The sequence below is a fragment of the Lutimonas vermicola genome (genome assembly GCF_038433205.1).
GTDB lineage: Bacteria > Bacteroidota > Bacteroidia > Flavobacteriales > Flavobacteriaceae > Lutimonas > Lutimonas vermicola.
Map to the genome: position 1 here is coordinate 1 of NZ_JBCDNA010000002.1, position 115343 is coordinate 115343.

At 39.6% G+C, this 115343-nt stretch carries 84 protein-coding genes and 1 pseudogene (1 of these 85 running past the window's edge); 25 read left to right on the plus strand and 60 right to left on the minus strand.

The window, feature by feature from the left end:
- Positions 1-417: 417 nt before the first annotated feature.
- The 3 genes from AABB81_RS07475 to AABB81_RS07485 all read right to left on the minus strand — a co-directional run bounded on the left by AABB81_RS07475 (position 418) and on the right by AABB81_RS07485 (position 2616).
- Entirely contained in the window at positions 418-1341 is a 924-nt protein-coding gene (locus AABB81_RS07475; RefSeq protein ID WP_342159674.1) for an SDR family oxidoreductase, read from the minus strand.
- Between the two features lie 15 nt (positions 1342-1356).
- Positions 1357-2319, minus strand: a complete 963-nt coding sequence (locus tag AABB81_RS07480) for a potassium channel family protein (RefSeq protein WP_342159675.1) — start codon at positions 2317-2319, stop codon at positions 1357-1359.
- A gap of 69 nt (positions 2320-2388) precedes the next feature.
- Complete coding sequence (locus tag AABB81_RS07485) at positions 2389-2616, minus strand: PspC domain-containing protein (RefSeq protein ID WP_342159677.1); 228 nt, start codon at positions 2614-2616, stop codon at positions 2389-2391.
- A gap of 100 nt (positions 2617-2716) precedes the next feature.
- Between AABB81_RS07485 and uvrA the strand changes: the two genes are divergently transcribed.
- From uvrA to AABB81_RS07510, 5 genes are all read left to right on the plus strand, one after another.
- Complete coding sequence (uvrA, locus tag AABB81_RS07490) at positions 2717-5557, plus strand: excinuclease ABC subunit UvrA (protein WP_342159679.1); 2841 nt, start codon at positions 2717-2719, stop codon at positions 5555-5557.
- A gap of 37 nt (positions 5558-5594) precedes the next feature.
- On the plus strand, positions 5595-6308 hold the full coding sequence (locus AABB81_RS07495; protein ID WP_342159680.1) for an LOG family protein: 714 nt from the start codon (positions 5595-5597) through the stop codon (positions 6306-6308).
- 120 nt (positions 6309-6428) lie between these two features.
- Positions 6429-9152 carry a gluzincin family metallopeptidase gene (locus tag AABB81_RS07500; protein WP_342159681.1) on the plus strand — a complete coding sequence of 908 codons (2724 nt, stop codon included), beginning with the start codon at positions 6429-6431 and terminating at the stop codon, positions 9150-9152.
- Between the two features lie 120 nt (positions 9153-9272).
- Positions 9273-11726 (plus strand): alpha-ketoacid dehydrogenase subunit alpha/beta, encoded by a 2454-nt coding sequence (locus AABB81_RS07505; protein WP_342159682.1) that lies wholly within the window; start codon positions 9273-9275, stop codon positions 11724-11726.
- A 156-nt stretch (positions 11727-11882) separates the two neighbouring features.
- Positions 11883-12629, plus strand: a complete 747-nt coding sequence (locus AABB81_RS07510) for a murein L,D-transpeptidase catalytic domain family protein (RefSeq protein ID WP_342159683.1) — start codon at positions 11883-11885, stop codon at positions 12627-12629.
- 7 nt (positions 12630-12636) lie between these two features.
- Here the strand turns inward: AABB81_RS07510 and AABB81_RS07515 are convergent, their stop codons facing one another.
- Positions 12637-13650, minus strand: a complete 1014-nt coding sequence (locus AABB81_RS07515; protein WP_342159684.1) for a quinone-dependent dihydroorotate dehydrogenase — start codon at positions 13648-13650, stop codon at positions 12637-12639.
- A gap of 16 nt (positions 13651-13666) precedes the next feature.
- Positions 13667-16099, minus strand: coding sequence for a phenylalanine--tRNA ligase subunit beta (pheT, locus tag AABB81_RS07520; protein ID WP_342159685.1), 2433 nt, complete (start codon positions 16097-16099; stop codon positions 13667-13669).
- Positions 16100-16305: 206 nt separating this feature from the next.
- On the opposite strand from pheT, the gene AABB81_RS07525 reads away from it, so the two are divergent.
- Together AABB81_RS07525 and AABB81_RS07530 are read left to right on the plus strand one after the other, a co-directional pair.
- Positions 16306-18081, plus strand: coding sequence for an AMP-dependent synthetase/ligase (locus AABB81_RS07525; RefSeq protein ID WP_342159686.1), 1776 nt, complete (start codon positions 16306-16308; stop codon positions 18079-18081).
- A 221-nt stretch (positions 18082-18302) separates the two neighbouring features.
- Positions 18303-20064: pseudogene (locus tag AABB81_RS07530) on the plus strand (DNA polymerase III subunit gamma/tau).
- An 8-nt stretch (positions 20065-20072) separates the two neighbouring features.
- On the opposite strand, the gene AABB81_RS07535 reads toward AABB81_RS07530, so the two are convergent.
- A complete protein-coding gene (locus AABB81_RS07535; RefSeq protein WP_342159687.1) occupies positions 20073-22274 on the minus strand; it encodes an amino acid permease in 2202 nt (733 codons plus the stop codon).
- A gap of 125 nt (positions 22275-22399) precedes the next feature.
- Between AABB81_RS07535 and AABB81_RS07540 the strand changes: the two genes are divergently transcribed.
- A complete protein-coding gene (locus AABB81_RS07540; RefSeq protein ID WP_342159688.1) occupies positions 22400-22981 on the plus strand; it encodes a MiaE family protein in 582 nt (193 codons plus the stop codon).
- 6 nt (positions 22982-22987) lie between these two features.
- On the opposite strand, the gene AABB81_RS07545 is transcribed toward AABB81_RS07540, so the two are convergent.
- Complete coding sequence (locus AABB81_RS07545; protein WP_342159689.1) at positions 22988-23326, minus strand: DUF4870 domain-containing protein; 339 nt, start codon at positions 23324-23326, stop codon at positions 22988-22990.
- A 100-nt stretch (positions 23327-23426) separates the two neighbouring features.
- Here AABB81_RS07545 and mnmE point away from each other — a divergent pair, with 100 nt between their 5' ends.
- Entirely contained in the window at positions 23427-24830 is a 1404-nt protein-coding gene (gene mnmE, locus AABB81_RS07550) for a tRNA uridine-5-carboxymethylaminomethyl(34) synthesis GTPase MnmE (RefSeq protein WP_342159690.1), read from the plus strand.
- Positions 24831-24928: 98 nt separating this feature from the next.
- On the opposite strand, the gene AABB81_RS16075 is transcribed toward mnmE, so the two are convergent.
- The 21 genes from AABB81_RS16075 to AABB81_RS07650 all read right to left on the minus strand — a co-directional run bounded on the left by AABB81_RS16075 (position 24929) and on the right by AABB81_RS07650 (position 46827).
- Positions 24929-25075, minus strand: coding sequence for an AraC family transcriptional regulator (locus AABB81_RS16075; RefSeq protein ID WP_425287340.1), 147 nt, complete (start codon positions 25073-25075; stop codon positions 24929-24931).
- Between the two features lie 281 nt (positions 25076-25356).
- The gene (locus tag AABB81_RS07555) at positions 25357-26121 is read right to left on the minus strand and encodes an SDR family oxidoreductase (protein WP_342159691.1); all 765 of its coding nucleotides are present in this window, start codon (positions 26119-26121) and stop codon (positions 25357-25359) included.
- Positions 26122-26304: 183 nt separating this feature from the next.
- A complete protein-coding gene (locus tag AABB81_RS07560; RefSeq protein ID WP_342159693.1) occupies positions 26305-26946 on the minus strand; it encodes a MarC family protein in 642 nt (213 codons plus the stop codon).
- 26 nt (positions 26947-26972) lie between these two features.
- Complete coding sequence (locus AABB81_RS07565) at positions 26973-27845, minus strand: acetoacetate decarboxylase family protein (RefSeq protein WP_342159694.1); 873 nt, start codon at positions 27843-27845, stop codon at positions 26973-26975.
- 79 nt (positions 27846-27924) lie between these two features.
- Entirely contained in the window at positions 27925-28440 is a 516-nt protein-coding gene (locus AABB81_RS07570) for a DUF1269 domain-containing protein (RefSeq protein ID WP_342159696.1), read from the minus strand.
- A 147-nt stretch (positions 28441-28587) separates the two neighbouring features.
- Positions 28588-29103 (minus strand): DUF1269 domain-containing protein, encoded by a 516-nt coding sequence (locus tag AABB81_RS07575; RefSeq protein ID WP_342159698.1) that lies wholly within the window; start codon positions 29101-29103, stop codon positions 28588-28590.
- Between the two features lie 147 nt (positions 29104-29250).
- Positions 29251-29766: a DUF1269 domain-containing protein gene (locus AABB81_RS07580; protein WP_342159699.1), complete on the minus strand. Its 516-nt coding sequence runs from the start codon at positions 29764-29766 to the stop codon at positions 29251-29253.
- 562 nt (positions 29767-30328) lie between these two features.
- Complete coding sequence (locus tag AABB81_RS07585) at positions 30329-30661, minus strand: hypothetical protein (protein WP_342159701.1); 333 nt, start codon at positions 30659-30661, stop codon at positions 30329-30331.
- A 237-nt stretch (positions 30662-30898) separates the two neighbouring features.
- Positions 30899-31225: a hypothetical protein gene (locus AABB81_RS07590; RefSeq protein WP_342159702.1), complete on the minus strand. Its 327-nt coding sequence runs from the start codon at positions 31223-31225 to the stop codon at positions 30899-30901.
- Positions 31226-31601: 376 nt separating this feature from the next.
- Complete coding sequence (locus AABB81_RS07595) at positions 31602-31934, minus strand: hypothetical protein (protein WP_342159704.1); 333 nt, start codon at positions 31932-31934, stop codon at positions 31602-31604.
- Between the two features lie 127 nt (positions 31935-32061).
- Positions 32062-32577, minus strand: a complete 516-nt coding sequence (locus AABB81_RS07600) for an HdeD family acid-resistance protein (protein ID WP_342159705.1) — start codon at positions 32575-32577, stop codon at positions 32062-32064.
- Between the two features lie 117 nt (positions 32578-32694).
- A complete protein-coding gene (locus tag AABB81_RS07605; RefSeq protein WP_342159706.1) occupies positions 32695-33144 on the minus strand; it encodes an aconitase X swivel domain-containing protein in 450 nt (149 codons plus the stop codon).
- Between the two features lie 97 nt (positions 33145-33241).
- Complete coding sequence (locus AABB81_RS07610; RefSeq protein ID WP_342159708.1) at positions 33242-34717, minus strand: aconitase X; 1476 nt, start codon at positions 34715-34717, stop codon at positions 33242-33244.
- Positions 34718-34919: 202 nt separating this feature from the next.
- Complete coding sequence (locus AABB81_RS07615) at positions 34920-36434, minus strand: NHL repeat-containing protein (protein WP_342159709.1); 1515 nt, start codon at positions 36432-36434, stop codon at positions 34920-34922.
- A 78-nt stretch (positions 36435-36512) separates the two neighbouring features.
- A complete protein-coding gene (locus AABB81_RS07620) occupies positions 36513-37598 on the minus strand; it encodes an NHL repeat-containing protein (RefSeq protein WP_342159711.1) in 1086 nt (361 codons plus the stop codon).
- 98 nt (positions 37599-37696) lie between these two features.
- The gene (locus tag AABB81_RS07625) at positions 37697-39367 is read right to left on the minus strand and encodes an NHL repeat-containing protein (protein ID WP_342159712.1); all 1671 of its coding nucleotides are present in this window, start codon (positions 39365-39367) and stop codon (positions 37697-37699) included.
- Between the two features lie 285 nt (positions 39368-39652).
- Entirely contained in the window at positions 39653-39892 is a 240-nt protein-coding gene (locus tag AABB81_RS07630) for a hypothetical protein (protein ID WP_342159713.1), read from the minus strand.
- A 416-nt stretch (positions 39893-40308) separates the two neighbouring features.
- Positions 40309-43047, minus strand: a complete 2739-nt coding sequence (locus AABB81_RS07635; RefSeq protein WP_342159714.1) for a LuxR C-terminal-related transcriptional regulator — start codon at positions 43045-43047, stop codon at positions 40309-40311.
- A gap of 171 nt (positions 43048-43218) precedes the next feature.
- Positions 43219-43467: a hypothetical protein gene (locus tag AABB81_RS07640; protein WP_342159715.1), complete on the minus strand. Its 249-nt coding sequence runs from the start codon at positions 43465-43467 to the stop codon at positions 43219-43221.
- A gap of 208 nt (positions 43468-43675) precedes the next feature.
- Positions 43676-46363 (minus strand): LuxR C-terminal-related transcriptional regulator, encoded by a 2688-nt coding sequence (locus tag AABB81_RS07645; RefSeq protein ID WP_342159716.1) that lies wholly within the window; start codon positions 46361-46363, stop codon positions 43676-43678.
- A gap of 209 nt (positions 46364-46572) precedes the next feature.
- Complete coding sequence (locus AABB81_RS07650; protein WP_342159717.1) at positions 46573-46827, minus strand: type 2 periplasmic-binding domain-containing protein; 255 nt, start codon at positions 46825-46827, stop codon at positions 46573-46575.
- Between the two features lie 122 nt (positions 46828-46949).
- Between AABB81_RS07650 and AABB81_RS07655 the strand changes: the two genes are divergently transcribed.
- From AABB81_RS07655 to AABB81_RS07670, 4 genes are all read left to right on the plus strand, one after another.
- Positions 46950-47828 carry a hypothetical protein gene (locus AABB81_RS07655; protein WP_342159719.1) on the plus strand — a complete coding sequence of 293 codons (879 nt, stop codon included), beginning with the start codon at positions 46950-46952 and terminating at the stop codon, positions 47826-47828.
- A 67-nt stretch (positions 47829-47895) separates the two neighbouring features.
- Positions 47896-49344 carry a cardiolipin synthase gene (gene cls / locus AABB81_RS07660; protein ID WP_342159720.1) on the plus strand — a complete coding sequence of 483 codons (1449 nt, stop codon included), beginning with the start codon at positions 47896-47898 and terminating at the stop codon, positions 49342-49344.
- Between the two features lie 947 nt (positions 49345-50291).
- A complete protein-coding gene (locus tag AABB81_RS07665) occupies positions 50292-50435 on the plus strand; it encodes a helix-turn-helix domain-containing protein (RefSeq protein WP_342159721.1) in 144 nt (47 codons plus the stop codon).
- Between the two features lie 215 nt (positions 50436-50650).
- Positions 50651-50809: a hypothetical protein gene (locus AABB81_RS07670; RefSeq protein WP_342159722.1), complete on the plus strand. Its 159-nt coding sequence runs from the start codon at positions 50651-50653 to the stop codon at positions 50807-50809.
- Positions 50810-50833: 24 nt separating this feature from the next.
- Here the strand turns inward: AABB81_RS07670 and AABB81_RS07675 are convergent, their stop codons facing one another.
- Positions 50834-51199: a carbohydrate-binding domain-containing protein gene (locus AABB81_RS07675; protein WP_342160763.1), complete on the minus strand. Its 366-nt coding sequence runs from the start codon at positions 51197-51199 to the stop codon at positions 50834-50836.
- A complete protein-coding gene (locus tag AABB81_RS07680; protein ID WP_342159723.1) occupies positions 51151-51285 on the minus strand; it encodes a hypothetical protein in 135 nt (44 codons plus the stop codon). The genes AABB81_RS07675 and AABB81_RS07680 overlap by 49 nt, the downstream gene beginning before the upstream one ends.
- Before the next feature lie 131 nt (positions 51286-51416).
- Between AABB81_RS07680 and AABB81_RS07685 the strand changes: the two genes are divergently transcribed.
- Both AABB81_RS07685 and AABB81_RS07690 read left to right on the plus strand, forming a co-directional pair.
- Complete coding sequence (locus AABB81_RS07685; RefSeq protein WP_342159724.1) at positions 51417-52151, plus strand: protein-L-isoaspartate(D-aspartate) O-methyltransferase; 735 nt, start codon at positions 51417-51419, stop codon at positions 52149-52151.
- An 18-nt stretch (positions 52152-52169) separates the two neighbouring features.
- The gene (locus AABB81_RS07690) at positions 52170-54590 is read left to right on the plus strand and encodes a spermidine synthase family protein (RefSeq protein WP_342159725.1); all 2421 of its coding nucleotides are present in this window, start codon (positions 52170-52172) and stop codon (positions 54588-54590) included.
- A gap of 47 nt (positions 54591-54637) precedes the next feature.
- Here AABB81_RS07690 and AABB81_RS07695 read toward each other — a convergent pair whose 3' ends face one another.
- The 5 genes from AABB81_RS07695 to AABB81_RS07715 form a co-directional block, all read right to left on the minus strand.
- Positions 54638-54853, minus strand: a complete 216-nt coding sequence (locus AABB81_RS07695) for a hypothetical protein (RefSeq protein WP_342159726.1) — start codon at positions 54851-54853, stop codon at positions 54638-54640.
- A gap of 11 nt (positions 54854-54864) precedes the next feature.
- The gene (locus AABB81_RS07700) at positions 54865-55881 is read right to left on the minus strand and encodes an FAD binding domain-containing protein (RefSeq protein WP_342159727.1); all 1017 of its coding nucleotides are present in this window, start codon (positions 55879-55881) and stop codon (positions 54865-54867) included.
- 35 nt (positions 55882-55916) lie between these two features.
- The gene (locus tag AABB81_RS07705) at positions 55917-58259 is read right to left on the minus strand and encodes a xanthine dehydrogenase family protein molybdopterin-binding subunit (RefSeq protein ID WP_342159728.1); all 2343 of its coding nucleotides are present in this window, start codon (positions 58257-58259) and stop codon (positions 55917-55919) included.
- A gap of 1 nt (position 58260) precedes the next feature.
- The gene (locus AABB81_RS07710) at positions 58261-58896 is read right to left on the minus strand and encodes a (2Fe-2S)-binding protein (protein ID WP_342159730.1); all 636 of its coding nucleotides are present in this window, start codon (positions 58894-58896) and stop codon (positions 58261-58263) included.
- A gap of 197 nt (positions 58897-59093) precedes the next feature.
- A complete protein-coding gene (locus AABB81_RS07715; RefSeq protein WP_342159731.1) occupies positions 59094-60029 on the minus strand; it encodes an ABC transporter ATP-binding protein in 936 nt (311 codons plus the stop codon).
- A gap of 339 nt (positions 60030-60368) precedes the next feature.
- Between AABB81_RS07715 and AABB81_RS07720 the strand changes: the two genes are divergently transcribed.
- The 3 genes from AABB81_RS07720 (at position 60369) to AABB81_RS07730 (ending at position 64057) form a co-directional block, all read left to right on the plus strand.
- Complete coding sequence (locus AABB81_RS07720) at positions 60369-60875, plus strand: Dps family protein (RefSeq protein WP_342159732.1); 507 nt, start codon at positions 60369-60371, stop codon at positions 60873-60875.
- Between the two features lie 410 nt (positions 60876-61285).
- Positions 61286-61750 carry a (2Fe-2S)-binding protein gene (locus AABB81_RS07725; protein ID WP_342159733.1) on the plus strand — a complete coding sequence of 155 codons (465 nt, stop codon included), beginning with the start codon at positions 61286-61288 and terminating at the stop codon, positions 61748-61750.
- A gap of 54 nt (positions 61751-61804) precedes the next feature.
- On the plus strand, positions 61805-64057 hold the full coding sequence (locus AABB81_RS07730) for a xanthine dehydrogenase family protein molybdopterin-binding subunit (RefSeq protein ID WP_342159734.1): 2253 nt from the start codon (positions 61805-61807) through the stop codon (positions 64055-64057).
- A gap of 101 nt (positions 64058-64158) precedes the next feature.
- Here AABB81_RS07730 and AABB81_RS07735 read toward each other — a convergent pair whose 3' ends face one another.
- The 5 genes from AABB81_RS07735 to AABB81_RS07755 form a co-directional block, all read right to left on the minus strand.
- Positions 64159-64869: a DUF481 domain-containing protein gene (locus AABB81_RS07735; protein ID WP_342159735.1), complete on the minus strand. Its 711-nt coding sequence runs from the start codon at positions 64867-64869 to the stop codon at positions 64159-64161.
- A 321-nt stretch (positions 64870-65190) separates the two neighbouring features.
- Positions 65191-66567, minus strand: coding sequence for an MFS transporter (locus AABB81_RS07740; RefSeq protein ID WP_342159736.1), 1377 nt, complete (start codon positions 66565-66567; stop codon positions 65191-65193).
- Positions 66564-67796 (minus strand): AGE family epimerase/isomerase, encoded by a 1233-nt coding sequence (locus AABB81_RS07745; RefSeq protein ID WP_342159737.1) that lies wholly within the window; start codon positions 67794-67796, stop codon positions 66564-66566. Before AABB81_RS07745 ends, AABB81_RS07740 begins: the two co-directional genes overlap by 4 nt.
- Positions 67797-67804: 8 nt before the next feature.
- Positions 67805-69004 (minus strand): glycoside hydrolase family 130 protein, encoded by a 1200-nt coding sequence (locus tag AABB81_RS07750; protein WP_342159739.1) that lies wholly within the window; start codon positions 69002-69004, stop codon positions 67805-67807.
- Between the two features lie 49 nt (positions 69005-69053).
- Positions 69054-70151 carry a glycoside hydrolase family 26 protein gene (locus tag AABB81_RS07755; protein ID WP_342159741.1) on the minus strand — a complete coding sequence of 366 codons (1098 nt, stop codon included), beginning with the start codon at positions 70149-70151 and terminating at the stop codon, positions 69054-69056.
- 218 nt (positions 70152-70369) lie between these two features.
- Here AABB81_RS07755 and AABB81_RS07760 point away from each other — a divergent pair, with 218 nt between their 5' ends.
- From AABB81_RS07760 to AABB81_RS07780, 5 genes are all read left to right on the plus strand, one after another.
- Positions 70370-71257, plus strand: coding sequence for an AraC family transcriptional regulator (locus AABB81_RS07760; RefSeq protein WP_342159743.1), 888 nt, complete (start codon positions 70370-70372; stop codon positions 71255-71257).
- Between the two features lie 139 nt (positions 71258-71396).
- A complete protein-coding gene (locus AABB81_RS07765; RefSeq protein ID WP_342159744.1) occupies positions 71397-75749 on the plus strand; it encodes a response regulator in 4353 nt (1450 codons plus the stop codon).
- A 37-nt stretch (positions 75750-75786) separates the two neighbouring features.
- Positions 75787-76164 (plus strand): response regulator transcription factor, encoded by a 378-nt coding sequence (locus tag AABB81_RS07770; protein WP_342159745.1) that lies wholly within the window; start codon positions 75787-75789, stop codon positions 76162-76164.
- A gap of 2 nt (positions 76165-76166) precedes the next feature.
- On the plus strand, positions 76167-77864 hold the full coding sequence (locus AABB81_RS07775) for an adenylate/guanylate cyclase domain-containing protein (RefSeq protein WP_342159746.1): 1698 nt from the start codon (positions 76167-76169) through the stop codon (positions 77862-77864).
- A gap of 126 nt (positions 77865-77990) precedes the next feature.
- Positions 77991-78743, plus strand: a complete 753-nt coding sequence (locus AABB81_RS07780) for a head GIN domain-containing protein (protein ID WP_342159748.1) — start codon at positions 77991-77993, stop codon at positions 78741-78743.
- Here AABB81_RS07780 and AABB81_RS07785 read toward each other — a convergent pair.
- From AABB81_RS07785 to AABB81_RS07870, 18 genes are all read right to left on the minus strand, one after another.
- Entirely contained in the window at positions 78724-78885 is a 162-nt protein-coding gene (locus AABB81_RS07785; protein ID WP_342159749.1) for an MFS transporter, read from the minus strand. The two genes, AABB81_RS07780 and AABB81_RS07785, sit on opposite strands and share 20 nt — an antisense overlap.
- 37 nt (positions 78886-78922) lie before the next feature.
- Positions 78923-80380 (minus strand): sugar porter family MFS transporter, encoded by a 1458-nt coding sequence (locus AABB81_RS07790; protein ID WP_342159750.1) that lies wholly within the window; start codon positions 80378-80380, stop codon positions 78923-78925.
- Between the two features lie 121 nt (positions 80381-80501).
- Positions 80502-82007, minus strand: coding sequence for a CotH kinase family protein (locus AABB81_RS07795; RefSeq protein WP_342159752.1), 1506 nt, complete (start codon positions 82005-82007; stop codon positions 80502-80504).
- A gap of 147 nt (positions 82008-82154) precedes the next feature.
- Positions 82155-82925, minus strand: coding sequence for a glycoside hydrolase family 16 protein (locus tag AABB81_RS07800; RefSeq protein ID WP_342159754.1), 771 nt, complete (start codon positions 82923-82925; stop codon positions 82155-82157).
- 137 nt (positions 82926-83062) lie between these two features.
- Entirely contained in the window at positions 83063-83995 is a 933-nt protein-coding gene (locus AABB81_RS07805) for a glycoside hydrolase family 17 protein (RefSeq protein ID WP_342159755.1), read from the minus strand.
- A 38-nt stretch (positions 83996-84033) separates the two neighbouring features.
- Positions 84034-84921, minus strand: a complete 888-nt coding sequence (locus AABB81_RS07810; RefSeq protein ID WP_342159756.1) for a glycoside hydrolase family 17 protein — start codon at positions 84919-84921, stop codon at positions 84034-84036.
- A gap of 2 nt (positions 84922-84923) precedes the next feature.
- Positions 84924-87266, minus strand: a complete 2343-nt coding sequence (locus AABB81_RS07815) for an MFS transporter (protein ID WP_342159757.1) — start codon at positions 87264-87266, stop codon at positions 84924-84926.
- Positions 87267-87305: 39 nt separating this feature from the next.
- Positions 87306-88733: a glycoside hydrolase family 30 protein gene (locus tag AABB81_RS07820; RefSeq protein ID WP_342159758.1), complete on the minus strand. Its 1428-nt coding sequence runs from the start codon at positions 88731-88733 to the stop codon at positions 87306-87308.
- Between the two features lie 108 nt (positions 88734-88841).
- Positions 88842-89873 carry a glycoside hydrolase family 2 TIM barrel-domain containing protein gene (locus AABB81_RS07825; protein ID WP_342159760.1) on the minus strand — a complete coding sequence of 344 codons (1032 nt, stop codon included), beginning with the start codon at positions 89871-89873 and terminating at the stop codon, positions 88842-88844.
- Complete coding sequence (locus tag AABB81_RS07830; protein ID WP_342159761.1) at positions 89874-91187, minus strand: glycosyl hydrolase family 17 protein; 1314 nt, start codon at positions 91185-91187, stop codon at positions 89874-89876. It abuts the gene before it with no gap.
- 8 nt (positions 91188-91195) lie between these two features.
- Positions 91196-94654, minus strand: coding sequence for a hypothetical protein (locus AABB81_RS07835; protein ID WP_342159762.1), 3459 nt, complete (start codon positions 94652-94654; stop codon positions 91196-91198).
- Between the two features lie 69 nt (positions 94655-94723).
- Positions 94724-96259, minus strand: coding sequence for a sugar porter family MFS transporter (locus AABB81_RS07840; protein WP_342160764.1), 1536 nt, complete (start codon positions 96257-96259; stop codon positions 94724-94726).
- 16 nt (positions 96260-96275) lie between these two features.
- Entirely contained in the window at positions 96276-97787 is a 1512-nt protein-coding gene (locus AABB81_RS07845; protein WP_342159763.1) for a glycoside hydrolase family 30 protein, read from the minus strand.
- A 123-nt stretch (positions 97788-97910) separates the two neighbouring features.
- Positions 97911-99542 carry a glycoside hydrolase family 16 protein gene (locus tag AABB81_RS07850; protein WP_342159764.1) on the minus strand — a complete coding sequence of 544 codons (1632 nt, stop codon included), beginning with the start codon at positions 99540-99542 and terminating at the stop codon, positions 97911-97913.
- A gap of 19 nt (positions 99543-99561) precedes the next feature.
- A complete protein-coding gene (locus tag AABB81_RS07855) occupies positions 99562-102738 on the minus strand; it encodes a hypothetical protein (protein ID WP_342159765.1) in 3177 nt (1058 codons plus the stop codon).
- 21 nt (positions 102739-102759) lie between these two features.
- The gene (locus AABB81_RS07860) at positions 102760-104223 is read right to left on the minus strand and encodes a RagB/SusD family nutrient uptake outer membrane protein (protein ID WP_342159766.1); all 1464 of its coding nucleotides are present in this window, start codon (positions 104221-104223) and stop codon (positions 102760-102762) included.
- 5 nt (positions 104224-104228) lie between these two features.
- Positions 104229-107243 carry a SusC/RagA family TonB-linked outer membrane protein gene (locus AABB81_RS07865; RefSeq protein ID WP_342159768.1) on the minus strand — a complete coding sequence of 1005 codons (3015 nt, stop codon included), beginning with the start codon at positions 107241-107243 and terminating at the stop codon, positions 104229-104231.
- Positions 107244-107527: 284 nt separating this feature from the next.
- Positions 107528-110371 carry a triple tyrosine motif-containing protein gene (locus tag AABB81_RS07870; protein ID WP_342159769.1) on the minus strand — a complete coding sequence of 948 codons (2844 nt, stop codon included), beginning with the start codon at positions 110369-110371 and terminating at the stop codon, positions 107528-107530.
- Positions 110372-111007: 636 nt separating this feature from the next.
- On the opposite strand from AABB81_RS07870, the gene AABB81_RS07875 reads away from it, so the two are divergent.
- Positions 111008-111397, plus strand: coding sequence for a DUF302 domain-containing protein (locus tag AABB81_RS07875; protein WP_342159771.1), 390 nt, complete (start codon positions 111008-111010; stop codon positions 111395-111397).
- Positions 111398-111446: 49 nt separating this feature from the next.
- Here AABB81_RS07875 and AABB81_RS07880 read toward each other — a convergent pair whose 3' ends face one another.
- Positions 111447-112004: a hypothetical protein gene (locus AABB81_RS07880; protein WP_342159772.1), complete on the minus strand. Its 558-nt coding sequence runs from the start codon at positions 112002-112004 to the stop codon at positions 111447-111449.
- A 74-nt stretch (positions 112005-112078) separates the two neighbouring features.
- Between AABB81_RS07880 and AABB81_RS07885 the strand changes: the two genes are divergently transcribed.
- Positions 112079-113419: a DEAD/DEAH box helicase gene (locus AABB81_RS07885; RefSeq protein ID WP_342159773.1), complete on the plus strand. Its 1341-nt coding sequence runs from the start codon at positions 112079-112081 to the stop codon at positions 113417-113419.
- 407 nt (positions 113420-113826) lie between these two features.
- On the opposite strand, the gene pafA is transcribed toward AABB81_RS07885, so the two are convergent.
- Positions 113827-115343 carry the 3' portion of an alkaline phosphatase PafA gene (gene pafA / locus AABB81_RS07890; protein WP_342159774.1) on the minus strand. It continues 121 nt past the right edge of the window, so the window shows 1517 of its 1638 coding nt (coding positions 122-1638); its start codon lies off the right edge, out of view; its stop codon occupies positions 113827-113829.

Sequence of the window (115343 nt, forward strand, 5' to 3'; positions counted from 1 at the left end):
AATTTTACTCTCTTTGTTACGCTGTCAATCTTCAATATTTTCAATGAACTTCTCTTAATCCTTTTCTCGCTCTTCTCCCTCCGCATATTGCTACCCTCTAAAAGCGGGTGCAAAACTAAAACCATTTTTCCTAATCACCAAATAATTTTTAGAAAAAATTTATCTAATTTATTTAAAATGATTTTGCCGCAAGAATCCTGACCAATTCCAAAAACCAGTCATAAAAAAAAGGGATTGCAAATTTATGACCCTTTTCTCTAATCAGCAAATAAAATCACAACTTTATTTACTGTTCTATACTAACAATTTCTCTGTAATGAACGAACCCATAAAAAACGGGACTGCAAATGTAAAACAAATCTCAATAATACAAAATAAAAAGAGGCTCAAACTTATTAACAATCGCAAGTTTTTTTTTTACTCTTTCCTACCTGAATAGGTACTGAGCTGATCTTTAAAAACTTGAAGCCGGTCAACAAATGAATAGGAAGGTAAATTAATTTCGCTGATAGACTTATTAAGATCAAAACCTGTACTCAATGGCCTGTCTGCAGGTAAACTCAAGGCATTTGTTTGCACCGGATGGATTAGTTTTTTATCCAAACCAAAGGCATCAGCCACTGCTAAAGCTATCTCATAGATACTCATCAATTGATTACTTGAGATATTAAAAACACCTTTAGCACGTTTTTGAACGGCAAGCCAGCAAGCTTCAGCAAGATCTTCTGCATAAGTGGGCATTCTTAACTGATCGGTGACCACCCTGATCTCCTTGTTGTTTTCCAATGAATTCTTTACCCATAACACGATATTACTTCTGTCATTTCCATCAACGAGTCCGTATACCAAAATCGTGCGGAGAATTGCATGATTCACTTTTGACTTTTTAATCATCTCTTCAGACTTCAATTTTGAAAGTCCGTAATGATTTACCGGATGAGCGGGATCATCCTCCTTATAGACATCACCTTTTTTACCGTCAAAAATAAAATCAGTCGAAAGGTGTACAAGATAAACCCCATTAGGTTCACAATATTCCAATAAATACTCCACCACTTTTATATTCATGAGGTCGCATTCTTTTTGATGTTGTTCGCAGTGATCCACATTGGTCATGGCTGCTGTATGAATTATAATATCAGGAGCAATCGCTTCGAGGCATTGCAAAAGTGCAGATCTATCCAGGAGATCAACATTATAATAGGTGTATCCCTCCTGATTGTGAAGCCTGTTTTCTCCCCTCGACAAGGCATGGATCTCATAACCCTTCTTAGTCAAAAACAATTTCACCAATTTTTGCCCGAGCAAGCCATTACTTCCGGTTATCAATACTTTCTTCAACACTATGGGATTTATTTAGAATAATTTATTCAGCTTACGGATCTCTGCCGGGCGACCAATGACAATAAGCTTGGATTTAGGCACCAGTTTAGTAGAAGCATCGGGGTTAATGATATATTCCTTATCCGGCGTTTTAAATCCGATCACGGTACAGCCTGTTCTCTTTCTCAGATCAAGGTCAAAAATTGATTTATTTGTGTATTCTTCAGGGAGGTCCTCAATAATCAATTCTTCAATATTTGAAGAGCTTTCTCCTTCTATAGACAGCCGGTCAATAAATTCCATAATGTCTGGGGTAGTAACCAACGATGCCATATGTGCTCCCCCCAGTTTATCAGGCATGATTACATTATCAGCTCCTGCTATCTTCAACTTTTTATACGAAGTGTCTATCGAAGCCCTGCTGACAATTGTACATTCGCTGTTCAATTGCCTGGCCGAAAGAACCACGTACAGATTATCGGCATCAGAAGGAAGCGTGGTAATCAAGCTAGTGGCCCTTTCTATCCCCGCAGCGAGTAATGCTTCATCGCTTGTTGCATCTCCTTTTATATATAACATTGTTCCGTCTGCTTCGATTTCTTCAATCAATTCCGGATCATTCTCTACGATCACACAGCCTTTTTTATAACTCTTTAGTCTTGCCATCGCCTGTTTGCCGTTTCGCCCGAATCCACAAACAATTGTATGTTTCTGTAAACTTTGAATTTTCTTTTGCACCTGCTTAAATTTAAGTTCCTCTATGAATTTATTATTTGCAATATAATCTGTAATCACCGAAATGATATATCCAAAAATAGTAATACTCGTTATGATCAGTAAAATTGTAAAGATTTTAGCATCTGAATCCAATGGCTGCACCTCCTTAAATCCAACCGTCGAGATCGTTATAACGGTCATATATAAAGCGTTTATCCATCCATAATCTGCAATAAAAACAAAACCAATTGTTCCAATCAAAATAATTAGGAACAACATGCTTAAAGCGATGTAGAATCTTGATTTTATGAATACACTTTTAAAGGCCAATGATCAAAATTTTAAGGGTTACAGGTCAAAAACAGAAGTTCGCTTGGTATAGATCATATCCTTAAGTTTTAATAAAAAAGCCAAGGTAAGGTAAATCCCAAATGATAATCCCACTGTTACAAACGAGATATAAATAAAAAACAAGCGAACGTTGGAAGCGCGGATTCCCAACCTATCTGCAAACCTTGCAGAAACATCAAATCCTCTGATCTCAAAAAAATGGCGTATGGAATGTATAAAGTTCAAGCTTAATTTTTTATTGCAATTTATAAAAATAAAATTTACGATACATGTATAATTTAAAACTGCTTTCAATTAAGTAAATTTGCTCTTTTTTCAACAATCTATGAGTTTAAAACAGGATTATATCGAAGTACTCGGTGCCAGGGTTCACAATCTAAAGAACATTGACGTCAGGATCCCCAGAGAAAAACTGGTCGTCATCACTGGTCTCAGCGGCAGCGGAAAATCATCGCTTGCTTTTGATACAATCTATGCCGAGGGCCAAAGAAGGTATATAGAAACTTTTTCTGCTTATGCAAGACAATTTTTAGGAGGGCTTGAGCGGCCGGATGTTGATAAAATAGAGGGCCTTTCACCGGTCATTGCTATTGAGCAAAAAACAACTAGTAAGAGCCCAAGGTCAACTGTAGGTACCATAACAGAGGTATATGACTTTCTAAGGCTGCTTTACGCCAGGGTAGGAATTGCTTATTCATACAATACTGACGAAAAAATGGTGAGCTATAGTGATGAGGAAATACATGAGCTTATAATGACAGACTTCCAGGATGAAAAAACAGTGGTACTGGCGCCTGTGATCAAGTCAAGAAAGGGTCATTATCGCGAACTTTTTCAGCAGATTTCCAAACAAGGCTTTGTCAGGGTCCGCATTGATGGTGAAATTCAAGAGATCAAAAGAGGGATGAAGCTCGATCGATACAAAACACATGACATAGAGATCGTCATTGACCGCCTTTTGATCAATAAGGCATCTGAAAAAAGACTAATGGAGAGCATCCGCACAGCCATGTATCACGGTGACGAAACTCTTATGGTTGTGATCCACACCCCAGAGGGAACAGCCTCTCAACCCAGATATTTTAGCAGGAATCTTATGTGTCCCAGCACAGGTATCTCCTACCCTAAACCAGAACCCAATTCGTTTTCTTTCAATTCACCTAAAGGAGCCTGTGAGAATTGCAACGGACTGGGAAAGGTTCATGAGATCAATCTTGACAAGATCATCCCCAACAAACAATTGTCGATCAAAAATGGTGGTCTTGCCCCATTGGGAGAAGAAAAAAAATCATGGATTTTTAAACAGCTGGGCCATATTGCAGATAAATTTGGCTTTAGCCTTTCTGATCCAATAAGCAAAATTCCCAAAGAAGCCATGGAATTGATACTCCAAGGTGGCAAAGATAAACTTGAAATTAATTCAAAAGAACTTGGCGTATCGAGAAAATATGAAATTGATTTTGAAGGTATCAGTAATTTTATCCTCAACCAATACAACGACAGTCAATCAAATTCCATCAAACGCTGGGCAAAGGGGTTTATGGACAAAGTTAATTGCGGGGTCTGTAATGGTGAACGGTTAAAAAAGGAGGCACTTTATTTTAAGATCGATGGGGCCTCAATAGCAGATCTGTCTAATTTGGATATTGATCATTTGGCTCTGTGGTTTAATCAATTGGAGCCCAAACTTACTGAAAAACAACTTATTATAGGTTCAGAAATTATAAAGGAGCTTAGAACCAGAATTCGGTTTTTAATGGATGTCGGGCTCAATTATCTTGCGCTCAGCAGAGGATCCAAGACCCTTTCGGGAGGAGAGGCACAGAGAATTCGTCTGGCTACGCAGATAGGTTCGCAACTTGTAGGGGTTTTGTACATTCTTGATGAGCCAAGTATCGGGTTGCATCAAAGGGATAATGTCAAACTGATAGAATCGCTTAAAAAACTTCGTGATCTGGGCAATTCTGTGTTGGTTGTTGAACATGACAAGGATATGATGATTGCGTCTGATTACGTGATTGACATAGGTCCTGATGCGGGTAAACACGGAGGTGAAATCATCAGTATCGGCACGCCTGAAGAATTGCTTAGCAGCAAAACCCTGACTGCTGATTACCTCAACGGGACAAGGACTTTTGAAATCCCAAAAAACAGAAGAACAGGTAATGGAAAAGAAATCATACTCAAGGGTGCCAAAGGCAATAACCTGAAAAACGTTACGCTAAAGGTTCCTTTAGGCAAATTAATAGGTGTAACAGGAGTTTCAGGAAGTGGCAAGTCATCACTGATCAACGAAACCCTCTATCCAATATTAAACAGGCATATTTACAAAGCTGTTAAAGAGCCACTCCCCTACACCTCGATAAGTGGATTAGAACATATTGACAAAATCATTGATGTTAATCAAACAGCCATTGGAAGAACCCCAAGATCGAACCCAGCCACTTATACAGGTGTTTTTGGAGAGATCAGAAGCCTGTTTGCAAAGACCCCGGAAGCGCTGATCAGAGGCTACAAACCCGGAAGGTTCTCTTTTAATGTTAAGGACGGACGCTGTGAAACTTGTAAAGGTGGTGGCGTGAGAGTTATTGAAATGAACTTTTTACCAGATGTAGAAGTTGAATGTGAAACCTGCCAGGGGAAGAGATTTACCAGAGAGACCCTGGAGATTCGGTATAAGGGAAAATCCATTTCGGATGTATTGAATATGACCATTGAAGAAGCTGTTCGTTTTTTTGAACATATCCCGAAAATATACCTCAAGCTTAAGACCATAGAAGACGTTGGCTTGGGTTATATCACTCTTGGGCAACAATCCACCACACTTTCAGGAGGTGAAGCACAGCGAATAAAACTTGCGGCTGAATTATCAAAACGCGACACGGGAAATACTTTTTATATACTGGATGAACCTACGACAGGCCTGCATTTCGAAGATATTAGCATTTTAATGAAAGTCCTTAACAAACTGGTTGAGAAGGGTAATACAGTCCTGATTATTGAGCATAACCTGGATGTAATCAAATTATGTGACCACCTTATAGATATTGGAAAAGAAGGGGGAATGAAAGGAGGAAAAATTCTTTGTTCCGGAACGCCCGAAGAGATATGTACCCACAAACAAAGTTATACGGCAAGGTTCTTAAAAAAAGAGCTAAATTTATAATTTTTAAATAGAAAAATACCGAATAAAAAATTGAACTATGACTCCAAATGAGGATAAAAGAATAAGGGAAACATTAAAACAGAAAACCTGGAATGAAATAAAAACAAATGATTCATGGGCCATTTTCAAGGTTATGAGTGAATTTGTTGATGGATATGAAAAGTTAAGTAGGATTGGCCCCTGTGTAAGTGTGTTTGGATCAGCAAGAACAAAGCCCGGTGAAACCTATTATGAACTCGCCGAAAACATAGCATTCCAGCTTACCCAAAATGGTTATGGGGTGATCACCGGTGGTGGTCCCGGAATCATGGAAGCGGGTAATAAAGGAGCTCACAGAGGTGGTGGTGTTTCTGTAGGATTAAATATTGAATTACCTTTTGAACAAAAAGACAATCCCTTTATAGATCGTGGAAAAAACCTTGAATTCGACTACTTTTTTGTAAGAAAAGTAATGTTTGTTAAATATGCTCAGGGATTTGTGGCTATGCCGGGAGGTTTTGGCACTCTTGACGAATTGTTTGAAGCCATTACCCTCATTCAGACAAAAAAAATTGCCAAATTCCCAATTATACTGGTCGGAACTTCGTTTTGGAATGGGTTGTTGGATTGGATTATTGAGACTATGCTAAAAAAACAAGGGAATATAAGTGATGTTGATCTAGAGCTTTTTAAGATAGTGGATACAGCTGATGAAGTTGTTGATATTATTAATAATTTCTATAAAAAGCATCTGTTAAGCCCGAATTTTTAACAATTATTATTATCCACCAACACTTCTGAAAATTTGGGAATTAAAAGGTTCATACTGTACATTATATTAGGCTTGCCTTTATTTTTGCATGCTCAAAAAAATCAAATCTCCATAAAGGCGATGCTTCTTAATAATCACAAGATCCTTATTGACCAGGAAATCATCTATTACAATCCTTCTGATAAACCCATGGATACGATATACCTGTTAAACTGGGCCAATGGATACAGAGACAAAAAAACACCCCTTACCAAAAGATTGATCGAAGACTACGACAAAAGCCTCTATTTTGCCCGTATAGACGACAGGGGGTATTCAAGCATTCGGTTTTTACAATGTAACGGATCCTATACGAAATACAATGAGCATAAAGACGCCGCAGATATTATACGCGTGATATTACCTGCTACCTTGCCACCAAAAGAATCGGTAAAAATCAATGTTGAATATGAAGTAAAGCTTCCCAAAGACAAATACACCCGTTATGGGCATGGTGAACTCAGCTACAACCTCAGGTACTGGCATTTGACTCCCGCGGTATACGATAATACCAAGTGGCACTTGTTCAGTAATTTGAATATGGATGATTACTATATGCAGCCCGCAGATTTCAAGATAGATTTTGCAGTACCGCTGGGTTATACACTTCATTCTGAACTCGATCAGGAAGTGGCGATTAAAAAAGATCACGTGCTGTATTCTTTAAAAGGTAAAGATCGGTTGGATATCCAACTCAACATACTGCTGAACAATGACTTTTCCATTTACGATACCCAGGACCTCAAGATTGTTACGGATATCAAAAGTAAAAACCTTACTGAGAATATCAAGGTAGATGTACTCCAAAGACAAATAGATTTCATCAAGGAGTATCTTGGCAACTACCCGCATCAAAAAATGCTGGTCAATTTGGCTTCGTATCAGAAAAGGCCGGTCTATGGATTTAATCAATTGCCAAAATCGCTGAATCCATTTTCGGATATTTTCGAATGGGATATCAAATTGTTCAAAACCATCACTGATCGCTATATAGAAAATACCATCCTGACAAATACCAGGGAAGATGCCTGGCTCGCTGATGGTATACAGATCTATTTGATGATCGAATATGTTAAGAATTATTATCCCGAGGTTAAGGCTATCGGTAATATTTCTAAAAAATGGGGTATTCGCCAATACAATATAGCCAAATTGGACTTTAACGGTAAGTATCCTTTTGTATATCAATTCTCAACACGTAAAGAATTGGATCAGTCCCTGAGCACTCGTGCCGATTCACTCTCAAATTTCAATCTAAAACTTGTAAATCGTTATAAATCAGGACTCGGTCTTAGATACCTTAATGAATATCTGAACAACGATATCGTAAAAAAGAGCCTTAAGGAATTTTATCAGGAGCATAACTTGAAACTTTCTAAAACAGTATCCTTTAATGAGATTCTTACATCAAAAACTGACAAAGACCTGAGCTGGTATTTTGGGAACTATCTCAAAACGGACAACAAAATCAATTATACAATAGAAAGTATCAGGAAGGAGTCTGATTCAGTAGAAGTAACGATAAAGAATAAAAGTAACTTTCCGGCGCCCATTACACTTTATGGGGTCAACAAAAAGGAGATCAAATATAAACAATGGATAGACCCGATTGACGTAGAAAAAAAGGTCAAAGTTCCTGTAAAGGATATTGATCGCCTGAGCTTGAATTATGAATATTTGTATCCGGAGGCCAATTTGAGAGACAACTGGAAAAAGCTTAACAGAAAATTATTGAACAGGCCTTTAAAAGTTACGTTTTTTAGAGACATTGAAGATCCATACTATAACCAGGTGTTCTACAAACCTATCATAGATTATAATTTCTACGATGGGTTTTTACTCGGGCCCAATATATACAACCAGGCTTTATTCAAAAAGAAATGGTTGTTCTCGGCAACTCCTGTTTACGGTTTTAAAAGCAATACAATTACAGGGAATTTTGCCTTTGCCTATGAACACCTGCCTCAGGAAACAGGCGTTTACAGGTACAGGGCAGGGATTTCAGCAAGTCGATCGCATTATGACAATGACCTGGCCTTTAACAAGATTTCGCCCTTTTTCCTGATAGATTTTAAAAGAAATACGCTTCGTGACGTTGGCGGAAAAAGCTTATTGACCCGTTATGTTATGGTAGACAAAGAGCTGCCTCTTGAAGCCGAAATTCCAGAATCCTACAAGTACAACATATTCAATATTCGCTATGGGTATGCACAACCAAATATCATTAATGACTTGAGGTATTTTGCTGATTTTCAATACAATGATAATTTTAGCAAGGCCTCTATTGATGTCAGATATCGAAAACTAACAAACATCAACCGTTACCTGGATTTCAGGATGTTCTTTGGTGCATTTCTATTTAATGATACCGAAAGTAATTTCTTTAGCTACTCAAGCGACAGGCCCAGCGATTATCTCTTTGACCTGAATTACCTGGGGCGATCTGAAGATTCAGGCTTTTTAAGTCAGCAAGTAATCATTACCGAAGGAGGCTTCAAAAGTATTTTCGAAGATTCTTATGCCAATGAGTGGATTCTTTCCTCCAATGCCAGCATTGGCGTCTGGCGGTTTATTGAACTATATGCAGATGCAGGGTTCCTTAAAAACCGTAATGAGAATGCCAGATTTAAGTACGATACAGGTGTAAGGCTTAATTTTATTCACAATTTCCTTGAAGTGTATTTCCCCCTTCAATCGAGCAATGGTTTTGAACCGGAATTTTCTGATTATGCCTCCAGGATAAGATTTGTGCTCACTATAGATATTGAACGGGTTTACAACTTTGTAAAACGAGGGTTTTATTGATTTTCAAATTTTATTTTCAAAAACTAAAATTCTATTTTTATCTCGTTTTCAGGAAGTTAAGTCAGGCCGGAATTTGCCCTTATTTTCATATATTTGCATAACTCCTAAACACTTATATACATGATCAATAAGGCGGTCGAATCTTCGAAAAAATTGTCTTTTCTTGAATTTAAAAACGAAGTCATCAACGACTATAAAATTGCAGTTCTAAGCAGAGAGTGCAGTCTAATAGGCAGACGTGAGGTTTTAACCGGGAAAGCCAAATTTGGAATTTTTGGTGGAGGTAAGGAAGTGCCTCAGCTCGCTATGGCCAAGGCCTTTAAAAAAGGAGATTGGCGCTCGGGATATTACCGTGATCAAACCTTTATGATGGCTATAGGAGAATACAGTCCAAAACATTTTTTTGCAAGTCTTTACGCACATGCAGATATAGAAGCAGACAGCTTCTCGGCAGGAAGACAGATGAACGGTCATTTTGCAACTCATTCGATCAATGAAGATGGCAGCTGGAAAAACTTAAGACATCAGTACAACGTAAGTTCGGACATATCCCCTACTGCCGGGCAGATGCCCCGTTTACTGGGGCTCGCAGAAGCTTCGAAAAAATTCAGAAATATTGAAGGTCTTGACCAGCAGGAACTACTATCGTCAAAAGGTAACGAAGTTGCCTGGGGAACTATCGGTAATGCGAGCACTTCAGAAGGGCCGTTCTTTGAAACTATCAACGCTGCCGGTGTTTTGAAAGTTCCTATGGTAATCAGTATCTGGGATGATGAATATGGTATCTCGGTCCATTCAAAATATCAAACCACCAAGGAAAGCATTTCTGAGATTCTAAAAGGATTCCAAAGAGATGGCAAAGGCTCTGGCTATGAAATTTTTGTGGTCAACGGATGGAATTATACCCAACTCGTCGATGTATATAACAAGGCCTCCGCAATTGCGCGTGAAGAGCACGTTCCTGTGATCATACATGTTAAAGAACTTACCCAGCCCCAAGGGCATTCAACCTCAGGGTCTCATGAAAGATATAAGAATCCAGAAAGACTAACCTGGGAGAAAGAGCATGATTGCAATGCTAAAATGCGAGAATGGATCCTGAATTTTGAATTAGAAGACCAGGATGGTCAGGTATTGAAGTTCGTCGAAAATGAGGAGGAACTACTTGCTTTGGAAAAAGAGGTGAAAGCCGTAGTCAGGAATGCCAAAAAAGAATCCTGGAACGACTATCTAAAACCCATGCTTCAAGAGAGAAAAGAACTCCTTGCCCTTCTTGAAAAAGCTGCTAAAAAAAGTGAAAACAAAATTTTTATTGAAAAACTAAAACGAGAACTGGAGTCAACTGATGAACCCATCAGGAAAAATATATTGACAATAGGCAGAAAGAGCCTTATATATCTCAGAGACGAGAACTTTGTTGAAAAGGAAATGCTTCAGAATTGGGTGAAGGATTATTACGCCATCCAACAACCCAAATACAGCTCACATCTCTATAGCGAACTGGATAGCAAAGCGACGAATATTGAAGAAATTGAAGCCATATACGATGATGAAGCAGAAGATGTGGACGCAAGAGTTGTGATCAGAAACAACTTTGATGCGCTGCTGGGTAAAAATAAAAAAATCCTGATTTTTGGAGAAGATTCAGGAAAAATAGGAGATGTAAACCAGGGGCTTGAAGGGCTTCAGGAAAAATATGGAGAAGAAAGGGTATATGATACCGGAATCAGGGAAACTACCATTATTGGCCAAGGAATTGGAATGGCAATGAGAGGTTTAAGACCCATTGCCGAAATTCAATATCTCGATTATATTTTTTATGCAACCCAGGTGCTTACGGATGATCTGGCCACGCTCAGATACAGGACCTTTGGAAAACAAATTGCTCCCCTTATCATCAGGACCAGAGGGCATCGGCTCGAAGGAATCTGGCATTCAGGTTCACAAATGGGAAGTTTAATCAACCTGTTTCGTGGAATTTATATTCTCGTGCCACGAAACATGACCAAGGCTGCAGGCTTTTACAATACCTTAATGAAATCAGATGAACCTGCCATTGTTATCGAAAACCTGAATGGGTACAGACTAAAAGAAAGTATCCCTACCAATTTAGGTGAATTCACTACTCCTATTGGCGTGGTAGAGACCATCAAAGAAGGAAGTGACATTACTTTGGTGTCATATGGCTCAACACTCAAAATTGTTGAGGAGGCTTCGAAAGACCTGTCTCAAGTGGGAATAGATGCAGAAATTATCGACGTACAATCCCTCTTGCCCTTTGATCTTGAGCACGAAGTATTGCAAAGTGTACAGAAGACCAACCGGCTTGTCATTATTGATGAAGACATTCCAGGCGGGGCATCAGCCTACTTGCTTGATGAAATTATCAATAGGCAGGGAGCGTATCATTTTCTAGACAGCAAACCAACTACCATTACCGCCAAGGCACACAGACCTGCGTATGGTACTGACGGTGACTATTTTTCAAAACCCTCTGTTAATGATATTTTCGAAGGTGTCTACACCGTAATGCACGAAAGCAACCCCACCAAATTTAAAAGCCTTTTTACGTAACATGGCTTATTTTTGTAACATAGATCACTGATAACCAGTTAAAGTATTCATAATTTTATTGTGCTTTTTAGGATTTGTAGTACCTTTGCGAGCAATTAAAGGACAGTAATATCTCTGCCTTCAAGAATCAACCGCCGCCTTTTACTAACTTAAATTATGATCAGAAAAAGATTTTTCTTTCTTTGTTTAGTCGTAATCGCTTTGAGCAGCTCAGTTATTTCTGCAGCTCCTGAAAGAGAAAACAGCTATGTTGCTTTTGAGGACTTTACCGCTTATGCCAGAAATATTTATCATCAACTCAATGATAATGACCTCAGCTATCAACCTTTTGAAACCGCTCTTAAAGGCTATCTCAAATTAGCACAGGAGGGTCAAATTGAATTTGGCAGCCTTCTTACCGTAATTGATATGAGTGTTTCTGCCAACAAAAACAGGTTCTTCCTGATCGACATTGAAAAAGAAAAGATCGTGCATAAAAGCATTGTTGCACATGGAAGAAATTCGGGTGGTGAATATGCAAAGTATTTTTCTAATAAAATCGGCTCCTTTAAAAGCAGTATCGGGTTTTACCGTACAGGTGAAACCTATCAGGGCAAACACGGTCTTTCACTGAGATTGGACGGCCTTGAATTCAGCAACAGCAATGCCAGGAAAAGAGCCATTGTCATTCATGCTGCCGATTATGTAAGCTCAGTTTTTATTGAAAAAAACGGAAGATTGGGCCGAAGTTTAGGCTGCCCGTCTTTACCTCAAAAGGATTATGTTCAGATCGTTGAAAGGATTAAGGAAGGAACACTTCTTTTTATATATTATCCTGAGGCCCATTATCTGAAAAATTCTAACCTTGCGAATTCTAGTTTTACCACGCAAACGACAATAACAGGATTAGTCGAAAGTCAATAGTGGCAACCTAAATCAAACTCTTGTTGATTCTTTTTACAAGGGCAGGGCCTTCATATATAAAACCCGTATACAACTGAACAAGATCTGCTCCTGCTTCTAGTTTTTCCCTTGCATCATCTGCTGAATGAATCCCGCCTACTCCAATGATTGCAAATGATTTTCCGGATTTTTGAGCTAAAAAGCGAATCACTTCCGTGGATCTGTTTTTGACAGGTTTCCCGCTAAGGCCACCGGTTTCGGTCTTTTGTTCTGATATCAATCCATCCCTGGCTATCGTTGTATTTGTGGCAATAACGCCTGCGATCTTCGTTGTATTCACGATATCTATAATATCCAACAGCTGACTATCGGTAAGATCCGGAGCAATTTTTAAAAGGATCGGCTTTGGTTTCTTCTTTTTGTTATTTTCGTTTTGAAGTGCCTGCAACAAATCTGTAAGTGGTCCTTTGTCTTGAAGTGCACGCAGATTAGGTGTATTGGGTGAACTCACATTGACTACAAAGTAATCTACCACCTCAAAGAGTTTTTCAAAACAAATCATGTAATCATCAACCGCCCGTTCATTAGGGGTAACTTTGTTCTTGCCTATGTTCCCTCCAATAATGATGTTAGTTTTCCTCTTTTTCAATCTTTCAACCACAACATCGACTCCGTCATTGTTGAAACCCATCCTGTTGATCAGGGCTTCATCAGCTTTTAACCTAAAAATTCTCTTTTTAGGATTTCCTGGCTGCGGTTTGGGAGTAACTGTACCCACTTCAATAAATCCAAAACCATAATTGGCAAACTCGTCAAAGAGGAGGGCATTTTTATCGAAACCTGCAGCCAAACCCACAGGATTTTCAAACTTCAGGCCAAGTAGCTCGCGATGGAGTTTGGGGTTTTCAACCCTGAAAATAAGTCTTGTAAACTGCGGAATCAGCGGTATTCTCATGATTCCTTTTATCAAAGAAAACGTAAAGTGATGGACCTTTTCAGGATCAAATTGAAAAAGTATGCTTCTAACCAGTAATTTGTACATAAAAACAGTATTAAGACTATCTCAATTCGGCTTCAAATTGCTTTTTAAAACCTTCTTGTAATTTGGTCATGATTTTGTCGATTTGCTTATCCGTTAAAGTCTTGTTTTCGTCCTGTAAGATAAAACTCAAAGCGTATGATTTTTTACCTTCAGGCAATTTATCGCCTATATACACATCAAAAAGATCAACATTTTTTAAAAATTTTCTTTCACTTTGAAATGCATAATTATAGAGATCGATAAAATCGACATTTTCATCAAGCAACAGGGCAAGATCCCTTTTTACCTCAGGGTACTTGGGTAAACCGGTAATCTTGATTACTTTCTTCCCTACATTCTCAATCACATTGTCCCAGTCAAAATCGGCAAACAAAACTTCCTGCTTGATGCCAAATTTTTTAAGTATCGTATCGCTCACTGCCCCGAACTCCACAATTTTTGACTTACCGAGTCGCAGGCTGATTCCTTTTGAAAAAATATCATTTTTAGTTCTTGAATATTTCATGTCGGTAATCCCAAGTCTTTCCATCAGGGTCTTGACAAGCCCCTTCAAATAAAAAACATCAGAATCCCTTTCGGTCGAAGCCCAATGATCATCCGACCTTTTGCCTGTAATGGCCATCGCCAGATGTTTGTTTTCTGTATATCCCTGATCATATTTGTGGTAGGTATTGCCAAATTCAAACATTCTCAGGTTGTTGTTTTTTCGATTGATGTTATATGAAATTCCTTCAAGCAATCCAAACAACATCGATTGTCTCATCACCGAAAGATCTCCGCTCAAAGGATTGAGTATTCCCACATTATTTTCTTTACCAATACACTCCGAAGCATCAGCATATTCAGGCTTGGTCAGAGAATTACTCATGGATTCGAACATCCCGTTGGCAATCAAAAAACCCGAAGCCACCGTCTCAATTTTTTCAGGGCTCCATTTATTTGAGCTTGCCACCGAAGTTTTGATCTTTTCGGGGATCTCAACATTGTTATAACCATAAACCCTTAAAATCTCTTCGACAATATCAGCTTCCCGGGTTACATCAACGCGATAGGCCGGAATAGTAAGCCCTAATCCCGATTCAGTTTGATGGTTAATTCTAATATCAAGGGAAGCCAGAATATCTTTTATTGTATCTGCAGGTATTTCCTCCCCAATAAGTTTAAATGCCTTTTCGTAAGAGAAATTTACCTGGAAATCTTCTATCTTATTAGGATATACATCAATCACATCCGAGACGATCTTTCCATTAGCCAGTTGCGCAATCCAAATGGCAGCGCGCTTGAGCGCATATACAACAGCATTCGGATTGATCCCTCTCTCAAAGCGAAAAGAGGCATCTGTATTCAAGGCATGCCTTTTAGCCGTTTTTCTTATTGAAACGGGGTTGAAATAGGCAGCTTCCAGGAAAATGCTCGTTGTGTTTTCGGAGACACCTGATTTCAATCCTCCGTAAACACCTCCGATACACATAGGCTTACCTGCTCCGTCGCAGATCATGATATCGTCTTTATGCAATTCTCTTTCAACGCCATCAAGTCCTGTGAATTTTGTTCCTGTAGGAAGGTTCTTGACAACAACCTTGTCTCCTTCAATCATGTCGGCATCAAAAGCATGTAATGGCTGGCCAAGGCCATGAAGTATATAGTTCGTAATATCCACAACGTTATTTATCGGCCCCAAACCTATCGCTTTAAGGCGGTGTTGCAACCAGGCCGGAGATTCCTCAATTTTCAAGTCGGTTATGGTGATTCCCGCATATCTTGGCACCTGCTCGGTATCCTCTACTTCGACCTTTATACTGTATGTGCGTTCATCTACATGAAAATCACTTACCGAAGGGGTGTTCAATTTCGTTTGCATCTCTTCCATCTGCAGCAATCCGGCATAAAGATCCCTTGCAACACCCAAATGACTCATGGCATCTGCCCTGTTCGGCGTCAATCCGATTTCAAATACCTTATCTGTATAAAGTTCAAAAATATCAGCTGCCGGTGTTCCAATTTTAGCATCAGGCGATAAAACCATGATACCATCATGATCTGAACCAAGCCCCAGTTCATCTTCAGCACAAATCATCCCATGACTGAATTCTCCTCTGATTTTACCTTTTTTGATCTTAAAATGTTCTCCGTTCTCAGTATATAGCGTCGTTCCAACTGTTGCTACAGGAACCTTCTGCCCCTTGGCTACATTTGGCGCTCCACAAACGATTTGAACAGGTTGACCATCACCCAGGTCAACTTGTGTAATTTTCAATCGATCCGCATTAGGATGTTGAATACAATTAAGTACTTTACCTACAACCACGCCTTCCAGATTGCCTTTTACAGATTCAAAAGTTTCAATGCCTTCTACTTCTAATCCTAAATCAGTTAAGACCTCACTCACTTTTTCAGCTTCAAGATCAATGTTTAAAAATTCTTTTAACCAATTATATGATATCTTCATCCCAATAATTTTAAGTCTTCAAAAATAAGAAATATACAGTCTTTATATAAGTTTGAGAACACTGATATTCATTATTTTTTCAGGAGCAAAGATATACAATTGCAGGAGCTTTGGGACATGAATACTTCAAGAAATTTTAGGCTTTATGGAATGATTTTAAATATTAATTTAATTTCCCTAATTTGCATTATTATTAATTTTTCGCCATGTCTGTAGAAATAACAAGAATTTTTGATTTCGCTTATTATCAACTTGATAAATATAACCTCTCTAAGGCCCTGGTATCTAAATCCAGTGGCCAATGGGTGTCAACCTCATCCAACGAATTCATCACTAAAGCAAACATTGTTAGCAGAGGTTTGCTTGCCCTTGGTGTAAAACCCGGCGACAAAATCGCACTGATTTCATCTACAAACAGAACCGAATGGAATATCCTGGATTTGGCCCTGTTGCAAATAGGTGCGGTTAACGTTCCTATTTACCCAACGATCAGTGAGGCAGATTATCAATATATTTTCAATCATGCTGAGGTAAAATATTGTTTTCTTTCGGATGAAGGTCTTTTCGAAAAAGCCAGTGCCGTTGAGAAAGAGGTCAAAAGTCTTAAACAAATCTATTCTTTTGACAAAATAAAGGATTGCGCACACTGGGAGGAAGTTTTCACTCTCGGTTCTGACCAAACCTTACAGAAAGAAGTTGACGCCTTGAAAAACAAGGTGAAAGCCAGCGATCTTGCTACCATCATATATACCTCCGGAACCACTGGTGTCCCTAAAGGGGTTATGCTGTCTCACAACAATCTTGTGAGTAATGTTAAGGATACCGTCACCGGGTTGCCGTTTTTAAATGATATCAACAAGGTCATAAGCTTTTTGCCTGTTTGCCATGTTTTTGAAAGAATGCTCCACTATTTGTATATCTATTCGGGTATAACCATATATTTTGCAGAATCCATTGAAAAAATAGCAGATAACGTAAGGGAGGTCAAACCTGATTTTATGAGTGTGGTTCCAAGATTACTTGAAAAAATTTACGATAGTATTATTGCAAAAGGAACCGCCCTAACGGGGATTAAGAAATCGTTATTTTTCTGGGCTGTAGATATAGGTATGGCATACGAACCTTATGGAAGAAATGGATGGTTTTATGAGAGAAAACTGGCATTGGCAAAAAAACTGATCTTTAGTAAATGGAAAGAAGCCCTTGGAGGAGAGCTCAACAACATGGTATCAGGTTCAGCTGCCTTGCAACCAAGGCTTACCAAAATATTCACTGCGGCCGGTATGACGATCTTAGAAGGTTACGGACTTACAGAGACCTCTCCTGTGATATCGGTCAATGTATACGAAAATGAAAATTTTAAAGTCGGTACCGTTGGAAAACCCATTGCAAATGTAGAAGTCAAAATTGCTGAAGACGGAGAGATCCTGATCAAAGGACCCAACGTCATGCAAGGCTACTACAAGGATCCTGAAAAAACAGCTGAAGTCATTACAGGGGATTACTTTCACACAGGTGACAAAGGGGAGATAGACAAAGATGGATTTCTTATCATAACGGGAAGAAAAAAAGAAATTTTTAAAACTTCGGGAGGAAAGTATATCTCGCCGACCCTATTGGAAAATGAAATGAAACAATCGCGTTTTATAGAACAGGTTCTGGTTATAGGGGAAGGGCAAAAAATGCCGGCTGCCATTGTACAGCCCAATTTTGACTTTGTTAAAGAATGGGCAAGGCGTCATCATGTGGATTGTGGCAGCAGCCCCGAAGAAATAGCTGTAAACGAAGCAGTTCACAACAGGATTTTAGAAGAAATCGAGCATGGAAACCAACAATTTGGAAAATGGGAGACCATTAAAAAGTTTGAGATGACCCCTGAAGTCTGGACGGTTGACAATCAACTTCTTACCCCGACATTTAAACCTAAAAGAGAAGTCATCTTACAAAAATACAAACATTTGTATGACAAGATCTATTCCTAAAAAAATAAGGCTATTCTAAGGCTGGCCAGATACAGCTACTTAAAAAATATACCTGCATATTTACAGATAAAACTGTGGCTGAAATCTTTCTGCACTGCTCAAAGTCATGGCTTTAGAAAAGCCTGATCATTATATATACACCTTTTGGGTTCAGGGTCTCTTATTTTAGTTGTAAATACCTTTGGTTATTCATACATTTGTTTCCTCCTAGAAAGAATAAGATGGAACATTTTATAGTATCAGCGCGTAAATACCGACCACAGGTATTCAGTGATGTCGTAGGCCAGCAGGCCATTACGAATACACTGGAGAATGCTATAAAGAATGACCATTTGGCTCAAGCCTTGTTATTTACAGGCCCGAGAGGGGTGGGTAAAACAACCTGTGCCAGAATCCTTGCCAAGAGGATCAATCAGGAAAGTATTGACCAAAGCATGGAAGATGAGGATTTTGCCTTCAATATTTTTGAGTTGGATGCAGCTTCTAACAATTCGGTGGACGACATCAGGACGCTTACCGATCAGGTAAGGATTCCACCACAAGCAGGAAAATTTAAGGTGTATATCATAGATGAGGTTCACATGCTCTCTCAATCAGCCTTTAATGCCTTTCTAAAAACACTTGAGGAACCGCCTGCCCATGCCATTTTTATCTTGGCAACTACTGAAAAACACAAGATCATCCCTACGATTTTATCAAGATGTCAGATCTTCGATTTTAAACGTATCGGGGTGTTGGATATAAAAGAATACCTTCATAAAATAGCCAAGGGCGAAAAGGTTCAGGCCGAAGACGATGCCTTGCACATCATTGCTCAAAAGGCCGATGGGGCCCTTAGGGATGCCTTGTCTATCTTTGACCGGGTCGTTAGTTTTTCGGGTTCCACACTTGACAGAAAAGCTGTTTCTGATAATTTAAATGTGCTGGACCATGATGTTTATTTTCAGGTAACCGATTTGTTGGTAAGCAACAACATTCCTCAGGTACTGATCACTTTGAACAATATCATCACAATGGGATTTGAAGCCCATCACTTTATCATTGGACTTGCCTCGCATTTCAGAGATCTTCTGGTAGCAAAAGACGTGGCCACAGTCGATCTGCTTGAAGTTGGTGATAAAGCTAAAAAACAATATCTGGAACAATCCAAAAAATCTGATCTGAGGTTCCTGATGAAGGCCATAGATCTAGCAAATGACTGTGATCTGAAATTCAAAAGCAGCAAGAATCAACGGCTCCTTGTTGAGCTTACTTTAATGAAAATTGCTTCCATCACTTTTGATGGCAAAAAAAAAATCTAAACGATTTATAATTCCTTCATTTCACTTTTTAACTACAAACCCGGTTCAAAAAACTGAAGTCAAAGCAAAGGATATACCTGTTGTTAAAAAAAGTGTCAGCATCAACCAGCCTCCTGCGCCTTCAGTGAGTATTGTGGAAAAAACTGCTGAAACAAAACAAAATCGTGACAAGGAACTTATAAAACCAAAGCCTCCGGAGCTGAAACAAACGGGCCGTCGTAATTCAGCGCTTTCCTTATCGAGTTTAAAAAGAAACAAGGAGGAAGAAGCCATCCTTAAAAAGAAAAGGGAACAACGCGAAGAAATCAAAGACCTGCCTAAAGATCCTTTTACCCAAGCGAGGTTTCTGGAAGTATGGGATGCTTACGTGGAAGACCTGCACGAGAAAGGAGAAAAGATCCTGGCCTCCATCCTAAACGCAGACGCACCTAAGCTTAAGGGCCACCTGATCCATGTTTCATATCCAAATGAATTAATGAAGGTTGAACTTTTAAAGGTTCGGCCCCGGGTTCTGCGCTTTCTAAGAGAAAAATTGAACAACTTCGACATCGATTTTGAAATTACTGTCAATGAAGACCATACCAAGCGTTTTGCTTATACGCCTCAGGAAAAATATGAATTGCTCAAAGAGAAGAACGAGGCCATTGCTTTACTGAGAAAAAAATTTAATCTTGAACTTTGATCCAAAGATCATCCCTTCACCGTAAGCCTTAATACAGAGCAGGCTGAGCTGTCAGCAAATTTATCTTTATTCTGACCGAATAACACATTTTGCCAATTACCCTTTTCAGGAGTTCCTATAATCAAAAGGTCATACTCCGCAGAGGTTTCCGATATGGACTCTATGGGCTTTTTAGCTCGCTTAACAATTACATTTGACCTGGATGCAGCCTTTGAGAGCAGCATGTTTGAAGAGTTCTCAATCGAAGCCATGTCTTCGTCAGACATCTCTTCGGGTACCACGTGCAACAAGGTCAGGGAAGCTTTATAAAACTTACAAACACGATCGGCTATGGCTACAAAATTTTTATCTTTTCTTCCTGGTCGAAGCGCCACAACCACTTTACTGATATAACGGACACCATTATCCCTAAAAAGAGCGAAATCTGAATTCACATGGTCAACGAACCAGCCTATAGGATTTCTCACCAGCAGTCCTTTATGTGCCCTGGCATCCCACCCCATTACCATCCAGTCTGAATGAGTCTGATCACTTAATTCCTGTATGGTTTCTGAAAGATCATGGGTAACAACGGCCTCAAAATCAATCTTCACATTACGAGCCCTTGCCATTCCGGATATACGCCTGGCCAGGGAATGTATTTTTGGATTATCCTCCATCACGGCATCGAGAAAAGTCTGATTGGGCACTTCTGTAATATTCACGGCTTGAGTTACTTCCTTTTTGTTAAGTGCCGCGCCGATTTCGATCAACATTTCTGCTGATTTTTCATTGCCAAACAAAGGAATGACTACTCCCGCCTCTGAGGCTATTTGGCCGTCGAGTATCGATTTGTTGATTTTCGACATATCGAGGGTCTCCCTGCTTAATTTCTTGTTCTTTTTATACAAAAGGTATAGGGCCGGGCGGTGGCCATACTTTCTTAATATCCCTGTTCTTGCTGTCTTTTTCCCAATTTTTAAATAAATGAGATATCCGATCACCACGATGGTCAAAATGGCCAAAAGAGGCAATAGACCCAAAAATATCAAAAGGATAATCCCTGAAATAATACCGAAGATCTGTACAAAGGGATAAAGCGGAGATTTATAGCTGGGATTATACCACTGAGCCGAAGTTTCTCTTAAGATTACCACACAGATATTGACTGAGATAAACATCATGACCATAAAAGCACTGGCAAGCTTGGCAATTTTTACAACATCAAGAAACAAAATGACCAGGGTCATTACAATACAAGTGACAATGATTGACGTAACAGGTGTCAGGTATTTGCTGTGGATCTTCCCCATATAATCCGGAAGCAGTTTGTCCATAGCCATGGCAAAAGGAAAACGGGAAGCCGCCAGAACCCCTGAATTTGCCATGGAAATCAAGGTAATCACCCCTACAACAGCTGTGATAATACCGATTGTAGTTCCTCCGTTGATAAAAGCAATAGTATAGATAGGATGCAGATCTGTGGCCAGCTGCTCCATCGGAATGTTACCAACCAGTGCAAAAGCAACAAACACATAAATCAAAGTCATGATAAAAAGCGAAAGGAGCATGGCCCTGGGTAAATTTTTGCTGGGATTCTTTATTTCGCCCGCAATGGCAGCCACTTTAGTAACTCCCGCATAAGAAATATAAACAAATGCTACGGTGGCTATAAGGCCCGTCCCTCCATGAGAATAGAAAGGATCCAAATATTCAGGATTCACATTTGGCAAGCCAAAAATGAGCACCAATGCCAAAGTCACCAATGAAATACTCACAATGACCATTTGCACTTTTCCTACCTTTTTAATTCCGAAAATATTGAGTAAAAGAATAATGCCTAAAAAGAAAATGGCAATATACTTGGTCACGCCAAGTGAAACATTGGCCAAAACCGAAAGATAAGCCCCAAAGCCAACCAGGGCAAAAGAACTTTTGAGCAATAGTGACAGCCAAAGCCCCAGACCAGCTATGGTTCCAAAGATTGGCCCGAAGGCCCTTTCTATGTACAAATAAGTGCCTCCTGATGAAGGCATTGCAGTAGCCAATTCCGATTTTGACAGCGCCGCAGGTAATATACAAATGGCTGCCAATAAATAGGCCAGCCATACAGAAGATCCTGATTTTGCGGCAGCGATACCGGGAAGTACAAATATTCCGCTGCCAAGCATGCCTCCAATACTAATAGCGATGACTGAAGTCAAACTTAAACTGCGTTCTAACTTTTTCAAATTTCAAAATTTTCTCTAAAATAGACTTTTTTTAAGAACTACCCTAGTTGTTGACTGTGCATATGGAATTAAAATTTTAAATTTGCAACAATCGATTATCCGTTTAGAATCTCTATAGAAAAATTATGTTAGGACTGAAATTTGAAACCTCCACTTCATGGGTCGAAGTCGCGAAAAATGGCCTGGAACAAGTATTTACCGATCATGCTTTTGCCGAACAAAAAGCTGCTTCAAATGCCGTTTCCATCATTATCAACTATTCTGAGGAAACAGAACTGGTCAGGGCAATGAGTGATATTGCCATAGAAGAAATGGAGCATTTTAAAATGGTTCATGAATTTATGGTAGCCCGTGGAATGGTTTTGGGAAGAGAGCAAAAAAACGACTATGCCAAACATTTACATTCGTTTTTTCCAAAAACCAAAGACCGCACTGATGCCTTAATTCAAAGACTTCTCATTGCTGCCATGATCGAGGCCAGAAGTTGTGAAAGGTTCAAAGTGTTCTCAGAAAATATTGAAGACAAGGAGCTTGCTGATTTTTACAGGGATCTTATGGTCTCCGAAGCGAACCATTATACAGTGTTTCTTGGATTTGCCCGTCAGTATCAGGACAGACAGATCGTCGATAAAAAATGGGAAGGATTACTGGCTTATGAAGCTGAATTCATGAAAAACCGCGGCACAACAGCCAGGGTCCATGGATAACATTGACTAATTGATAAACCTGATCGAAAAAGGATAATGGGGCTCTTCCCCGTTATTTACCTTGATGGCATTGATCACAGGAAACACAAGGCAAATAATACCAATCGCAATTAAACCAAGGAATCCCAATCCGATCAAAAGAATTAAAGGCACGCAGATCAAAGCATACAGAAACATGCTCAATTGAAAATTAATGATGCCTTTACCCTGTTCATCCATATCGTAGATCTCATCTTTTTTACTGATCCAAATCACCAGGGGCACTATAAATCCGCCAAATCCTGTTACCAGGTCAAGCAACTGGCTTAAATGGGCTAGCATCAAGGTTTGTCTGTCTTCTCTCATCTTGGGTTTTCCTATTTGACGTAAAGGATTAAAAATTGTTACAGGCAAATAAAACGAAATGTATGTACCTTTGCCAAAATCTTAATTAAAGATTCTGTTTATGCAAGCGAGTTCAAGTATTTCAAATGATACGATTATTGCACTGGCCACACCATTTGGCGTGGGAGCCATCGCTGTAATCAGGTTATCGGGTTCGGGAGCCATTGAACTTGTCAATGATCATTTTCGACCAAAGTCAAAGCGTAAATCTTTGTCTAAAGTGGCTTCCCATACAGTACACCTGGGTTATATCACCGATGGTGAAAGAATCATTGATGAAGCATTAGTTACCGTTTTTAAAACACCTCATTCGTATACCGGAGAAAACGTGGTGGAAGTTTCCTGTCATGGCTCTGCTTATATCCAAAAGGAAGTCCTTCAATTATTTCTAAGTAAAGGAGCCAGGCATGCCGATGCAGGCGAATTTACGCTCAGGGCATTTTTAAACGGGAAGATGGATTTAAGTCAGGCCGAGGCTGTTGCCGATGTGATCGCATCTGACTCTCAGAGCTCTCATAGCATCGCCATGCAACAAATGAGAGGCGGCTTTTCAAATGAGATCGCCAATTTAAGGGCAGAACTGCTCAATTTTGCGTCACTTATCGAACTGGAACTTGACTTTTCTGAAGAGGATGTGGAGTTTGCCGACAGAACAGCATTTCAGGAATTGATCTCAAAAATCACTGAAGTGATCAAAAGGCTTATCGATTCCTTTGCTTTGGGCAATGTCTTGAAAAACGGAATTCCGGTGGCCATTGTCGGAGAACCCAATGTTGGGAAATCTACCTTGCTCAATGCACTTCTCAATGAAGAAAAAGCCATTGTAAGCGATATAGCCGGAACCACGCGCGATGCCATTGAAGATGAGATTGCACTCAGGGGTGTCACCTATAGGTTTATCGATACCGCCGGTATCAGGGAAACCCTCGATATTGTGGAGAATATTGGTATCAAAAAAACTTTTGAAAACATAGAAAAGGCCCAACTGGTGCTTCACCTTATCGATGCTGAAAAAATTATCGACCTGTCAGATTGGATTGCACAAACCAAGGAACTAAAACATCAATATCCCAACAAAAAAGTACTGACGATCATCAACAAAGCCGATACCCTTACCAATGATGAGGTTCAAAATATTCAAGCTGAACGACCTGAATGGATCCTGATTTCGGCCAAACACAAAACAGGACTGGATACCCTGCTCAACCACCTGACCAATCTGGTGAATACCGGTGCACTGAGCAACCAGCAAACCGTCGTAAGTAATTCGAGGCATTTTGAAGCGCTTAACAAGGCCTTCGAAGCCTTAAATGAAGTGCAGAAAGGCATGGACCAAAATATCTCCAGTGACCTGATGGCTATTGATATCAGACAGGCGCTGTTTCACCTGGGTGAGATCACAGGAGAAATCACCACCGATGACCTGCTGGGAAATATCTTTGCGAATTTCTGTATCGGGAAGTAACCAACACAGATAAATCTTATATCGATTCGATTTCTTGATTATTGAATCATTACATCTACTGACGAAGAACAAAGAGGTTTATCACTACTATTATTCTTTTACCCCAACCTCAAACAATACTCACTGGGTGTCATACCCAATACCTTTTTTACGTAACGCGTAAAAAACGACCGACTTGAAAATTCCATTTCATCGGCGATTTCGGTAATGTTCAGATGGACATGAGAGTCGATCAGGCCGGGCATCAGGGTACGACCGCCACCATCAATGACTGTAGCTCCTTTTGGTGCTTTGATTGATGAGTTAGAGACCTGCTTTATCAGGTAGTTTTCAATCAGCACATCTCCATCGGTCAGTGTTTCAGTGACTCCATCAAAAATCCTGACGTATATCTCTGATAACTAATTAAACAGGAACTTGACCATCAACTGAATCCGGTTTGCTCTTAAGAACATTCGCCAATCAAAGCGGAGTGCCTGCTGATATGGTGAAGCCTAACAAACAGGTGGGGGAACCTGTTGACTATCTATATGGGTATATGCCCGTCGATGGAAATTACCTGACCGCTGATCCGCACACCAACAGGGCTATCAAGGTAAAGCACGCAACCGGCAATGTCTTCCGGCGGAATAAAGGTGCGCATCGAGTTTGCGGAGAGCACATCCTTACGAACTTCTTCAACGCTGCGCTGCTCGGCTTCTGCCCGTGACGCAATCACTCGTTCCTGCCGCTCGCCGGAAATGGCACCGGGACAGATTGAATTGACGCGAATATTGTCAGGGCCGACCTCTGCCGCTAATGACTCGGTGAGCCCGAGCACACCTCGCTTAGCTGCGGAGTACGGCGTGCGATTCGGAAAGGCGTGCAGGCCCCCAACCGAAGACATGTTCACGATCAGTCCGCTCTTCTGGGCCTTCATTCCCGGCAGTACTTTGGCAATGCAATGGAATTGGGCCACGAGCCCAATATTCAGGACAGCGCGCACCTCATCAGGGGAGACCTTTTCGATGGGTGCCGTGGGGCCTGCGATACCGGCATTGTTCACCAGTGTGTCACAGCCACCAAGGAACTCAAGTGAACGGTCGAGCCAGGCGCTTAGATCGTCATCGTTACCAACATCGCAAACTTCGGCCAGTGCGCCAGGATGTATTTTTTTGAAGGCATTGATTTTGTCTTCATTGATGTCGCAGATAGCAACCTTCGCACCGATCTTCAGGTAAGCCTCGGCAATGACCTTACCGATTCCGTCAGCCGCTGCGGAAATGATAATTCGTTTGGTTTTTTCACTCATGACTGTTATTTCTGTTTTATGATATATATTTTAAAAATAAACAATTCCAATGCCATCCCAAAATTTAATTTTAATCTGAAGCAGGCAGTGGGCTTTTCTTTTGACATAATGAATCTTCATTATACATGTTCTTAATGTAATAACTCATTTACTGTTCAGCAAACCTTGCCAAAGACCCGTTTTTCAACCGGTTGCCTTAAGCCCCTCGATTGAAACAACCCCCCAGCTGTTGAGACCGACGAACATCAACTCCACCGCAAGACCCACTAGCAAGATGGCGATGATCTTGCCAAGAGTCAACATTACCGCAGGGCTCAGAACCTTGGCGATCCTCAGGCAGTTGCGCATGAATAAGTAATCAATCACCAAGATAATAGTTGTGCTGACAATAAGTGGGATAAGAGGAAGAAACCCTTCACTTTCCCCGACCAGACTAATAATAAGAATCAGGATGGCTGGTGAGGACATCAGGGGCATAGCCAGAGGATAGATGGCAATATTCGGAGAAAGGGAAATACTCCGGCCCTCCTGCTTTGCGCGCTCAGGGTCTTCCAGGATCGTTTGCATGGCGAATACGAGGAGAACCAGTGCTCCCCCAATTTGAAAGGCTGGAATAGATACCTTGAACATGTCTAGCGCAAATTCGCCAAGGACGATGAACGCCCCGAGGATCGAGGCAGCTGTCACAACAGCCTTTAATGCGATTTTACGAACCTCGGCCTCACTGGCTCCCGAGTTCGATGCGGCCGATGCCAGTACGACCGTCGGCTTGAGTGGGCCAATCACGGCCCACATCAGGATAAATAGTTCTATAGGATTAAACATATTAAATATCTTGTTTTATTAAAACCTCATCGAAGGATCTTCTGATCTCTCAGATCCTTGCTCCCATGGTAATGCCTGATCGTGGATCCCCTGAACTCCTTTATCTCAAGTGCTGCAAAAGTATTGATGATCATGTATTGCGTCGGCATATCTTCCCACCTTGCTTTATTGAAGGCCACCGAGCCTTTCCCCTGAAACACTTTGGTAACCTTGACGTTTGGATTGGCAGCGGGAGTCAACACCGGATAGGAAACATCTGCAATACCCCACTCGCCTGTGCGTGGCATATACTTATAATGGAGCATGCCCAACTGAACATCAGGGTCGACCGAAGGAGTCGTCTCGTCGACAATTACAGATTTCATGTCCTTGAGTTCCATATCCAGGAAGGTGAAGCCCAACCAACTTGCCGAAAAGCGGGTAGTTCCATTAAACTCCCATGGGTCAGGAAGCTCGCAATAGAGTTTGGAAAAACCGAGTTCCTCTCGTCCAGATATAATAGGGTCGGCCAAATCTTCCCACAAAACGGTTAGGAACGGCCCCATGGCACGATCCTCCTTTCCTTTAAAAACAACATTAAAGCTTACCCCAAGCATCTTGTAGCCACGCCCCGCCAGCCAGGGAATTCCACGCATGTCTGTAAGACAGACTGTTACTAACGGCTCCCCGGCAACAGAAAAACCTTCAGGACAAAGCGCCGCAAGCTGATCGGCATTCGACAGAAAGGTCACTGCCCAGTCCGTCTGCTTGGGCCATTCCTTGTTCTCTTCGTCGAACTTCCTTCCGTCCGGTCCCTGTCGGGGACCTGTAGAAGGGCCGAAGTGGGTGGGCATGCGGTAAATCTGATCGGGAAGATAGCTGTAGTGGTCTTGACTAATAGGTATATTTCTGGGGCACATGTTGTTTCTTTTTTAGATTCTAATATTTAATTAAAAGAAGGTCATTTTTGGTTTTTCAAATTCTTATGACATTAAGAATTTATAATTTTTTTACTTCCTTCAATGCTTCTTTCAGCGCTTTTTCAGCATCTTTATCGAGTTCTATCAGAAAGGATTTTGCTTCATATTCCGCCAGTTCTTCTGTGAATTCATCGATAGTTATCTGATCGCCAAGAATAATAAGAGCAGATGTATCAGGCAGTAATGAAGCCGCAAAGTCATCTAAAATAGGATCGTCAAATTCAATATTTTCATCAGCTCCTATCAGACCACCTACTGTCCCTCCATATGCAGCACCGGCGATCATTCCCGCAGGTCCAAAAAGTATTCCGAGCATACCGCCTAAAAGTGCGCCAAAACCAATACCTCCAGATACATTGCTGCTATCTTGTGCCCAGGTACTATGAACACGATAATTACCGCGCTTATTAACAGATATTTCCGCCACATCTCCTTCATCAAACCAAAGGTAAGAAGCATCGCTGTCTTCAATTTTGTCAAACGCTTTACGGGCTGATTTTTTCCCGTCGAATACAAATGATTTAAAATAAGTCATAATGTTAAATTTTAATGATTGAATATTTAATTTTAATTTAATTCGGCTGGTTCATTTTCTTGAATCTCTCATTGCAACCAGCCGAAATTATATTGCTGTATACTGAACATTTATTTTTACTCTTCAAATTCTTGTGACATTAAGAATTTATAATTTTTTTACTTCCTTCAATGCTTCTTTCAGCGCTTTTTCAGCATCTTTATCGAGTTCTATCAGAAAGGATTTTGCTTCATATTCCGCCAGCTCTTCTGTGAATTCATCGATAGTTATCTGATCGCCAAGAATAATAAGAGCAGATGTATCAGGCAGTAATGAGGCCGCAAAGTCATCCAAAATAGGATCGTTGAATTCAATATTGTCATCAGCTCCTATCAGACCACCTAATGTCCCTCCATATGCAGCACCGGCGATCATTCCCGCAGGTCCAAAAAGTATTCCGAGCATACCTCCCAAAAGTGCGCCAAAACCAATACCTCCAGGTACATTGCTGCTATCTTGTGCCCAGGTACTATGAACACGATAATTACCGCGCTTATTAACAGATATTTCCGCCACATCTCCTTCATCTAACCAAAGGTAAGAAGCATCGCTGTCTTCAATTTTATTATACGCTTTACGGGCTGATTTTTTCCCGTCGAATACAAATGATTTAAAATAAGTCATAATGTTAAATTTTAATGATTGAATATTTAATTTTAATTTAATTCGGCTGGTTCATTTTCTTGAATCTCTCATTGCAACCAGCCGAAATTATATTGCTGTATACTGAACATTTATTTTTACTCTTCAAATTCTTGTGACATTAAGAATTTATAATTTTTTTACTTCCTTCAATGCTTCTTTCAGTGCTTTTTCAGCATCTTTATCGAGTTCTATCAGAAAGGATTTTGCTTCATATTCCGCCAGCTCTTCTGTGAATTCATCGATAGTTATCTGATCGCCAAGAATAATAAGAGCAGATGTATCAGGCAGTAATGAAGCCGCAAAGTCATCCAAAATAGGATCGTCGAATTCAATATTTTCATCAGCTCCTATCAGACCACCTAATGTCCCTCCATATGCAGCACCGGCGATCAAACCAGCAGGTCCAAAAAGTGTTCCGAGCATACCTCCTAAAAGTGCGCCAAAACCAATACCTCCAGGTACATTGCTGCTATCTTGTGCCCAGGTACTATGAACACGATAATTACCGCGCTTATTAACAGATATTTCCGCCACATCTCCTTCATCTAACCAAAGGTAAGAAGCATCGCTGTCTTCAATTTTATTATACGCTTTACGGGCTGATTTTTTCCCGTCGAATACAAATGATTTAAAATATGTCATAATGTTAAATTTTTAATGATTGAATATTTAATTTTAATTTAATTCGGCTGGTTCATTTTCTTGAATCTCTCATTACAACCTGCCGAAATTATATTGCTGTATACTGAACATTTATTTTTACTCTTCAAATTCTTGTGACATTAGCAATTTTTTATTTTTTCGCTTGTTTCAAAGCCTTCTTCAATAATGCTTCGGTATCTTTGTCAAGTTCTGTTACAAAAGATTTAAATTCGTAATCAACCAGTTTTTTTGTTCACTTCGGTTGAATCCATTTCTGAGAAAATCAATCGTCACCAACCATTCTTACCGCCCATTTTTTTAAGGCTTATTTAGTTGTGGACAACGTTAAATTTCGAAAATTTGGATTTCTTCTCCTTTGCATTTAATAAACCTGACAAAGCAACTACCTGCTTTGATTTTAATGACTTCTGCCATTCTTTCTGCATATATAGTTTAAACAGAAGCCAATGAAGCGTAACATTTCATTTTTGCCAAAATCACGCTTTATTGGCTTTTGTTCATCCCCAAAGGCATGTTTACTTCATTCAAAAACATTTATGCTTTAGTCGATTAAATCCAAGGCCTTATCGTAATGATCAAGGGCCTTATCGTAATGCTTATCTGCACGATCATCTTTTCCATCTGCATATGAATCAATGCTCTTCTGAAGTTCAGTATTACCCTTGTCGATTTCATCGGCGGCCTTTGCATAATCATCTTCCACTGCCTGAGCCAGATGGTCCGCAACTTTTTGCAGCAAGTCAAGACCTTTTGCCAAATGCTTTTCGGCTGAATCATCTTTGTCTTTTGCAAAAGCGTTATCTGCCTTTTGAAATTGTCGAAATGCTCTTGACATATCAACGTTTGCTTCGAAAATTTGAATTTTTTCACCCATTTTTTAAATATTTAATTGTTAATAATGTGGGTAGTTATTTTTTTTACATACCCGGTTAATTTTGAAGTCATCTTACCATATCCTTTCGGTATAAAGAACATTGTTAAAACAGCCTTCGTTTATTGAATAATTACTTTATCATTTTTTATTGCTAAACTAAAACCCAAACGTATAATAGTCGCTCATGCAATCCTTCAAAGATCCCTTGACAACGTTGTTGCACTGTCAATTCGGGCTTTAGTCAAAAAAGCCGAGAGCCTTGTCATAGTAATCCAGGGCATTGGAGTAGTGTTTTGCAGCACTATCGTCATTTCCATCGGCGTATTCATCAATACTCTTCTGGAGTTCCTTGTTTCCCTTATCGATTTCAATGCTGGCTTTCTGATAGTTAGCATCTTCGGCTTTAGATAAATGATCCAGTGCCTTTTCGAAGAAGTCCAACCCTTTTGACAAATGCTTTTCCGCGGATTCGTCCTTGTCGTTTACATAAGCGTTATCAGCCAGTTGAAATTGTCGAAATGCTTTTGACATGTTGACGGATGCTCTGTCAATTTGATAATCCATTTTCACCTCTGCTTTCTGCTCGGTACATGCATTACCAACCAATAGTACCAACGCAAATAACGCCAGTAATACATAATTCATTTTTTTCATAATAGATTTGTATTTAATTAAAAAAAAATTAAAAGCCTCATATACAATAGTTATTCATATGTTATACAGACTTACGTGATCTCTAGATTTGTTTTTTTTTCTTTAAATTAGTTTTGTGTCTTGTTCTATTGACACTTATTCATTTGTCTTTCAATAATAGCCGGTTCAGGCAAGTCCAACCTTAACATCCTGAACGATTCGCAGGCCAATGAACTGACACAGTGCGTTTTTGCCGCCTCTGATTCCACTCCTTCGGCTTTCCTTCGTCCTGGGCTGTACCAATGCTTTAGCCCATTAATTCCAATGCCTGGTCATAGTAATCCAGGGCATTGTTGTAGTGTCTTGCACCACTATTGTCATTTCCATCGGCGTATTCATCAATGCTCTTCTGAAGTTGAGTATTGCCCTTGTCGATTTCATCGGCGGCCTTTGTGTAATCATCTTCCACTGCCTTAGACAGATGGTCCGCAACTTTTTGGAGCAAATCAAGACCTTTTGCCAAATGCTCTTCGGCTAAATCGTCTTTGTCTTTTACAAAAGCGTTATCCGCCTTTTGAAATTGTCGAAATGCTCTTGACATATCAACGTTCGCTTCGAAACTTTGAATTTTTTCACCCATTTTTATATTGTTTTAATGTTAATAATAGTGGGAACATATTTTTTTGAATATATATTCCTTTAGTTTTAATTAATTGTATGATTTGAATGTTTTTTATTGATTCTGTCTGATCTTGTGAATTTGTTTTTCAACTGTTGCTAAATGAGGCAATAACATTATAAATTCCGGCAAACACAAGTACGGTGCCAAACCAAATGGCCAGCGTTAACCCGGCAAAAAGCGGGTTAAACATAAATATAGTAGACGAAATGAAAATTAGTATTCCAAATGCAATCTTCATACCTCTATTAACTTTATCCGAGAATGCGTCGACAAATAACAGAATGCCATAAAAAGCTCCCCAGAATCCGACTACGAAGGGCAACACGGCAGCAGTTACACCTGGGTTTGCCATAAGGATAAATCCAAAAAAGATATCAATAATACCTTCAAATACACGCCAACCCCAGTTGTCGAGAACTCCTCTTGCTAAAAACCCCTGAACGACGATCACGATACCTGCGACAATCATTCCAATTCCGATATAGACAGCCCAGGCAAGCATAGTTCCACCAGGACTCATAAAGACCAGAATAGCCAATAAGATTAATAAGATTCCCTTGAATAATTGAAAATACCTGTTTGTTGCATATTGATTTTCCATTTTGTTTTTATTTTTAAATTTGGTTCATTGATATGTTTTTGAAATAATCTATAATTAGCCCTGCCAACCCTATAATCGTATAATGAAAACGATGATAGGGTCAGACCGGGCAATGATTCAGCCAATTTCGACCGTGCCATCCTCAGACACATTGATCGGATCACCGGTTTTCACCGCTTCCAGGAAGTCCGGGCCCAGGAGGTCGATGGTGATGATGCGATAATCCATCCAGATATCCGCCATCAACAGTCCTCCGATTGCCAAAGAGTCAACATGATTGGCGAAAAGCATGGCTTTGGGTGCAAGCCCCATCTTGGCTACCCCCATCAGGACGAAGCCTCCGGTTGTTGAGCCTATGGTCTGGGGCAGACAGAGAATGGCCCCGTTCAGGTCTTTATTGTACAAGTCTTTATTGTCTCCATCGGTGCAAAGCGCTTTGTCGGTCACACCTCCGATAACATTTGCTTTGTAAGTGGAAAGTGTGTTGAGTCCGATATGTGAAACCGTCGCTAATCCTTCAATTTTTCCAGGAAGAATCGGGCGCCCTTTAAATGTTCTCTTTGCCATCTTAAATGTATTTTTAAATTAATTTTTATCTTATGTAATTATTCAGTTGTTATTTTTGTCATATTCCGGTTTAACTGACCGGAGTGCTGTACCACCTTCATACTGCTTCCTCAGGTATCTCTCCCGAAAGGACAATCTCCAGTATGTCTTCATCCCTGAAGAATCGTGAGTTGGTGTACTCGCGAGCCTTGTTTGAATTAGTTACGGCGAATTCTGTCTTGGTGATTCCGGGAATGCCCAGAAAGGTGAGTGGACAACTATTTGTAAATGTAATACCAGCGCGTATCATGTCTCGGACCAGCTCAGGGTGCTTATCCATGAAATGGTCTTTCACAAGTGTTGAGCAGAGCAGGTGTAGTGGAATGGCCACTCTTTCTTGGCCTCTGTTAGACAATTCATGGGTAACCTTCATGCCCCAGTCATAGAGTTGGTGAAACGAATTATGAGGACAGCCTACAAAGGCTCTTGTCGGCTTGGCATCCTTCTGTGTCCATAGATTGGGATAGTGTTTTCTGACCTGTTCGATTATTTCATCATCAATAACATAGGTCTTGTAGTCTTTCGCCAATAGCTTGCGCCCCTCGTCAATAGCATCCGGTGTAATATTCTCCACGTGATAAAGACCGACGGCCCCGTTAGTGGCAGTTGCAGCACCCATATCCTTGAGCTTACCCATTGATATTCCGTCTACCTGGCCCAGGTACTTATCAATTCCGACAATGTAAGGTACATCCTCCATAACCTTCATTCCGATAGCACCGCCAAGTACTGACCAGTTTGGTTCGCCCTTGGTTTTCACCTCGATCAACCATTTTGCCTTTCGTCCCTCATCGGTCATAAGACCAAAATAGGGAGCTTTCCCGAGAATGTTACAGAGCATCTCTATACCGCCAGAATTACGGTTGGAACGGGCACCAAGCACTGAATTGGCATAGTTTACCGCGGAAGATTCAGACCAGGCCAAATTTGTTCCATGTGCTGGTGCATTGCCCACCTCTGGCCAGTAACATGCACAACTCCAGTAGTTATAGTTCTTTGCTCCCAGCCGAACATGCATTTTTTCAAGCTCGGTCTGTGTGCTGAACATCGATTGTAATTTCAACTGATGCTCCGGATCAACTTCAACATTATAGAAGTCATAAGGCCGTGGGTTAATGGTGTATTCAGCATAAGTCTTCAGGCCTGCGTCTGCACATTCATTAAGGATGTCAATAACAGGTGTAACAGCTGGTGTGCCGCCCAGCAGAACTGTGTGTGGATTCCCCCCGAGGTCGACCAGCTTGCTTGCACCAAAGGCCTCACCATAAGCGATAACCGTCTTCATTACTTTAGACAGCACCTCGCCCTTCTTACCATCGTAAATGTCTTGTTCTTCCTGTGTTAGCTTCATCTTGGGCTTTGGAGCACTGGGATCGTGCTTGACATCGGCGCGTGAGTGACCGGTACCTGTGCACATTGCGCCGTGAGGATCCGCCCCGATCTCCAGGTGTTTATCCAGCTCTTCATCACCTGTTAGGATCGTTATATTCTTAGCGTAAATCGTCAAATTTTCCATTTTTAATTCTTTTTCCATTTTTAATGGGTTTTATATGTGAAATAATTAATTGATTTCATTTTTTTTATTTTTATCTAATAAACTAGTAGTATATGACTTGAAACAGTTCAGCCAGATTGGGTCTTTGCACCCGATCTGGGAGCATGGGGCTCCCCGTGCCGGTGATTACCGGAAACGGAAAAGCTAACCCCCTAATACACATCACAGCCTAGGTTAATCACTATAGCTTAATCTTGTAAACAGTACCCGAGCCAGCTCCGGTAATGTATGCCTCACCGCCCAAAATCGACACAGAAGATCGGGTCCAGTTCTTGGAATCTGTAAATTCCAACTTACCCGTTGAGAATTCCATGCCAGTAGCAATTGTATCAGTATCACCGCTGGTCAAGTCGATTGAAATCAACTGCCCTTTACCAGCCTCTACTACATACAATTTACCATTGTCAATCGCCAGACCTTGAGGTGAACTTAAACCTTCCTTGACAACTTTAGGTGTAATAACATTATCGCCCTCAAAAATTTGAACAATTCTACCACCCATATCCTCACTTACGTAAAGATTTCCATTATCGTAGGCCAATCCGAAGGGCTGTTGAAGATTATCTACAAGTACTTTTGCTTTGTCAGGAGCTGCAGGTGAAAACCGCTTGATGGCACCACCTAGCTCAGAGAATATGATCATATCCTTTCTTAGAGCAATAGCATTAGTTGGATTCTTGAATTTTCCAAAATTAGTGACCATGGAATTGGTTTTCAAATCCCAGATCTTGACAAAGTTTCCTGTCCAGCTGGTTGTAACCACTTGTTCGCCATCATAAGGCTCCACGGTCATCATCCAACCAACATCTGTTGTCATGGTGATACCTCGTGCCGCGCTAAGCTCTTTTCCAGTTTCAGGATCCATTTTACGGATTGCAAAGATGTCAACTACAACCATAACAGGCCTGTCTTCTTCCTCAACAAATGTAACACCCCCAACAAGACCCAGTCCACTTGGAATAATCTCACGATAGGTATCCAAACCGGTCATCTCATATACGTAACAGTCAGCTGAGCTTGTAGCGAACATGCGATCGTCCGGTCCAAAGCAAAAGTTATCTGTTGATGGATACGGTGTTTTGGCTACCAGTTCGAAGGTTTGATCATCCTGGTTGACCTTATAAATAACGCCATGGGCAGCATCCATAATATGAAGTTCACCTTTGCTGTTGAACTTGGCTGCCGACGGGTTAGTACCTTGCTTTTCACCTACCATCTCGGTTGATCCATCTTCCATATCAATTTTTATAGCCTCTCCGGTTACCCATGCAGAGCCGTATAATTTACCGTCAGGTCCGAAGTCCATTGCATTTGACATACGCATCCCTTCGTTGGTGATCGTCCGTGGTTCGCGATCATCATCCGGGTAGATCTCAAACAGGTGTGAATCAGCAAACTGTCCACTGATAAAGACTCTGCCCTCATCATTTATGGCAATTCCGTCATTACCAACCGGGACTTTGGCAGCGACACTAATAGTACCATCAGTGTCCATCACACCAACTTCACCAGTAGCTATCCAGTTGAAAAATAACCGTCCATCAGGGTGGAAAGCCATGTCGTCGGTACCTTTGGAGCCTTTGATCATTTCATATTCGCCTGTTTCAGGGTCAACAATAAAGGCAGCATTGTGCCAAACGCTACCAACGTATAGCTTACCATTCGGACCCCAAACTATTCCATTACTACCACGCATCGGGCTAGCTTTAATTAGAGTTTGCACTTTTTCAATTGTATTCATCTTTATATAATTTTTATGGTATTAAATCTGAGATTAATCCTGATACTGATCTCTTATATTATCAAAGACACCCATACGATCAGACATACAACTTCCTAACCAGACACGGTTTTTGTATTCAATCACTGAGCAAGTCGCACCCAAAGGACCATACTTACCAGCCGGCATAAATGTTGTAGTATCCAATGTTTCAGGATCAACTTTAAATACAGCGAAAGGTGTGTGTATAGGAGTTCCCCACTTAGCACTGGCTAATTGCTCGTATTCAAATGATGCTCCGTCGAGGGTATGAACGCAGGCATAAATAAACTTACCATCAGCTGACCAACGCAGGTTGTCCGGCGCACCTGGAAGCGGAACACGAATTAATCCAGGATCAGAAGCACCACGGTTAATGCGGGTAACACACGCACCAGTCGATTCGTTAACCCAAATCTTGCTACCATCTTTATTGGTGGTAATACCATTTGGTGATGACAAAGACTCAGTTCCAGGGAGTTTAGTCCATTTATTTGTCTCAGGATTCCACTCTTTCAACCAGCCTACTGGTTTACCTGATAACTGCCTTTTGGTTTGTCCAATTGGATCACGAGGGTCTGACATAGCTGAAACTATCACTCCGCCAGTATCAGGTAGCCAGCAAACAGCATCAGGCCAACCATCCTCAGGTACATTCAGGTTACCAACCCATGTCAATTTGGGCTCACTTCCTGCTACATTAATTTCAAAGATTTCGACTGCATCACGTCCACCATGGTTTATTACGAACAGTTTAACGATATCTCCTTCTCTATTGCTGAGATCAAGACCATGAGGACCAAACGTACTCCAGTCTGGAGGTGTACTGCCGGGATAGGTATCTAGGTCTGCCTTGATGGTGATCTCATCCGGCATGATTCTTCTTCCGGTTTCGGCATCAGCATCAAACAGGTGCAGGTATTGCTGAGTAAGTACCTGGTCCTTGAAACCTGCTGCGTATACATTAAGACCACTACCTATGATCCAATGTGTATCAGGTAATAATAGAAAATCCTCAACGTTGTAAACGCCAACAATCCACTTTACATTTGCCTTTTTCAGCCAATCTTCAACGGTAATTTTTTGTGCATCATTTCTCATTATTTTATTCTTTATATTGTAAATAATTGTGTTTTCTAAATAGGGAGTAGGCAAACTAATCCTAACATACTATTACATTAAATGTTTATGTTTTGTGACTAAAGGTTGACTTTGTAAATAGCTCCCGAACCGGCACCAGTAATATATGCCTGAGATCCCAAAATCGACACAGAAGACCGGGTCCAGTTTTTGGAATCTGTAAATTCCAGCTTACCCGTTGAGAATTCCATACCGGTAGCAATTGTGTTAGTATCACCGCTGGACAGGTCGATAGAAATCAACTGACCTTTACCGGCCTCAACTACATACAACTTACCATTGTCTATTGCCAAACCCTGGGGTGAACTTAAGCCGTCCCTGACAACTTTGGGTTTTATAACTTTATCGTTGTCCAAAATCTGAACAATTCTGCCACCCATATCCTCACTCACGTAAAGATCTCCATTGTCGTAGGCCAATCCGAATGGCTGTTTTAGATTATCTGCAAGTTCCATTGCCTTATCCGGGGCGTCGGGTGAAAAACGTTTGACAGCACCGCCCAGCTCAGAAAATATGATGTCTTTGCCAATCGTAATAGCATTGGTTGGCATCTTGAACTTCTCGAAATTGGCGACCATCGAATTTGTTTTCATATCCCAGATCTTGACAAAGTTTCCTGTCCAGCTTGTCGTAACCACCTGGTCGCCATCATATGGCTCCACGGTCATCATCCAGCCTACATCAGTTGTCATGGTGATACCTCGTGCTGCGCTTAGCTCTTTACCGGTTTCATGATCCATTTTGCGGATCGCAAAAATGTCAACCACAACCATAACAGGCTTACCATTGTCTTCCATGAATGTAACACCGCCTACGAGGCCAAGGCCACTTGGAATAATCTCACGGTAAGTGTCCAAACCAGTCATCTCATATACATAACAGTCTGCTGAACTGGTAACGTACATGCCATCATCCGGACCAAAGCAGAAATTATCAGTTGAAGGAAACGGAGTTTTAGCTACCAATTCGAAAGTTTGATCGTCCTGGTTTACCTTGTAAATAACGCCATGGGCTGCATCCATAACATGAAGTTCACCTTTGCTGTTAAACTTGGCGGCCGACAGGTTAGCGCCCTGCTTTTCACCTACCATCTCGGTTGCTCCGTCTTCCATATCAATTTGTATAGCCTCTCCGGTTACCCATGCAGAGCCATACAATTTACCGTCAGGTCCAAAGGCCATTGCATTTGACATGCGCATTCCTTCGTTGGTGATCGTCCGTGGTTCGCGATTATCATCAGGGTAGATCTCAAACAGGTGTGAGTCAGCAAACTGGCCACTGACAAAGATTCGACCTTCATCATTAATGGCAATACCGTCATTACCAACCGGGACTTTCGCAACCACACTAATAGTACCATCGGTGTCCATCATACCAACTTCACCAGTAGCTATCCAGTTAAAAAACAAACGGCCATCCGGATGGAAGGCCATGTCGTCAGTACCTTTGGAACCTTCAATCATTTCATATTCGCCTGTTACAGGGTCGACAACAAATGCTGCGTTGTGCCAAACACTACCCACGTATAGTTTATCGTCCGGCCCCCAAACAATTCCGTTGCTACCGCGCATCGGGCTGGGTTCGACAAGGATCTGCACATTGTCACTGACTTCGCTCATTTCGTGTACAGCAGCCTCTGGCTCTACTCCGCTTTTTGCTTCTTTTTTCTGGCATTGTGCTACTAAACCAGTCAGTAAAAACACAATAAAATACTTACTAAATTTTCTCATTTTTAAATTTTGATTAATTAATTATGGTTTATTTAATGTCTATCTAAGATAATAAATTATATCCATTATTCCTCAACTCGTCAAATACTCACCGTTTAAACTCTATTATCAAAGACCACGATTCGATCAATCTTATAAACGTCATTAATGCTTATGGAATTGATATTCATCCGGTCTTCAAACCTTATTTTTTGCTCATTAAGCATGACTTTCTTTTTTTAAATTAGAATTATTGTTGTTATTTGTTTTTGTCATTTGGAATAACAAACTCATTTCAAAATATCTTTATCCAGGTTTTATATATTTTATTCTTAAAATCACATACCTGGCATTAAAAAGAGCGTTGATTACGCCATTTAAGTGCGGCTGGTCTTTCAATTGAATTTGGATTTCAGTATTTTCACCATCGTCTGATTTAATTTTTGAAATGGTTGCCTTGCTAAAGACTTGAATTAGACTGACATTAATTAATCCCTGAACAGTGATAGAATATTTATGCGGCTCATCAAAACTAATTGGATACATTCTCGCTATCATTTTATCAAATATTTCGAGAACAAAATTGCAACTTTAATGCATTATAAATCAATCTACTTTGGTCAGTAAAAAGTCAGTTTATTTGCACTATTTGATCTTGTGATATATACTTTAGTCAATATAAAAAGAGTGCATCGTTGTAATGCTTTTCCCGAGGTTCATAACAGGTTCAAATAAAGGTGGGTGTGCATGACTAAGGATGTGCTTCTAACTGTTTGTCCTGCTTGAAGAAAGAAGGGATTTTTAATAGAAAAAATGGTGTAAATGAGGTTATATAACTGAGTAGTTCTGATTTTGAAATGATAGTAGAAGTAAGTGTTGGTAAAATGGATTTATATCATTTACTATTGGATCCAGAAAAGTTTGTAGCCAGTTGGTGTTTATCCTTTAAGAATAAGATCAATTTAAGGGTTAGTTTTGGGACGCACCCTGTCAGCATAATTGCTTAGTATCCCTAATTTTTTAGACTTCATAATAGCTTCAACCCGGTTTTTTACTTCAAGCTTTTGATAGCAATTGTACAGGTACGTTTTTATTGTACTATGAGAAAGAAATAACAAATCGGCAATTTCTTTATTCGAGTGGCCTTTGCCAATTAGATTAAGGATTTCGGTCTCTCTTGGGGTCACAATCGATTGACCTGCCGACAACTCATTTTTCATCGGTATTAAATTTGTAGCGAATGCCTCATTTCTGTAATTGAGATTGAAACCATTTAGTAATTTGTCAATAAAAGGACTCTTCTTTTCTTGCAACTCCAATTGAGTCAAAAGCAAACGCATTTCTTCACCTAGATCCAAAAAAACACGAACAAACCCTCCTTTTTCAGCCATCTTAATTGCCTTCCTTAGATGAGATATAGCATCTGTTTTCCGGCCATATCTTGAATGCCATATGGCAATTAAAGGATAAACTTGAACCAGAATGTGCTCCAGGTTCTTTTTCTCCTTATTTTCGATTAATTCCTCGAGTTCTAAACGAGTTTCCTCTATATCCCAGTTCTCAGGATCTGCAAGCATCAGCTTAATTTTCGTTAATGAAGGTGTATAAAAATAGAAAATTGTACTCAAATCTCTAAAATCAACATGTGTTGCAAGTTCACGGGCTTTATTCAGATTACCGTGAAGCAATTCATGTTCCAGTTCGAAGGCAGCGACCAGTTGTGTTAATTCACTTTTGTTAAATTTATTTACATAGTCGTATAGCTCTGAGATAATTTGATCATAGCCTTCGTTGTCTTGATCTGAATGCATTTGAAGTGCCGCAAAAAAGCCTGTTTGAAGGATGAAGTTCGGCCGCCCGGAAAATCCGTTCTTTCTCGACTCCTCATATATTTTGCGAACCTTCTCCAGTTCGTTCCGGTAATAACTTGATGCGGCTAAATAATAGTTTGCCATGGCATAGGTCATCCATTTTTTTTGTTCAAGGCTAAGTTTTATGATAAGGTTGGCAGAAACTGATATTTTATCAATTTTACCCTGAATAGACTTCACTATAATATTGCACAGATGGGAGCGTAATATCCCCATTTTATCATCTTTGGGAATTGCTGTCAGGTATTTGTCTGTTAGCTCGGTCGCCTCTTTTTCATATCCGGTTATCTGCAGAGTCATGGACCTGATAATATAAACAAAGCTATAAACATAAGAATAGTTGCCATTTAATAGCGGAAGAGCTTTGTCAGTCATTTTCAGGGTACGATCATACTCTTTTGAGTAAAAGAATTTGCCTGCAGACATGGCATAATAACTACTCCGCATCCGTTTGCATTCCAAACTATTCTTATTGACTGGCATCATGATTTTTTCGAATATTTCAAGGTCGCTGGTGAGTCCGTGAAGATCATGTTTTGCTTCATTTAAAATGGCCCTTGTCATCAGTAATTCGGGATGCATTTCCACCGTGCCCGGGGGTAACATATTTAACCATGAACCAAGTCGCTGAAATTGTTCCGAATCTAACAGTGTGTTGTAATTAGCTATGATAATCGAAATGGCAAAATCCACATCATCAGCATAAAGGGCTGTATGTATGGCTTCTTCATAAGAATGTATACCTTCTAAGTACCTGCTAGCCTCAATGTGGAAGTTTTTAATCTGGGCTCTGGAATATCGCTGTTTTACTTTGTTACGCATTAAATCGTAAACAAGGCGATGGAACCTGAACCATTTTCCCTCATGATCCAAGGCATAAATAAACATCGTATTTTTAAGTGTTTTCCTAAATCTCTTTGTAAATAAATCCGGATCAAAAGAATGATTTGTTCTATCAAACTCCATTAACCTTACAATAAGGTCTATGGTAAACCTTTTTGAAAATGATGCAAGCAATAAGCCTTTAAAGATATCATCCTGCTCAACAGTAATTACCTCATGAAACATATTTTCCATCAGGCATTCTTGTTTGCTTTGCAACAACTCACTGCTTTCTCTTAAATCTGTACCTTCCGATAGAATTTTTAAATGAAGGCGCGCGGCAATGATCCATCCTTCGGTGGCTTGAATCACTGATTTAATTTGATCAACATTCAATTTTTTATCATATAACTGCTCCGAAAGTTGCCCAATCTCTTCAGGAGTGAAACGCAGATCCTGTCCGCGTAATTCAAAGACATTATCGTAGGCAGATAATTGATTAATGTTTAAAGGTGGATCATTCCTGCTAATTATGATTAAATGGATTCTTGCTGAGAGATATTTTAAGATCATCTCTACCAATTGATGGTTCTCGGCGTTCTGAATTAAATGATAGTCATCAATTACAATATAAAAATCTTCCTCGATATCCAGGAGTTCGTTTATCAGATGCTTTGAAATGACTTTTGGGGAATCCACCTCAATTGATTTAATCATTTTCGAAATCTCCCCTAGTAAATTAGGAAATACCGTTCGGGTAGCTTCAATAATATACTCAACAAAAGTTTTGAATTTATTGCAGTCCTCATCCATCTCAACCCAACAATATTTCTTATCAAGTTGATCCAACCACTGGCTTACTGTTATGCTTTTGCCATATCCTGCACCTGCAATAATAAGCGTCAATGTTTTGGATTTGTTTCTGTTTAAAGCAGATGTAATACGTTCCCTTTCAATAAAATCAGAATGTATTATGGGTTTGTTTAATCTTGTTTTTAAAAAATCCATGGGGGGGGGGGGGGGTTATAAACAGCAGGTTAATTATTTAATTATTTTATCATAAAAACATGATTATTCATTTTTTTAATCACTGTAAATATACACATTTTATTTTTTTTTAATTCACTGCAAACCTCTTCACAAATCGATATATTGAAATAAGTCTCCATAGCAATTTAATTAATGAGTTTTAACCTCAATCAACGATAGATGAAGATCATATAAAGTATTTATAATACCGATCAGTTCTGCCTGGTCTTTTAGCTTTCCTACCAATGAATAAACGTCCTTGCCATCAATCCTTTTGTCCAGTGATATTTGCATTCCTGATAATCGTGAAGACCAAGATATATCCAGGTCTCCCATAACCGTAATTTGATATATCCCCGAATTCCCAAAAGCCATATTTTTAACCTCTGATGTAATCATGTTTGTGTTCATTTATTATTTAAATTTTCTTCTCTTATTTTTATGCACCAGCATTGATCAATTAGATTCCAATGGATGTTCAAAGAAATAAAAAAAGGACATGAATCACAATCCCTCAAAAGAGTGAAAATGTAGTGAAAAATATTTGAATATGGTAAAGAGGAGCGAAAATTAATGGTGCAACGATTACTTCTCTAACAAAAAACTGTTAATTTTCAGATGCAATCAATTTATGTTCACGGGCCTTTTTTACAAGTTCCACCCTGTTCTTGGCCTTCATTTTTTTCAGGCTGTTTTTAACGTGTGACTTTACGGTTTCAACAGAGATATTTAAAGATTCTGCAATCTCCTTATTGCGATAGCCCCTTGCAATATATTGTAATGTTTCGGTTTCCCGAACGGAAAGAATTTCTAGTCTATTGAATGATTGGACTTTTTCTAATCTTTCTTCGAGTGTTTGGATTGGTCGCTCGTTTTCAAATGCCTCCAGAAGTGTCGAAACATAATAGCTGTCAGGTTCAGTATGCTGAAACTTTTCAAGTAGTTCCTTCATTGGCTCACCCAGATCGACAAAGATTCTGATAAATCCATTCGGCTCAGCCAGGATTATGGCTTCTTTTACTGAATTCAGAGCAGCTTCCTCATCACCCTTTTTGCTTAAATAGATGGATTGCATAAGCAGCACTTGCATAAGGAAATTGTACTTGTGGCCTGATCTTCCTTTTTTAATATACTTTTCGAGGAGTTCTTCTATCTTATTACTATTTCTAATATGATCAGTAATGATAAGTAATCTGACATACGTTAATTGCTGAAAATAAAATGCATAATCTAGGTAAATGGAATCAAAATCTGTTGATTTTGACAATTCCAATGCTTGTTTGATCTTTCCTTGTCGCAGTGCCACGTCGACCTTAAATGCCTTTGTAAGCTCGTCAAATGACTTAATTCCCACATTTTTAGTTACTTCGTTTATTTCGTCAATTGTATCTGATAGTTTTTGAGTTTCTCCCAAAGCAAGAAACCCGAGTGCTTTGGTATATATGGTTGGTAAATCCCAATAGGGTCGGCCAGCGTAGTAATGATCACTAAGAATCTCTGTATATTCAACTGCTTTTCTCAGCTTATTGAATTGATAATACGAACTCCCAAGATAGTACGAAACTGAACTTAGTAAAACCCACAGTTTATTCTCTATGAATAAAGAATAAGTATTTGACATGGCTTCTGCAATAACCTTAAGATTTCCTCTAAATGAGTTCAGGTACGAATTCAATATTTGCGTATAGATATAAGGTATTGAATTCTTTAATGGTATGCTTTCCAGAATTCCATTGACGAGCGTTTCAGCCTCTTCATATCTTCCTAATGCATTTAAAGCATATAAACGAAACGCAAATGCATAATTACTTATCATTTGCGTCTTGTCTTCCAGTAAACTCAAGGCTTTATTAGCATGAGCGAATGCGTCCTTATAATTCTCTAAACTGAAATCTAATAAGCTGCGCACAGTATAATACTCACCAAGTAGTTGTTTATTCTCTGGAGAGTCTGCCTCCATTGTCTCAGCTAACTTTTGAGCCATACCCACATCAGCCTTCATGGCAACCAAATCATATTTGGCTTCGTCAAGTATTGCTCGTGATACCAGCAAGCCTATATGCTTTTCAACTGTGCCTTTCGGTAAGAGGTCGAGCCATTGATTAATACGTCTGAATTGGTCGGTATTAAAAAATCTGATTCGATTCTTATCAAAAATGCTTACAGCAAAATCAATGTCTCCTGATTGCAGGGCGTGATGAAAAGCCTCATCCAAGTAGTCATTGCTTTCAAACCAGCTGCTGGCATTTTTATGAAAAGAAGCTATCTGATTCTCGGAAAAGCCTTTGTGCAATTGTATTAGCAACATTTCATCGAAAAAATGATGGTACCTGTACCAGGTTCGTTCATCATCCAATGAATATACAAACAGGTTATTGGCAACTAAGTCCTGGATAAAACGACTACCGGAAATTTTAGGAGAACCACTTTCTGTAAAAAGAACGTCAATTAATTCATTGTTGAATCGAGATAGAATAGAAGAAACAATCAAGGTATTTCTGAATTCATCAGAAAAGCGTTTCAAAACGAGATCCGTAAAAAAATCTGAATATTCCGACAAGGAATAATGCGTTGAGGGCTTTATCTCCGCATTGACCTTTCGTATTTCATCGGTCATTAACATCATTTGTATTCCCAATACCCAACCTTCGGTCCTTTTTTCTATTTTTTTTAGTTCCTTTTCAGTTAAAACATACGTAACCTTTTTTGAAACCAGCTTTTTCGTGTCATCAAGGCTGAATAACAAATCAGACAGGCGAATTTCATTGATTCGATTGAACAATCTCAGCTTATTGAATTTTAACGGAGGATCGCGCCGGCAGATGATGACCAGATGCAGATTTTCAATCGGGTAGGTAATACATAAATTTAGCAGTCCGTGAATATCCTCGTTATTGATTACCTGGTAATCATCAAGAATGAGTGCAAAGTTTTCCTCAACATTTTCCAGCACATCAGCCATTGTTTCAAAGACGGTTTCGACAGGTGGTAATTGCTGTCTTTGGATATATTCTTCAAGCTTGGTAAAATCTTTATCAATAATATTTTTGAGAGCCGCTATCATGTATTCCAAAAATATTCTCAGATCTCGGATCTCATCATCAAGGGAGACCCAGGCAGCATTGACCTTACAGTTTTCAATCCACTGGCTTACTAATATACTTTTGCCATATCCTGATTGGGCTGATATCAGGGAAAGAGGTTTATGACTGTTTTGATCTAATTGTCTAATTAATTGATCTCTTACCACGAGATCAGGCCCCAGGTTTGGCCTGTTTAATTTTGTTCGTAACATAATAAATAAACATACGATATAATTGTAAACATACGATTTATATCAATAATATGCATATTCAAAATAACCTTGTTTTTTTTTGAAAACTAAAAAATGTATCCTTTCAAATTTAACAGGGAATAAGAATAGGCAGTTAATTCCTGGCAGCTTTATAATGCATTAAATTGCTGAATGGCGCAACTTTACTCCCTTTGCTCCATGGCCTACATTTAGTTTATGATTTTAGAACTGATCTTATTCAAAATAGGGTTTTCATTTACCGAATTCCAGGTAACAGACAGAACTGTTCGATGCGGAATTTGATCTAATTCAATAAGTTTAATGTTCTTTTGATTGCCCAGTTGCAACGAACTGCTTACGACATATATGCCCCGCTTGTTCTCAACAAGACCAAAGATGGTAATGGCATGCACTGTATTGCTAGAAATTCTCGGATGAAAGCCACTGTGTTTAAAAATCTGCAAGACCTTATCAAAAGAGAATCGAAAAAATACTTAAATTGAAATCGTTTTACAGTTGATATCTTATCTTTAATTAATAATTTAGTCGATGATCAGGACTTTAATATTTTTAAGTTATGCCTAATATGGGATCCTATGTTAAAAATCAATTACATGCTTTAGTCTTTTTGATCATTTGCCTTATAGCTTCAGTGGCCATGGCCCAACAGGAAGATCAGCCAGAAAATGATTCCCTGAGCAGAAAGGAAACCCACAAGGAATTAAGAAAAGCCTTCAGAAAAGACAACAGGCAAGTTTTTGTTTCCTTTAGCGGAGTAAAGGCAAAACTCAATACCACTGCATCCTTTGATGTTCAGGATGGATTACTTACGGCTAATGTGGGCCTTGAGAAGAATCTAGGGCTTCCGAGTGAAAAATCGTTTTTCACAGGCTCAATAATGTATCGCATTACACCGTCAAGCGGTATCTACGCAAAATATTACGGGATTGACAGGGCTAAATCATATACCACCAAAGAAGATGTCATCTTTTTACGCGACACGCTTCCCGCAGGATCAGAGGCCAGGGGATATTTCAATACACAGGTGGCCAGTGCCGGATACCTGCTTTCACTGTTGAAGGACCCTAATGCTTTTCTTGGCGCCTATCTCAATATCTATGTCATGTCGTTGGGAACCGGAGTGAGTTCCGATTTAGGAAATATCGATGCCAAAGTAAATTTTACTGCCCCCTTGCCAAATTTGGGTCTGGTGGCTTTGTTCAAGTTAAAAGAATGGCTGTATATCAATGGTAATATAGGCTTCTTCTCACTTTATCTCGATGATTTCAATGGTTCTCTTTATGATTTTAGTGCCAGTCTCATGTTCAAACCAATAAAATGGTTTGGCATTGACGTCAGTTATCAGGAATTTGATATCAGGGTGGTATTTCCCAATGATGATATTCAAACCACCATTGATTACAATTTCAGGGGACCGGCTGTAGGCCTTAATTTTTTGTTCTGATGTGCTGAAGAATGAATCAACAAAATATCGGCAATGACTGCCGGAGAAATAATTAAATAAATAAAAAATGATTGAAGCTACTTTATTACTCGCTTATGTAGTCATTCTGGTCTACACGATAGTCAGGATTTTACTAGATACGGATTCCACCCCTAAAACGCTGGCATACCTGCTGCTGACCATTGTTTTCCCTTTTGTCGGGATCTTTATCTATTTTGCTTTCGGAATCAATTACCGGCATCAGAAATCAACGGCCAAAGGGATGGAAAGTCATCTGGAAATTGACAAGGCTTATCAAAAGCAAATAAAAAATGATACGTCCCTCCTGATCGAATCAAATCATTCAGAAATTGCCCATTTTGAACCCATGGTGCATTTTCTGAGTCAAATTTCAGGGGAACATTTGAGTCAAAACAATTTTAAACTGCTGGTTAACGGAGAGGAAAAATTTCCTGAAGTGCTGAAGACCCTTGAAACGGCGAAACATTTTATCCATCTGGAGTATTATGACTGGGAAAATGACATCCGGGGAAATCAGATCAAAACGATTCTTTTGAAAAAAGTACGCGAAGGGGTTAAAGTCAGGGTATTGTACGATGATTACGCAAGCAGAAAGATCAGGCGAAATGTGGTCAGGGAATTGAAGCAGGGCGGCGCAGAGGTATATCCCAAGATCAAGGTGCGAATCAGGCAATTTGCCAATCGAATGAACCACCGGGATCACCGAAAAATCATTATCGTTGATGGCACCAGCGGTTTTGTCGGAGGAATCAATATTTCTGACAGGTATGATAATTCCATCGATACAGGACTGTACTGGCGCGACACTCATGTCAAACTAACGGGCCCGCTAACCTTGAGCTTGCAGCGCCATTTTATGGTGAGCTGGAATACAAGTTCGGCTCAAAAAGTGGCTTTTGACAAAAACCTGTTCCCCGATGAACACGTCAGGTCAGATAAAGGAATCGGTGCTTTGGGCCAGGTGATTGCCGGTGGCCCGATCTATCCAATGTCTAACATTATGTTGAGCTATTTAAGGATATTTTCGCTGGCAAAAGAAAAACTCTACGTGACCAATCCGTACTTTATTCCAAGTGAAAGTATTATGGATTCATTAAAACAGGCAGCCATTTCGGGAGTTGATGTGAGACTTATGGTACCTGAAACATCTGATTCGGCCATAGTGGGTGCCGCCTCACGGTTTTATTTTAAAAATCTACTGGATGCAGGTGTGCGTATTTTTCTTTACAAGAAAGGCTTTGTTCACGCCAAAACCGTGGTTGCTGATACAAGGTTGAGCGTGGTTGGAACCGCCAATATGGACATCAGGAGCTTTGACCTCAATTTTGAGATCATGTCTGTGATCTACGGAAAGGATTTTGCAACTGAACTTGAGGGTGTCTTTTTTAATGACCTTGAGGAATGCCGTGAAATAACATCTGAACAATGGAACAAAACCGGTATGGTCAAACGCCTGAGCTATGCCGTCGCCAGGTTGATTTCGTCACTTTTGTAACATATCAAACAGCGAAAGGGTCATTATTTGTGCCTTTATGTCATATATAAGGGGAAATAACCCCTGAAAACAACTTAGCAAAAAATCAATATAAAGCCTGCTATTTTGAGTATCTATTCCTGGGCTTGAGTAGTTGAAGCATCATCCATCTCAATTATTTAAAGAAGTGACCAAAACAGAATTGTTCTGTTCCAACAGGCATGACCTATATCAGATCTACACTACGCTCATAAAGGTAATTTTTAGCAAACTGATTAAAATCATCAAATTTGACATATACTATTTTTAGATTTGAGAAAACACCATTAACAATGAAAAAAATAGTTATCCTATTATGTATGATAGTCGGAATGATATCATATTCGCAAAAGAACTATACATCGTCTGAACATATGGTGGTGACACCATCATTCGAACAGGAATCACATATCGAAGATTGTTATTTCACGGTAAAAGATTCGGTAGTTATACAAACAAATAAAACACGAGATAGTATTATGCACTCCTATAGAATCGGGGTTCCCGAAAAAAATGGCGAAATAGAAACCACGTTAAAAATACGTAAATATTCAAATGATTCATTTGATATAGAGTTAAACGAATATTATACAGAAACAAAGAAAACTAGTAAAGTATTATATTACATAGAATGATAGCAGGCGAACGACACTTGTCTGACAAGGGATATATTCGCGCTTTATTAATACCAAACAAAATCTTCTGCTTACACCTCTAGCAAAGTATTCGCATTCACAGGGTTGAACCTTTTTAAGATACTGATATTTGGATGTTCCTTACTTATGACACTAATGTTCAAGTAGCTGTTTTTTTAGAATGAATTACCTTCAAAGTCAATGCCCCATAGGTTATTGAAAGGATGATCACAGAAAGTGCTATACCGGCAAATGGAATTATCGTGAACAAGCGCAACACGATAGCACACAATAATGCTGAAACACAGTAGCTGGAACATATCGGAAATTGCTTATGCCCTTGGATTCAAAGAATCTACCCATTTTAGTAATTTTATCAAAAAACAACTTGGTATAAACCCTACTAAATACAGGGATGCTGATCTTACCAGAACTTGACCGGAAAGAATTGCGTTGTATTTCGATGTCATATTTGATCGTACGACAAAAAGGTTGTTTCAAAATATCTTCAATCGTTTTTCTATTGGAATGAAAACACCTATTCATTCATAATAATCTTGACTTAAACCCGCCATATACCAATGACAAACAAGACAATAAAACCCTGATAACTTCGTTGTATCTTGATATTAAGAATGATAAAAAATGCTGTTATGAAAACAATAAACGACCTCATCAAAGAATTGGAGAAACTTGATCACCAACACAAAAATTTACCTTTTGTATTATACGACCTCGAGCACAATCAGGAATTTAATTTGATTGGCGTTGAAATATCTGGCAAAGACAGGATTGAGTTGAATCTGATGTAGCAGATGCTTTCATCAATAATCCCATCATAGCCCGATGAAAGAAAAGTCCAGTAAACTGGACCCTTCTTTTATAATATGAAATTTAACAATCAGTTCTCCCAGGGGTAAATCCATGCCTTCAACAGTTATCGACTGCCATTTGTCAGACCCCTGAGTTGTGGAGAGCTGTATATTTTCCTTGACGATGATACCGTCTACTTTAATTTTAAGCATGCCTTCTGCATCTTTTGCTGCCGAGTTGATCGTCGTGTTAAACATTCCTGCTTTGGATATACTGAGTGTATACTGCGTCCATTCTCCGGCTTCGGTCCAGCTAACATAAGGGATTTCTTCAAATTGGCCTATATCAACGCCATCGTTGCGATAAAAGTTTCCTGAATTCCAGTCGATCCAATCGGTCTTGGTAAAATAATTCTCGGTCCATGTATCAAAAACTCATCAGTTCTCTCCTTTCCCATGGTTTCATTCAGTTTCATACGGTATTTTGTATGTGTATCAACAGAACACCTTAATCATTGACCAAAATCAATTTGTTTCGGGTATGGCATCATTGCATTTTTATAAAAAAATATGCAAATTATTCTCCAAGATTCTAAATCTCTTAAAGATGAAACATTCTTGTCACGGAAGCAGATTATTGATGACAATCAACAAATTTCTGATGATGATCACACTATTATTGCCCTTGGTTTTGTCAGGGCAAGACGACTATACACAAACGAGAAAAAAAATGGTCTCACATGATATTATTTCACGAGGTGTAAATGACCAAGCCACGCTTGATGCGATGAGAAATGTCCCCAGACATGAATTTGTGCCTCAAGAATTTAGACAAAGAGCATATCAGGACGGCCCTTTGCCCATAGGTTACGGGCAAACGATTTCCCAACCTTATATCGTGGCCTTTATGACCGAAGCTATCAGGCCCCAGAATCATTTCAGGGTACTTGAAGTAGGCACCGGATCGGGTTATCAGGCGGCTGTTTTGAGCGCTATTGTAGATAGTGTGTTCACCATAGAAATCATCGACGAATTGTACCTGCAGGCAAAAAAACGCCTCAAGAAGCTGGCATATGACAATGTTCAGGTAAAAAATGCCGATGGCTATTTTGGCTGGGCTTCCAAGGGGCCCTTTGATGCCATAGTGGTAACCGCAGCAGCCGAATTCGTCCCTCCGCCTCTTATCGAACAACTTAACGAAGGTGGCCGGATGATTATCCCCGTGGGCACGCCCTTTTCCACACAGCAACTATTGCTGGTGACCAAAAATGGAGGTAAAATAAAGACCAGAAACCTCATGTTTGTTCGTTTTGTCCCATTTACCCGAGACAAAGGTTCTTAAGCTTTAAACTTATCAAACATGAGCAACGCCCGAACATACAGATACGAGACGTTAAGATTGGGGCTTTCTATTTCGATTATATCGGCCGCAATTGTAGCCTATGAGATACAGCTGATGCATTTTTTTACCATCGTGCAGTGGCATCATTTTGCCTATATGGTTATTTCTATAGCTCTTTTAGGATTTGGCGCCAGTGGTGCCCTTTTATCGCTCTATAGAAATGAATTGCTCAAAAAAGCCGACTGGCTCCTCCCCTTCTTTATGATCAGCAGCGGGCTTTTGATGAGCATAAGCGTAAGGGTATCGCGAATGGACTTTCTTTTGTTTGATTCGTACCTGCTATTTGTTGATTATTCACAATTTGGGAGGTTACTTGGAAGCTATTTTTTATTCTTCCTTCCTTTTTTGATGGGTTCCCTGGCCCTTGGGCTGGTCTTCGTTAAAAAAGTAGCTCAAATAGGTATTTTTTATTTTTCTGATATGCTTGGATCTGGTATCGGGGGCATCCTGGCCATCTTTTTACTTTGGCACCTTGAACCCGTTGACTTACCCTGGGTTATTGCTCTTATGCCGATGCTTGCAGGGGTGATGCTCATCAAAAAAAAAGGGGGTTACCTTCTTTCAGCTTACGCCCTCCTTGCATTAGTGATTTGTTTCTATCAGGGCTTTAGCTCCTTTGAACTAAAATCGTCACAGTTTAAAAGTATCAGCTATGCTTTGAATTTACCCGAAGCCAAAATTGAGACCCGGCAAAGCAGTCCTTATGGCCTTGTTCAGGTGGTCTCTTCACCCGTTCAAAGATATGCCCCTGGCCTAAGCCTTTCATATGTACAGGAGGTAAGACCCTCTAAAGTGATTTTTAACAATGGCAACTGGTACGCTGCCATCCCTCAGGGAAACATGGATGACAGTCTGCATGTGCTCAACCATAGCACCATGGCCCTGCCTTATGTGTTGGAAAGCCCTAAAAAAGTGCTTATTTTTCAAGCGGGAGCAGGTTTTGAGGTGGCCCATGCCCTTAAAAAAAAGGCTGATCAAATCTTTGCAGTAGAGCCTAATGCCATTGTTACAAGACTCATAAAAGGGCCCTACGCCGAATATACCGATTCTTTGTTCTACAGGCCCGAAGTTCAGGTCTACAATACCTCTCCTCGTTCCTATCTAAAACAGTCTGATAAAGAGTTCGATCTTATTCAACTCCCTTTATCAGGGGCTTTTGGCGGATCTGTGGGGCTTAATGCCCTTCACGAAGAAAACCTGCTCACCTCAGAAGCACTGCTCGAGATGTGGCAAAAATTAAGCCCTAAAGGTATGATCGTGCTTTCCTCCTTTATCGATGTCCCCCCCAGAATAATAATTAAGAATGCTGCCCTTATTGCAGGAATGCTCGAAAATCTTAGCATAGTTGATCCACTGGGGCATGTTGTGGCAATAAGAAGCTGGTCCACGCTGACTTATGTGATCAAAAAATCGGCCCTCGGACCAAAAGACCTGCTTGCCGTAAACAGGTTTTGTGATGATTACGGCTTTGATCCGGTTTTATTGCCCGGCTCTGGATCAAAAGAAATTTACAATACCCTGGAAGATGATGCTGTTTTCAGTTTGGTAAGGAAAATGTTTGGACCCGAACGGGAAATACTTGTTAAAGCCAATGATTTTAACATAAGCATACCTTCTGATGACCGCCCCTATTTTTATCAATTTCTAAAAATCCGGCGTATGGCCAGACAGTGGCAACAATTAGGAGCACGTGCTGCTTTTTTGGAATTGGGTTACCTGATCGTTCTGGTGACTTTATTGCAAGTGGTGATAATGGCCTTTGTATTTATCATCCTGCCTTTGTTCAAACTTGGCTTTAAGGGTGGACAAAAAGCATGGGTCATATTCTATTTTTCGGGCCTGGGATTAGGCTATATGTTTTTGGAGATCGTTTTGATCAAATATTTTGTGCGGTTTTTAGGGCATCCGATTTATGCGGTTGCTACCGTGATCTCTATCATGCTTTTCAGTTCAGGCCTTGGCAGCCTTTACTCTTCAAAACTGGCTTTAAAAGAAACGAAGCTTATCCGCCTGACGGCACTGATCACCAGCCTGATACTGGTCTATGCCCTGGGATTGGGATTTGTCTTATCACAAACCGAGGGATGGCCCATTTGGGGTAAAATTCTCATAACCTTTGTATCAATAGGCTTCCCTGCCTTTTTTATGGGTATGCCCTTCCCGATGGGTCTACAACTGGTCGACAAAAAGCAACAAAAACAGGTTCCCTGGGCCTGGGGCATCAATGGATGTGTTTCGGTAATAAGTACTTCTCTGGCAACGGTTATTGCCGTTGAATTTGGGTTCACAGCAGTATTGTTGTTAGCTGCCCTTGCTTATTTTATGGCATGTATTAGTATTTTTTCGCTTCGCTTTTACGCTCCCAACAGTACTGCTTAAGGTATTCGAGACGTTCTTTGTAGTTTCTCCTATTCAACAGGAGCCTTTTAATCATGATCAGCTACAAAACAACTCCTGCCTTCTCTGCAATGGGAAGTTGATACCAATCCGTTATCCGGTCCCGAAGCTCCGGCTGAATTGATACACCAGCAAATGGTATTGGCATCGTCTAAAAGTAGCCAGGGCTTTTCTCCTCCTTCCATCATTCCATACGGGTTTCTGGCGCGAAGGAATTTACAGATGGTTTTATTTTTTGAATTCATAGGTTCCATTTCTAGGTGATTTCCAAAATAGCTTGTTTAATAATCGATACAAATAAAGGCACTTTATAGCCATTCTTAGAAAGTGGGCGCGCTATGCTCATGGCTGCTTCTGCAGCTGCCAGTGCATTTTGCTGATTAATGTCTTTCTTTTCCATCGCCTCCTCAGCCTGCAATGAACGATATGGCACCGGGGCAGCTGCTCCTAAAACAATACTTGCCGATTTACAGGTGTTTCCCGAAACTTCCATAACAACAGCCACATCTCCAAGTGACCAGTCATAAGATTCACGGGCAACATGTTTTAAATAAGCACTTTTGGTATTTTTAGAAAAAGGTGGAAGTACAATATCTGTAATCAATTCCTTGGATTGAAGGATGGTCTCCATAGAAATATCTTCACCGGCAGAAACAAAAAAGTCATCCATGAGAACCTTTTTCTTTTTCCCATCACTATTTACGATAACTACACTGGCCTTAAAAGCCATAAGTGCCGTAGCTATCGATGATGCATGTATACTTACGCAAGAGCCATTATCAATGATGGCGTGATTTTCATTTTGACCATGATCAGAGTGGCGCGCAAAACACCGATCGCCTCCTTTACGGAAGCATTCGTGATCGGCAGAGCGAAAATACCAGCAACGGTTGCGCTGGGCAATGTTCCCTCCCAAGGTAGACATATTGCGCAATTGCGGTGTAGCAGCATGAATAACTGCCTGGTGTAGTGCCGGATAATTAATTTTGATTTCCTCATTGGAAGCGATTTCAGCTAAGGTCACATTTGCCCCTATGCTCAAGCCTTCTTTGCGGTCATAACTAATCTTATCGAGACCCGGAATGTTGCGAATATTGATAATTTTCTGAGGTTTAAGCAAGCCCTCCTTTATCCAATCGAATACATCTATACCACCAGATTTAAATATGGCTGCTTCTTTGCCGGATTCATATAACTGTTCGGAAACTGTCGAGTTTACCTGTTCAAGCGCATCTTCAACAGATTTGGCTTCATACCAACTAAATTTATTCATGTCTTACTATTTAAGAGACTCAATCAAGTCTGCTGCTATACTTTATTTAATGCCTTAAGAATACTTGCAGGCGTAATGGGGATTTCATAAATCCTTACCCCAATGGCGTTATACACTGCATTGGCAACTGCTGCTGCCGTCGCAATATTCGCAGGCTCCCCAATACCATAGGCATCGGTCGAAGAAAGTGCCGAATATTCTTCAACAATTATCGAATCAATCTGAGGAATTTCCATGGAAAAAGGCGTTTTATACTGGTCTACATTTGCATTCATCATATGACCGGTACTATTGTCCATCACCCTGTTTTCATAAAGCGCATAAGAAACCCCCTGGATAACGCCTCCATTAATCTGGCTTTCCAGTTGACCGGTATTGAGTGGCCGTCCGCAACTGTGTGCAGCTACGACCCTGTCTACTTTTACAAATCCTGTATCGGTATTTACGCTTACTTCAGCAAACTGAACTGATCCCAAGTCACCATAGGCCAGGCCCCAGGGTTGCTGAAAGCCGCCATAGTCATCTGAACGGCTGACTACTTTAGCAATTTGACTCGTACGCATCAGTTTCGTAGCCTCCTTAAATGACATTTTGTGTTCAGCGTTTTTGCTGTTGCTCACTTCACCGTTGGCTATCGATAAATTCGACGAATCGGTTTCCCATTTTTTAGCAACGAGTTTTAATAATTCTTTTTTTACTTCATAAGCTGCATTACGTGTAGGAGGAGTAATCGATCCGGTTACCACACTTCCTCCTGAGCCCGGTCCTACAGGGAAAAAAGTATCACCAATATTGACCTTGATATCTGTCACTTCGAGACCTAATTCTTCAGCAACCACCTGGGCAAGAATGGTTTTGGTTCCTGTTCCAATATCCTGCACACTCGACCTGATCTCAACACCTCCATCATTGTGGATTTTCACTTCCACAGTAGAATCCAGTGTTACAAATCTCGGCCAGGTCGATTGTCCCACACCCAATCCTTTCTTAACGACCCCCTTGGCGCTTCCGGCAGGTTTGCGCCTCGACCAGTCGAAAAGTTTGGCCCCTCTCTGTCGTTCTACTTTTCTGACTTCGCTTTTATCAATATGATCCCTGTAAGTCAGTGGATCCATCTCTAGTTTTTCAGCCAATTCATCTATGGCCTGTTCCAATCCGAAAGCACCTTGTACGTTACCAGGTGCGCGCCAGGCGGCTCCCGGTCCCGCATTGGTCAATACATCATATTGTTCGGTGGCAAAATTAGGACAGGGATACAGGACCTGGGCGATCCTTCCCACACCGGCACCCAGGGCTACCCCTGCGGTTCCGTGAGAGCGCTGTTGAATACCGGTCAGTGTACCATCTTTTTTGGCTCCCATTTTTAAATACTGAATTGAATTCGGGCGATTCCCCTCAGCAATATGTTCCTCTTGACGATCTAACATCAACCAAACAGGTCTTCCGGTTTTTTTGGCAAGATTTGCGGCCATAGGCCCAAAACTTCCTGCACTGTGCTTGGCACCAAATCCACCACCCATAAATTCACAGATAACCCGTACTTTGCTTTTTGGCAAACCAAAAATGCTCGCCATCTCATTTCTTACAGCAGCCGTATTTTGCGTGGAGGCGTAAACTGTCATCACATCGGGTTTCCAATCGACTACAACCCCATGTGTTTCTAGAGGCATGTGCGTTTGTACCTGTGTGCGATACGTTCTTTCTAAAATAACATCCGCTTCTTTAAAGCCCTCTTCCAAATCTCCTCTGGGTCCACCAAAAAAACTGCTGGTCGAAGGGCCTCTTACATTACCTGTTCCTTTGCTACCGTCATGGGTCTCTCCGACGTCTCCGCCGTCTTGCTGCTGGGTTATAGGTTCATCAAACACGATGGGGGAACCACTTTTCATCGCCGAATCTAAATCGATTACAAAGGGTTTTTCTTCATAATTTACCTTGATTAAGGAAATGGCGTCTTTTGCAATAGCCAGGCTATCTGCCGCAACCCCTCCTAAGGGTTGACCGACGTACTTCACCATAGGGTATTTGCCATTTTTATTTTCTTCCCCCTCTTTCCGGGCATTTTCTATCAAATGAATCGCATGCACGCCCTTTAAATTTTGAGCTTGACTAATGTCTATAGAAGATATGACTGCATGAGGTACCGCAGAACGCAAGATTTTAGCATAAAGCATTCCCGGCAATTTCAAATCGGAGGTATATTTTGCCTTGCCAGTCACTTTATCCAATGCATCAATTCTGCTGACTCTTTTTCCAATTATTTTTAGTTTATCGTTGATGGGCCATACCGGTGGCTCTTCAATGGGGATGTCCCTTTCAATTTCACTTAAATTGTGCCCGGGAATACCGTAAGGTAGTTTTTCTTTTCTTGTATCCATCTTAGGTTGTTTTTTTTGCTGCGGCTAAAGTGGCCTTAAATACATGAGGATAAGTTCCACAGCGACAAAGGTTGCCTCGCGTGGCGCTTTTTACATCTTCCAGCGTGGGATTAGGATTGTTTTCCAACAAGTGAGCACAAGACATCACCATCCCCGGAGTACAGTAACCGCACTGAGAAGCATCATGCTCAATAAAAGCCTCTTGCACAGGATGAAGTTTGCCATTTTTCGCAATACCTTCAATGGTGGTAATTTCCTTGTCGCCTACGTCAAAAACCGACATCATACAGGCATTGACGGGCATTCCGTCCAAATATACGGTACAGGCAGAACAGGATCCCCGATCGCAAACAACCTTCGTTCCTGTGAGTTCTAAATGGTCTCTTAAGGCAGAAGCCAGGGTCGTTCTTGGTTCGACGCTTAAAGACTCAACCATCCCGTTCACCTTGAGCTGGATGATACTGGCTTCAGGTCCAAATTCTTTGCCTTCTGAAAAGCCTTCTTCAAATTCAAATGCGAGAGCATTGGTAGTCAATAATACGCTTCCTGCGGTGGATAATCCGGCACCTCTGATAAAGCTTCTTCTGCTAAAACCTTTTTTCGGTTTGGAGCCGGATCCTTGTTTTTTATCTTCCATAAAATTAAAGTATGGGTTCGTACTCTGTTAAAACGGAGTTAAGTTACGATAAAATTAAATAAAATACTAGAGCTGGATTAGTCAAAAATGATTCTAAATAATTTTTGAAAATAGCTTGATTTGAGATTGGATCTGCCTGCCGGCAGGCAGGTTCGATTTCAAGCATTCAAGCAATGAAGCATTGAAGCATTGTCGCCTTACACATCCCCCCTGTCCACACGCAAACAAACTGTTTTTTCGGAATCAAGATACTCATGATGATTCAAAAAAATGACCTGATCGTTAAAAAGCACCTCAATAACCCAATAAAAACCCTTGAAATAAGCATTTAAAACTGTCGCAGTCAATTCCGATTTTGAAACAATTTCTACCTGATGAGGGTATAATAACTCTTTTTTTCCACGTATCAACACCTCGCTCGCATCATCAAACAAAGAAGCAACATATTTGCTTTTTGGCGCTTTGTACAAATCTTGGGGACGCTCATTGGCAATGATTTTTTTGTTCTGGATGACGATCATTTTATCGGCAAATGAAAGTGCATCTTCAGCATCGTGGGTTGCTACAATGCAGGCTATATTTTTTTCTTTTAAATACGAAAACAAGGTTCTTCTCAAAGAACGCTTTTTAAAATTGTCTATTTGACCAAACGGTTCGTCCAGAAGCAATAGTTCTGGTTCTTTAGCCAAAGCCCTTGCTATGGCTACCCGCTGTTTCTGTCCGCCACTTAAGGTCTTTACCTTTTCATCGGCAAAAGGCGTCATTTCAATTACTTCAAGCAATTCCCGTGTTCTTTTTTCAGATTCTTCAGGATAAAACCTTGATAAAAATTTGGAAATATTATCCGAAACAGATGTAAACGGCATCAGATCAAAATCCTGAGCCACGAATTTAAAATAATCCATGCCGGGAATCAAATGGTATGAAGGTCCAAGGATCGGGCTGTCGTTCCAAAATAAAGAACCCTCCCGCACATCCAACAAGCCGTAGATAATTTTTAACAAGGTTGATTTTCCACAGCCACTTTCTCCCATGACACAAAGATGTTCCCCTTTTTTCAAAGTAAGGCTTATATCTTCTAATAAAGGCTTTTCAATGTTGTATGAAAATGAAATATTGTTTACTTGTAACATGCTGTAAAAATATATTTTAAATAACTAGTATACATTTTTATTTTTTAAACTGGCACTGAAGATGTATGCCCTTACAAATTTTATCATACAATTGTTAAAAACTGTTAAATTTTTGCATTTTTCATAAAAATCTGTATATTGGTACTATGATGAATGAGAAAAATAAATCTAACTTCAAAGTTAACTAGGCCCTAATAAGGTCTATGAGTTAATTATTTCAAAACATTTTACTTCAATTTTGTACGCTGTGTCTCAGACACTGAAACTATTGCACAACATTCTTTTTTGTGCAGATATATAAAGAGTACGATCATTTTAACATTTTAAAACACAATAATTATGGAAACCATCACTTTAGATAAAAAACAAAAATCATTTAGAAAACTAGGCTTTACTTATTTGGAAACTGCTGAAATTGTAGTTGCCCTGAAGCAATTGTTTGCCAACTATCATATTCATTATCATAAACTAAGAAATTTTCACTGGAATGTTGAATCGCATGATTTCTTTGAATTGCATCAGGAATTCGAGAATGAATACAATAAAGTCCAGGAGCGTATTGACATCATAGCCGAAAGAATACGTGTATTTGGGTTGAAGCCTGCAATAACAATCGAAGAAACGATTGAAATGTCTGAAATCCAACAAGTGAAATCGAATAGAATGGAGGCCACTGACATGGTGCATGAAGTGCTTAAAGACTTTGACATTCTGCACGATAAAATGCTCGATGTGTTAAATGCTTCCCTGGAAGCCGGAGATAATGTGACAGAGCAAATTATCACTGAATTCATGCGTGATCTTGAAAAGAGAAACTGGATGTTTACCTCCTGGTCAAAGTTCTAATGGATGCAAATACCCCCGAGTATTTTTACACAGGCACTTAAAACAAAATGATTTAAGCACAATAATTAAAATTATTATTGAACTCAAGGGGCCTAAAACCAAAATGGATTACAATACCATTCCCTTTAAGAACTCTAAATCTGGATGACGAATCCCTCGCATTTTTCAATGTGAGTAAAAGAGGATTAATTCCAAACAAATTCTCCAGGATTTTGATATCAAACGTAAAACCGGGATTTTTCCCGGTTTTTTTTATTTTTTATAAGCCTCATATAAAAAGCATATTTACATCACTTTTATGCGCTAATCCCAACAAACTTTTGAATTGTATATGTATTTGTTTGATTTTTATATTTATACAAACAACAGGATTGCTTATTTTTATCCTGTTCAACCTTTAAATTTGATCTATGGCATTAATTAACCTCAATGTAAACGGAAAATCACAACAAATAGACGTTGACCCTACTACACCTGTCCTTTGGGTGTTGAGAGATCATCTGCAATTGGTGGGCACAAAATACGGTTGTGGCATTGCGCAATGCGGAGCCTGTACCATACATATAAATGGTGTAGCTACAAGGTCTTGTACCTTGCCCGTTTCAGCGGTGGGTAACCAGGAAATTACAACCATTGAAGGGCTGTCTGAAAGCGCTGATCATCCGGTACAAAAAGCATGGCTGGAACACGATGTTTATCAATGCGGGTATTGCCAGGCAGGACAAATTATGCAGGCAAGTGCATTGTTAAACAATAATCCGAATCCAAGTGACGAAGATATCGACGCAGTAATGGATGGAAATATTTGCCGTTGTGGCACATATACCAGGATCAAGAAAGCCATCAAGACTGCTGCTAATCTGAAAAACGCCTGATCTTTTGATTGCAGTTGATACAGTAATCCTAATCATTAAAAAAATCACAACACAATGACAATCGTAAAAACAACCTTTGGAAGACGTTCATTTATAAGAAGTACTACTCTCGCGGGTGGAGGGATGATGTTAGGTTTTAGTTGGCTTGCTTCATGTAAGCCTACTCCCGAGCAAGTGCTGAACATGCCGAAGGAATGGTTCAATATCAACGCTTACCTTAAAATCGGGGAAAATGGTTTGATCACCATCATGTCTCCTAACCCTGAAATTGGTCAGAATGTCAAAACTTCAATGCCCATGATTGTGGCAGAAGAACTTGATGCTGACTGGAAGAATGTCATTGTAGAACAAGCTCCTTTGAATACAGACCTTTTTACCCGTCAACTCGCCGGAGGAAGCCAGTCTATCCGTCAAGGTTGGGAAAGTCTTAGAATGGCAGGGGCTTCTGCAAGACAAATGCTCAAGGAAGCAGCCGCTCAGCAATGGCAGGTTCCCGTGGAAGAAATTACGACTGATAACGGTATGTTGTCTCATCAGGGCAGCGGCAATTCAGCTGGTTTTGGAGAAATGGCTTCGGCTGCTTCAAAAATACCTGTCCCTGAAGAAGTAACCCTTAAAAGCTTAAAAGACTTTAAAATTATTAGAACATCAAGAAAAAATGTGGACGGTCCCAAGATTGTTACCGGTCAACCCCTTTATGGTTTGGATTACCATCGCGAAGGAATGCTGATTGCAATGATAGCACATCCTCCTGCTTTTGGTATGAAACTAAAAACGGTCGATGATTCAGTCGCAAAGTCAATGCCCGGTATAAAAGATGTGTTTACGATAAAAACCTTTAATGACGACTATAAAAGAAGTGCCTTTGACAACAGTGCTTTCACTGATCTTGTCGTCGTGGTTGGGAATACGACCTGGGAAGCCATGAACGCAAAAAAAGCTTTAAAAATTGAATGGGAAATGGCTCCCGATATTCATCTTGACATGGATCTTTTTGGCAGGCAAATGAGTGTTCACTTTCCGGCAGGGCTCGAAAATACTGATACACATAAGGCCCAGATGGCTGAATTAAATAAAAAACCCGGGAAAACCGTGCGCAAAGATGGTGACCCGATAAAGGCTTTCAAAAACGCTTCCAAAATTATTGAGCGTAGCTATTCCTGTCCGTTTCTGGCGCATAATTGTATGGAACCGATGAATTTCTTTGCCGACGTAACCGAAGATAAAGCAGAATTGGCAGGCCCTGTTCAAACCCCTGAATTCATGGAGAAAAGTGCGGCTGAGCGATTGGGATTGCCACTTGAAAAAGTCGATATTCAAATGACGCGAATGGGTGGAGGTTTTGGCCGAAGACTTTATGGTCATTTTCTTACTGAAGCCGCTGTCATCTCTCAGAAAATAAAAGCACCTGTTAAACTCGTTTATACCCGTGAAGACGATATGACCCATGGCACCTATCGACCGGCATATAATGCCCTTTACAGAGCAGCCCTGGATGAAAACAATAATCTTGTTGCATTCCATGTAAGAACCGGAGGTATTCCAGAAAGCCCTTTATCTGCTAACCGATTCCCTGCAGGAGCCGTCGATCATTATCTGGCTGAAGACTGGACCATTGACTCTAACATTACGACAGGTGCATTTCGGGCTCCCAGATCGAATTTTATTGCTGGTGCAGAACAATCCTTTCTCGATGAAGTTGCAGAGGAAGCTGGAAAAGACCCTATAGAATTCAGGCTTGAACTGTTGGCACGTGCCAAATCAAATCCAGTTGGGGAAAGAAATGATTACGAGGCTGAACGCTATGCCGGAGTACTTGAATTGGTAAAAGAAAAATCGAATTGGGGAAAGGAGCAAGCTAACCTTAGCAGAGGTGTTTCGGCTTACTTCTGCCACAATAGTTATGTGGCCCAGGTATTGGATATGGTCATGGTAAATGGGGCTCCTGTTGTAGAAAAAGTCTATTGTGCCATTGATTGTGGCATTGTAGTGAATCCTGACGCCGCAACAAATCTTGCCGAAGGTGGCGTGGTGGACGGTATTGGCCATGCGATGTACAGCGAACTCACCATAAAAGATGGTGTCCCTGAACAAAATAATTTTGACAAATACAAACTGATCAGACACAGCGAAGCGCCGAAGTCTATCGAGGTCCATTTTGTTAAAAACGATGTTGATCCCACCGGCCTTGGCGAGCCTCCGTTTCCTCCAATCATGGGAGCCGTGGCCAATGCACTGTATAAGGCAACCGGTAAACGTTTTTACGATCAACCTTTTATGGGCAGCAGTTCTAAGGTATTGGGATAAACTCTCTGGAACTTAAAAACTTAAATGATATAACAGTATCTTGGATATATATGGAATAAATTATATCCGTTAACACTAAAGGTTTTTAAGTGGGAATATTTTTATATTTTTGAAGGAAATAGTTTTTTCTCCATCACAAATGTAAGCCCCACGCTCAGGCTTGAAGTGAATTCACTTTTTCCCAATGGATTTACATTGTTATAAAAATAATTGAATAAGGTAGAGACCTTAAAATTTCCAAGGAGGGGTACCTCAGCCTTAAATTGCTCGAGTACCCTGAAATTACTGATATCGGCGTATAGTGGCTGAAAATAAACAGTGTTCACCAGTTGAAGCTCAGACTTGGGTAACCTCAGTGCTAGTGAAACATATGAACTGTTTCTATGGTTATAATAATTTTGATTTACCTCATCACTTACTTCCTTTTCATACATATAAGAATTACCCAAATAGGCCTGAAAAACATCATTGCTTGCTAATTTATAACGCAACCCAAGCCCTACCAGATTTCTTGAATTAATTGAAAGTAAGGCGTTGTTCTGGTCCTGAATAAAGGCCTCCAGTCTTAATTTCTCACTTTCACCCAGTTTTCTATTATATCTAAAATGAATAAACCAGCCGTTCTGAAAATCCTGATCTTGACTTCTTATCAGTTCAGAATTCCCGGAAAAGAAAAAAGTATTCTTTAAGTTTTTGGTTTTATATTGGGTATTGAGGCTCAGGTTAAAACGATAAATATAGGTTCCATCGGTATTTGAATAATTAAAAAGGAAATCAGAGTTCAATACAAATCTGGTACTGTCAGTTTGCATTCTTATAGATTCAACATTCACAAGTTGGGCTTGCACAGAGCATGCGATAAAAAATAAAAAAAAGCCTGCTTTAATTTTACTGGTCATCTTTAATTTACACGACATATACAATTTGAAAGTGGTTAAAAGAATACCAATGTACAAAACCTAAACATATTACCGCTCATCAATCATTAAAAGCAGAAATTTACAAAGCTTTCAAATCTTTGGGTAACTTTACTACAGTTTTTTTTACTAAAAAACCTTGACATACAAAGACTTACACCTCCGCAGCTCGCAGTTCAGCTCAATTTAAACCTGAGAATATCCAGAAGTTCTCGCTTATTTGTTTCTCCTGGCTTCAAGGTCAGTAGTTACCCTCTCCATAAAAACATCCGTAAGTTTATAAAGCAACAAGACCAGAGCCGAGAGCAGTGCCCCTACTGCAGGATAAATACTAATCATAAGTCTTATTCCTTTTAAAGATTCTGAGGTTTGCTCAGCATTGGCTTCAAATCCGTAAGCTGCCAACAACCAGCCTGTAATTGCTCCTCCAAGGGTCCATCCCATTTTCTGAGACATGGAAGAAGAAGAAAATACCAGTCCCGTTGCCCTTCTTCCTGTTTTCCATTCAGAATAATCTGCAATATCGGCATACATAGACCATATCAAGGGCAAAACTATTCCTGCCGATAAGCCTATTACAATATTTAGCCCAAAAATCATACTCACCGAATTTGGGTCTACAAAATAGAAGATTGCACTGAACACACATGCCACCAGCATGGCCCCGATAAAAGTAATCTTTTTTCCAAATTTTGCCGATAACGGTTTGGCCAGCAAGACCCCCAATAAATTGGTCACCAGCCAAAGCGTCATATACGCACCGGCCAGTTTATCCCATTGAACAGCTCCAAAAAAGGGCAAATCCTGATCTTTGACAAAATATTTGAAATAATACATGATACTTCCATCCCTTAGGGAGTTAAAGATCAGCACTGAGATTCCGGCGCCCAACATGATGAACCATTGGTTGTTTTTAGCCAGGTCCTTCAGGTCTTTTGCAATGGATGACTTCTCTTCCAAAGGTTTCACCCTTTCTTTGGTCCATAAAAAAGTCAAGATAAAAAAGAATGCTGCCACCACTGCATAGATCGCAACGGTAAACTGATAGCTTTGTGCATCGTCGGATCCTGAATTTTTAAAGAAGTCCAGCAAATAGGGAACAGTGGCTGTCATAAAAATACCGCCAGAATAAGCCCCTATAAACCTGAAAGAAGCAAGGGAGGTCCTTTCTTTTGTATCAGAGGTCATCACACCCATTAAAGAAGAATAGGGTACGTTAATTGCCGTATAGACCATCATCATTAATGTATAAGTAACATAAGCATAGATCAACTTCCCGGAAGGCCCAAGGTCGGGGGTAGAAAAAGTTAAGACACCTATGACACCAAAAGGGATGGCTACCCATAACAAATAGGGCCTGAATTTGCCCATACGCGTCTTGGTTCGATCTGAAATTATTCCCATGATAGGGTCGTTTAAACCATCCCATAAACGCGTCAACAAAAACATGGTTCCTACAGAGGCAGGCGATAACTCGACCACATCTGTATAATAGATCATCAAAAACATCGAAAACAACTTCCAAAACATGGACGAAGCGAAATCTCCAAATCCGTAACCTACTTTTTCTTTAAACTTGATATTGTCGCTCAAAACACTTGAATTTGTTTATCTATTCTTTCAATAAGTTCCATAAGGGCCCTGCCATTGTGATAGGGGCCTTTCCAGAACCCCACTTTATCTTCAGAATTAATCGGTTGGTTGTGCTCATCTACGCGCCAAAACCATTCTCCATTTTTTTCATCCTTTATAAAGTATTTAATGAAGGTCCAGAGCAGTTCAACCTCCTGAATATAACTCTTATTGCCATCCAACTCAAAGGCGTCCATAAACCCCACCATGCCTTCAGCCTGACACCACCAATGCTTGTGTTTGTCAAGCAAGGCTCCGTGCCTCTCATAAAAAATGGAACCATCCTTGTCGAGCCCCTCTTTTTTTGTAGCTTCAACTAATAATCTTGTTATCGAATGAACTCTACCCTCTATCGCTCCCTTATTGATCGCCATACTTGCTTCATTCATCAACCAGGCCGCCTCTATATCATGCCCAAAAGAGACTTCTTCAAATTGAGACTTCCAGTCAAGACTGAAAAAGAGCTTGAGATGATTTGTATTTGAATTGAATATTTTTTGGCAAAAAATCTGTAAAAGCGACGCTATAGACGTTTTTAATTTTTCATCGGGCCATACCCTGTAAAGATTTGTATATGGCTCAAGAATATGCAAATGTGTATTCATCGATTTAGGGGTATTCAGGTCTTTCTCACTCAGCCTGACATCATCCATTGCCTTCCAATCATCCGTCAAAGCTTCTACATAGCCACCAAATTTAGATTCCCAAAATTTCGTTTCAAGTATAGCATATAATTCTTTGGCATAGCTAAGGCTTTCCTCGTTACCTGTAGCCCGGTAAAATTCGGAAAATGCATAAAGGCCAAATCCCTGGGCATAAGCCTGCTTTTTGGTACTTATAGGAGTCCCGGTAACGTCAAGATCCCAATACAGGCCTCCATTGACAGGGTCCCAGAAGTATTGCCTTACATAATCATAGGCCTGTGCTGCCAGCAACCTGTACGAATCTTTACCGGTTGTTCTGTAGGCCGCAGAAAAAGTCCAAAGTATCCTTGTATTAAGAATGCAGCCTTTACTCGCCTTTGGATCTATTTGTCCAAAATGATCCATCTTGCCAATGAATCCCCCATGTGTTTCATCAATACATTTTGTTGCCCAAAATTCGAGCAGATTTGTCAATTCCTTAGAAAAATCACTCTGTAAATGAACAAGGATCTCGTTAAGGTTCCTGTTTGTATCAGCGTTGGTCATTGATCTGTTTAAGTATTATTTATATGTTTCATCTTAAACTTATTGTTCTTTTCAATAAGTTCGTTGATCGCCCGGACCGACAAATGTGAATGCAACTTATCTTCAGGTGAATTTATACAGTAATCTACTAATTGTTCAACACTTGAGGTTGCAACATGCATCCTGGTATCTGAAGATGCATAGTAAATATACACTTTAGCATCATCATCTTTGATCCATCCATTCGAAAATACTACATTTGAAACATCTCCCACCCTTTCTTCCTTCAAAGGAGCGATTAGATGTCCATGAGGCTTGTAAATCACCTTCCAGGGTTCCTTAAGGTCGGTCATGAACAAATAAAGGGTGTATCGCAGACCTGCCGCGGTGTTCCTCACTCCATGTGCCAAATGTAACCATCCTTGTTCAGTTTTGATCGGTGCAGGGCCCAATCCGTTTTTCACTTCATAAATTGTATGATAGGTTTTGGCATCAACGATCAACTCCTCTTTTACCTCAGGGTTTTCTATTGAATCCGAAAGACCAAAACCAATTCCTCCGCCTTTTCCCGTATCGATAAAACCGTCTTGAGGGCGTGTAAAGAATGCGTATTTATGATCGATCAAATGAGGGAATAAAACGACATTTCGTTGCTGACCAGTGGTTGAGATCAGATCAGGTAATCGCTCCCATGTCTTTAGATCCTTGGTTCGCACAATTCCCGCTTCGGCCATGGCAGTCGACGTATCACCCTGGGGAGCATTAGGATCTTTTCTTTCGGTGCAAAATACGCCATAGATCCAACCATCATCATGTTGGGTCAACCGCATATCATAGACATTTGTATCCCATTTATCAGTTTGGGGGATAGAAACAGGCCGGTCCCAGAATCTGAAGTTATCAATACCATTTTCACTTTCGGCAGCCGCAAAGAACGACTTGCGGTCATTTCCTTCCACCCTGCATAATAAAATATACTTACCATTTATTTTAATAGCCCCCGCATTAAAAACAGCATTAAACCCAATGCGTTCCATAAAAAAAGGATTCGTTTCGGGGTTCATATCAAAACGCCATGTCAAAGGTATATGATCCCTTGTTAAAATCGGATTCTCGTATCTGTTGTAGATGCCATTAGTGCTAAAAACACTTATATTCTCTTTTTCTAAAAGCGCAACATGGTCTTTTAAAATTTGCGTATACCGCTGTTTAAAATCAATTTGATCCATTGTGGTGTATTCTGTATTTATCAAAACATATGTATTGACCTAGGCCCATTTATTTCATTCTTTTGTAAGCTTCCAATAGTAAAATATTTGGATCGGCAAGAAATTGCTCTGCATCCTTTGCAGCCTTGTGACCGGGATAAGGGAAAAAATAATGTACTTTCCCGTCATTTCTCCAAACCATCACATAACTAATTTCCTTTGCAATGATAGGATCAGCCAATAGTTTACCTAATTTGCTCGTATACCAATCTTCCTCTGTCACGTTTTCAAGACCGGTTTCTGTAAATGCCGATAGCTTTCCTTTTTTATTTGCAGTTTCTATAACGATATGTAATTTACGAATAGCTGCTTCTGTGCTTCCTCCTTTTTTTAAATCCGAATAATTATCTACCCCTAGAATATCTACATACTGATCACCCGGATACCATTGCAAATAAGTTTCGACTGAATTAAAATTTCGATCGGGCGAATAAGCGACGAGCATCTGCCCAAGACCCTTCTCAACCCTAAGGTAATTGACGGTAAAGGCAAATAATTGTTTAAATTCTTCAGGTGTGCTTTGTTTGCTTCCCCACCAAAACCATCCCCCGTCCATTTCGTGCCAGGGCCTGAAGATAAAAGGTATGTGTTGTCCTTTTTTATCTTTAAGGCTGTTAAAAAAGGTTGCGACCTTATCCAGTTGCCTCTTAAAAGCCTCGTGGTTTTTACCCCCGGGAATAATATGTTTCACAATGATGGCATTTGTATCCCAGGAACTCTCATGAGTAACCGGAGCATAGGGATGCCAGCTAAACGAATTGATGCCACCCATTTCATCACCCAAAACAGCGAGATTTTGCATCGTTTCGAAGGGTACACTGTCGAGATTATGTATATGATCGAGTTCTAAGCCTCCCAATTCCCATCCGAACAAAGCAGGATAATCCCCACTCACTCTTTTTACATCAGATTCCCCAAAAACATATGCCCATCCCACTCCGTAGGCCAGGTCGTCCTGATGCCCGAATAAAATACCCTGCCCTTTAACAGCATTGAGGTTCTCCAAAATTGCATTCTTCTTTAATACGGTCGAATCCTGTGCCAACAGACACTGAAAAGTGACCAGCATCGAACACAGGAATATTTTTACATAAGTTTTTAATCGCATGGCTTATATGAACATGGGTTGTCAACAGCTTTTCCTTAGGTAATACAAGGAAACCATTACATGATTTTAGTCAAATCTAGTCGTTTAGCAGCTTCAAAACAAGTAGTTTTACAACACAATTCAATACTTTTACAACAAAAGTATATTAGGTTGTTTGGTAAGAGTAACTAACCCTGCATCATGAGTTGATATTTATTTACGTATTTAGGTCATTGTTTATGAGTGGATTAGAAAAAAATATACACAGAGAAATAACGCCATTAAAAAAAACAGATTGTTTTTTAGTGTTCGACAGACATCGAAAAGCCTTTAATTATCCAATACATTTCCATCCTGAATTTGAACTTAATTATATACATAAAGCAGCGGGAGGAAGACGTGTTGTTGGAGATCATATTGAACAGATTGACGAAAGGGAATTGGTGCTGACCGGTCCAAACGTTTATCATGGCTGGCAGAATTTTAAAAATTCGGGAAAAAGAAAGTTTCATGAAATTACCATTCAATTTCCCGATGACGTATTTGATCACGCGCTTTTGGATAGAAATTTATTAAAGCCGATCAAAGTACTTTTTCAAAATGCAAACAGGGGCGTGCTGTTTTCAAAAGAGACCATCCTGCAAGTCGAAAAAAAGATCCATAGCTTGAGTAAGACCAATGGCTTTGACAGTTTCTTGCAATTCCAGTCATTACTTTATGACCTCGCTATCTCAAGAGGCCAAACTTTTTTAACCAATATGTCATTTCAGCACCAAAACGACTTTTATAATAGTGAGCGCATTGAAAAGGTATATCACTTTCTCAAGGAGAATTATCACAGAAAAATCAAAATCGAAGAAGTTGCCGAATTGTTAAATATGTCGGTCATTTCGTTAAGCAGGTTGATCAAGCAACGCACCGGAAAGTCGTTTATTGAGTTCCTGATAGAAGTTCGTTTAGGATCTGCCACAAGAAGTTTAATTGAAACCAATGACAGCATTTCTGACATCTGTTATGATTGTGGTTTCAACAATATATCAAACTTTAACCGGATCTTTAAAAAATACCAGAATTGTACTCCCACTGAATTCAGGATCAGTTTTAGCGGTATCAAAAGTGTATATTAATGAAGGACGATTGGCTTATAATTTTCTAATAATCAGTTTGTGACAATTAATTTTGTATTTTAGTCACAATTAGAAGCGATCCATTAACTTAAACTTCCTTCTCCGTCACACTATGAAACATGCAGCTAACCTTAAATCAATGAGCCGTTTTGTGCTCGTTTTTACGTTATTATTTTGTTTGATCTCCAGTAATTATTTACAGGCACAGGAACAGATAGGACGTCCATTCATCACGAATTATTCCTATCAGGATTACGAAGGTCACCCCACAAATTGGTGGGCCCTGGAAGACAAGGATGGCATCATGTACTTCGCCAACAATGACGGCCTTTTACAATACGACGGAGTCAATTGGAACCTCATTGATATAGATGATGGAGGTGTCAGGTGCATGGTCTATGATGATCAGGGCGTCATGCATATTGGAGCTGAGAATGATTTTGGTTATATGAAACCAAACGCAAAAGGCGAGCTTGAGTATTTTTCACTGAAAGATAAAATTCCGGAAGAGCACAGGCTTATTGGTACCATATGGGAAGTGGATAATTATAAAGGAAGGATCATTTTCAGAACCTCTAACAAGCTCTATTGCTGGGATGGTGAAAAAATAAAGGTCATTGTTTCTGAAGATGCTTATCATGTAGGGAAGATCATTCGCGGAACCTATTACATCAGGATATGGAACAGAGGTCTTTGCTATCTGTCTGATGAGGACACCTTAGAACAGATTCCCGGTGGCGAGATTTTTGCGGATGAAAGAATCTATGTGATCTTACCCTACGACGAAAAACAAGTGCTGTTAGGAACCAGAACTATGGGCTTCTTTTTATATGACGGGGAAAAATTCAAGCCTTTTCAAGTCGAAATTGATCCTGAAATCCTGAAGGCCGTATACTTGCCGGGAATTGCGCTTGACAATGGTGATTTTGTGATCAACACCTTTGCTGCAGGTACCTATCTGATCGATCACAATGGAAAACTCATTCAAAAATTTACTACTAAAAACGGGCTTCAGGATGGAAGTACAAGTTTTACCTACCTGGACTCCAGAGGCGTGCTTTGGATGCCCCTTTTCAACGGGATTTCAAAAGTGAATCTCAACTCTTCCACAACTGTGCTGGACACCAATATGGGGCTGGCCACAAAGGTGGTGTTCTCTACCTACAGATTTAAAGACATCCTTTATCTGGGTACAAACAATGGTATTTTCTACCTGGACGAAGAAGCAAAAGAACTGGTGCTGGTCAAAGGCACCTTGGGACAGGTTGCAAATTTTCTGGAAGTAGACGGGCGCCTTTACAGCGGCACAGGATCGGTCGGGCTGATTGAGATCGACGGGACCACTGTGACAACCGTCAGAAATAATGATAATTATGATTTCAGGGTCAATCGGTTAGAAATATCCAGATTGGATCCCAAAAGAATGTTTGTTCAAACCATGGACGGGTTGGCCAGCTTTTACTTCAATGAATCAACCAGGCAGTTTGAAGAGGAATCTTTTACCACAGAACACAGAAGAAGATCCATCACTGAACGTGAAGATGGCGGCCTATGGGATATTTCAGAAAATGAAGGGGAAATAAATCTTTTGAAACCCGCCATGATAAACGGCAGCATGGATCTTTCTAAATCTGAGATCATCGTCTATGATACAATCAGTGGACTCCCTGCTGAATTTGGTGGATTCGAAATTCTTGATGAACTTGTAATTTTTAACAGGGACTCAAAGAGCACTTATGTCTATAATCCTGAAAATGATCGCTTTGAAAAAAAGAAAATGTTCTTTGATGAACTCCTTAAATGGGAAGGCAGAGGAGATGGTTTCGCAATGCATCGAGATGGTCTTGACCGGATTTGGATGAGAATTGAAGGTGATATTGTTGTGGCCACAAAAAAGAATGATGGATCTTATGATTTCAATACCCAAACTTTTAAAGAATTAAAAAACAGGAACATATACTCAGTATATGTCGATCCTGCTTCCACCGAGGATAACACAATTGCTTGGTTTTCAGGTCCGGACGGGGTGGTTCGTTATGAAGGAAATCTCGAAAATAACTTTACCGGAAAATTCAACGTTGCTATTCGAAAAATGAGCATTGCGGGCGATTCGCTTGTCTTTGCCGGTGGTGTCGGCTTTCCGGAAAAAATGGAGATCAAGCACGACTTCAATTCCATTTCAATTGGCTATGCTGCTCCTTTTTTTATCGGACAGAAAGAGATGCAATACAGCACCTATTTGGAGGGGCTTGAAAAGAACTGGTCGGAATGGACCAAACAAGCTAAACGAGAGTATATCAATTTACCTGCCGGCAGGTACAGTTTCAAAGTAAAAGCGAAAAATGTTTTTGGCGATGAGACTGAAGAGTCCATAGCAAGTTTTGTGATCACCCCGCCCTGGTATAAAACCTGGTGGGCCTATGTTTTGTATGTGATAGGAGGCTTGGCTTTGGTCTATGCCATTGTTCGATCAAGAACAAATATACTGCTCAAACAACGTAATATGCTGGAAGAAAAAGTTGAAGAACGAACCGCAGAAGCGCACCAGCGATTGGATGAATTGGCTACGGTGAACCAGGTAAGCCAGGCCTTGACACAGAAACTGGAGTTGAGTGAACTGATCAAAATGGTTGGTAAAGAAATGAAAAAACTGTTTAAATCTGATATTACTTATTTGGCCCTTTTAGACGCCGATAAGGAAATGATTAATTTCCCGTATCAGGATGGTGACTCCATGCCTCCCATGAAATACGGCGAAGGCCTTACGTCAAGTATCATCAGGACCGGAGAGTCCCTTTTGATCAACAAAGACGAGGATATCAAGGCCACCTATGATAAGATCGGGGTGGAACAGACCGGGAAAAAGGCCATGTCCTGGCTGGGCGTGCCTATACCCGTGGAAGATAAAATCATAGGTGTTTTAAGCGTACAAAGTACCAAGTTAGCAAGCCGCTTCAATGAAGAAGACAAAAGGCTCCTGAGTACCATCGCCATTAATGTTGGGGTGGCACTTCACAATGCTGAATTATATGAAGAAGCCAAAGAGGCCAAGGCCAAAGCAGAAGACGCCAATGAGGCCAAATCAGCTTTCCTGTCGACAGTGAGCCATGAACTTAGAACACCGCTAACTTCGGTTTTAGGTTTTGCTAAAATCATCAGGAAAAGATTAGAAGATAAGATTTTTCCTGCCGTGAATGTTGATGATCAAAAGATCAAGCGCACCATGAAACAAGTAAGTGAAAATTTAAATGTGGTTGTTTCGGAAGGTGAAAGGTTGACCAACCTGATCAATGATGTACTTGATCTCGCCAAGATAGAATCAGGAAGGATGGAATGGCATATGCGTCCGATATTTCTTCAGGACGTGATCAGCAGGGCCATTGCCAGTACCTCTGCCCTATTTGATGAAAAGGGATTGAAATTGGTAAAGAATGTATCTCCTGACCTTCCATTGATACAGGCTGATGAAGACAAACTCATTCAGGTGGTCATCAATTTACTCTCCAATGCCGTTAAATTCACTGACAAAGGGAAAGTAACCATTGAAGCTTTTCTCGATAATGGCCAGATCATGGTTGAGGTACAGGATACAGGAATTGGAATTGCCGAAGAAGACAGGCACAAAATTTTCGAACGGTTTCGTCAGGCCGGGGATACCCTAACTGACAAACCCAAAGGAACCGGACTCGGTTTGCCGATCTGTCGTGAGATCATAGAACATCACGGTGGAATTATCTGGATGAAAAGTGAACATGGAGTCGGAAGCTCATTCTTTTTCACCATGCCAGTCATGGGAGAAGGAAGCAGTGAGCAACCGATCCAACTCGAAAGAATTCTTAAAAGCTTAAAAAAACAGATCAAGCATTCGTCTTTGACCAACGTTAAAAGCGTTCCAACAATTTTAGTGGTTGATGATGATACACCCATCAGGTCACTTTTGAGACAGGAATTAGGTGAAGCCGGCTATCAGGTAAAAGAAGCCGCCAATGGCAAGGCCGCCCTTGACATGGTGCGCCTTTCTAAGCCTGACCTTATTATTTTAGATGTGATGATGCCCGAAATAAACGGCTTTGATGTGGCTGCCGTCCTTAAGAATGACCCGGCAACCATGGATATTCCAATCATCATTTTATCGATTGTTCAGGATAAGGAACGTGGTTTGCGAATCGGTGTTGACCGCTACCTTACCAAGCCCATTAATACGGAACAATTGTTCCATGAAGTTGATGAACTTTTAGAACAAGGCGTTTCAAAGAAGAAAGTATTGGTGGTAGACGATGACACTTCGGCTGTAAAAACCCTTTCAGAAGTGCTAAGTGCCAGAGGTTATAAGGTAATGGAAAGCAATCAGAAAAATCTCCTGGAAAAGGCCACTGAATCTAAACCGGACATTATCATGCTAAATTCGGTAAGCAGTGCAGATCAAAAGATGATTAAGGACCTAAAAGGTAAAAAAGGAATGGAAAACACCATGTTTTTCATTTATGAATAAACTAAAAATACGAAACAACCCTAAAAAATAATTGTACATGGAACAAAAACTATTGATCGTTGACGATGAATCTCATATTCGAATGCTCATAGAGCAGACCCTCGAAGATCTTGAAGATGAAGGGGTTGAATTGCTTTTTGCCGAGAATGGTGAACAGGCCCTGGAATTGATCCAAAAAGAAAAACCCAACCTTGTTTTCCTCGACGTCATGATGCCAAAAATGAATGGCATGGAAGTTTGTTATAAGGTTAAAAAAGAACTCAAACTCTCTGATATCTATATCATCCTGCTCACGGCCAAGGGGCAAGAAGTGGATCGTCAAAAAGGATTGGAAATGGGCGCTGACAGGTATATGACCAAACCTTTTGATCCTGACGAAATGCTTTCAATAGCCGAAGAAGTGCTTAAAAGATGAAAATGACCACCCCCGATAAAAAAATAAGAACCAGGCTAAGGGCCCTAAAGCACGTCTTAAGGGATGTCAAGACTAACGGGCTCCTGAATAAGCTCTGCGCAGAATTAAAGCTCGAATTCAGTATTGCTGATACTCAAGAAACAATCTTATGGGGGGATCATATTGATTTCCCGCTGCAGTACCCCCTTTCTGATAATGAGGTAGCATATGCCTTACTATATACGGACCAGGAAAAAGGTGCACTGGCAGCTGATTTGATCAATGCGCTGGTTTCAAAGGATATTGAAAAGAAAAAAATCGGAAATGAGGTTCTTGGATTGTATCGTGAAATAAACATGATTTATGATTTCAGTGAAAAACTGTCTGAAAAAATCGAAGAATATGCCATTGCCGAAATGGCACTTACAGAGGCCTCACAGATAATTGACGCCACACATGGCATGTTCTTAATGCATCATGCTGAGCCGGATGAGGTTGTTATACTTTCGGCTTTTGGGGAAGATGAGGACCGGGAAAAAAATATTGCAGAGCAAAATCACTTACTCAAAGAACTTATCAAAAGGGGTACATCGGCCATTGTTGACCTTGAAAGAATACAGGCTAACCCTGCGTTACAGCATTTAAAGGCAATGATGTATGCGCCCTTAAAGGTCAAGAACCGCACCATGGGGATGGTCATATTAGGCCATGCAGACGCAAAAGAATTCAAGGCAGCCGAATTAAAATTACTTACTACCATAGCCCTGCAATCGGCAGTTGCCATCGAAAGTGCTCAATTGTTTCAAAAAGGACTAAAAGCCGCACAGGAAAGAGAAGATGCGATCAAGTCTATTCATCAGGTCAGTCAAAAATTTGTTCCGACAGAATTCATTAAGTCATTGGGTAAAAACAGGCTTACAGAAGTTTCACTTGGAGACCTGGCAGAGAAGGAAGTTACGGTCATGTTTGTAGACATCAGGGAGTTTACTTCTATCTCTGAAGGCCTTAGCCCTAAAGATAATTTTTTATTCATCAATTCTTTTAACAAACGAATGGGGCCAATCATCAGAAAAAATGATGGTTTTATCATGCAATATCTTGGGGATGGTTTTATGGCTCTTTTCCCGACAGGATCCCAAAATGCACTTCGGGCTTCAGTTGAAATGCACCGCGCCCTGGAAGATTATAATCAAATCAGAGCAGGCAAAAACCGGGCGGCAGTAAGGGTGGGCATCGGAATGCAAAACGGCGATCTGATCATGGGAATCACGGGAGATGTTGAGAGACTGGATGCTGCCATCATCTCGGATACGGTTAATACAGCATCGCGAATTGAAGGCTTATCAAAACATTTTGGTACCTCCATTTTGATGACTGAAAAATGTATTCAAAAGCTTTCCAATGCCGATGAGTTTGACTTCCGGTATTTAGGGCCGGTAAAAGTTACGGGCAAACAAAAGCCTATTAAGCTTTATGAATGTATTAATGGGGATCCAAAAGAATTGTATGACCATAAATTAAAAACCCTAAACACATTTATTAAAGGCATGGAGCTCTACTTTAATCAGGAGTTTGCCATGGCTGCAGTGACCTTTCAACAAATTTTTAAGCAAAATACAGCAGATCAAACCGCAAAACTTTTTTTAAACAGGGCAGCGCATCTTATCACACAGGAAATCGACGACGATTGGAAAGGAATACAAGCAATCTCAAAGAAATAAATTGATTTTATCCGGGTCATTGCCGCAATAAATTATTGCCAAACTGTAACAATTTTTATTTTAAGGTATCTTATGGATGTACCTACATGAGAAACGGCTCATAAAAATCTTTAAATAACAATTCCAATGAAAAAATCCTACCTCCTTATTCTATTCCTGGCTACAGCACCTTTAGGAATCCAACATACACAAGCGCAGCAAAAAACTTTTACGGTTGGATCATTTAATGAAGTCATCATCAGCCCTCACATTGAGGTTATATTTGAAAAGGCTGATAAAGAATCGGTTGTTATTGAAAAAATAGACGTTTCAATGGATAAACTCATTGTAGAGGTCCAGGGAAAGACCCTACACGTTTATTTAGATGATGCAAAAGTGTATACAAAATCAGAAAAAGTAAAATACGACGATTACAAAGGGAAACACGCGGTTTATAACGGAACCATTGTTTCTGCAAAGATCTATTATAAAGACCTGGAAGAAATTTCCCTGCGAGGAGATGAAACCCATAAGGTAGAAAGCTTACTAGAAGGTGAAGAGCTATCAGTTAAGATCTATGGTGAATCTGAAGTTTATTTAAGTGAGATCCAGGTTGATGAATTTCAAGCTACCCTCTATGGCGAGTGCTACCTCGAAGTGAAAAATGGGGTTGCCAATCGTCAGAGAATCATATCTTATGGCGAAGGTGAGGTCAATACCTTCGGTGTGCAGAATACAACCGCCAAAGTAACTGCTTACGGAGAAGGCCGCATCAAACTGAGCGTGTCGGATGAACTTAGAGTAACTGCTTATGGAGAGGCTTCTGTAAATTATAAGGGAAGTCCAATGGTCAGCAGAGGCCTGGTTTTGGGAGAAGCAACTATCCATCAGGTGAAGTAAATAATAATGATAAAATAAGCCCAAGAGGGATCGCTGTCCATAAGATCCAGGGCCTGAATTTTCCGTATTTTGATTTGGTTCGATCTCCAGTTACCCCCATTACCACGTCGCTTATACCATCACTAAAACGAGCTACAAGCATTAAGACACCAACAGTTACAGGCCTTAATCCATTCCTTTTAAGATTTCCCCTTGTTAAAAAGAGCTTCCATTTCTTCGAGGGTTTTCCCTTTTGTTTCAGGAATCCATTTCCAGGTAAAGAATATGATAAAGAGGATGAATGCTGAAAATATAAAATAGGGTAAGGATTGATTCCAAACGCCTCCATCTGCAATTAATCGGTTCGAATCACTTTCTACTATAATCGGGAACGATTGAGACACGAAATAGTTGGCAAGCCATTGGGCAGCAACCGCAATCGCCATGGCCGTACTTCTAATGCTGTTAGGAAACATCTCAGCTAATAAAACCCAAACAATTGGGCCCATTGACATCGCAAAAGATCCAATAAACATCAAGATTCCAATAAGGCAAATAATCCCTTCAGTGGAAGAAATTGTTGGTAAGCCTGCAGAATTCACACCAGAATAATCACTTAAATACAAAGTGAAACCCATCAGTAAGAAACCAGCCAGCATTCCAACGCCTCCAATGATCAGCAAAGGTTTTCTACCAAGCTTATCAACGGTATACATGGCAATGAACGTGAACAATAAATTTACAGTAGCCAAAAGGATTTGTTGCAACAACACGTCTTCGTTACCAAATCCAAGTGCTTGTTCAAATATATCGGCACCGTAATATAAAACAGCATTAATACCGGTAAACTGTTGTAAAATGGAAAGAACCGTACCTATGACAACAATTGGGAATAAAGACTTCTGGAAAATAGATGCTTTCTTTTGCTTTCCTTCCTGTTGTAAAGAATCTTTGATATCCTTAAATTCTATGTCAGCCATTTCCTGACCATGGATTCTTGTAAGTACGTTTAAGGCTTCGTTCTCTCTTCCTTTAATCATCAACCAACGCGGGCTTTTTGGTACCGTAAAAAGTAAAAGTAAAAATAATGTTGCCGGAATCAATTCGGACCAGAACATATATCTCCAGCCAAAATCAATATTATTCTGCTCTGTTAATTCACTTCCGATAACATAGGTAGTTAAAAACACCACAAAGAAACCTATCACAACAGCCATTTGATAATAAGTGATCAGCTTTCCCCTTTTATCAGCAGGAGCTATTTCGGCGATATAAGTTGGGGCGTTCATTGAAGCCATCCCAATGGCGATACCTCCAATAATTCTAAAAAACACCATCAATGTTATTGACTCAGGCAATATTGCGGGTAAACCAGAACCCCAGGCCGAAATTCCAAAAAGTACTGCTGAGATGATCAAAGAATTTTTTCTCCCTATAGATTTAGAGATCATCCCGGCCGAAGCGGCGCCTAATAAAGCTCCCAGCAAGGCACTACTTACGATAAAGCCTTTTAACCATCCTGTTAATTCAAAATATTTTGAAAAATAAAATTGTGTTCCATTGATCACACCTGTGTCAAAACCAAATAGGAGTCCCCCCAGGGTAATCACGATGGTTATAAAATAAATGTTGATTCTTTTTGTACTAGCTTGTCCCATAATAAGTAAGTGATTTTAACAAATTTGCTCTGCAATATAAATGATATTATTCGATTAATAATAGCACTTATCGAGATTTTAATAGTTATTACATTGATCAATATTTTGGATTCATGATTTATTACAATCCCTTATAAGCAGTATCGAGCCAGTTCATTCTATCTATATACCACTTTTTTAAGTGATCGACCTCTGCTTGATGCGTGTCATAAAACACCGGGTTAGGCCATACATAGTTTCCGAAAAGATTCCATTTCTGATCATTCTCAAACTGAGAATACTTTAATTGATCTGCGTAATAATCCATTTTCCCCAAGATAAAATTTTGATTTTCTTTAAAATAGAGAAAGCGATCCTTTACTTTTTCAACAAACACCTTGTCCTCAAAAAGTCTGGTAAACCATGCATGATGTTTTACCCAAAAACCTGTTGGATATTCACATTCAGAATAATCAACATTTCCAAAGGCCAAATCAAAATCCCATAAAGGACCCATTTTGATCTTTTCGCCGGGCATCACGTTGAGAAAAATACTTGAAAAGCTTTTGGAATCTTGATTTTTAGTAATCTCACTTATAAGATACCAATCAATAAAACTGTCAACATCAATATATTTGGCATATCCCAGATCAGGATCTGCAAACTGAGCTCCCATCAATACATTTTCAAACTCATTAATCAATTCACTAACATAGTTGAACTCATTGCTGGCATACTCCGTTTCAGGCTCTTTAATATTGATTAAAAACTTATTGGTTCTAAAATAGACATCATCAGGATCTAACCTTTCCAATTGATCAATTTCCAATAAATAGCCGGTATCACCTATAAGAACCCGATGATCACTTTCTTCCACTTTTTGAGAGATATGGTAAGTACCGTTGTATGTTCCGTTGATAACAACCTCTGTAAATACACTTTGAGGCGTCCAATCCAATTGGCTCAAATAACCCAGTTCAAAGGCGATTTTGTTTCTGATCAAGGTTTTATCAGAGAATTCAGCAAGGAATATCCATTTTTTATCCTCGGGCATCCCAAGAATTTCTGTCTTTTCATCGAACTTTAACTGATAGGGCTTTTTCGGATGGCCCCAGGTTGAATTACCCCTCCCGCGAATATTCATTGTTGTTGAAGTCAAGTCTGTAAAATAGCGACCACCCTCCATAGAAACAGATCCTGTAACATAATCCTCCTTCGAATCTATCACCGCACCATTACCAGTCTCGAGATAAATAATAGGTAAACCCGTAAAATAGGTGATATCTACTTCATATTGACCTGTTCTGCCATCAGCAGTAGTTACCGTGTAATTCTGTATTTCGGTAAAATCATTTTTAGTTTCACCACTAATCTGGGCAATGTTATTGACCAGAATTGCAGAACCGGTATGTTTAAAACTCGCTACCGTATTGTGAATATCAATATCCAGCGGTAATCTTCCACTGATGATGTTATTTTCAATCGTCGCATACTCATTCCCAGTCAGACTCGGATTGCTGGATTTTAAAAAAGAAAACTCGGTGATTTCAGTGCCTTGAACCACAGGTTCAATGTCTACAGATTCGTCATTACATGACGTTAAAATCATCAAGGGGATGATCATCAATACTGATAAAATATTTTTCATAGCAACTTTAAGATAATGAACGAGACGTTTTTTTGGATATGGCAATCGACCTGTAATTTTATAAGGATCAATTTTTTCAAAAATAGATGGTTTTATTGACTCTTCATCTGACAATTATCATCTGATGTTAACTTTCGATATGTATATTTATTGATACACTTTTATATAATCTATCACAAACTCCTGGGGAAAAATACTGTCATCCACCTCTGAACCTCCAAAATTGCCACCGACCGCCAGGTTCAGGATAAAATAAAATGGCTGATCGAAGGGCCAAACTTCAACGGATTTATTTTTCGGTGAAAATGAGTAAAACAGCTTATTATCGATATAGAAATTTATGTAGTCTTTGGTCCAGTCAATTGCATACATATGAAACCCATTTTCAATACCCTCAATTTTATCTTTTCTGGTATTCTTGGAATTACCGTGACTATCTGCAGTATGAAGGGTCGTAAAGACCGTCTCGGGCTCTCTTCCCACATACTCTAAGATATCAATCTCTCCGCATAAGGGCCATCCTGCTTCATCCATATTGGAACCCAACATCCAAAATGCAGGCCAAAGGCCTTTACCCCGGGGAAGCTGGGCCCGGGCTTCAATTCTTCCGTATTGAATTTCCTTTTTCTTCCTGGTGGTTATTCTGCTCGAAGTATAGTTGCCGTTTTCCCCCTTGGCACTTATCCGTAACATACCATCTCTTATCTGATAGTTCTCCGTAGTATATAATTGCAATTCATTATTCCCCCAGCCGCAAAGATTCGGGCATCCGTCACCTGTTTCGACGGTCCAGATATCTTCGCGGAGTTTGTTGCCATCAAAATTTTCCTCCCAAACCAATTGTCTTTTACTTTGGCATGAAGATAGAAGCAGCAATGAAAGAAGCAGGAATATTATATTTTTTAATTGTTTAGCCATTAAAACTATTTTTTGATTCTTTTTTTGAATAAAATAAAGGACAATGTGCCTCACATATCGAATATGTATTTCTGCGTAAGACTGTCTTTATGGCTTTTAGGAAAATCCTAAAAAACCTCTAATTTTAAGACTGTGTTTTACAGGGTGCTGAAAAGGTCTTGCATCACCTTTTTGGGTTTGCGGCTGACCGTAAATAGCCCCCAATGTTTTTCCGGCTCCAATGCTTCATTGGATCCTTTCCAGGATTCATCAAAAGCTTCAAAAACAAAAGTAAGAATATCTGTATCCAAACTCCAGTCAACCAAGTCATTGTAATAAATACTTTGGAATTCTTCACTCACATTACTCGGACAAATACCCTTTCCATTTGAATATGTTGTCCACCCCGCTTCAGTTATGACCACCGGCTTATCCGGATAGGTGTCAGCAACTGCATAATAATTGCTTTTTGTGTAATCCATGGCCTCATGAATGTTTTTATACTCCCAGACCGGATAGGTATGGATCGAAATAAAATCAACCACTTCCACCAGGCTCTTCAGTTTGTCGAGCCAAGGAAGATAGTTTTCACAAAAAGTGACAGGTTGTTTGGCTTCCTTTTTAATCATCTTCACATATTCGATGACTTTTTCGACAGGCACATAGTGGTCTGTCCAATCTACGCAGGCTTCATTGCCTGCTGATAAAGAAAATATGATATCCGGATATTTATTCGCTAAATCAATTAACTTTTTGATCTGTTTTAAATTTATTGATTTATTCTCTTCCAGTTGATCTTCAGGGTAAGACCCACCCCAAGGGCAACCGTAATTATTAGCTTCAGCAACTATGTAGGCACCCAGCATTATTTTAAAATCAAGCTTCTCTTTTTGTATGACTTCCAATACAGTTTCAGCATGTTTATCGCAGTCATATAAGCGTAAGTATTTCCACTGATGCTGCAATATCAGAAGATCTTCCTTAACCTCCTTATACGTTGGAAAAACCCCTCCCGGACTTTGCCCTTCTCTAAAACCAGAATAACAAATCGCTTTGCCCGGCGCTATATCAAGTGCTTGCGTATACTTCATTTCCCTTTTTACTGATTTAACCAAAAATCGTTCAACCTTTAAAACTTTTTGAGTTTTTCATCTTTATCCCAAAGACCCCAAAAAGCACCGACATCACCTTCAGATCCCACCTTCCAGGATTCATCGAAGGATGAAAAGTAGAAAATCTCAATATCATCATCTTTAGACCACTGTTGCGTATTGATAAAATACTTCATGGCATTTTCAAATGAAGGATAAGAACCTTCAAAATTAGCACCCATGGTCGGCCATCCGGTTTCGGATATAATCACCTTTTTTCCATTGGCTGCTTTAACCGCCTGATTGTACATTTCTTTCATATAAATAAACGAATACTCTATACTGCATCCTTCCCAAAATGGATAACAATTTGCCAAAATCACGTCACAGGCTTCTGTGATTTTTGGGCGTTTGGAAAATTCATAATAGGCGTCGACATAGCCTACGGGTATTTCAGGAATTGCATCCTTTACCTGATATATAAAGGATAATAATTCATCTTCTGATAAATCTTTGCGATACATCACTTCATTCCCAACGGCAGCGATATCCACATAACCTTCTTTAGCCAATTTTATCAGGTTGGCTATTTCCCGTTTATTAATGTCCGGGTCATCCCCCAACCAGGCCCCTACCATTGTTTTAATTCCCAATTCATGGGCAATACGAGGAATGTCTTCATTGCCGTCGGTACAAGAAAATGAACGAATCCATTTGGTATATGGTTTTATTATTTTCATCCTTCTCCTGATTTGCTCCTCAGAAATATGATCTCCGGGGCCCTGGCCTTCTTCGTAAGGGCTAAAACACAAACCATGCATCCCGCTTTTTAAAAGCCTCTTATATAGATTTTGTAAACCTTTTTTGGTTTTATCAGCATGGTCTATTCCTACCAGCCCTTTTATTCTTCCCGCTCTAACAGACATAATTACATATTTTTAAGTTGATTGTTTTTATCCCATATTCCCCAACGCTGGCCAACATCTCCCTCATGATGCACTTTCCACGATTCATCAAACGACGAGAAATAATACAATTCCACTCCTTCTTTATTTGCCCAGTTATTAGCATTAATAAAATATTTCATGGCATTTTCCTGAGAGGGTTTTGCTTCGTTGATTGAACCTCCTTCACTGGGCCAGCCAGTTTCAGAAATAATTACAGGTTTGCCTTTTGCAATATCCTTTGTGACCTTATACATATGGTTTAAATAAATACTTGCCTGGTCAATATGATATCCCTCCCAAAAAGGATAACAATTAACAAGGATAACATCACAGGCTTCAATAAGCTCAGGATGGTCGATAAATTTATAATAGGCATCCACGTAACCCACGGGGATTCCCGGTAATGCTTGTTTTACTCCTTTTATATAGTCCAGTAATTCTTGTACTGTCAAATCGCTTCGAAGCAATACTTCGTTACCGACTACTGCGATATCTACGTAACCTTTTTTAGCAAGAACAATTAGAGAACCAATCTCATCTTCATTTTGCGTTTTATCCTTGCCTATCCATGCACCAACCATTGTTTTTAAACCTTTTTCATGTGCTGACTTCGGTATAAACTCATTACCCTCGGTACAAGAAAAAGAACGAATTCCTTTCGTGTAAGGTGCAATGATATCCATACGCTTTTGTATTTGTTCTTCTGACAGTATATCGCCAATATCCTGACCTTCTGTATAAGGGCTAAAACATATACCCGATAGCCCTTTATTCAACGACTTTGTGAAGAGCTTCCGTATTTCAGCTTTGGATTCTTTTGTAAAATCAATATCAGTTTTTAAACCTTTATCCAGGTCAACAGAAGCTAATGACAATAATTTACCGCTTTGATAGTGAGTAACTAATTCATTGGTCGGAGTTTTCCGTTTATCCAATTCGGAACGAATTTCATTCGCACGTTCTTCAGTTATATCATAACTCTTCATAATCCACATCGCGATAATGGTTCCTACCGCTGGAAAAAAGCAAAAGAATGCGTGTAATCCGTCAACAGCCCCTTGCTGGTCTGTGGTTGCTAAATCAGGATTGAAACCAACCACGCCAATAATAATACCGCTAAGTGCTCCGGCTATTGCAAAACCAACTTTAACCATCCACCAATAAATTGCACCAAAAATACCTTCTCGTCTTTTACCTGAATTCAATTCATCAATATCGATTACATCAGCTGTCATTGACATCATGATCGTAAATAAGCTTCCTATACCAAAAGAGAAAAATGGCAGTGCAATGAGGTAGAGCCAAGGTTTTCCGGGTATAAAAAGAAAATACATCATGGTGTAGCCAATAAGCGAAATACCCTGTGCCCACATAAATGCTTTAATCTTACCCATTCTTTTTGACATCCAGGTAACTACTGGAATTACGATAAAAGTTGTCCCTAATGCTCCAATGCAACCAAACAATGCAACCCAAATACCAGTAGCGGCTGCATCACCGTTAAATAACCTGTATACAATTACAAAATAGGTTAACGCAGCTACGGTATTAAATGCATTAAAAATCAAAAACGTGGCAGCACATATCTTTCTAAACTCCGGTATTTTAAACGCATCTTTAAAGCTGTCTAAGATTTTTATTAGACTACCCCCTATATTAGAGCTATTAAGTGGTTCATAATTTTCTTCAAGGGTCGACTTACTTTTAATAAATATGGCAGGTACCATCGCAGCAATTGCACAAGGCACGGCAACCCAAATTGCTAAATCACGCACCGCAACCTCTTGAGATGGAAACCAGTCTGGATCATCCATAATCACCCAGAACCATGGAGCAATGACCCAGGCCCACTGGCCAATCCATTGCGCAACGGCCATGATATTGGTTCTCTCGTGAAAATCGTTACTCATTTCGTAGCCCATGGCTACATAGGGTACACTAAAAAAGGTTAGTCCTAAATAAAATACAACCGACCATAAAAAGAAATACCAAAAATTATATTGCAAAGAATTATCAGCATAAAGCTGCCACATAATAGTAAACGCTACGCCCATTATAACCGCACCAATTAAAACATATGGTTTGCGTCTCCCCCATTTCGATTTGGTATTATCAGAAATGAAACCCATGATTGGATCTGTGATGGCATCAAAAACTCTTGGAAAAAAATAAACAAGAGACCACATCCAACCATTAAATCCAAATGATTGTACCAGAGAAACCATAAATATTCCGAGAATAGCGGGAAACATTTGGTTCGCAAACATTCCGACCCCAAAGGCTAATTTTTGACCAAATGGGACTTTTGTTGATACTGAAGACATATTTCTTAGTTTTTAATTAGTAAGCTGCAGGAATGATTCCTATGACAGATTTGGTATTCGTATAGTTTGAATCGCTTTTTTATTTATGCTGATATTGATCGTTTTATCACCTAGAGACAAGGTAAAATTCTTGGATGTATCTCCCTCGTTAAAAATAACTACGGCAATCGACCCATCCGGGTTTTTTGCTGCAGTGACCATTAATGATTTATCCGAATTTTCAAATCCGATACGTGTTGCACCTGGCCTTATAAATTTACTGAAATGACTAAGTGTGTAAAAGATCGGTGTAAAGTATACCTCATCCTGATCCGGATCAACTATTACCGGGGCCAGGCACCAATTTTTAAACCAGTTCGGGCCTCCTTGCCTGTCGAGAACCATGTTCCAATCGATCCAGCCATCCACCCAGTTATTCAAACATCCGATAATATCTCTGGCATAACGATTTACAGGGGCGTATTTTGGATGTAAATATTTTTGATCTTCGGGTGCCCAGTCCCATCCCCAATCAGTAGATTCTTTAGACCAGTACCACTGATCATCCTGCCATTTAGGGATTTCAGAATCGCCACAAGCCTCAGACTGAATTAAATATTTTTCAGGGGCTTTCTTATGGGTATACTGAAGTGATTCGGCAAAGTAATCATAGGTGCTTCCATACCAGTGGACAGCTATTCCGTCATAGTACTTTGACGATACTTCGTCCCGGTACATCACATCAGCCCATTCTTTTAACTCCTCACCCCGGTTCTGATCGTAACCCAGAATTTTCACATCATGCCCGTCTGCTTCAAGTTTTGGCCCAAGATGATTGTTTACAAAATCAGTCATCTCTTCAGGTGTAAAATGCATACTCTCCCAGTTGTTATTATTCCCTAAAGGCTCGTTTTCTACGGTGAAACCCCAGATATCAATTCCTTCAGATTTATAGGCATCTATATATTTTGAAAAAAACAAGGCCCAGGTATCGTTGTATTCGGGCAATAATTTACCTCCGCGCCAGTCATTGTTATCCTTCATCCATGGCGGAGCCGTCCATGGCGACGACAGAATTTTAAACCCGTCTTTTGATATGGCCATGGCGTCTTTGATCATTGGGATCAAATCATCCAGGTCTTCATCAATTGAAAAACTTTTGAGGTCTTTATCTCCTTTAACGGGAGCATAGGAATAATTGCTCAAGGAAAAATCACAGGAATTCATATGCGTACGTGTCAGGGAATATCTGGCTCCATCATCACCAAAATAGGCCTCGAGAACTTTTTTCCGATTTTCTTCACTCAAGCTGTTCAACAAATGGGCAGAGGCTTCGGTAAATGATCCTCCAAATCCTGTGATCCTCTGATATGTTTCATCCGGTAATAATTGTACGGCAGACAGCTCTTGCCCTAATGAAAACTCTGATATCTCCCTGAGCTTATTGCCATTAGCCGAAGTTTCGTATACTTCAACTTCTAAATCCATTTGTTTTGTATTACATCCTATCAATGTCATCAAAATTAAAGTGCAGATGAAAGAATTTAACCGGTTCATATATGTATATGCTGATATGATCATATGATGACTCCTAACCTAATTTTGTTTGGACAATTCCCTGTACTTTGTTTTGACAATATCATAGGTTTCTTTTTTATTCCTGTCTATATCCAGAATTCCCCAATACTCTTCGTTGGGGCTTCCATCATAAGGCACACCTGTGCTATTGGGGGCCCATCCGCCAATATCCTGAACTTCATTATTGCCGGCTTTCCACCATTCATCTGCAAATGCAAATAAAGTTACACCCGAACACACTTCCGTATGACTAAAAACGCTTTCCAGTATTTTGGCATTTGCGGCAGCCTGGGCTTTTTCATTAACGCCTTGTTCATAGCCTGCTTTCGTGATCGTCATATAACTATCCCCTCCGGCTTCAGATAAGTACATGGGTTTTGAACTTATGCTTTCCCATTGAGAATATATTTCTCCCGGTTCATCCCAGCGATAGACATTCATGCCCCAAACGTCGATATTCGGGCATGAAGCCAGTGCCAATGCATCAGGCAATTCACCATGAGCCGTAGTTACAGGGTGAGAAGCATCTTGTTTCTTAATAAGTCCGGCTGCATTATTCAGTGCGGTATACCAGTTTTTAACATCCCCATTAAACCATTGCGGGTGATAATTATATTCATTGCCAAGTTCCCATAGCAATATGGCTTTATGGTCCTTGTAGGTATTGACATAATCGATAAAGGTACCGGAAACCATATCAAACTTTCCCCCCTGATCAAATCCAAAGCCCATAATAATTTTTATGCCTGCAGCATCTATTTCGTCCAAAACGGCCTTATCATCAATAGGTTGATAAACTCTCACTGTATTTATACCAGCTTCCACCATTAGCGCTAAATCCTGAGTCAGGTTGCTAAAATTCCTTTTATCACTGCCCTTCGGGACAGGATTATAACAGATACCCCTTATTAAATAAGGGCTGCCATCGACCATAATTTGACGCCCTGAAATTTTTATTTCACCAGAGCCCTCGGGCGACAGGCATGAGTTCATGGAACCTACCAACAGAAAAGACACAACTGTACATATAATAAAACTAGTCTTACTCATTTATTCTTCGCTTTTTTTTGCAATTTCAATTGCAGTTGGTGGTACCAATACGGTGTTCATCATTGCTTCTTTGTCTCCTTCAAATGTTTTGGTTATAGGCTTCCCGTCTCTTGTCAGGCCCTCAAAATTTCCATGATCAACCATCTCCCATAAGGCATATTTCGCTTGACCATCCTGAGTGATCAAACCAAAGTGATTTTCAGATCCTTTTTCGTTCTTTGAATCTTTCCATGGCTCATTAAAACCTTCAAAGAAAAAACAAGAAATCCCTTTCTCATTGGTCCACTCACGCATCAATTTATAATACATGGCCTCCTTATATTCATCAGTTGCCCTCGAGCCCGTATCGCCGTAAAAGCCATCCGACACAGTTGCCCATCCTGTTTCACCAATATGAATTGGCTTTTGAACACCTATACTCTTCATATAATTTGAAACACTGTCATATTGAGATATGGCAAACTCTTTGGCACGCAGCATGGCAGCATCTATCTTTTGAATATCCGACAGGCCTTCTTCATCCTCGGGAACTCCCCAAAAATCAGGATTATAATGTGTATTGTGATAAGGATAGGTATGCATGGAGACATAATCCACTGCACGATACAATTTTTCAAGATCCTCGGTATGGTATTCAGTACCTAACCCACCCCATGAGGCAAAATCATCAGAACTTGTAATCCATAGGTCTTTTGAAAGTTTTCCGGTTTCTTTTAACTCCTGCAGATGATTGACCCATTTTAAAATTACCGCAGGTTGCACGTAATAAGTGGCGGCCCATTTTACCATGGCTTCATTTCCTACAGCAATTACTTTCACAATATCAGGATATTTATTTGCCAGATGCACTGCTACCAGAATTTGTGACGCATTGGTTTCACTTTCGACTTCATGATCGGGAGGAAGATCTGTCCAGGCATTTTTACAATCGATCCATGCGCCCAGCATCACATACATTTCAAACTCCGGATCTTCTTGTTTTAATTCACTTATGGCTTTTAAAAGGTTAGTAGCTTGTGCTAAGTGCACCTTATAGGTGCGCACAATTTTAACACCCATTGCTGCCAGAATCTTCATGTCTTCTTTCAGCTGGTCTATGGCCGGTTCAATACCGTGATCAACATTTCTATAACCTCCGTAAGACATGGCTAAATAATCCGGGTTTCCTAAAATGTCAGCGGCCGTAAGCTCTTTTTCCTTATTCATGTTTGTGTCATTAATCACCTCATTTCCTTTTTTATCATATTTATTTACACATCCAAAAATGGCAATTAAAGTGCCTAGCAGGAGAATATTTTTTAAACTAAATTTCATTTTGTTCACTACTTTTTAAATGAAACAACAATCTGACTGATTTCTCCTGTTCTTTCAAAAACTTTTTTACTTGTCTGATAATCAATATATAAGTCTGAAAATTCAAGCGCGGGACCTTCATGAAACGAGACTTTTAAACCTTCTTTTTCGGATAATTTATAAATGATTGGAATCTGACAATAAGTAAAACCAAGAGATCCCTTGTCTACTTCAATCTCCTTTTCTTTTTTGTCAACATCAATATACCTGAATGCCACAGGTTCTTTTAAAAACTCCTCTTTTCGGAGCAAACGAGGATAGAAAAAAAGTTTCCCATCCGAAACAAACACTCCCAGTTCACCGAATCTGCTCAAAATATCTTCCTTGACCTGCCCTGTCATACCAGGCTGCTGTGCCCCTTTATTGGCGGGGGTGTGCGAATACGGGTCAGTAGGAAAAGCACCGTATAGTTCAGGTGATTTATGAACTCCTATACCTTCATTTGCCTCATAATAATGATCCAATAATCTTCCGATGGTAACTTCGTCCAAGCCCTTCTTGATGGCAGACAAACAAGTTTCCTGAATGCTTAAAACCAATTTTGATACCATGTGCCAATAAATAGAACCTAATCCCTCATATCCGAAAAATGTGCCTGATCTTCCGGTAAATGATTTATGGTCAAAAATTCCTTCAAAAACATCTAAAAGATACTGAGTATCCTTTTGTACCAGGGATTCGTATGTTTCAGGCAATCCCGCCAGGGCTTTCTTTAAACTATCTGCATTGTTAAATGTTCCGTTAAAGTGAAAGATCCCCTTCGCATCTTTTTCAATGACCTGCTTGTTGCCATCTTGTAATAGCTTTTGTAATAATGCTGATGCTTTTACTTTTTCGGCAGGTATATTATTCTTGACATCAAACCTTGGCAATTCTTTATCGGGGTATAATATATAACTGTATTGATCCGGCCTGAACAAAGCACTGTTTTTCAATGCATCCAGTAACTCCAGCGAAGTTTCTCCAGAAATATATCCGGAACTTAAAACAGCAACCTGACCTTCTAACATTTCTGGCAGATATGAAATAGAAACTTCTGAATCATTCTCTACAGTCATTAAATTGTAGGCATGGAACAGCTTATCTTCCCTTTTATTTGCGTCTATGGTGTGGTCCAAGAATCGTTTTGAAATTTCCAAAAAGCGCAGCAGATCGTTTTTCGAGATGTAATCCTTATCGCTTGAAAAACCATTATCATAAATTCCCGTTCTAAATTCACTTGCGGCATTTCCAAGGCCATCGAGCACACCCTTTCGGTCTTTATCCGATACATTTCCTGAAAGTATCTGTTCATTTTCTACAAAGGTTGTAAGGACCTTATTAAAAAATAATGTCAGTTCCACAGAAATTTCGTTGCTCTTTACAGGCGAGTTTTTGACGATTCCTTCAAAGAAATTCAAAAACCTCCTGAGGTAGTACAGGGTCACCATTGAGACACCGTTTCCTACCAAAGCATTGTTGGCATCATTCCATTCAGGTCTTTGTGTATTCATCCATATTCCAGCTTCGGGAATAAAGTTTGAAACTTTTGCCAGTACGGTTGCCAATAACTTTTCAATGAGGTTTACCTTGTAGATAAAATAGTTTTCATCTCTGAGTAAGGCGCCGTCAGCACCCAATTCCACTCTTTTTTGAGCAATTCTTTCGTCTGATTCATGATCAAAATCAATGGTGTCTTTTGGGTTTGACAAGATATCAGCATAACTTTTAATTCTGTATGGGACATTGGCATAAACAAAAATATCCTGATCAAAGTAAGCCGACAGACGACCCGGGTAATAATGCTCAATAAACTCTAAAAACTTCAACAGGTAGATAATTTGATGATCTCCCCAATACCCTATATACGACCAAGGATCGTCTGGTTCAATGGTCTCCCAGTCGAACCCATCCTTTGTAACCCGGTAAGGATTATAACCATCAAACGTTGTTGCGTTTAAAAATTTATGGATCATGCCATCAATAAACTCTGGATATGAATGTGCCAAAGCTTCCCAGTTTTGAAAAATATCTCTCCAGTTACCTTCATAATCCAATATTTTTGAACCGTCTATCTCATTTGTCGTATTGATCGAAAACCTGTTCCATGGCCTGCTTGGATCACCGTGTCTCCTGCTAAATTTCAAAGGCATGTATTCAATGGCAAGCCTTTTGAAATTTTTATCCGCATCATTTTGAGCCAAATTTTTCAGATGAAAGAGGGTAAAGGTCTCAGGAAGATTATGCAGAAGTTCTTCCTTTTTCTTAAACACTTTCTTATTGGCTACTTCAAGGTATTTTACAAAATCCCATTTTTCTATTTTATAACCATCATCAAAAATTCCGCCACGCATAATGTTAAAAAGGGTATTGGAAAAATGCCTTGTATTCATCAATTTATCTGCCGTTAACTGCACGCCATCAGCAGCGGCATTCAACTCCAGTAAATTTCTTGATCCCAATTCAATATCTTCCTGAACAAGCGCATGAAGGTCTTTCCCGCTTTGAATCAATTCAGAAATTTCACTAATATGAACCATGGTTTGGTTGACATTGGCAACCTGTATCCATTTCTTTTCAGCATGGGGTTCTAAAGTGATGGAAGAACAAACAAAATAAGCCCCTTTTTCGGCTTTAACATCTACTTCCTGAGTAATTCCTTCCCCTTTTCTAAATTTATCCAGTTGCAAAGAAGACAGTAAATATGTTGGATTCTCTATTCCAGAGGACCAAACTACAGTTGCTTTTAGAGCCTCACTGGGCTCGGCTTTATCCACAATTATTGCACTTAAAGCATAAATACCTATGCCAACTCCCGGCTCCAATTCGCTTTTTTTGTAGGCATCAACCAAATTACTTCTGTCATTTTGCAAACCGGCATTAACACCATATGGCAGTATATTCTGAATACCATCTATAAGTCTCACTTCAGCGACCGAGGAACCTTCATTGATTAAAGTTGATTTTTTTACAAACCCGAATTTATTGCTTGAATTCCATTGGTATCTAAAAGTAAGACCCAAATCTTTATTTGATTCTTCAAAAATCACCTTATTTCCAAAGGTGTTTTTATATAAATTTCTTTGGATTTTATAAATGCCAGAATACCTGTTGGAAAATGGCTCCCACAGGTAGGTTTTGCCTTCTTTATGAACCTGCAAAATCGTTTTACTCCCTGTAATTTCTGCCGATTCTGTAATTTTGTCATCTGTGTAATACGGAAATAACGAAGATTCAGCATCCTTTCTGCCAGCCGTCAGGCCTCCATTACTCGAAATAAACATCCAATGGTTTGAGTCGCTTACAATACTCATAAAAAAAGGCCTCATCGCCTCATTATTGGAAATTTTATAATAATTTTCACCATCAAAATGAATGAATTCACCCTTTATTTCCCTTGTGTCAAAGGAAATTTTATTATTTCCTGCATATATTTGATTCGCACTCATGATTCATTATTTAGCAGCCCCGGTAATTTTTACAATTGTTATTGCTTCAGGCTGATTAAACTTCTTATATCAATTGATTAATAATTCTTCCACTTGCTCTAAACTTTTCCCTTTGGTCTCTATCACGTATCTGTTCACAAACACCAATGATAACAACGCTAAAACGGCATAAATGGCAAAGGTTAAAGTAGGTCCTAAATTTGTAAGTTCCCATGGAAAGAATTGTGTAACTGTATAGCTCACCAAAGAGTTAAAGAACCCGACAACCGAAATTGCAATTCCTTTGATATGGCCCGGGAATATTTCTGATAATAAAGTCCACATCACAGGCCCCAGCGAAATTGCAAAGGCAGCAACATATAATAAAATCGCTATCAGTACAAGTGTTGCATTGATACTGATAAAATTCTTTATTTCATTGCGTTTAAAACTGAACAACTCATCCTCATTCAATAAGGGGCTAACCGCGGTAAAAATTTCTTTTTGTGAGCTGAATGACTGGCCTTCCAAGGCCGATAAGGCAGCTCTCATTTCTTTGTTTTCAATTTTTGACAGCGTCATCTCGTTGACGTCATAAGTAGCATTGTTAAAGGCTAAAGTTGCCATAGATAAGGCAATAGTCATCGCTGCTGTACCAATGATCAGAAGAGGTTTACGACCTAATTTATCGATAAGCCTTATGGCAACCAATGTGAATAACAAATTTGTCAATCCTACGACAATAGCCTGTAGAAATGAACTGTCTGTACTACCGCCCGCCTGTTCAAATATGGTTGGCGCGTAATAAAAGATCGCGTTGATACCAGTGATCTGTTGGAAAAATGCAATGCCAAACGCAATGATCATGATGGTACTCATTTTGCCTGTGAACAATTCTCTTACTGTACCTGCAGGTTTTTTCTTTGCGATACCCCTTTGAATTTCATCTATGGTAATTTGAGCATATTCCTTGCCGCCAATTCTAATCAGGATCTTTCTGGCGATCTCGACAAGATTTAACCTCTGTATCAACCATCTTGGGCTTCTCGGCACAGCAAACAAAGCGATAAAATATAAAAATGCAGGTATGGCTTCTACTCCTAGCATCCACCTCCAACTTTCACCTTCCAAATCTTTTAAAAAATAATTGGAAAAGTAGGCTACTGATATCCCGATAACAATATTCAATTGATTTAACGAAACCAGACTTCCCCTGAGTTTAGGAGGGGCGATCTCAGCTATATAAATAGGTGCAATTAAAATTGCACCACCTATTCCAACTCCACCAATAATCCTGGCAATGACAAAAGTAACGTAAGTTGTAGCAGTTGCCGACCAAATAGCCGATATGGTAAAGAGAATTGCCGTGAACAACAAAACATTCTTTCTGCCAAAGCGATCACTCATGGGTCCGGCAACAATATTTCCGGCCATGGCACCAAAAATCACACAACCCACTGAAAATCCCAATTCCCAATCAGACATTTCAAAATACGTCCTGATCCCGCTGATAGCTCCTGAAATTACAGCGCTGTCAAATCCCAGAAGAAAACCTCCCAAGGCTACAATAAAACTGATGAAAAGCGTATACGATTTATTCATAAAAGCGAATTTTGGTTCATTGATGTAGTATTCAGTATTTCTATTTTAATACAATAGTCTGGATAGCATGTGCCGGCATAGATAATTTGGCTGTTTTTCCTTCAAGACTCAACATATAATCAAGTTCGTTGTCACTTTCATTCATCGCGACAATAACGATACTGCCATCAGTATTTAAAAATGAAGTAGCACTCAGCTTATTAGCCGTTGTTCCTGTTGAAATTCTTTTGGCTCCGGGGCGAATGAATTTTGAAAAATGACCTATGTAATAATACGATCGCGTAAATGTCAATTCCCCTGTTTTTGTATCTCCGTGAACAGGAGCAAAACAAAGGTTTCCTACATGGTTAGGCCCTCCGGTCTCATCCAGCAATATATTCCAGTCGGTCCAGGCAACTGTGCCATTGTTGAAATCATTGATCATCGCTTTGCCATATCTTTCGGCCAATTTCGGATCATCATTTTTTAACCTCTCCAAATCATACCGCTCATTGCAACCTTCGGTAAAAATCAATTTCTTATCGGGGTATGCCTCATTGACTGCGGCAACATTTTTGAACATTGGCATTCCGTCTTTCCAGTCTTCATACCAGTGAAACCCGGTTCCCCAAACGTATTTGTTTGCCTCGGGATCGCTAAGGATAACATTGGCCCTTTCAAATAAGAGGTCTCTGTTGTGATCCCAAACGATTACTTTCTTATCCCCCATCCCGGACTTTTCAAGAGTGGGCCCTAAATAATTCTTTAAAAAATCTCGTTCTTCCTCAGCCGTATAGACACATGACTCCCAGGTTTGAACCGCCATAGGTTCATTTTGAATGCTCAGGCCCCAGATAGGAATTCCTTCCTTCTCATACGCTTCGATAAATTTGACATAATAATTGGCCCAGGACTGGAAGAATTCAGGTTTCAACTTTCCTCCCTGTAGCATATTTCCATTTGTTTTCATAAACGCAGGCGGGCTCCAGGGACTTGCAAACATGAGCAAGTCACCTCCTGCAGCTTCAATCGCTTTTTTGGTAAACGGAAGCCTGTATTTTCTATCATGATCAATATTAAAAGTCTTTAGTTCTGCATCTCCTTCTTCGATATAGGTATAACTACCACTGGAAAAATCACAGCTATGAATAATGGTCCTTGACAATGAATATCCGATTCCCTTATCGATGCTGTAATAAGCCTCCATAAAAAGATCCTGTTGGTCCTTGTTTAATTTATAAAAAGTTTCGGCTGCAGCATCTGTCAGGGCCGCTCCTATACCAACAAAATCCTGATGTAAACGATCTGTATTGACTAAAATTGAGGCTTCTGTTTCAAGAGGCTGGATAAATTTATCAAAACTCACAGTGCCTGTTTGGCTGAGCTTAAGGTCTGTACCATGTGCAGTAGTGTATATTTCTGTTTCAGAAATGGATAAAGGAGCCCTTCCACTTTTCTTTTCAGGGGCTTCCTGTAAAGAGGTTTCTTTTGCAGGGTTTTCACAGGAGGAAATCATCACAGCACTCAATATAAGCCCAATAAATAATTTTAAAGTATTGTTCTTGTCTTTCATAAGGTTTGGGTTTGTTTCACCAAAAGTAAGGTTTAAAATTTATTATTCCCGATACTTTTCCTCCAATATTCAATAAAAAAAGAACGCAAGCCTCCAATGCTTGCGTTCCAAATAATAACTAATTTATTGATAAACTCTTACATAATCTATTTCCATAACCGATTCTGAGAAGTCCGGATCAATTGAGCCGCCCAAGGTTCCTCCCACGGCAACATTCATTATTAAAAACTGACTCGCATCAAATGGCCATGTGCCTTCATCTTTAACATCCGGTTCATAGCTGTAAAATTTCTCGTCATCAATCAGGAAACTGATTTTATCACCAGACCATATGACCGAATAAACATGAAATTCACTTGTTTCATTGGTTATCGATGCAGACTTTACATTGACTGTGTTCCCTGAACTCGAAGGGGTGTGAATGGCACTTTGTACCGTTCCCGGGTTATTTCCAACATACTCCATTATATCTATTTCTCCACATTTGGGCCAGCCAACGGTTGTAAAGTTAGAACCCAACATCCATATGGCAGGCCATGTACCTCCTGCACCGGCCAGTTTGGCTCTTACATCAACTCTTCCATAAGTGAAATCAAATTTATCTTGAGTCTTTAACCTTGCCGAAGTATATTCAGCGCCTTCGAAACTTTCCTTTTTTGCCGTTATCTTTAAAACTCCATCTGAAACGGTTACATTTTCAGTTCTGTCGGTATAATATTGTGATTCATTATTACCCCAACCATTACTTCCTCTGCCAATATCATAGTTCCAATTCTCAGCTGAAGGAGCTCCGTCTGTATCGAATTCATCCTGCCATACCAAATTTGTAAAATCCTGATCTTTATTGGGATCATAATCCTCTGGCCTGAATTCATGATAATAAGCGATCTCTATACCTTCAAGTATAGGCTTATGGTCACCTCTAACAGATAACAAATCATCTGTTAGTTCTAAAATTTTATAAACCTGGGCACCTGACCAAAACGACAAGGTACTATTTTCTACTTGTAAATATAACTCACCATCATCACCTCTAAAAATAAGGAAACCTGTATCTGTTTCTATTTTAGGGTCGGTATTGGTAATGTCAAGACATTCATCAACATACTGAGAAGGGTTGCTGTTTGGGAAGAAATATTGCACATCGGCCCAGCCAACAAGCGTCTCATTGTTTTCCCCTAATTCCATCTGATACGTATAATTATCATTTGCGTCATAACCAAAAATCAAAACATCGTCATAGGCGCAAGGGCTTATAGAATTTGGAGGCGCTTTATAACCATTATTTTCATCGTTAAACGCAGCATCTGCTCCCCAGTGGCCTTCTTCTTTTTGGTTCCAAACCCATCGCTTGCTGCCGTCACCTGCAATTTTCCTTAAAATATCAGGATCAATTAAAAGTCGTACGGACAGATCCACGCTGATTGTTTTGGAAGATGCTATTCCTCCTGGGCCATAGGCTATAACAGTAATAATCTGAGAGTAATCTCCAGATCGGATATACTGATACTGGGCCGTTTCACCCGGGCTGACAACAACAGGTTCTGCGTTCTCCTTAAAAATAACATGTATCGTAAGGGCATTATCCGCTGTTGTGGTTACTGTTACGTTACCTGACTCATCATCAAAAACCTGGGCCGTGATATCCAGGTTTGTGGGAACCAAAAGCGTTTCCAGCTTTGGTTCATCTTCCTGGCATCCATTTATTCCCAGAATGAGCAGCAAATAAAATATGCTTTTATATATAGTCTTCATATCGTTATATTTTATCTTCTTATTCTTGAATTATGTCATCAATATAGAATGTTCCAGCTGCTGTTCCCGGGCCATCAACAAAAATAACCATAGTTGCATATTGTCCTGTTGGAACAAAAGGTTCTCCAACACCCTGGTTGCCATCTATATAACTTTTAGTAGCACTGGTAGCAAAATCAAAGGTTAATTCCTCCCAGCCTGTTCCTCCGTGATTCACTGAAACTTCATTCTGCCGCTCTCCACTAACACCACCTTCAAACTTCAATAAAATTGGTAAAGAACTTGTTGACCATACCTTTATTTTGATCGTTTTATTGGCACTAAAATCTACGGGTGTTTGCATGTTAACCACAATAGCTTCCCAATTTACTCCTGCATTTTCAATAGCCCCTACTTTGGAAGCAACATTATTGTCACCTCCGGGCGCAGGATTGTCCACCAAGCTGAAAGAACCATCTATTGATCCTGCATAGTCAACGGAAGGATCATCAAAACTAAGAGGCAATTCAATTGACCCTGAAGGCCCACTGCTTGAAGCAGACAAAGTAATGTTATCGAAGTAAACCACATTTTCCTGGGTTCTGGCATCAAAATCCGGGAAGATAACAATGGCATCAATATCTGTTGAACTGGGTTCGCCAATTTTTCCTGAAAAATCAAAGATGATTTCTTCCCATTCGTTGATCTTGGTGTTCTTTATTTTTATTTCACCCGTAGATGCCTTATTCGATTCAAACTTTATTCCCACATCACTGATTACCGATTTCCAAACCATTATAGAAACAAGGCTGTTCGAGGCATCCAAAGTAAATTTCTGGCTCAAAGGAGTCACAGTACCTGCATAATCTGCCCCGCCAAATGGCGCTGTAAATTTCGCTACGGTTGCGCTTGTATTCGCTCCTGACATATCCGGGTTCTCAATTACTTCCAATGGAGGCGTATCAGCTTCAAAAACATCAAATGTTGAAGTCCCACCTGTCTCACCGGTTTCAAAATCTATTGGGAAACTGGTTGGCCCGCCGGCTGGTGGATTGGTTCCTGAATCCCCGAACACTTGTTTAAGGTTGTCAAAATAATAGACCGAATCATCACAGGCTTGATCCCTGTCAAAATAAACGATTATGCTTTTGAAGGTTTTATCTGAATGTGCCGAGAAATCAAAAGTCAATTCTTCCCATTCTCCCACTTTGGTCATTTCCTGATTAATGGCGACAAGAGGAGCGGTATTCGGATAAGGCTCAAATTCCAACTGTAAGGTTACGGTTGTCGTTTTCGATTCTCCATAGACCATCAAGCTAAATGCCTTATTGGTAGCTGTGGTTAAATCAATAGGGTTGGCAAGTGCTTTACCCACACCAGACCAGGTTTCGCATGGAGCTGATTTTACATAACTCTGTACGTTACAACTTTCGTTAATTCCCGAAGGATCCGGATTGGATACAATTTCAGAATCTATATTTCCAAATGGCTCAAAAGCATGGTCCAGGTCGTTAGTTTTAAACGTCCAGTTAATATCGCCGGCCGCAGGATCAATGTTTTCATCCATTTCGTCAGCACATGCTACAGCTGCTCCGGCTTGCTCTATATCATCAATATAAAATGTTCCGGCTGTTGTTCCACCAAAATCAACAAAGATGACCATGGTAGCATACTGTCCCGTAGGAACAAAAGGTTCTCCTACACCTTGATTTCCATCTATATAACTTTTTACTGCATTGTTCGCATAGTCAAAGGTCAAATCTTCCCATCCGGTTCCGCCGTGTGTCACCAAAACTTCATTCTGGCGTTCTCCATTAACTCCACCTTCGAACTTCATTAATATGGGCAATGAAGCTGTCGACCACAATTTCATAGTTATGGTCTTGTCGCCACTAAAGTCAACCGGTGTATCTAAATTCATGACTACGGCCTCATAGGCTTCTCCTCCATTTTCAATGGCTCCTACTTTGGAAGCAACATCATTAGCTCCTCCCGGGGCAGGATTATCCACCACGCTAAAATTACCTTCAACTGACCCAACATAGTCAACTGATGAATCATCAAAACTAATCGGAAGCTCAAATGGAGTCGTAAAAAGATTTTCCTGTTCTATGTCATCAATATAGAAAGTTCCTGCAGTGGTTCCTGCAAAGTCAACAAAAATGACCATGGTTGCATATTTCCCTGTAGGTACAAAAGGTTCTCCTACACCCTGGTTGCCATCAATATAACTCTTCGTGGCATCAGTTGCATAATCAAAAGTCAAGTCTTCCCAACCTGTTCCACCATGTATTACTACTACTTCATTTTCGCGTTCTCCATCAACTCCTCCTTCAAACTTCATAGCTATAGGAATAGAGGTTGTTGACCATAATTTTATGGTAATCTTCTTGTTGGAACTAAAATCTACAGGTGTTCCCAGATTGACTACAATGGCTTCATAAGCATCTCCTGCATTTTCAATCGCACCTACTTTTGTATCGATATTATTAGCTCCTCCCTTTGATTGAATATCCACGACACTGAAAGCACCATCTATATTTCCTTCATAATTTACCGCAGGATCATCAAAAGTAATTGGCAGGGCAATAGCACCTGATGCTTCTGCTATCGTAATAACTTTTGTATATTCCAAGGTTGTAGCACTGGCACCTATGGCAACTACTCTCACGGTATAATCACCTGTGGCATCATATATATGCTCTATGGTCTCATCAGGCATCAACTGCGTAGGCTCTTCATCATCTGCATCTCCATAGTAAACCTCAAATAAGGTTGCATTTACAGCTGTTGCACTCACTTTAATTAATTTTGGATCTGGAGAACTCTGATCTATCGTTACTTCCAAATCTTCCGGGGCACTAAATGAAATCGTTAGCATCTGTGCATACTCGCTGGTAAGGTTTGTTGATCCTACACCAACGATCCTAGCCTTATATTCTCCCTCGCCATAGATATGATCCAGAGATCCGCCGGGAGTAACAATTTCAGGTTCTTCATTGGCGGATTCTCCCCAATAAACCTTAAATGATTCTGCTCCTTCTCCGGATGGGGTTACTGTAACCAATCCTGTGTCATCTCGTGTTATTTCAAAATTAGCCGTAACATCCGTAGGCGCCGAGATTTCTTGAAATGCATAAGAAACGTCGTTTTTTTCACAGGCCACAAAGGCTGATCCAAAAATAATTAATACTAAAAGGGTTTTTAAATATTTCATCTTTCTTCTTTTTATGTGTTTTTAATAACCTGGGTTTTGTGCCCAACGATCTCCTGCTAACTCTATTTCTATGGATGGAATGGGGAATAATTCATTTTTTCCGCTTGTAAATCCTTGTATTTCCTGCGCTGCTCTTTTGGTTCTCACCAAATCAAAGAAATGATGACCTTCACCTAACAGTTCGACACGTCTTTCTTTATAGATCGCTTCTGTCAAAGCAGGACCGGTTAGATCGAGTTCTGATAATCCGGCTCTATCCCTTACGCGGTTTAAGTATATTTGTGCCTGACCATCTCCAAGACCTCCCCTGTTCAAGGCTTCGGCTGCCATTAACAGTACATCTGCAAATCGAATGGCCCTGTAATTATTAGGGTTAGTCAGATTAGCATCTCCAGTGTTTAAGTCTCCCTTGCGAGCAATATATTTTCTGTTATAATATCCGGTATGCTTGTAGCCCTCTGAGAAAGTAGCATCGTTAGCAACTGACCAGGCATCAATATCGAGTATGGCTACATCCTTTCTAAGGTCACCTTCTTCGAATTGATCAACCGCCTCTTGAGTGGGTACATTAAAACTAAATCCTGATTCAAAATCAGGTCCGGTATAATTCCTGATACCATTGAACCCGACGGCTACATTACCCTCACTACATTGTAAACATCCAAATCCGGCTCCTTCTTTGTCAGTATACTGAATTTCAAAAACAGATTCTATACCGTTTTCGCCATCCTGTTCAAAAATCGTATCGTAATCCTCAACCAAATCATAAGGTCCGCCAATAACCTGTTCTAAATACTCTACTGCTTTTGGAAAATTTTCCTGATACAGATAGGCTTTTCCCAATAGGGCCTGAGCAGCTCCTTTGGTAGCCCTTCCGGTTTCTGCTTCGTCCCACGAGGCCGGTAAATTATCTGCAGCATAGATCAAATCCAGTTGTATCTGGGCATAGACTTCTGCTTTAGGAGTTCTTTCTATTTCAAACTGGTCGCCAAACTGAATCCTTTCATCCACTGCAAGTGGAACGTCTCCAAACCACTTCACCAATTCAAAATAGTAATAGGCTCTTAGAAAACGCGCCTGTGCAAGTACAACGTTCTTACCCGGGAAATCAGTTTTATCCTGAAACTCCATGATGTAGTTGGCCCTGTTCACGCCTGCGTACATCCAGCTCCAAATGTCTCTCAACTGCTGATTTACGGGTGTATGGATCATTTCGTCAATTTCCTGTATCCCCAGGACATCGGTGGCGCTTTCACCTCCCGAAAGGGTATTGTCAGATGCAATTTCACCCAACATTACGTTTATATAGGATGATTGCAACAAGTCATAAGCACCTATCAGGGCATCCTGATAATCAGCTTCCTCATTGAAAAAATCTTCTGAATTTGGATCTTGTGAATCAACATCCACAAAATCATCACTACAGGAAGTAACTATTACAAATAGAAACAATAACAGTACTGATGTTAATTTAAGTGTTTTCATAGTTATTAAAATTTAAGATTTACACCCAGCATATAGGTTCTTGGAATTGGATAAAATCCTTGATCTATACCGCCTCCAATAGGTGCACCTGAAGAAGCTGATGGGTCATATCCCTTGTATTTTGTGAATGTATAAGCATTGTTGACGGAGGTATATATCCTGAATTTGTCAATACCTTTGGAATTATCCATATTAAATGCGTAACCCAGTTGAATATTTTGAATTCTCAAATAGGAACCATCTTCAACATAAAAATCTGACAATAAACCATTTGAATTAGGCCCTGTAGTAACTCTTGGAAAAGAGTCAGTACTGCCCTCACCTGTCCATCTGTTCAAGAAGTAAGTGCTTCTGTTGGTCAGAGGCTGGTTACGTTCATAATTCCTGATGATCTCGTTACCAATTGAGGAGAAAAAGGAAGCGCTAAAATCCCAGTTTTTATAATTCATTCCCAGGTTAAGCCCCATTGACCATGGTGCTATCGGGTCTCCAATATATGTTCTGTCGTTTTCGTCAATCTGACCATCTTCATTGATATCCACATATCTCAAATCTCCGGGTGAAGCATTTACCTGTGTTGCATGATTATCTACTTCATTTTGGTTTTGAAATATTCCATCCGTTTTAAGGCCATAAAAATAACCTATGGGTTGTCCGACTTCCATTCTCGCAGGAGGATCTTGTCCTACTCCAAAAGATCCGCCCGGAACAAATCCATTCTCACTGGCAACAAATGTAACTTCGTTCTTTAAATAGGTCATGTTGTAACTAATGTTGAATCTAAAATCATCAGAAACATCATCACTAAAGCCAATCTGAAATTCAAAACCTTTATTTTCAACCGAACCAGCATTGACAATTGGTGGTCTTGATCCGGGTGCTGAAGCTCCAAGAATTCCTGAAACCTGAGGAACAAGCAACAAATCATCAGTGGTCTTGTTGAAGTAATCCATGGTGACATTTATCTTGTTATCCAAAAAAGTCATATCCAGACCCACATCAAAAGTCTTTTGTCTCTCCCATTTGATTTCAGGGTTAGCCAGGGCGCCTTCAGCCCTTCCAAAGATCAGCTCGTCATTAAGCACATAGGTGGCTTCTCCGTTTAAAAGGGAAACAAAGCCATAGTCAGGAATACGGTCATTTCCAACGATACCGTAACTTACTCTCCACTTCAAGAAATTTAGCCAGGAGCTTTTTTCCATAAATGACTCGTCCGACATGACCCATCCGGCCGAAACAGAAGGGAAGTACCCAACCCTGTTTTCAGGCCCGAACCTTGTCGATGCATCTCTACGCAAAACAACTGACAAGAGGTATTTTCCTTTGTAATCGTATTGCGCTCTGGTAAAATAAGACAGTAACCTAGTATCATAAGTATCGCCTCCATTAAGGTAATTATCAACAACATCAGTTGCGTTTTCTATACTGGCATTCTCATAGGAATTACCTGGAATATCAAATCCGGTTAATCCTGAAAACTTTCCGCTGAATTGAATAACTTCCATCGCAAGCAAGGCGTTTAGGTTATGGTCATCACCGAATGTATTTTTATACGTAAGGAAATTATTCCAGGTATAATCTCTGTAGATATTCTGATATTCAGTCACAACATTTCTGTCAACATTAAATACCTTACCTGATCCATAGTAAACTTCAGGCGAAAACACTTTTCCCGAAACCTCCGCATAATTGAACTGAAACCTGGTTTCAATATTAAAATTTTCCAGGAAGGAATAATTGAGACCAATTACTCCACTTATTTTCTCGTTTTTGGTATTGTTATAAGTATTTTCAATCTGTGCCTGAGGGTTAATGACCTCGTTACCGAGCCCTTCTGCCAGGGTGTAATCTCCATTTTCATCCCTAACGGTCAAATTAGGTGCCATATTCAAGGCATTAAACAAAACTGAACCCAGCGTGTTCTCAAGTAAATTTTTTCTGTTTGTAGTCGTATAAATGGCTGAGGTAGTTAGCTTGAAATTTTTTAGAAAATCGAGGTTATAATTTACCCTGCCCGTAAAACGATTAAAATTCGCATCACTGCCTCCCACAATACCATCTTGTGTTAGATAGGAAGTCCCGACTGAAAGTTTTGAGTTTTCCCAACCCTTGTTGACCGAAAAATTAATATCCGATATTGGGGCCGTTTGAAATATTTCATCTTGCCAGTTTGTTCCTGAGCCAAGTTGTGTAAAATCTAAAAAAGGTGGAGTGTCTCCCCCGGCCACGAAGGCCTCATTCACCAAAACTGCGTATTCAGTTGCATCTAAAACCGGTATTTCCCTTGTCGTTTGCTGAATCCCTCCATAGGCATCCAATTCAAATGTCAGGTCACTGCTTTTCGTACCTGACTTGGTCGTAATCAAAATAACTCCATTGGCAGCTCTTACTCCATATATACCGGCTGTCGCATCTTTCAATACGTTAATACTCTCAATATCATTTGGATTGATCACACTTAAATCTTCAATCACGTTTCCATCAACAAGAATTAATGGATTGTTGTTCCCATTAGTGGTTACCCCACGAATTCGAATATTGGATGCACTACCTGGCGAACCGGATTGGGATGTAACACTTACACCCGATACCTGACCTTGCAGGGCTTGTTCTACCCGAACTGGATTTAATTTTTCGATTGCATCAGCTCCTACCACCGCAACCGCTCCGGTAATCTCCTTTTTAGCCTGAGTTCCGTAACCAATGAGAATAACCTCATCCAGGGCCTCAGCGTCTTCCTGAAGCGTAATGGTTAAAGGTGTATCATTTTCAATCTGGACTTCATAGGTCTGAAACCCGACATATGAAAAAACAAGAACAGAAGAAAGGGGTACATCTTCAAGAGTGAAATTTCCATCAAAGTCGGTAGCAGTTCCAAGACTGCTTCCTTTCACCAGGATACTGACCCCCGGCAATGGAGAATCCGTGCTTTCATAAACCGTTCCCTTCACCGTCACATTCTGAGCAAAACTCGAGGTAAGGGCAAAAAAGAATACAAGTAAAAATATTTTTGACTTCATATAACAAAATTTGAAGGGGTAATTTATGAGTCATAAATCATTTTTGAGCATTTTTAACCTATACAAAAAATATACACGGAAGCTTTGTACGTTGATAAATGAGTACAGAATAATGATAAAATAGTACAAAAACCTGCATGCTTTAATAACATTGTACTTATTATATGATCATTTAAATGCCACTAAAATAAATTCAAATTATACTTGAATGATGCACTGTTTTCTAAAAATGTTGTGGTAATGTTGTAGTGGAATCAGACGTTTCTTAACAATTGTAGGGTCCCTTAGATCTCTAAAATGTAGTCAATCAGATGAATTGAATGATCCAACTTCATTTTTTTTCGTAATCTATACCTCTTAATTTCGACGCTTCTTACAGATATATTTAACAATGGAGCTATTTCCTTTGATGACAAATTGAGGCGTAAAAATGCACAAAATTTCAAGTCATTGGCTGTCAAATCAGGATGTAATCCCTTTATTTTATGAAGGAAGTCTTTGTCTGCATTGTTAAATGCTTCTTTAAAGAAATCCCAATCATTATTATTCCTCAAATTTTTATCAATCACTTTGATCACATCCGTTTTCGAAGATTCATCTTTTAAGTGCGACAAGTCTTTTTTAATTTCCAGAAGAAGCTCGTTCTTTTTAATCAGGCTCATTGCTGTAGTAGCCAGTTCACTGTTCTTGCTGTTCAGCTCCGTTTGCAATTGTTCATTACGCATGATTATAATCTTTTGCTCATTCTCCAATTCGGCAAGCTCAAGGTTCTTTTTATTGTCCTCAATAAGTTTATTCCTCTGACCCCTGTAATATCGAAGGTATGATTGATGAATCAGGCCAATGATGAGAAAAAAACCAAGAATATAGAGCGCAATGGCTACATTTGTAAGATACCATGGTTTTTTAATAACAAAGCTGTAAAAAGCCTCATTTTCAGTAATTTTATTTCCCACTTTTGCCCTCACCATAAAGGTATAACTGCCATAAGGTAATTTGCCCAAAGAAATAGAGGGTTCACCAAACCACTTACTCCAATCATCGTTCAACCCGACTAAACGATACTGATAACTCACTTTTGTGTATTTATCATATTGGGGAACATTAAAGGAAATGTTCAAATTACCAAGGTCATATTCAAACTCCTGATTGTTCTTCAGAGAAATCTGATCCATATCAAAATTTCTGTGTTCAAGGTATATGGAATTGATATGTATCTGGTATTGTTCTTCCTTTAAAAGATCAAGATCCAGGGTAACATACCCATTAGAGGTGCCTAAAAGATATCTGTTTGATGATATTCGCGAGATATTCTCGTACCCTGTTACGCCCAAATTTCTTCTAAAAAACGCAGGGACTGCTATTTTGACTATACGTGGTGTGGCATCAAAATTATCGGGAATCATTAATATGATGTTATTTTCTGAGAACCCCCATATTTTTTGAGTATCTTTTTCCAGGATCAACCTGCCTATTACCTTGTCGTCTTCACTGTAAAAAACAACGGTGAGCAAAGAATCCACTGAAAACTGCATTGAAATTGGATCAAAATCAAAAACACCCTCATTGGAGGCGTACAATGCCTTATCGTGATATGCTAAAATACTTGAATCATATCCCTTTGGAGCAATCAATTCAGAACTTAGGATTTTATTAAAATCCTGATCAATTTCCAATGTAAAAAGTCCTTTGTTTTCATGATTAACCAGTACTTTCCCATTTTCTAACAAAACCGCTGTTTTACTGGAAATATCAAAACCATCAATTTTGTTTCCATACTTCCATTGATCGCCATCATTTTTTAAAATACTTAAGCCATTGTAATTTCCTTGAAGTAAAAGGTCTTCTCTTCCTTTGACCGGATTGACACCCCATGTACCTGATTCAAAAAAAATCTGCTCTGCAGCCTCCCCTTTTATAATGAAAGTTCCACGGGTATGGCTGCAAAATAAAGTGCCATCAATAATCCTCAGATCCCAAACCTGGCCATTTGTTTTCCTGAGCATTTTAAATTCATTTGAAGTATTCAGTTCTTTTACGAACAAGCCTTGATTGGTTCCCAGGTACATATAACCATTATAAACCAGGGAGGCATAAACATCCCCTAACTTACCTTTAAGGTCTTTATATACTTTAAAAGCAGACGTCAGGTTTACAGCACTAATGCCATTATCAGAGCCCATCCATAAATTATCATCTGCATCCTGAAAGGCAGATAATATGGTATTATTGATCAATCCTTTTTCCTGATTGACAGCTTCAACGATCCTACCCGACATATCCAAACGGATATAACCATTGGAAACAGTCCCTAAAATAAAACCCTTATCATTAAGCTGAAGGCTTGTGTATAAATTTAATTCCTGAAGTGAATTCAATCCGTCTATACTCCATTCAGTCATCTGGTCATTTTCATAAAAATAAAATTTACCCGATTCAGTAATGATCAACAATTTATTGGAAATATTATAGATCCCTACGATAAAACTTTCACTAAAGACCTTATGATCTGATATCAATACTGCCTTCCCGTTGCGAATTACATACAAACCTCCTGTCTTTTTCTGAAGGTAAATGTTCGCACCCAGATTAAAGATCTTAGCTCTTACAGTATCGAAATCAATGATCTCAAAGTTTTCTTCCTCAGTATTGTAGAGATAAACACGATTCAACGATTGAAAAATCACCCACTCATCACGAGAAGTAATATTCCAAAAATGTTCATCATCAATTAAAGGCTCATTTAACTTTTCAATTAGCGAGATATAATCCAAACTGCCATACTCATTGGGTACCCAATACCCAAATTCCATATAACAGCCTGTATAAACAAGATCATTAACCGAATGAACAGCCCTGATAATGGTTCCGTTAGGTGAAGGATGTAAATTCCAGCGGGTACCGTCGAATTCCAATAATCCCAAATTATTACCAAAAAAGATATGTTTGTTTTCAGTCTGGGTTATTGACCAGTTTTGATTACCTGCATCATAATCAGCAATGGAATAATTATGGATCGGTGGCAGTTCCTGAGAATTCAAAAACCCACAGGTCATAAAAAGAGTTAAAACAATCAAAAGATGTTTTAGGATAACGCTGCGATATCTAAAATTGTAATCTGATTTCATCGATCCAAATATAGTCAATATCAAACTCTTTGATGAAGTATCAAAAAATCGAATGACACAAATCATATTTCTCTAAATATTCCAAAAAATAATTTGGAAAAGACAGGGCTATTTTAATCTGTATTTGAGTACTTTCCATTTCTCTTTCCAGGAAAATACAGTATTTTTTACATATCTCAATTTTTTAATTAGATAAAAACATGTAATATATTGGTATTAAAATTATTATGTTTTTATATTAAAAAATAAAATTGTGTGTTTTTCTACTATAAGGAAATTCTATAGTGGCATGATTTTTAATTTTAAAATACTTATTGTCATATTGTTACGTTTTAATTTATGAAATTCTACTTTTTTTAATATAAAAAATAATAACCCGCTTTTTTAACAGTAAAATGACCTTGCACGCTTCTCCCCTTTCCTGCAGTTTGGAGACATAAACAGCCTATCATAACTAATTCATTTCTCGGGCTTGGACTTATCGAAATCTATCAAAAATCAATTGATAAATGCTCCTTTTTTAAGAAATTAACCCCACTAAAACCCCCGATAAAAATTAAAAATCGCAAGCCTTTCAGTGTTAAAAATCGTAACTTTACGATTAGTTCAAAAAATTAAATACCTAAATACTGTATCATGGATTATTACATAAACAAGACCTTAAAAAACATTTCTTTTGAAGAAGGCATTGAACGAATTACTGAAGCTCTAAAGCAAGAAGGCTTCGGAATACTGACCGAAATTGATCTTAAAAACACCTTAAAAAAGAAACTGGACGTTGATTTTTACAATTATAAAATTCTTGGAGCTTGCAACCCTGGTTTTGCTTATAAGGCACTTCAGGCTGAAAATAAAATAGGGACAATGCTTCCATGCAATGTTATTGTGCAGGAAAGAACGCAGGGAGAAATAGAAATTTCTGCAGTAGACCCCATGGCTTCCATGCAGGCCATAGAAAATGAAGCTTTAGGAGATCTGGCACAAGAAGTTAAAATCAAGCTTGAAAATTGCATCAAAGCATTGTAAAAAAGAGCCTGTGGACATGAGGTACAGAGAACAACTCTTTAAGCGCATCTCAATCAAGAACAGGGCCTTCATAACTCAGCCTGAAGACCTTTTGACCTAGAGAGACCCATTTACCGGCCAAATAATCCCAATAGCCGTAATTAAGGGTAAATTCGGGAATTAAAACCCGGTAAATCTCCTTGCCATCCTTTTTACCCATGGCCTTTATCTCAAGTGAAGCACCATTATCGCCATTTGTATACCATTCTGTGGTTTCAACCCCATCGGTAGCATGGATAAAGACAAGTTCATAAGTACCAATATCTTCCGTCTTGCTATAAACGTAAGAGCCTTCGATCGAGGAAGGCCCCGGAACAGGGCTAATAATAATTATGTCATATAAAGCGCTGTCAGGCAAGGGCTCCATTAACCTGATTTGTTCAACTCCTCCCTGACTACCTGAAGACTCCCGGTAAAATTCAGTTTCAATCATAAATATTGAACCCTCCAGTTCATATTGATTGTTGACAGGCTCTGGTAGCGAATCATTATCTGAGCATGAAAACACAAGCAACGCAGAGAAAACAAGTAGAATTCTTTTAAAAAGCACGGTATAAATTACAACCATTATCTAATATTTATTGATCTTATGATAGATTTCCCGAATGTATAATTAATTTTGCAAAATAAAACAAGCACCCTATGAAATCATTTGAAGATCTAAAAGTAAACAAACCACAGCTAAAAGCTTTGAATGATATGGGTATTCACACCCCTACTCCCATCCAGGAAAAATCGATACCGGCGGTGAATTCAGGCAACGATATGGTTGGACTGGCCCAAACCGGCACGGGCAAAACCCTTGCCTACCTCCTTCCTGTTTTAAAATCTTTGACTTTTTCTGATCAGATCCACCCGAGAATACTGATCATCGTGCCTACGAGGGAATTGGTGGCTCAGGTAGTATCTGTCGCCAAGGAACTCACTACCTATCAGAATGTGAGAATTGCAGGGGTTTACGGAGGCGTAAATATCAATCAACAGAAAGAAATGGTCAGCCAAGGACTCGATATACTGGTGGCAACACCGGGCAGGCTATTCGACCTGGCCGTTTCAGGGGTTCTGCGACTTGCCTCTGTCCAAAAACTGGTACTGGACGAAGTAGATGAGATGCTTTTTATTGGATTTCGTCCTCAATTAATGAACATTCTCGATATACTACCGAAAAAACGACAAAGCATTATGTTCTCTGCTACAATTACAGACGAAGTGGATGAACTGATCCAAAGTTTTTTTAAGAGTCCAAAAAAAATAGAGATAGTACCGGTTGGAACACCGCTTGAAAAAATAACACAAAAAGGTATTGCCGTACCCAATTACAAAACCAAAATAAACTATTTAAAACACTTACTGAGACAAGACGGGCTTGACAAAGTTTTGGTCTTTACCAAAAATAAAAAAATTGCAGACAGGCTCTACGAAGAATTGAGCGAAACATTTATTGATGAACTCGAACTGATTCATTCAAATAAATCACAAAATTACCGTTTTAAGGCTATTGAAAAATTTCAAGACGGATCAGTAAGAATTCTGATTGCCACTGATATCGTTTCGAGAGGTATGGACATTCTTGGAGTAAGCCATGTCATCAACTTTGATGCCCCTAAATATCCCGAACAATATATCCACAGGATAGGAAGGACAGGGAGGGCGAGGAATAGCGGAGAAGCGATTTTCCTATTTGTTCCCGGCGAGGAAGAAGCTGTTCTTGAAATTGAAATTCTGATGCAGACAGAAATACCTTTGGAAAAACTTTCTAAAGAGGTTGAGATCTCTAAGGAACTCATGCCTGAAGAGCAAGACCACAGTTCAGAAAAAGAAATCAGCATCAAACAAAAAGTAAAGGAAAAACCAGGAGAAGCTTTTCATCAAAAAAGTGAAAAAAATAAAAAAATTAATTTAGGCGGATCTTACAAAAGAGAGATCAAAAAAAAGTATAAAAAGCCTAAAACCAGACCTCCCAAGACAAAAGGAAAAAAATAGTTTACTGTCAGCAAAAAAAAATACGCAATTTTTTCTTGTTTTTTTACCCTCGCTCTACAATAATAAAAATGAATGTGCGTTGTATTATCTCATTAGTTTTTATTTTAAAACTAGGGAAAATTGTTATTGTTAAAGAAGAGAACTCTCCTGTAAAAGGGAGAGTTTTTTTGTGCACAATATTTACCTCATTATTAATACCTGAAAATAACTTACTTAAAGTATTACTCTCATAAAATAATGAAAATATTTTTGCTCTATAACAATATACAAAACTTAATTGCGTTGTAGTATCTCATTAGTTTTTTTTATTTTAAAACTAGGGAAAATTGTTATTGTTAAAGAAGAAAAACTCTCCTGTAATAAGGAGAGTTTTTTGGTTTTTACAACATTAATAAATGACTACTTATTTACTTTAACGCTTCCGTTAGAACTTTGCCTGAAAAGCTGTTTGGAAAAGAGATTTGCAATAGATTTGACATGGTCGGTGCGATATCGATTACCTCTGCGCGCTCACGGCTCCTGCCAATGTTTATTCCCTTTCCAAAGAATATCACCGGAACATGCGTGTCATAACTATATCCCGATCCGTGGTTAGTTCCCGCGTGTCTTTTAGAGATGATCGAGGGATTCGGCACCAAGACAATGTCTCCGGACAATTTCTGATTATATCCATTCTGAACATAATGAAGCACCCCTTTATCAAAGTATTTATTCTGCAATGTTTTTGCTGTCAGCACCTTGTTTATGCCTTCATAATTAATGATATCATCAGCCAATTTCTGTGCAACCGTTTCGGCATCAAGTTCCAGCCTATGCAGTGCCTCTCGGTTTAAGAACAACTGATAATTAGAAAAATTTTCAATCAAATCACTGGCGCCATAATATTTTTGAGTCAAATCAACCAGATACTTTCTAAAGAGATCATAGTCAAAATATCCTGCCGGGATTTTTAATGATTTTAAGTAGTCAGGTACTGCTGCCACTGCGTGATCAGCTGTTAAAAACAAGGTGTAATTAGCACTGCCGATATTTTTGTCGAGATAATTCAACAGTGCCGCCATATCGAGATCCAACCTTAAATAAGTGTCTTCAATCTCTTTAGAGTCAGGGCCATACCTATGCCCAATATAATCCGGACTTGAAAAACTAAGCGCAAGAAAATCAGTATATTCGCCTTGTCCAAGGTCTTCTCCTTTTATGGCAGCTTTGGCAAATTCCAAGAGCAGTGAATTACCCGCAGGACTTTCCTTGAGCAAATCAAAATTGCCATTTTGCTGCCTTAATTCTTTGAGGTCATGAGGAAATACAGGAGCCTCTTCCCCAATAAACAATTCTTCATACGGGTTGTCATCAGCGATACTCTCTGTATAGGTCTTTATTGGATATAAGGTCTCCCATTTCTTTTTCATATATTTCTCAACCAAACCATTATCATTGAAATCATTTACCCAGTCGGGCAACTCCTGCATATAAAAAGAGGAAGTAATGAATTTACCCTCATTCCTCCCCACGAACCAATAAGAACCGTTCGAGGTATGTCCTCCGGGTAAAACTGAAGATCTGTCTTTAAGGCCTGCGGCTATCGTTTTCCCCTGCATGTTTTGACTCAATCTGAGTTCATCAGTCAAAGTTGTAGCCAATAAGCGATATGGGGATTTTTGTTCATTAGCCTCTTCAGTTCCGACAGCCTGATAATTAAAATCATCCACACAATAGATTAATTTTTTTAGGTACTTATCGTACCAATCATTGGCGATTATACCATGAGAACTTGGGGTTGTCCCGGTATAAATCGAGGCATGTCCTACTCCTGTCTTTGTCGGTACAAAATTATAATGTGCGTTCTCATAATTAAATCCCTCCCTCAACAACCTTTTAAAGCCATCTTCACCATACCTGCTGTAAAACCTGGTTAAATAGTCAT

Coding starts and splice junctions, on each gene's coding strand:
- AABB81_RS07700 (WP_342159727.1), bottom strand. CDS start 55,881: ATGAATAAATTTAGTTGGTATGAAGCCAAATCTGTTGAAGATGCGCTT.
- AABB81_RS07615 (WP_342159709.1), bottom strand. CDS start 36,434: ATGCGTGGTAGTAATGGAATAGTTTGGGGTCCGAATGGTAAGCTATAC.
- AABB81_RS07525 (WP_342159686.1), top strand. CDS start 16,306: ATGTCTGTAGAAATAACAAGAATTTTTGATTTCGCTTATTATCAACTT.
- AABB81_RS07795 (WP_342159752.1), bottom strand. CDS start 82,007: ATGAAAAATATTTTATCAGTATTGATGATCATCCCCTTGATGATTTTA.
- AABB81_RS07880 (WP_342159772.1), bottom strand. CDS start 112,004: ATGGTTGTAATTTATACCGTGCTTTTTAAAAGAATTCTACTTGTTTTC.
- AABB81_RS07695 (WP_342159726.1), bottom strand. CDS start 54,853: ATGAATTCAAAAAATAAAACCATCTGTAAATTCCTTCGCGCCAGAAAC.
- AABB81_RS07625 (WP_342159712.1), bottom strand. CDS start 39,367: ATGAGAAAATTTAGTAAGTATTTTATTGTGTTTTTACTGACTGGTTTA.
- AABB81_RS07600 (WP_342159705.1), bottom strand. CDS start 32,577: ATGGAAAATCAATATGCAACAAACAGGTATTTTCAATTATTCAAGGGA.
- AABB81_RS07690 (WP_342159725.1), top strand. CDS start 52,170: ATGAGCAACGCCCGAACATACAGATACGAGACGTTAAGATTGGGGCTT.
- AABB81_RS07875 (WP_342159771.1), top strand. CDS start 111,008: ATGGATTATTACATAAACAAGACCTTAAAAAACATTTCTTTTGAAGAA.
- AABB81_RS07710 (WP_342159730.1), bottom strand. CDS start 58,896: ATGGAAGATAAAAAACAAGGATCCGGCTCCAAACCGAAAAAAGGTTTT.
- AABB81_RS07835 (WP_342159762.1), bottom strand. CDS start 94,654: ATGAGTGCGAATCAAATATATGCAGGAAATAATAAAATTTCCTTTGAC.
- AABB81_RS07830 (WP_342159761.1), bottom strand. CDS start 91,187: ATGAAATTTAGTTTAAAAAATATTCTCCTGCTAGGCACTTTAATTGCC.
- AABB81_RS07785 (WP_342159749.1), bottom strand. CDS start 78,885: ATGCTTGTAGCTCGTTTTAGTGATGGTATAAGCGACGTGGTAATGGGG.
- AABB81_RS07575 (WP_342159698.1), bottom strand. CDS start 29,103: ATGACTTATTTTAAATCATTTGTATTCGACGGGAAAAAATCAGCCCGT.
- AABB81_RS07755 (WP_342159741.1), bottom strand. CDS start 70,151: ATGCGATTAAAAACTTATGTAAAAATATTCCTGTGTTCGATGCTGGTC.
- AABB81_RS07480 (WP_342159675.1), bottom strand. CDS start 2,319: ATGTTGTTCCTAATTATTTTGATTGGAACAATTGGTTTTGTTTTTATT.
- AABB81_RS07670 (WP_342159722.1), top strand. CDS start 50,651: ATGAAAACAATAAACGACCTCATCAAAGAATTGGAGAAACTTGATCAC.
- AABB81_RS07715 (WP_342159731.1), bottom strand. CDS start 60,029: ATGTTACAAGTAAACAATATTTCATTTTCATACAACATTGAAAAGCCT.
- AABB81_RS07590 (WP_342159702.1), bottom strand. CDS start 31,225: ATGGATTATCAAATTGACAGAGCATCCGTCAACATGTCAAAAGCATTT.
- AABB81_RS07730 (WP_342159734.1), top strand. CDS start 61,805: ATGACAATCGTAAAAACAACCTTTGGAAGACGTTCATTTATAAGAAGT.
- AABB81_RS07545 (WP_342159689.1), bottom strand. CDS start 23,326: ATGAGAGAAGACAGACAAACCTTGATGCTAGCCCATTTAAGCCAGTTG.
- AABB81_RS07735 (WP_342159735.1), bottom strand. CDS start 64,869: ATGCAAACTGACAGTACCAGATTTGTATTGAACTCTGATTTCCTTTTT.
- AABB81_RS07845 (WP_342159763.1), bottom strand. CDS start 97,787: ATGAAAGACAAGAACAATACTTTAAAATTATTTATTGGGCTTATATTG.
- AABB81_RS07540 (WP_342159688.1), top strand. CDS start 22,400: ATGTTAGGACTGAAATTTGAAACCTCCACTTCATGGGTCGAAGTCGCG.
- AABB81_RS07705 (WP_342159728.1), bottom strand. CDS start 58,259: ATGGATACAAGAAAAGAAAAACTACCTTACGGTATTCCCGGGCACAAT.
- AABB81_RS07505 (WP_342159682.1), top strand. CDS start 9,273: ATGATCAATAAGGCGGTCGAATCTTCGAAAAAATTGTCTTTTCTTGAA.
- AABB81_RS16075 (WP_425287340.1), bottom strand. CDS start 25,075: ATGCCCGGCCTGATCGACTCTCATGTCCATCTGAACATTACCGAAATC.
- AABB81_RS07720 (WP_342159732.1), top strand. CDS start 60,369: ATGGAAACCATCACTTTAGATAAAAAACAAAAATCATTTAGAAAACTA.
- AABB81_RS07800 (WP_342159754.1), bottom strand. CDS start 82,925: ATGGCTAAACAATTAAAAAATATAATATTCCTGCTTCTTTCATTGCTG.
- AABB81_RS07645 (WP_342159716.1), bottom strand. CDS start 46,363: ATGTTACGAACAAAATTAAACAGGCCAAACCTGGGGCCTGATCTCGTG.
- AABB81_RS07605 (WP_342159706.1), bottom strand. CDS start 33,144: ATGGCAAAGAGAACATTTAAAGGGCGCCCGATTCTTCCTGGAAAAATT.
- AABB81_RS07790 (WP_342159750.1), bottom strand. CDS start 80,380: ATGGGACAAGCTAGTACAAAAAGAATCAACATTTATTTTATAACCATC.
- AABB81_RS07510 (WP_342159683.1), top strand. CDS start 11,883: ATGATCAGAAAAAGATTTTTCTTTCTTTGTTTAGTCGTAATCGCTTTG.
- AABB81_RS07680 (WP_342159723.1), bottom strand. CDS start 51,285: ATGAAACTGAATGAAACCATGGGAAAGGAGAGAACTGATGAGTTTTTG.
- AABB81_RS07725 (WP_342159733.1), top strand. CDS start 61,286: ATGGCATTAATTAACCTCAATGTAAACGGAAAATCACAACAAATAGAC.
- AABB81_RS07610 (WP_342159708.1), bottom strand. CDS start 34,717: ATGGAAAAAGAATTAAAAATGGAAAATTTGACGATTTACGCTAAGAAT.
- AABB81_RS07585 (WP_342159701.1), bottom strand. CDS start 30,661: ATGGGTGAAAAAATTCAAATTTTCGAAGCAAACGTTGATATGTCAAGA.
- AABB81_RS07820 (WP_342159758.1), bottom strand. CDS start 88,733: ATGGATTTAGAAGTTGAAGTATACGAAACTTCGGCTAATGGCAATAAG.
- AABB81_RS07495 (WP_342159680.1), top strand. CDS start 5,595: ATGACTCCAAATGAGGATAAAAGAATAAGGGAAACATTAAAACAGAAA.
- AABB81_RS07760 (WP_342159743.1), top strand. CDS start 70,370: ATGAGTGGATTAGAAAAAAATATACACAGAGAAATAACGCCATTAAAA.
- AABB81_RS07580 (WP_342159699.1), bottom strand. CDS start 29,766: ATGACATATTTTAAATCATTTGTATTCGACGGGAAAAAATCAGCCCGT.
- AABB81_RS07815 (WP_342159757.1), bottom strand. CDS start 87,266: ATGTCTTCAGTATCAACAAAAGTCCCATTTGGTCAAAAATTAGCCTTT.
- AABB81_RS07655 (WP_342159719.1), top strand. CDS start 46,950: ATGGGATCCTATGTTAAAAATCAATTACATGCTTTAGTCTTTTTGATC.
- AABB81_RS07570 (WP_342159696.1), bottom strand. CDS start 28,440: ATGACTTATTTTAAATCATTTGTATTCGACGGGAAAAAATCAGCCCGT.
- AABB81_RS07515 (WP_342159684.1), bottom strand. CDS start 13,650: ATGTACAAATTACTGGTTAGAAGCATACTTTTTCAATTTGATCCTGAA.
- AABB81_RS07640 (WP_342159715.1), bottom strand. CDS start 43,467: ATGATTACATCAGAGGTTAAAAATATGGCTTTTGGGAATTCGGGGATA.
- AABB81_RS07765 (WP_342159744.1), top strand. CDS start 71,397: ATGAGCCGTTTTGTGCTCGTTTTTACGTTATTATTTTGTTTGATCTCC.
- AABB81_RS07770 (WP_342159745.1), top strand. CDS start 75,787: ATGGAACAAAAACTATTGATCGTTGACGATGAATCTCATATTCGAATG.
- AABB81_RS07635 (WP_342159714.1), bottom strand. CDS start 43,047: ATGGATTTTTTAAAAACAAGATTAAACAAACCCATAATACATTCTGAT.
- AABB81_RS07780 (WP_342159748.1), top strand. CDS start 77,991: ATGAAAAAATCCTACCTCCTTATTCTATTCCTGGCTACAGCACCTTTA.
- AABB81_RS07825 (WP_342159760.1), bottom strand. CDS start 89,873: ATGAGTAAGACTAGTTTTATTATATGTACAGTTGTGTCTTTTCTGTTG.
- AABB81_RS07560 (WP_342159693.1), bottom strand. CDS start 26,946: ATGTTTAATCCTATAGAACTATTTATCCTGATGTGGGCCGTGATTGGC.
- AABB81_RS07745 (WP_342159737.1), bottom strand. CDS start 67,796: ATGACCAACGCTGATACAAACAGGAACCTTAACGAGATCCTTGTTCAT.
- AABB81_RS07810 (WP_342159756.1), bottom strand. CDS start 84,921: ATGTCTGTTAGAGCGGGAAGAATAAAAGGGCTGGTAGGAATAGACCAT.
- AABB81_RS07850 (WP_342159764.1), bottom strand. CDS start 99,542: ATGAAGACTATATATAAAAGCATATTTTATTTGCTGCTCATTCTGGGA.
- AABB81_RS07500 (WP_342159681.1), top strand. CDS start 6,429: ATGCTTCTTAATAATCACAAGATCCTTATTGACCAGGAAATCATCTAT.
- AABB81_RS07870 (WP_342159769.1), bottom strand. CDS start 110,371: ATGAAATCAGATTACAATTTTAGATATCGCAGCGTTATCCTAAAACAT.
- AABB81_RS07750 (WP_342159739.1), bottom strand. CDS start 69,004: ATGGATCAAATTGATTTTAAACAGCGGTATACGCAAATTTTAAAAGAC.
- mnmE (WP_342159690.1), top strand. CDS start 23,427: ATGCAAGCGAGTTCAAGTATTTCAAATGATACGATTATTGCACTGGCC.
- AABB81_RS07595 (WP_342159704.1), bottom strand. CDS start 31,934: ATGGGTGAAAAAATTCAAAGTTTCGAAGCGAACGTTGATATGTCAAGA.
- AABB81_RS07665 (WP_342159721.1), top strand. CDS start 50,292: ATGCTGAAACACAGTAGCTGGAACATATCGGAAATTGCTTATGCCCTT.
- AABB81_RS07630 (WP_342159713.1), bottom strand. CDS start 39,892: ATGTATCCAATTAGTTTTGATGAGCCGCATAAATATTCTATCACTGTT.
- AABB81_RS07565 (WP_342159694.1), bottom strand. CDS start 27,845: ATGTGCCCCAGAAATATACCTATTAGTCAAGACCACTACAGCTATCTT.
- pheT (WP_342159685.1), bottom strand. CDS start 16,099: ATGAAGATATCATATAATTGGTTAAAAGAATTTTTAAACATTGATCTT.
- AABB81_RS07685 (WP_342159724.1), top strand. CDS start 51,417: ATGAAACATTCTTGTCACGGAAGCAGATTATTGATGACAATCAACAAA.
- AABB81_RS07865 (WP_342159768.1), bottom strand. CDS start 107,243: ATGAAGTCAAAAATATTTTTACTTGTATTCTTTTTTGCCCTTACCTCG.
- AABB81_RS07555 (WP_342159691.1), bottom strand. CDS start 26,121: ATGAGTGAAAAAACCAAACGAATTATCATTTCCGCAGCGGCTGACGGA.
- AABB81_RS07855 (WP_342159765.1), bottom strand. CDS start 102,738: ATGAAATATTTAAAAACCCTTTTAGTATTAATTATTTTTGGATCAGCC.
- AABB81_RS07860 (WP_342159766.1), bottom strand. CDS start 104,223: ATGAAAACACTTAAATTAACATCAGTACTGTTATTGTTTCTATTTGTA.
- uvrA (WP_342159679.1), top strand. CDS start 2,717: ATGAGTTTAAAACAGGATTATATCGAAGTACTCGGTGCCAGGGTTCAC.
- AABB81_RS07620 (WP_342159711.1), bottom strand. CDS start 37,598: ATGAGAAATGATGCACAAAAAATTACCGTTGAAGATTGGCTGAAAAAG.
- AABB81_RS07885 (WP_342159773.1), top strand. CDS start 112,079: ATGAAATCATTTGAAGATCTAAAAGTAAACAAACCACAGCTAAAAGCT.
- AABB81_RS07805 (WP_342159755.1), bottom strand. CDS start 83,995: ATGAAGTATACGCAAGCACTTGATATAGCGCCGGGCAAAGCGATTTGT.
- AABB81_RS07775 (WP_342159746.1), top strand. CDS start 76,167: ATGACCACCCCCGATAAAAAAATAAGAACCAGGCTAAGGGCCCTAAAG.
- cls (WP_342159720.1), top strand. CDS start 47,896: ATGATTGAAGCTACTTTATTACTCGCTTATGTAGTCATTCTGGTCTAC.